Genomic DNA, 84,653 nt, shown 5'->3' on the forward strand with positions numbered 1-84,653 from the left:
GGGAGAGGGAACCCTTCTCCAGAAGGGTTCCCTCTCCCCTCCCCCACATCACCTGTCCTCCCCTTCTTCTCCACCCTTTCCCCGAACGCTTGAGCGGGGATGCGCCTTGTCATAGACGTGCATGAGATGATCAAGGGTGATGTGCGTGTAGCGCTGTGTAGTTGAAAGGCTGGCATGGCCGAGCAGCTCCTGTACGGAGCGCATGTCCGCACCATTCTCCAGCATGTGCGTGGCGAAGGTATGGCGCAGGGTGTGGGGGGAAAGATGCTGCGGCAACCCGGCGCTTTTGCGGATCTCGTCGAGAATCCGCGCTGCCTGCCTCCGGTTGAGCCGCTTGCCCCTGTTGCCCACGAAAAGGGCTTTTTCGGCGGGCGGGGCGATGAGCGCGCGCACCCTGAGCCAGAGGAACAGCGCCCTGACGGAGGTGTCGCTCAACGGCGCTATACGTTCCTTGGAGCCCTTGCCGATAACCCGGATAAAGCCGCTTGCCGGGTCTACATCGTCCACATCCAGATCAAGGGCTTCGGAAATACGCAGCCCGGAACCGTAAAGCAGTTCCGCCAGCGCGAGATCGCGGGTGCGCCCGGCGTGCTCGCGATCCGTGGCCGTCTGCTCGGCCTGCCGGGAACCGTCAAGGCCCGCCGCGCCGCCGGATTCCACGCTGGCCTCGTCCAGCAGGGTGAACATCTGATCCACGTTCAGCGCCGTGGGATGGCGGAGCTCCCGCTTGGGGTTGCGCACGAGCTTTGCCGGGTTCCTGTCGATTTTGTTCATCTTCATGAGGTACCGGAACAGCGAGCGCAGGGCCGAGAGCTTGCGGCCTATGGAACTGCGGGCTTGGCCTTCATGAAAAAGATGTGCGGAATAATCCTGAAAGTGGTATTTTTCCAATTCGCCGGGCCGGGAGAGCGTATACTGTTCGCGGTGGAGCCACTCCTCGAACTGGAGGAGATCCGTGCGGTACGCCGAGATGGTTGCCGGGGAAAAGCCTTTTTGATCGGCCATCCATGTCAGGAACTGTTCCACATCCTGCGGAAGCGGGGGCATTGCGGGGGCGTGGGTGGGCATTGGGGATTCCTTATGATGTAAACGGCGGGCCGGAGATCAGGCCAACGCGTAGCGGAGATCGGGGCGTTGGCGGATCAGGCCGCGCACTTCGAGGATGATGAGCGTGGAACCGGCTTCGCCGGGATCGCATCCAAGGGATTGGCAAACGTCGTCGATGGCGCGGGGGCTTTGGGCGAGGAGCGTCAGGATGCGGCCTTCAAGGGTTCCGCGATCCGGCTGTTTGAGGGGCGGAGGGGCGGCGGGAACGGGACGGAAGGGTTCCTGAGGCGCGTCGAGGCTGTAAGGCTGCGGTGCGGAATTCGGCTGAGGGAAGAGCGTCTTGAGTTGGGCGGACAGATCCGAAAGGATGTCGGAGGAAGAAAAGATCGGCTGTGCGCCGTCGCGGATGAGCTTCTGGCAGCCTTCGGCATGTTTTGAGCCGATGCCGCCGGGCACGGCGTAGACGGCGCGGTTCTGCTCAAGCGCGAGCCGGGCGGTGATGAGGCTGCCGCTGCGGAGGGCGGCTTCCACGATGACGACGCCGAGCGAAAGGCCGCTGATGATCCGGTTGCGGATGGGGAAATGCCGGGAGTCCGGGAGCGTTCCGGGCGCGTATTCCGAAATGAGCAGGCCCCGTTGGATGATCGCCCGGCGCAGCCCGTCATTTTCCTTGGGGTAGCAGACGTCGGGCCCCGCGCCGAGCACGGCGATGGTTCCGCCCGGCAGATCGCGGGCGGCGAGATGGGCCTGCCTGTCGATGCCGACGGCGAGGCCGGAAACCACGGTGATGCCTGAGGCCGCAAGGCCGCCGGCTATGGCCTGCGCCGCGCGGATGCCTTCCCTGCTGCATGTCCGGGTTCCGACGATGCTCACGCAGGGGTTGGCGAGCAGGCTCATATCCCCTTGGCAATAGAGGCGTATCGGCGCATCCGGCAATTCCTTGAGCAGCGCGGGGTAGCGGCCGTCGGTCCAGAGCAGGACGGTTCCCGCGAGTTTCCGGGCCGCGTCCCATTCTTTCCGGGCGGGCCCGCGCCATTTTTCCGAGCGGAACTCACGGATGAGATCTTCCCGCAAGCCCGCCCCGCGCCAGTCTTCGACGCGCCGCACGGCCTCGAATGCCGAACCGAACGCATCCAGAAGGCGTTTACGGCTTCTGGCGCCGAGCCCGCCGGTATGCGAGAGGGCCAGCGCCGCCCAGAATTCGGCGCGTGAGGCGGCGTCCAGAGCGCCGAGCGCGGTGGGTACGGCGGGGATGTCCACGGCGTAGGGCGCGTCGATGGGGCGTTCGGGCTCGCGCAGTTCGCGGCAGGGCGAGCCGTGTTCGGGGAAGAGGTCGTTTTTTTTCATGATCGTCCTGATGTTGGGTTTTCCAGCATACGGGGAACACCGCCGGATTTCAAGCGGCGGGGATATGCGGGATATTCACGTTTTCAATGAACGTTGAATTTTAACTGTGTGAAATTCAAAATAAATTTTTTAGAAAATCATCGGAAAGGCGAATGCCCCGGATATGCGGACGGATTGTTTCCGGGGAAGGGATCGGGTAGGGTAGGGCGGTTTCAAGCCCTTTAGAAGAAAAGGAGTCCCTGTGAGCAAGGAATATGATCCGTTCATGCATACGGCGGAGCATGTGCTGAACCAGACGATGGTGCGCATGTTCGGGTGCGGGCGTTCGTTCAGTTCGCATTTGAATGCGGACAAGTCCAAATGTGATTACCATTTCCCGCGCCCGTTGGAAGACGCCGAGGCCGCCGAACTGGAGCGAAGAATCAACGAGGTGTTGGCGCAGCATATGCCGGTGCGGACGGAGACGCTCCCCCGCGAAGAGGCGGGCAAGCTGGTCGATCTTGGCCGGCTCCCGGCGCATCTTGAAGGCGAAGAGGGGCTGATGGTTCGCATCGTGACCGTGGGCGATTATGATATTTGCCCCTGCATTGGGGAGCATGTGGAAAATACATCTGAGGTTGGTGCGTTTCGGCTGGTTTCGCACGATTTTACCCCGCCGCAGGGCGATGAGGAGGCCGGACGCCTCAGAATTCGCTTCAAATTGAAGAAAAACGCCTGATCCAGACCGTTTTACAAGACGGGAATTTCGTGTTTTACTTGAAGATATTCATTCTCTGGAGGCCAAAATGCCAATAAAAGCTGCCGTTATGGGTTTGGGCAATATCGGGCGCTACGCCATCGAAGCGCTGGAAATCCAGCCTGATTTCACCTGCGTGGGCGTCATTCGCCGGAAAGAATCCCTTGGAAAGGATGTGCATGGTCTGCGCGGCGTTCCGGAATACGCCAGCCTTGCGGATCTGGAAGCCGTGTCCGGCAAGCCGGATGTCGTGTTGCTGTGCGCCCCGTCCCGCAAGATCCCCGAAGTTGCGGGTGAGCTGCTCGGCAAGGGATACAACACTGTGGACAGTTTCGACATCCATGACCGGATTGTCGAAACCATCGGCCAGCTTGAAGCGCAGGCCGTGAAGGGCAAGGCCGTAGCCGTCACCGCCGCCGGATGGGACCCCGGCACGGACTCCGTGATGCGCGCCCTGTTTGAGGCGATGGCCCCTGTGGGCGTCACCTTCACCAACTTCGGGCGCGGCCGTTCCATGGGCCACTCCGTAGCCGCCCGCGCCATTGAAGGCGTGGCCGACGCCACCTCGATCACCATCCCTATGGGCGGCGGGCGCCATTCGCGCCTCGTCTATGTGGTGCTTGAGGAAGGCGCGGCGTTCGAGGCCGTGAAAGCCGCGATTCAGGCCGACCCCTATTTCAGCCATGATCCGCTGGACGTGCGGCAGGTGACCAAGGACGAGCTGCCCCGCGTGGCGGACGCCTCCCACGGCGTGCTGATGGAGCGCGTCGGCGCTTCCGGGCTCACCGCCAACCAGCATTTCACGTTCGACATGCGCATCGACAACCCGGCTTTGACCGCCCAGGTTCTCGTGTCCAGCGCCCGCGCCGCCGTGCGCCTCGCCCAGTCCGGGCGTCCCGGCGCATATACGCTGATCGATGTGCCGCCCGTCCTGCTTCTGCCCGGCGAACGCATCGACAACATCGGCCGTCTCGTCTAGCGGGCTTGCCGCAGCCGTACGGTGTTTTCAAGGGCCTTCCTCCGGGGAGGCCCTTTTCATTATGGGCTTCAGCCTGTTGAGGGCGCGAAGTGTCCGAAACAAAAAAACACCCGCATAGCGGATGGTTATTATTTTGCCATGCCGCGGCGGATAAGCGATTTTCCCCATTTCGCCGGCCGTCAGCGGTCGTCGGCAACCCCCCTTGCCCAATAACCCGGTTCCATCATTCAAAAAGATTGGCTCTGTCATTAAGTAGTTGTTTCATCTCCACAGTACGGTGAAAATACGGCCTTTTTATCCGTTGGGGGAATCCACGGCCAAGGCTTTTTATTGGCTCTTCCTTTGGAACTTCAAGGAAAAAAGCATCAACCATTTTCTATGATACAGCCAAAAAATTCAGGAACGCACCCGAAAACAACTTTGAGGTCCTGCTATAGTAAGAGGCTGATGCTTTATTTTGTGAAACTCAAAAAGATAGCCGCTCAAATGTTTCTGTCATAAGGATCGACGGCAGAAAAACTGAGGAAAAACGCCATCTCCTTACTATGCCGCAGAAATGAAAGGGCCTGTCATAGGATGTGGTCGTTTCATTTCTGCAATATGGTGAAAATACGGCCTGTTTCTCCAGGTTTTCCTTTGGTGGACGTTATGGCTGAAGCCTTTTGTTGGTTATCCATTTGGAATTTCAAGGCACAAAAGCATCAGCCGTTTCCTATGGCACAGCCAAATGAAATTATCATATTTTATGCCAGCGCTTATTAGGTTGTGTCGTTGTTTTGTATATAATTATTTGAAAATATTAATATAATTTTTGCAATATAAAAATAATTTAATTATTTCAATATATTATATATAACAAACGACACGGCCTAGCCTTTCCCAAGACCCATTGCACAGCCGAAACAGCCATGCTCCGGGAATGCTTCCAGCAGGGTTCGATAAGGCCAAAAGTCTTGGGGGAAGGAGGGATGGGGTTCGGGGAAGGGAGGGAAACACTTTCTTCAGAAAGGGGTTCCCTCCCTTCCCCGATTTTCTCCCAGCCATGTACTGAAAAAGGCCCGGAAAGTCGCCTTTCCGAGCCTTCTTCATGAACGTAATGATATGTTCGTCTATGAAATGGCACTGCAACGGATATGTTGAGAGCCGTACACGGGAATGTTGTGCATCTATTTCATAACGCTTCTCTTGAGGAAGCGGAACCAAAGAAAAACCCTCGCTCCAGCCTTATGGTGAGCAAGGGTAAAAATATATGGAGCGGGAGACGGGATTTGAACCCGCGACTTCAACCTTGGCAAGGTTGCACTCTACCACTGAGTTACTCCCGCAGAACGAGGGAGTGTTTATAACGGACGGCGCGTTCCGTCAAGCTTTTTTTTACCCCAAAAGAAATTTTTTTGCCGGGCCCGGCAAGGCAAGGCGTTGCATCGGGTGAGAGGATGCTGTACACAGCAAACGCTTTGTTGTTTTTCAACCTGTTGCGTGAGGATAGTCCGCCGTGCCGCGCCGTTTTTCCTTGTTTGGGGCTTGCCTGTTGTGTTTGTTGCTGTCCGCCTGCGGCGGGAAGTCAATCCGGCCTGATGTCGCCCAGCCAGATGTGCCGGAGGCCGTGCGCGTCACGCCGCTGGAAACACCCGGCGTATTCCCGGTTTCGGAGGCGGAGGCGGAGCGCCTCTCGCGGGGGCTGGATCCGGCCCGGCAAGGCATGCGCTCGTGGAAGGATATGCGTTTCGCGGTGGAGCAGAGCCTTGCCTACGTGCGGGCGAAACCTGCATCCCGTGTGGCCGTGAACTATCCTTCGCTTCAAGTCACCTACGGCGAGATGGAAAAAGGGCTTGAACGCTTGCTGCGCCTGCTTCCTTTCCTTGATAAGGCCCCGGAAGTGCTGGCTTCGGACTTCCGCTGGGTACGCATCGGCCCGGACTTCGGCTTCACCGGCTATTACGAGCCGGAGATCCCGGCTTCGCACGTCCGCAAGGGGCGTTTCCAGTACCCAATCTATAAATCCCCTTCGGATCTGCGCAAAAAGCGCCCTTACCATACCCGTCACGCCATCGACTGCAAGGGCGTGCTGAAGGGGCGCGGGCTGGAACTGGCGTGGGTGGAAGATCCGGTGGACATCTTCATGCTCCAGATTCAGGGGTCAGGGCGGCTGCGTTTTGAGGACGGTTCGGTGCGCCCTGTGCTGTACGCCGGGCAGAACGGGCACAAGTATGTGGCGCTTGGACGGGTCATGGTCGATCGTGGGCTGCTGAAACGGGAAGAGGTGAGCATGTTCTCCATCCGGGAATGGCTGGCCGCGCACCCCGATCAGGTGAGGGAGCTGCTGGACACGAACCCCAGCTATGTGTTTTTCAGGCTCGGCAAGCCGGGGACTTCGGGGTCCAAAGGCAGTATGGGGAGGCGGATCACGCCGTGGGTGAGCGTGGCGACCGACCAGAGCGTCTTGCCCAACGGCCTGCTGACGCTGATGAACGTCACGCTGCCCGATGAGGGGGGCGAGCACAGCGTCCCGTTCAATGCGTTGACCCTGCCGCAGGATACGGGCGGGGCGATCAAGCGCAACCGTGTGGATTTGTTCTGCGGCAACGGCGAAACGGCGACGCACACGGCCAGTTATCTGGACAACCGGGGCGCGGTGTTCCTGCTGCTGCCGCGATGAAATGTTGAAAACGCCAGCGTTTCTCAGCGGATAGCCGAGGGCGCCGAGGCGGTTTGCTTGCAAGGGGCGTGCGTTTTCGCTATTGTGCGGAAATCGCGCACCCTTGCGCATGACCTTTTGCCCGGATAGGCACTGATGAATTTCGTCACGCTGGAGTTCGCAACCTTTTTCCTGTTCGTCCTTGCCGCGGGCTGGCTGCTGCGCGACAGGGACGGGGGATACAGGGCGTTTCTGCTCGCCTGCAACCTCTTTTTTTATGCGCTCGCGGGCATGGCCTTTGTCCCGTTGCTGCTGGCCGTGGCGGTGCTCAACTGGGGGGCCGTCCGCCTGATGTCCCGTTTTTCGGGGCAGCCGCGCAAGCGGAAAGGCATCATCGCGCTGGACGTGGCCCTGCATGTGGCCTTGCTGGCGTTCTTCAAATATTACGAATTCCTCATCCTTGGGCTGGAATCGCTGGCAAGCGCCGCCGGGCTCGGCACCGGCATCCTGCGCCATGCGTTGCCTTCGATGGAGATCCTGTTCCCCGTGGGGCTGTCTTTTTACACGTTCCAAGGGTTGTCCTACGCCATCGATCATTACCGCTGCCCGGATGAGCCGCCGCGCGCGTTTCTGGACGTGCTGCTGTTCGTGTCCTTCTTCCCCACGATCATGGCGGGGCCGATCATGCGCGCCCGGCAGTTCCTGCCGCAGCTTGGGCACCGGGCATGGGATTCCCGCGGCTTGCAGGAAGGGTTCGCGCTCATTCTCAGCGGGCTGTTCAAGAAGGTCGTGATCGCCAGCTACCTGTCAGAGCACATCGTGCGCGACGTGTTCGAATCGCCGGAATTTTATTCCTCGTGGACGATCCTCGCCGCCGTATATGCCTATTCCATACAGATCTTCTGCGACTTTTCAGGCTATTCGGACATGGCTGTCGGCGTGGGGCGGCTTATGGGGTTCCGCCTGCCGGAGAACTTCCGTTCGCCGTACCTTGCGCTGAACATACAGGATTTCTGGCGGCGCTGGCACATCACCCTGTCCCTGTGGCTCCGCGACTACCTGTATATCCCGCTTGGCGGAAGCCGCCGGGGGAACCGCTACCTGAACCTGATCATCACGATGGCGCTCGGCGGGCTGTGGCACGGCTCGAATATCCGTTTTCTGGTCTGGGGCGTCATGCACGGGGTGGGGCTGGCCGTCGTCCATGCCTTCCATGAACTGAAAAAGCGTTTCCGGCCGGATGGGTTCACGTCCAGCCCGGCCCTGCACTGGTGCGGCGTGGGCGCGTCATGGCTGTTGACGTTCCACTTCGTATCCTTCTTATGGGTCTTCTTCCGGGCGGAAGACATGGAGCGGAGCCTTGAAATCCTGCGCCGTATCTTTGTTTTCGGGCAGCCCGGCGAAGGGTTCCCGCTGCTGGTGATCCCCGCTGTGCTCATAGGGTTGGCGTTGCAGCTTTTTGGTGCGAGGCTGTTCGCCGCGTTCGTGGATGTGCAGGAGCGCCTGCCGTGGGCCGTGCAGGCCGTGGTTCTTGCGCTCGTGGGCGGCTTTATCCTGAAGATGGGGCCGGATGGCGTCATGCCTTTTATTTATTTCCAGTTTTGATTTCATGAGGGGCCGTGCATGAAGAACCCTTTCCGAGCCGAGCGGGGAACGCTCACGTCCGGCCGTGCCTGTGCCGTGTACGCGCTGGCCTTCGTCTTGATGCTTTTTCTGGACGCGGCGCGTTTTTCCAGCTTTCTGGATCGGGTCGGCATTGATTTCCCGCCCGCCGCCGTCGTGGGGCAGGCGGTGAAGGGCGTAGCCGAAGCGACGGGCCTCGCCGCCTTTTCGGGGGCGGAAACCCGGCTGGTGGCCGCGTTCAACACGGACAAGCCCATCGGGGCCGTCGAGGGGCCGTCCGCCGCTCCAAGCACGGCCCCGCAGCGGCCCGTAGCCGATGCGCTGGCGGATTTTTCCCGTGAGGCAGCCTCCCCCGCACAGCCGGAGCCCCCGGCTGAAGAGGTTCCCGTTTCCGTCCCTCCCGCCGCCGTGCCTGAGCAGGCCACTCCCGCGGCGCAGCCGGAAACAGGGGGGCTTCCTCCGGTTCGGGCGGAAACGGGACGCAAGCCGCTGGTGCTGCTTGTGGGCGATTCCATGATGATGGAAGGGTTCGGGCCCGTGCTCCAGCGTACCCTGCGCAAGCGTCCGGATCTGGAAGTGGTGCGCGAAGGCAAATATTCGACCGGGCTCAGCCGTCAGGACTATTTTGATTGGCCCGCGCAGCTTGAAAAGCTGGTGGAGAAGCACAACCCGGATATGGTCGTGATCTGCATGGGGGCCAATGACCCTCAGGATATCATCGACGAGAACCGCAAGCGCCATCATGCCGACAGTGAATCGTGGAAGGCGGTTTATCGAAGCCGCGCCGAACGCCTGCTTGCCGTGGCTACGGCGAAAGGGGCCAAGGCTGTATGGGTCGGCCTGCCCGTCATGGGCAAGGAGCCGTATTCAACCCGCGTCCGCCGTTTGAGCAAGCTCCAGCAGGAAGCCTGCGAGACGTATCATGCCGTCTTCGTGGATACGGTCAAGGTGCTCGCCGACGCTCAGGGCAACTACACGACATTCAAGGTTGACGGCAAAGGGCGTCATGTCCGGTTGCGTTATAAGGATATGGTGCATGTGACCGAGGACGGCGGGGCCATGCTTTCCGCCGCCGTGGAACCTGTCGTCGAGAAGGAACTTTTGCTTGGAAGGGGCAAGGCGGCGGAGCGTTCCGCGCCTCAGGCCCTGCCATCATCATCATCATCATCTTCTTCTTCTTCTTCTTCTTCTTCTTCTTCTTCCCTCCCGGCGGCCTCTTTGCCCGTTGCTGCCGAGGCCTCCGTGGAGCAGGGCGGCATCCCGTTCGCTGTGGATTCCGCATTCCGTGGGGGAAAAATCCCTTGTTATGCGTTCCTTCCCGCCGACCGCAAGCCGGGCGAGCGGTTCCCCGTCGTGTATCTGCTGCACGGCGCGTTTGAAGATGCGGGCGTCTGGAACACGCGGGCCGGGGCGCTGCTGTCGAAGCTGGCGGCCCGCGAGCGGCTGGTGTTCATCGCGCCGTCATGCGGAAGAACCGGCTGGTACGCGGACAGCCCCTATCTGAAGAAAAACCGCATTGAGAGCTTTTTTGTCCGCGAGTTGATGCCGTATGTGGAGCGCGTTTTCCCTGTGCTGCCGAAGCGCGGCGTCATGGGCATGTCGATGGGCGGGCACGGCTCCTTTGTCCTTGCGCTGCGGCATCCCGGCACCTTCGCCTCGGTCAGCTCCATGAGCGGCGTCATGGACATTACCCGGCATCCCGCCCAATGGAAGATCCGCGACGTGCTCGGCCCTATGAAATCCAATAAGGCGTTGTGGCAGTCGTATTCCGCCGAAGAGCTGCTGAAGCGGTCGAAGGCCGCCGGGACGCCCGCCATGCTCATTACCACGGGGCAGCAGGACGCGTATGTCGTGCCTGAGAACCGCGCCTTTCGGGATACGCTCCGCCGGGGCGGGTTCTCCTATCAGTACCGCGAGGCGCCCGGCCTCCATGATTGGACGTATTGGCTTGATGAGCTTCCCCTGCATGCGGCGTTCCATGCCGGGGTGCTGCATCGGTAACGGAAGGCGCCGAGATGGGCCGGTGGCGGCTCTGGAAATCCTTGCACGCCCCGTTTCCCCTTCAAACCGGCACTTGCCGGAGCCGGGCAGGGCAGTACATTATAATGGTAAAAGCCGTCCTTTCTCTGAACGGGAAAAGGACGGCTTCTCTGTTTTGCCGGGGCTATTCGGCTTTGCGGAGCGTATGCCATTCCGGGTCGTCGGTCAGATAGCGCGGGCGCTCGGCGAGGAGTTTCGTTTTGTCGCCGTAGCCGTACAGGGCGGCGATGGTGGCTATGCCCTGTTCGTTGCCTCCCCTGATGTCGAGGGCCGTATCGCCCACCATGGCCATTGAAGCGGGATCGAGGGCATGGCGCTCCATAAGGAGGCGGATAATCTCTTTTTTGCAAAGCTGGCGGCCCGGCAGGGAGTCCGTGCAGCCGACGCCTTCGAGGAAGGGCATGAACCCCTTGAGCGTAAGCATCCTCTGGGCGGCGGCCTCCGGCTTGTGCGTGGCGACGAACAGGCGGCAGCCTTTGGCCCGCAAGCGTTCAAGTAGCGTGAAAATGCCGGGGTAGGGGGTGCTTTGGGGGAAGGTGCCGCCAAAATAGAGGTCACGGAATGCGGCCACATGGCGGGCTATTTTCGCGTCGTCGGCATCCGGGCAGACTTCGCGGAAAATGCCTTCCAGCGGGGGGCCGATGATGGAGAGCTCCATCCGAGGGACAGGCTCGCCCGCATCACGCAGGACTGCGGCAATGGCTTCGAGAACGTCCGGCGCGCTGTCCACAAGCGTGCCGTCAAGGTCGAAAAGGATGGTTGAAAAAGGGAACGCGGAAAGCTGCATCAAAAACTCCTTGCAATGGGCACCGGAAAAGCCGCAAGCCCCGCCATATGAAGGTGTATGCGGGAAAGCGGTTTCCTCTTGCGGCGGTGTATTGCCGCAGGGTACGCTTCCCCTTCTCTCTGGAAACTGAAAGCCGCCATGACCGCCAAGGCCGCCGGCATCCCCTGTGGGCGGGAGCTTTGGGAACTCGGCAATTCATTCACTTTTCTGGTGTTTTTTTGAAAGGCTCTGCCATAGGGGATGTGGCTGCTTTATCTCCACAATATAGTGAAAGTACAGCTTTTCTCCGGTTTTCCGTTGGCGGGCTTCATGGCTGGGGCCTTTTATCGGTTATTCATTTGGAACTTCAAGAAAAAAGCATCAACCATTTCCTGTGGCACGGCCTTTTGAAACAGTTCAGTTGTTGTTTCAGTTTGTTATGGCGTCACGTTCATTGAAAATGTGAATACCTTGTCTCGGCTGTTCGTTTTACGGGCGGCTTGCTTTCCTGAAGGCGCGCCATACCGGAAAAGGAAGGCCGCGCCTACAGGAAGCCGGGGACGCCTTTAGGCTCCCGCGCGATGGCCTTCGGCCTGTTCGAGCGTGGCGTATCCGTACTGCTGCACCTGATTGAGGAGGTTCAGCTCCGCGCCGTTTACGCCATCCTGTTGCTGCCGCAATGTAAGTTCATGCAGGAGCGTGATCGTGCGCGCTGAATACGTCTTCAGTTCTCCCCGCAGGTACGTTTCAAAGGAGGTTTCCATTGCGGAGTCTTCGCTGGTGCGCAGCGGGCGGCCCTTGCCGCTCAGACGGGGATAACGGTCGAACAGCTCGGCTTTCCAAGACACGTTGATCGCGACGATTTCTTCGATCTTCCGCAAGGTTTCCCTGTCGACGGGCGGAAGGGATGCCGCCAGCTTCCGGTATTCTTCGGGGAAAGTGGATTCCATCATCCGGGCATATTTTTCGGTCATGATGTTTCTGCCGTCCCGCGTGGCGGCTTTCAGATCTTCCAGATAGCTGGCGAGCAGCTCATCGGACCATGTGGCGGCTTGGCTCTTCCGCATGATCTTGAAGGTGTCGGGCCGCATCTGGCAGGAGGCCGGGCCTCCCACATTTGAAACGTGGGAAAACATCTCCCATTCCAGCTTGATGATCTCGGACATCAGTTCGTCGCGCATTTTTTTCTCCATCTTATTATAATGCTGAATCATATTGTAAGGTATGGCCGTCTGCCGGGCACGTTGCCTTTCATACGGTAACGCGGGCGGAAGGCTCCGGCTGGAAGCTGTTTGCAGGTATGTTGCCTTTTACCCAGCCCAAGGGCTTGCTCGAATGCCGGTTCAGCTGTTTGCCGGGTATGTTGCCTTTCACCGGATGGGCAGAGCAAAACCGGCAAGCCAGCGCCGACGGTACAAGACTGTTGGTCTGCTGCGGCTGAACGAATACGGCATCTTGCCCGCCTTTTCCTTTGGCTCTGTCGCAGGATGTGGTTGTTTTGTCTCTACAATAGAGTGAAAATACAGATTGTTTTCTAATTGTTACGCTGATGGATTCCATGCTCCGGGGCATTTTATTGGTTATTCCTTTGGAATTTCAAGGCATGAAGCATCAACCGTTTTCTATGGCACAGCCTTTTCTTTTGCGGAGGGAACCCGGCGGATCCAAAACGCCGTTCGGCAGCCTCCGCTCAAACAGGGCGTTCGTCAGGCCATCTTGTTGTCCCAATCCTTTTCCCGCAGCGTCCCGGTTTGGAAGTAGACGGAAACAAGCTCGATGAACTCGTGGAAGTCTCCGTTTTCTTTGGCGAGGCGATCGATGGACTGCCAGTCGGCATCCGGTTTTTTCTGTGCTGGGAGCAGGATTTCGCTTTCCGACGGGTTTTCGGGATCGAGCAGGATGACCCCGATGCCGTGCAGGGCTGAAAGCATCCTGAGCTCCTGTTCCACCCGGTCGTCGGCGATGGCCGTGGCGACGAGATACCCCTCGTGCGCCCACGACGAGTTGCTGACGGCCTGAAAGAAGCATTTCCTGATATTGGCGACGGTGAGCGTCTTTTTGACTTCAAACGACCAGAGCCGGACGCAGGTGCTGCCGCTGGCGTGGCCGCAGGCTTTGACGTGTTTCCCCCATGCCTTGTCCACCGGCTCCATCGCCACGATGTCGGGGTGGAGCCATTGGTTGCCGCCGTTTCCCCGCGTATTGCGGGAGCGGCCTTCCCGGATGCGCATAGGGTAGAGGTGCAGCTCCGACCAGAGATAGCTGATGAGAAGCGGGTAAAGCTCCTGTTCCAGCAGGGCCCGTTCCTCACAGGAGCAGGCATCCTCATCGCGTTCGTTTGTTTCGCCTTGGGCCGTATCCGGCGCCCCCTGCGTTTCTTCCAATGGAATGCAGTAGCGGCGGGGCTTGGGCCTGTCCTGCCATACGAGTGTGGGGCGGAGCCTTTTGAGCGTATCCTTCTGTGATCCGATTTCCGCAATGATTTGCGAAAGGAATGCCTTGTCATCCGCAAAACGGGGATTGCTGCGTTTTTTGGCATAGTCGGAAGCGTATTGTTGTACGATGGTTTCGGCAATCTGCCGGGCCGTAAAGCTCTCGCCCCGATGTTTTTCGAGAAAGGCAATGATCTTTTGCGATTGGGAAAGCGCCATGTCCACCCCCTGTTCAGTCGAAGCCCCATTGTAGGCGGGGGGAAAGGCCATGTCCAGCTTGTGCGGGCCGTTGGGGGCCTGCTGGGGATTGGGACGGCTTCCGCCGCCGGGTAAAACGAAAGCCCCGCATTGCACGGGGCTTTCCGCTGTTTCAGGTTGGTTCGCCGTACGTTAACCGCTCACGGATATGGGAGGATAAGCTGCCGGCGAAGGGAATAGGGTGATTCCACATTTGAAACGCAATGGGCGTCAGTGGTGTGTCATTTCGGGAAGGTATGCCGGGAAGCACGGTGCAGCACCTGTTCCCACGGAGTATTTAAACCGCTTGTGTACGAAAGTTTCCAGAACCCTATATTGCCCGATAAAGCGCAACCCATTCAAATCGCTTATGTACGTAGGTTTCACCAACATGCCACGCCCGTGATCCATGGGCCCCTCCCTGCCGCCCAAAACGGCGTCAGGTAAAATGTGCCGGAACTTGGACGCTTCGGCAATACTTTTGCGCATCTTGCGGAGAAGTATCTTTTGTTCGGTATCGTCGAATCGTTATCCGCGTTGGATGGGCAAGGCGCACGGCGGCCCCTTGTTTCGCTTCATGTGGACGGCATCAAAAAAATGGCAGGCGGCACCGGGGAAAGAGCCGATGCCGCCTGCACGGAAAAGGGGATGGAAGGGGAGGCTACCGCAGCCACGTCCCGTCAAGCAGTTCCTTGGCGTCACGGGTGAGCGGGAAGACGTCGCGCCGCCCGATGTGCTTCACGTCGAATTTCCTGTTCAGGGCGGCGAAGTGGCGTAGCCCGTAGGCGATGCGGTTCAGGTAGGAATATACCCCGACGGCCCCGGCGGAGAATCCGTCCGCCGCGCTGCCGTAGAGCCCCCGCAGTTCGGGAAGATCGCTGAACAGCTCTTCCTTCGTCGTGCCGAAACGGGCGAGTTCCGGGGGGACTTTGCCCGCTTCAATGAGCTCCCCGATCTTTTTGGCGCTCATGGCCGCCGCCATGCTGGATCGGCACAGGCCCACGGCGGAGACGTAGGGCGCGCCGAGGGCCAGCGCCTTGTACACCTGATCCTCGGTCGCAAAGCCGCCCGTGATCGCCACATGCGGGAGTTCCATGCCTTCCTTGGCCAGCTTGTCGAGGATGCCGTAAAGGATGCTTTCCATGACGACCGTGGGGAGGCACCATTCGTTCATCATCTTGCAGGGGCTGTAGCCGGAGCCGCCGCCCGCGCCGTCGAAGGTGACCATATCCACTTGCGCCTTGGAAGCCAGCCGGAGGACATGCTCCAGATCCTCCGGATCGAAGCCCGCCATCTTGAAATACACGTTGGTCATGCCCATGTCGCGGAGTTGCGCGATGCGGCCGATTAGATAGTCGTCGCTCCAGATCGGCAGACGGCCGTAGACGTGGAAGGCGGGGCACGCCCTGCGGCCATAGGCTTCCTGTACGCCGGGATCCCGCGGATCGGGCAGGACAAGGAAACCCTGTCCGCATTTTTTCAGCGCCTCTTCGAGCGTCGGCACAAGGTTCGCGGGCTGCGTGCCCTTGGCGGACTGCCCGAATTTGAATTCGATGGCCTTGGCCCCGCATTCCCGGATGGCGTATTCCGGCACGCCCTGCGCGTCGTCGTCATAGTTGGCCTGAAGGATGATCTGCCCGTATCCCCGGTCATACTTGTTGAAGGCGTCCAGCATTTCCCGGAGTTTCGGGGCATGGACGACCTTGCCGTTTTCGTAGGCGAGCGTCGGGTCCTTGCTCACGGCCCCTTCGCCGATGACCGCGTTGACGCCAGCCATGGCCGCGCCGCCGAAGTAGTCGGGCCAGTTGAGCTTGATGAGCGCGGGGAGGATGATCGGCAGCGCCAGCTTCACGGGGTTGAGGGTGCCGATCTCCCGTTCGAGCCCCACATGGTAGATGGTGGCGCGATCGGCGTCCAGCGGAGCCCCCATTGCCCCGAACGCTCTGCCGTTGATGTTGAAATGGGAATAATCGACGGGATAGACCTTTTCCGAGGCGATCTGGTTTTCCCCCGTGGTGGTGGGATATACGGTCTCCATGCCCCGGACGGCGGACAGGCCGATCTCGCAACTGCCGATGCAGTCGGCGGTGCACATGGCGCACATGCCGGAAAAAGAACAGACATGGGACGGATCGCGCATTTTCGTGCGGTTGAACACGGAACCGAGCGTGGGGCTGTACGACATGGAAGCTTCCTCCTTGAAGGACGAAAAAACGGCGCGGCCCGCCCCCCGCGATGGGGAACGGCCGCGCCGTCGGTGGCATGGTCAGTCGCGTATGGTCTTGCCGGGACGTGCGCCCGTATGGACGCCGTGATCGACGGCGATCTCGCCGTTGACGAGCACGTAATCGATGCCTTCCGGGTAGACGCGCGGATTTTCAAACGTATTCACATCGCGGATGCGGTCTTCGCCGAACACCACCATGTCCGCATCCATGCCGGGCATGATGAAGCCCTTGCGTTTCATGCGGAGTTTGAGCGCCGTGCTGGAGGCCATCTTGCGCACGGCCTCCTCAAGGGTGAGCAGGCGCTTTTCCCGCACGTAACGGGCGATGAACCGGGGGAAGGCCGCATAGGTGCGCGGATGCGGCTTGCCGCCGCTCAGCAGGCCGTCGGTGATCAGACACATGGTCGGGTGCTTCATGCCTTCCATCACATCCTCTTCGCACATGCCGTGCCCAAGCAGGCCCACGGCAAGGTTTTCCTCGATCAGCAGATCCAGCACCGCGTCCTCGGGCGACTTGCCGAGGGCCTCGCCAAGGGCCACGGCGCTTTTGCCTTCGCACCAGAGGTTCTTTTCGCTGGCGACCGAGGAGACGTAGATGTTCTCCCAGCCCATGACCTGCGAGAAATTTTCCCAGCCTTCGGTGGTGAGCATGTCCTTTTTGACCTGTTCGCGTTCCTCCGCCAAGGCTTTGAGCAGGCCGTCCGTTCCCCGGCTGTGGTACCACGGCGGAACGACGACGTGCATGAACGTGCTGTTGGCCGTATACGGATACTGGGCGATGCCGATGTCGATGCCTTCCCCGCGGGCCCGGTCGATGGTGTCGAGATGCCTGCGGGCGTTCCCCCAGTTCCTGCGCCCCCGCAGCTTGAAATGCGTCACCAGAATACGGATGCCGGTTTCGCGCCCGATGTGGATGACCTCTTCCAACGCCTCGGCCATGTGGTCGGCCTCATTGCGCATATGCACGTCGAGGATGCCGTCGTAGCGGGCCGCGACTTTGGCGAGCGCGACGAGTTCTTCCGTGGACTGGTATTTGTTGGGCGTGTAGATGAGCCCCGCCGAAATGCCGCGCGCCTTCCTCCATGCACCGGGCCACGCTTTCTTCCATAAGGCGCAGTTCTTCGGCGGTGGGCGGCCTGTCCTCCATGCCCATGACGTCGAGGCGCACGGTGCCGAGCCCCACATAGGAGCTCAGGTTGACGCTCGGTTTCGCGGCGTCGAGCGCATTGAGATAGGAGGCGAACCCGTTCCAGCCCCACGGTTTCTGGGCTACGCCGTCGAGCCCGGAAATGCCCGTACTCCACGGCTCCTTGTTCTTGTCGCTGATGGGGGCCACCGACATGCTGTCGAGCCCTACGTTTTCTGTGGTAATCCCTTGCATGATTTTGGGCAAGGCCAACGGCTCGTCCATTATCCTCAAATCCGAATGGCTGTGGCTGTCGATGAAGCCGGGGCACAGGATGTTGCTTCCGATGTCGAGCACCGTTCGGGCTTCGGGCATGTCGTGGGCCGAACCCACGGCCACGATGCGCCCGTCGCGCACGCCGACGCAGCCTTTGCGCCAGGGGTTGCCCGTCCCGTCCACGATGCGGGCGTTGCTCAAGAGCAGATCCAGCATGAACGCTTCTCCTTTGTCAGCCGAGCACGATGCGGCGCGCAGAGTGGGCAGGGCGCGGATGGAGCCGTCGGGATTGAATTCGGCCTTGTTGCCCCACCCTTACATTTTCCCAAGGGCCAGCGGAATACCGTACAGGGGCGCGCCACGGCGTCCGGCGTAACGCTGCTGGCTTGCGCCTGATCGAGCAGCTCGAAAAAACAGAGCGGGGAACCGGGCGCCCCTTCCGCCGTTGGAAAACACGGGGATGATATAGGCTGTGTCCTAGAAAATGGCTGATGCTTTTTTCCTTGAAGATCCAAAGGGATAACCGGAAAAATGCCTTGGCCGTGGCTCCCCCCAGGGGGAAAACCGGAGAAAAAGGCTGTATTTTCATCGCACTGTGGAGATGAAACAACCGCAAACGATAACAGAGCCTTTTTTATGCGGGATTCGTTTGTCGAAAATCTGGATGAAATAAGGACAGCATGGCGTAGGCAAAATATTTCTGTGCCTTGATTGCGTTCCGGGGGCGCCCGATAAAGGCTATTGACACATATATCAGGAATCGGTATCAACACAACAAGCAAAGCATCTCCTGCCATCATGAAGGGGTGCCGAACAGTCGGGATGTGACTGTTTTTCATGACCAGTATCCAAAGTTATTTTGGATGCCTACGTGTTTCGGCAGGAGTTCGTGCAATGCTCTCTCTCTCTCTCTCTCTCTCTCTCTCTCTCTCTCTCTCTCTCTCTCTCTGGGCTGCCTGAAGGCAGACTCTTTAGCCATGCCGTAATTTTTGCTCCCATCGCTGTCATCGACGGTGTCTGACGTCCTTTTTCCGTTTTGGAAAGAGGGCGTTTTTCTTTTTTTCAGATACTAGCCACAAGGAACGTGCATCATGGCAGATATTATTCTTGCAAAACCTGAGGCCGGAACCCGGTCTGTCGTTCAGAGCGTCGAAAATGCCCGCATTCAGCTCAACTTTATGACAGGAGACGCACTGCTTGAGCGGAGCGGCGACGATCTCGTGTTCTCTTTTGAAGACGGTTCCAGCATCGTCATTCAGGATTTCTACACGGCCTACACCAGAGAGAGCGTGCCCGACTTCATTCTGGATGGGGCGCAGATAGCCGGGGCGGATTTTTTTGCGGCCCTGAACCTTGATGAACTCATGCCTGCGGCTGGCCCGGCGGCGTCGACGGCTGAAGGCGGACGCTTCCATGAATATGCCAATACCGAACTGATTGACGGGCTGGATCGTCTTGACGGGCTGGATCTCAGCAGCAGCCGTGCCTTTTCTCCCGAACGGGAGGCTTGGGGAGGGCTGCGCGGAAACGATGTCCCCAATTTTGAACCGGCGTTAAACGAGCCCGGCAGCCTTGCAGTCGAGGAAGCGGGCGTATTCCACGGCGGCAATAAAGAGAACCCCGGAATTCCATCCATATCCGGCACCCTGACCGGCGATGATCCCAATAACGACAATATCACTTTTCATCTTGTTGACGGATCCGGTGCTTCCGTATCCAGCATCCCCACCAAGTATGGCGTCATGGCGCTGAATCCTGACGGCACCTATACCTATACGCTTAATAATGACTCCACAGACACGCAGAGCCTTGCCTGCGGCACGTTCGTCACGGAGACGTTCACTGTCCGCGTGGAGGATGAGCACGGCGCTTGGACGGATACCAAGATCACCGTCACCATCAAGGGAACAAATGATCGCCCTGAACTGGAGCTTGAAGGCAAGGAGGCCAGTTTCACGGAGGATGCCGGAACGTACGAAAGTGGAGGGAAGTTCACCGTAACGGATGTGGATGCCGACGCCGGGACGAACCAGACGTTCCTTATTGCCGCTGACAACGGGGAATTGGCGCAGACGGGCCACAAAACCGCCGAAGGCAGCACCCCTGCCGTTTTTGAAACGGAATACGGCACCCTGACGGTCGATCCTGACGGCACATGGACGTATAAGCTCGACAACGATTCCGAGGCCGTTCAGGGGTTGGGCGAGGGTGAAACGCATATTGAAGAATTCACGATAACCGTTGTCGATGAACATGGCGCGTCTTCGGAACAAACCATTACCGTCACCATTACCGGCGTCAACGGGCTTCCCGTGCCTGACCCTGCCGGGGGATCGCTGACGATAAGGGAAACCGGCGTATGGGGGGATGCGGATAGGGGCGGACATCCCGATCCTAATGAAACTCTTGACGGCTCTTCTGAAGTGAGCGGGCAGATTCAGGTTAAAGACGAGGACAGGGGGGAAACGCACACCTTCTATTCGGATGCGCTGAAAGGGAAAGGCGAAGCGGGGAGTACGTTCACCCTTGAAGGGACGTTGAAAAGGAATGGCGAGCCTTCGGAGACGCAATCCATTCTTTGCACCGTAAGGGAGACGGAAACGATCACGCTTCCTGACGGGAGCACGGCGAGTTTCGTCACTTCATTTCAGACGGATTACGGAACCTTTACCCTGAACCCGGAAACGGGAGTGTATTCATTCGAGCCCCGACAAAGGTCGGAGGCCATGAACGCCCTTGAGCAGGGCGACAGGCTTTCCTTCAACATCGGCGTCACCGTACAAGACTCGGCGGGCGGCCTTTCCGAAAATCCGTTTAATCTCGCCATTACGATTGAGGGAACCAATGATCGGCCCAAACTCTCCATTACAGAAACAACACTGGACGTGGTTGAGTCCGGCGTGGGCAAGGATACTGCTGGAAAACCTTATGAAAATGGTACTGACGAACAGGAAATTTCTGAATTCACAGGAAAGGATATCGATACCGATAGAGGCAAGGCTGAAGGCTCGGATGTAGACAGGGGGGATGAGGACGGACTGGTCTATGGCGCGGTTGCGGGAACAGATGCCGGTAAGCTGTCCGATGATGCACGATTCGCGGAAGAGACTGAGGAAAATCCGTCAGGCGAGGTGCGCATAGAAGGCGAGTACGGAACCCTTATCCTTTCGGCGGATGGCTCTTACCGCTATGTTCTGGCTGAAAAGGGAAATGAGGGCATTGAGAATGATGATCCGCGTGCCGGGAAAGTCAATGCGCTGAATGAGAGCGAGAAGGTAACAGACAGCTTTGTCATCTATGTCAAGGATGAGCATGGTTCATGGGACAGCAAGACCCTGACCGTCAACATTACGGGCACCAATGACCGCCCTGAGCTGTTTCTTCGTGAAGATCGGGCCTATTGGGATGAAGCGGGCAAAGAAGTTGGTAGCGATACGTCCCTGCATGAAGCAAGCAGGGACGGAAGGGAGGGCGGAGAAGCGGGCGTCGTTTCGCTTACCGGCAGCGTTTATGCCACGGATGCCGATGAGGAAAACGGCGGCGGGCAGGAGACTACAACGGATGACAATCACGGCCTTGAGTTTTCGTTGACCGGGGGAAAATCGTCTCTGGAGGATGAGTCTGGCGCTAAGGTTGATGTTGATATTAATGTTGATGGTGGAAAAGCAATTTCCACGGATTATGGCACATTGACCATCGATGAATACGGAAACTACTGTTATGATTTGAATATGGATTCGGAGAAGCTGAAAGCCCTCAGCGAGGGCGATACAGTGACCGAAACCTTTACCGTGCGCGTTACGGATGATCGGGGCGCATGGGATGAAAAAGAGATCACCGTTACCATAAAGGGCACCAACGATCTGCCGATTCTTGTTGACGGGTCGTCGGAGATGAATGTTGTCGAAGCAGGCGTCTGGGGCAGCAAAGATCCTGCTCATAAACCTGATGAGAAGGTCTCTTCGGAGGAGGAATACACCCAATCTGTCCAATTCGATAAGGTGGATGCCAATGACACGCACAGCCTCGTCATTGGCGGCGATCATCTGCCGAAGGATGCTGGGCTTATGGTTTCTGGCCCTGTTTCTGGCGACTTTGCAGATGCCCTTACAGGCTCTACCTATTCGATAACGGAAACTGGAAGTGCTGGAGAATATACCGTCACAGCCACCATTCCCGGAATCAACGGAGGAAACCCCATAACCTTGGGTACGCTAACGCTGGAACAGAACGGTGAGGATGGGGATCTTTCCTACACGTTCACGCCCAATCAGGGTGAGGATGGCCTGCAAAACATTCCGCAGGGCATGGATTTGAGTATCCAAATCCCGCTTAAGGTAAAAGACAATCATGGTGTCCTTTCCGAGGGAACGCATACCGCGACCATCAACATCGAAGGCACCAATGACCGGCCCTCGATTTCTGTCAAAGAGCAAGCTGACGACGATATATATGTTTCCGGCGTGGGGCGTGATGAGGATAACGGTGACAAGCCCATCACCACAGAGCCGGATACGCTGCTCAACCCGGCAGAAAATCAAGATTATTCTTCAAAGATGGAAATCACGGGCAGCCTTACGGCTTCCGATCCTGACGCGGGAGATGAGACCAGCTTCTTCATCAGCGGGGCGAAGGGTAATAATGGAAACGGCATCTCATGCGCGGTTGGTGATGATGAAAGTACGGTCACCGTTTCTCTCAATGGAGAGGAAATCGGCAAACTGATATTGGATCCTGAGACCGGCTCCTATTCGTTCAAATTGACGAACGAAGCGCCTCTGAAAGGCTATGAGGAAGGCAGCAGCTTCTCGTTTACGGTCGATTTCAAGTCGAAGGATCAGCACGGTTCCACAAGCACGAACTCAGTTCAACAGGAATTTACCATCCACGCCAGCAACGACAAGCCGACGATCACGAATGGTGAGGAAAACCCCCTCGATAAGTCCATCTTGGAAAGTGAGGACAAGGTTACCGGCAGAGTTGAGTTCGAGGATGCGGACAAGGATAGCACGGATGCGGACGGCAAGGGAGATAGCCATACCTTTGGGCTGATTACAAAAGAAGACTATGAGAATCTTCAGGACGGCGAGTCCGTTGATATGAAGCCATCCATTTCCGCAGACGGATGGGGAAAACTCGAAATCAACCCGGAGACGGGCGAATATACCTTCTATCTGGATAAAACCAGCAACAAAGTCATAGGGCTTCGGGAAGGGCAGGATCAAGAGCTGCATTTTTATGTGGTCGTGCGTGACGATAAGGGCGCGTATGACGTGCAGGAGATCACCATCACGATCACGGGTGAGGATACGCCTACCGTTTTCAGAGGAAACGCCGCCATCCATGTGGTGGAGGAAGCTGGGGTCATAGCGCCGGAAAAGGATGGTAAGCAAAACACGGATAAGCCTGGAAAGCCGACCGCATCGGGCAAGTTGGAAGCTGAGGAATTTGACAAGGTTGGTGAGGATTTCGAAGGTGCCGATCCTGACGAATCACTTCCTATCGAATATTCCGTCACTGGAGAAGGCGTTGTTCAGAAAACGTTTGGAGATTTGGATGACCCCACCAATATTCAGGAGGCAATCAACAAAGCATTTTCGGGGGAGGAGTGGGGTTCTGATGCCACGGTCAGCATCGTAACGGGAATATACGGAACGCTTTATCTGAACAGTGCGACGGGACAGTATTTTTATCAACTGAACAATGGTAGCGAGGCGACCGACGCGCTCAAGCAGGGTCAGATTGAGTATGATGAGTTTACTATCCATGCTGGGGAAAAGGGCAACCCTGAGAGCTTGGGCGCTGACCAGCCTCTGAAAATCGCCGTGGTGGGAACCAATGACGCGCCTGTCGTGAGGGACATCAAGCTGAGTGAAGGTACCCCCGACGGAATTACGCTGACCCCCGACGAAGATAATAAAGGTTACACGATTAGTGGCCTTGAGGAAGATGGCGAGATCCAGTCCGTGAGCGGTACGATTTCCGCATCGGATGTGGACAGCCCTGCTGATTCGCTCCAATACCTGATCAGGGTTACGGATACGGATAAGGACGGAAACGTCAGCTACAGCTATGTCGGATCCGATGCCTCCAACAAGTACGGCTATCTGACTCTGGACGAGAAGACCGGGGTTTATAGATTCGTAGTCAATAACGACGCTGTTCAGGAGCTTGATAAGGGTGACTCGGTGGATGTTTCCTTTACCGTGGTCGTCAGAGACGAATACCATGCGGTTTCTGAAGAAAAGGAACTGACCTTCACGATTACTGGTAAGGAAGATACGGCCTCCATCAACAAGGGGTCCGTGACGACCTATGAACATGCTGCGGGCGCTGTTGAAGGAAGCGACAAGCTTGTCATTTCTGACGTCGATGCTGGCGTCAAAGAGTTTACGTCCATCACATTCGGCAATAATGAGCTTCCGCTTACTGGAAACGGGCCGTGGAAAATCGAAGGTGAGTACGGAACATTAACCCTGACCAAAGGAGATGATGGTTCTCTTTCCTATACGTATACATTGTCAAATAAAGGAAAAGAGGCGCTCAGGGATCGTAATGAAACAGATTCTGTAGAGGAAACATTTACAGTTTCGGGAACGTCCAATGATGAGTCGGTTTCCAGTGAGATAGTCGTCACTATCAAGGGGGAAAATGACGCGCCGTATGAACTGACGCTGGAAGGTAAAGGCGGCGCTGAGGTAACGGGGGAAGGTACAACATGGCACATGAGCGTTGGGGGGTGGGATCCTGTCAGAGGCAAAGCCTCCGGTTCCGATTACGACAACGATGCCAATGACCTGCGTTACTATGTGGATGACGCGGATGGGACGACTGAGGCTCAGGTCGGCCTTCAGACCATCAAGGGGCAATACGGTTACTTGGTCATCAATTCCGAAACCGGCGAGTACAGTTATACGGTAGACCCTGCCCTTGACGCCTATCAGCAGCTTGCAGGAACCGATGGCGGTCAGGATTCGTTTACGATCATCGTTTCCGACCCTTATGGCGCTACGCATGAAGAAACCATCGTTTTTGATGTGACCCACAAAGAGGGTGGGAATGGTCAGGGAGATTTGACTCTTAAAGAGCCAAATGCCCCGGTGGAGGTAACGGAAGACAACCGCGAGTATTTCAAGAAGGATGAGAATGGAAACGACGCTGTAGATGAGACTGGAAAACCAATCGACAACACCCCGCCGCCTGCCGTAGAGAGTAAGTTTTTCAAGCTTCGGGATGAGGATGGAAACACCGTCAAACTTGAGCCTGACGATATCTGGCTTGTGGATAATGGGGGGACTAGAGAGCCGCAACCTGGCGACGGCAAAACCCATATAGTCAATACGGATTACGGCGCTCTGGTTCTGGAGAAAAACAAAGCAGGAGAGTGGGGATACCGTTTTGTCCTGAACAACGGCAGCGATGCCGTGCAGTCTCTGGATGAGGGCGATACGGAAACATTGACCTTCTATGTGCAGACCGGGAGTCAAGATCCGGTTAAGATAACGGTGGTGGTCTCCGGCATCAACGACCGTCCCGTGATTGAAGGGGCGGAGAACCTCAGGTTGGAGGATACGGCGACTGATGCCGTCGAGGGTACCCTTACCACGTCCGACCCGGATGCTAGTGATGTCGGCAACGCGGAAGGGGGGACTGGGAATCTTCAATACACCGTTTCCGCGGCTGAGGACTCCGGCCTTGTGCTTAAGCCTGAGGGAGACGGCTCCTATACGGTCAACAAGGACGGCGTCGACTGGGGCACGTTCACGCTGAAGCAGGATGGCACGTATTCGTTCAAGGCCAGCAAGCAGGCGGCAGAAAAACTGCTGGCTGGAGAAAACGAGGAGCTGAAGCTCACCATCACCGTGGATGACGGCTCGAAAAAGGATGATGGTTCGCCGCTGGAGAATGCCACGGCGTCCACGGATATTTCCATCACCATCACGGGAACCAATGAAGAACCGAAAATAGAGAAATTCGAGAATCTTACCGTCAAGGAAGATACGATATTCTCCGACATTGGAATGCTGAAAGTGAAGGACGACAGGGTGGATGAGGGCGGAAACCCCACAGGGCTTACCTATACCGTCACCGCTGGCGCCCACGAAGATAATGAAGGCGCCGAAACGGCGGGGGGCATCGCCGCAGGGAAATACGGCTCCCTCTATGTGACTGCCGACGGTTCCTATACGTACAAGCTCAACAATCAGTTACAGGCCGTGCAGGAACTGGGAGAGGACGATGAGCCGCTGACCGAGATTTTTACCATCTACGTCAAGGACAAGGATGGCGGCGTGACCTCGCAAAAGATCACCGTCACCATAAACGGCACCAACGATTTGCCTGTGCTGGAGTTGGATAAGCCTGTGTTGGACATCAAGGAAGGTGACGAAGATGTGTCCGGCAAGGCCACAGCCTCGGATGTGGATAAAAATGATCAGGATGACCTGAGATATTCCTTTGACGGCGGAAAAACGGAAGAAACGGTAGACGGCGTTGTCTGGAGCGTCGTGGAAACGGCCTACGGCACGTTCAAAATCAACACCAAGACGGGAGACTATACCTTTACGCTGAACAATGAAGCCGATGCGGTCAAGAACCTGAGGCCTACGGATATCGTTAAGGATTCCGTTACCGTAGTCGTGACTGACGGCAAGGGATCGGTGGAAAAGGAACTGGCGGTGCATATCAAGGGTACGGACAGCACGCCGGAAGTGACTGATGAGGGCAGCCTTTCCGTTTCGGTGGATGATACGGCCGAGAGAGTTGTGGGCCAGATTAAGGCCGAGGGCTGGGATAAGGGCATTGACGGCAACGGATCGGATCCTCTGACGTATACGGCCGAGGGCTCCCAGCCGGTTACGGAAGACGGCAAGGTCTGGCAGCGCATCGAAGGAAAGCATGGAACCCTGTTCCTTGATTCGTCCACGGGCGCGTATCGCTATGAGCCTTCGGAGGAAATGAAGGCTCTGGCTCAGGGCGAACATGAGGAGGACTCCTTTAAGGTCGTTATTTCCGACAGCACGGGCAATAAGATAGAAGCGGACATATCCGTCACCATTGACGGAACGAATGATGGGCCCGTCATCAATTCCAATACCATCACCAATGCTGACGGCACGAGCACAGGCAGGCTCGAATTTTCGGATGTGGATACGAGCGATACGCATACGGTGACTTTCGACGACCTATACGCAGATGACAAGAAAACTCCGCTGAGCGTGGATACCGCCAATATGCCGGAGGATTCCGTTTCCGTTTACAACGCGGAAGGCGTTCTTGTGGGAACGCTTGCTTTGCAATTCACCAAGGGGGAAGGTGACAAGGATGTATTGTCCTACACGTTCACCCCTGATGCGGATTATGTGAATTCGCTGCCCGTCGGCAGCTCAAACATTTCGTTTGGTGTGACGGTGACGGATAGGAACGTGGCGGGAACGGATATGAAGTCCGATACCAAGCCGGATCAGACGTTCACCATCGAGAATAAAAATGATGTCCCTGAGAGCGGTGAGGGAACAGACGTTTCTAGAGGCGACTATGAAGGAACCATTGTCTTCTCGGATAAGGATATTCTGGATACGCACACGGTAACCTTCAACGGCCTTAAGGATGCGCAAGGCAATGATCTTGCCGTTGCTCTGAGTGACGGCACCTCGCAGAAATTTGAAGTCTACAAGGACGGCGTGTCGGTCGGTACCCTTGAAGTCTCCTATACTCCGGGAGACAAGAATCAGGGGAACCGGATTGAGTATGAATTCACGCCCGCTTCCGATCTGAACGGACTGCCCGTGGGCGATACCTCGTTGGAATTTACGGTCACAGTTTCCGATTCCAATCAGGGAACTCTCGTTGCCGGAGAAGGCGGCTTCACGGTTTCCAATGCGAACGATGCACCGCAAATCGTGGGGGATGTCGTGGATGATGTCACGGGCACGCTCACGTTTTCGGATGCGGACAAGGCCGATACGCATACGGTGACTTTCGACGGCCTGTACGCAGAGGGCGGAGAAACTCCGCTGAGCGTGGATACCGCCAAGGTGCCGGGCAAGCCCGTTTCCGTTTACAACGCGAAAGGCGTTCTTGTGGGAACGCTTGCTTTGCAATTCACCAAGGGAGACGGCGACGAGGATGTATTGTCCTATACGTTCACCCCTGATGCGGATTATGCGAACTCCCTGCCCAAAGGCGGATCGGAAGAGATCACGTTCTCTGTGAGCGTGGCGGACAATAACGGTTCGTCGTTGACGGATTCTGGAGAGACGCAACATTCGTTCGTTGTTGCCAATGAAAACGATGCGTCCGATGTTGCTGCCGCCGTCGGCGCCGACAAGACCTCTGGGGCTGTCAGCTTCTCCGATGCGGGCGTTCAGGATAGCGTAGTGCTGTCCCTTGAGTACGGCGGGAAACCGTATGCCGTGGCAGGCAACGCATGCGAGAACCCCGGCGTCGGAACCATTACCCTTCAGGAGACGGGAACAAACGCCTATGGCTATCTGTTCGTTCCCGATGCCAATTTGACGGATAGCGTGCCGGACGGAAAGCGGGGCACGCTGGATATTGCGTTCAAGGTTGAGGATCGCGCAGGGGAAAGCGGCACTGCGGCTGTCCGGTTGGGCTTCAAGGGAACCAACAATACCCCTGAGGCCGATGTTGACCCGGCAATACGCCATGATGCTCAAACGCATACCATGAGCGGTTCCTTTACCGTTACCGCTCCCGATGGCCATCCGGTCGAGGTTCCTGAGTCAGCCGCAGGAACGTACGGATCCGTGGCAATCACGGAAAAACAGGATGGGACATGGGGGTATACCTATACGCTTGAGAAAGATCCGGGTGAAGACACGGCGGATAGCTTTACCATCACCTTTAAGGATCAATACGGTGCCGAGAACGCTTTCACCATCAACGTGCCGTTGTCCCACCTTGGGAACCTGCCTCTGGACGGCGCCGCTTTTGCGCAGCCTGCAATGCAGAACCTGATGTATGACGGCATCCCCAGCATCGTGGCATCCCTCCCAGAGGATGGGGATGGCGTTTCCGGCTCAGGGACGAACGGGTTCGTTCTTGCCGGGCAAGAAATGCCCCTGCCCGCGCCTGCTTCCGAAGAAGGGGACGCCCATGAACCGTCATCCCTCCCTGACGGCGGTGAAGATGCCCTTTATAAGCTCTTCATGGAACGGGATGAACTTGGGAGTGCCGCCGAGGAGATCTGGGCTGAAGACAAGAGCCTTGCGGCCAGTGCCGCCGAAAACGATTCGCTGGTTTCCAGAAATGCGGCCAAGACGCCTTGGGAAAGGGAACCGGAGATGGAATATTCCGATTCGGCGTTCCTTTTGGGGGATGGCGGCGACGTCGGCATCTTTGGAGTGGAGGCTTCGGATGTCTTCCTCTCCGATGCCGCTGGGAACGGCGGACATTATGGCGGACAGGCAGACGGGCTGAATCTGGAGGACGTGCTTGAGGAGTCCGATGGAACTCTGGATTCGCTTCTGGCGGAAGATGCCGATGGAACTACGCCGAACAGTGGGCAAGATGATTTCGATCCGAGCCTCACGGAGATCAAGGTGGACAAGGCGCTGGAAGGAACGCAAAACGGTATGCCCGGAGTTCCCGATGTTGATGAGCTGACGAGCGAAGTCGCCGGCATTGTGGGGTTCAGCGAATCCTTGCCTGCGGACGATGTAAGCCTTGTGCAGCAGCTTGCGGAGGCAAGCGCGGCGAATAACCACGGCATGTGATTGAAACCGGGATTCCCAAAGGCGGGCAGGCTCCCGCCTTTGGGACTTTTCGGGGAATGGAGACGAGGGCGGGTTGTCGGATGCCCCTTAAGGAAGGAATACGTTTTGGCCTGTTCCGATCCCCCGTCCCTCTCGGCGCAATCACCTTTCAGCCTGTGCGGAGCGTTGGGTTCAGCCATGCAAGTCTTGTTTGTGCATTATGCCTTTCCGGGACCATTTGGTCATCTGGCTGCGGATTTTGCGGCCATGCCGGATACAACCGTTTGGTTCGCCTCGGAATACGGCAGAAGGGATCTGTCCGTCCCCGGCGTGCTTCGTTTGAACCTGCGCATGCCGAAGGCTGGAGGCAGTCAGGGGCCATTGCCGCCCTTGCAGGAGGCCGGGCGCGATTTTCACAGGGCGTACCTGCGTGGCCATATGACGGCGGGAGAACTCTGGAAACTGCGGAAGACGGGATTCGTGCCGGATATGATCTGCACGACGGCGGCTATGGGGAACAGCCTTTTCCTCCGAGACATATTCCTAGAGAGCTTTTGTGTGGTGCATGCCGAAACCTTCTCAAGGCGGGATGATGGGCTGGAGGGTGTCCAAAAGGCCGCTCCTGCACGCAGGCGGATACGCAACGTGCTGCATCTCAACAGCCTCGCCGACTGCGATCTTGCCGTCACTTCAACGCGATACCAGCGGGATCAGTTCCCGGAGTGGCTGGCCAAAGACATGGTTGTCCTGCCTCGATGTGTGGATACGGATTTCTTTTCCCCCGGTTCCGGTCGAGAGGCGTTTGGGGAGCTGGTGGCCTTTTCCGGGCAGGAACTGGCGTCGCCGGGAGCCTTTCCGCTATTTGATATCCTGTCGGGATTGCTTGCCAAACGCTCAACCTGCCGGGCGGCGGTCCTTGCCCCTTTCGTTGGGCGGGCGCAGCTTCCCGCCTTACGTGAGCAGCTTGCCGGGAAACTGGGAAAGTACGCCGAGCGTGTTCTTCTGTGTGGCTTTTCTTCGGCGGAAGCATATCGGGATGTGCTGAGGGCCTCTTCCCTTTATATTCATTCCGCCGCCTCGTTCGTTTCCTTGGCGTTGCTGGAAAGCATGAGCTGCGGCTGTCTGGTGCTGGCTTCGGATACGGAGGCGGTGCGTGAATTTGTCCGGGAGGGGGAGAACGGTTTTCTGTGTGATTTTCGTTCCGCGGAAGCCACGGTGAACCGCATTGCGGCATTGCTGGAACGGAGGGCTTGTCTTGCCGGCGTCAGGAAAGCCGCACGGAAAGATATGATGGACGGACATGACCTCAGGCATACGCTGAAAAGAAACAGGGAGTGCCTGCTTGGGCACTACGCACGCTGGAGAGGGCGGGCCGCTTCCATGTAGAAACCATTCCCGGAAAAACAAGGAAACAGGCCGGTTGTGCTTCAATGGGGCAGCCGGCCCGTTTTTATTCCCTATACGCCAGCAGGCCGGTACCCCCTGAGTCGATGTTCTTGCTGCGTTCGCCCTGTGGCGAAGCGGTCGAAAGAAAGGGGCAAGATTTCCATCCTCGGTGTCCGGGGCTGCGGGAGAAAGGAGCGCCATCGGCTGTTTGATCCCCGAACGCGCCTTTTGCACATGCGACGCTGGAGGAAACCGTTTCAAGGGTTTTGGGCCGGAGTAGGAAATCTTGACCCTTGCCGTCTTGGACGGGATTGCTTTTCACATCCACGCATAATGTAATCTAGGGTGGGGAGTTATTCGTTCCAATTGAAGCCGTCCCAGACGAGAGATCCCCTGAACGGTTTATGGGGACGTCTTGTAAGATTCCATGATGCCAATGGCGTCCTTCGCCAACTCATCCTCAGTATGGCAGAGTTGGAGGGGAGCGGAGACAGCTTGCGGCAAACGCTGTTGGAACAGGGATTTCAGATTTCACCGGATAAAGTGGCTCGGAGGCTTTTCAACCGTTTTCTGAACGATTCGACTCCACAGATGTTTGCAAGGATAGTCAAAAAAAATCGGATGGATTGGTGATGTATACGTTCTCAGGGACATAGCCTGCGGCAGGGCTGAAGGAAAGTTGTTCGTTCCTGAATCTCCGCGATTGGCAGGTCGTTTTGAGGCTGCCGGAATTCTTGAAGACTGGCAGAAAAATGTGGCGGAACCATGCCTCTGCAATCCGCTGTTGGAGCTGGCGATATCTTTTGCTTTTGGCTCTGTTCAAGTTTACGGTTGATAAAGAGAAGTATGCTCGTTTAACCGTCGGAGGCGCGAGCGTCAGCGAGCTTTGAGGACGTCCCCCGCCGCATGGCAATGCGGCATGGAGGGGGCGAGGAGCGGCGAAATGTCTCGCGAAGCGCGGTCGAGAGCGGCGAAGCCGTGTGCGAGACGAAGCGCCGTCAGCCGTTGCCGGAGGGAGCCTTTCACCGCGCTGGAAGTGCGGCCGTTTCCACGGCAGAGAATGTTCCGCTGAACAGGGCAGATGAACGACCTCTGATTGCTGTATCAGCCGGAAACTTTAACACAGCCTTGCTGTTACAGGACCGCTTCTCGAACCCTGTGGACTTGAAGGTGGTGGCCTCCTTTTTGAGCGGCCTTCTTCCTGCGGCAAAACGACTGCCCCCAAGGTGACAGGTTCTGTCTGTGGCGGTGGAGGTAGGCTATATCCGTCAATGGCGGGCTACCGACAACACCCTTGATGGTACTGCTGCAACACACTGTGACAACCTCCTCTGCCTTGATGAAATCGGGCAGGCTTCTTCGCGTGTCGTGAGCGAGGTTGCCTACATGCTGGCAAACGGTCAAGGGAAGGCTCGCGCCAACAAGAAAGGCAATGCCAAGGCCATACAGGAGTGGCGGTTGTCCTTCATGTCCACGGAAGAGCTGACGCTTGCGGACAAGAGCACGGAAAACGGACGAGGGCAAGCTATGTCCGGACAGGCCGTCCAAGTGCTGGACATCCCGGCGGGCAGAGGTACTGGACAAGAAATTTTTACCTATATTCCCAGTGGATTGAGTAGGAACAGTTTCAGCCAGCAGTTGGTTGGAGCTGTCGGACGGTTTTATGGAACGGCACTTCGGAGATTCCTCGGATGTCTTGTCGATGGGCTTGAGAAGCATGTCCCTGATGTGAAGCAGATGAGTACCGAATTTGTTCAGGCCGTGTGCCCGGAAGCTGCTTCGGGGCAAGTCAAACGTGCGTGCCAGCGATTAGGACTGATAGCTGCCACAAGAGAAAAAGCCATCGACTTTGGTGTCCTTCCGTGGCCGGAGAAAACGGCCTCGCGTACGGCCCAGTTTAGTTTTTTCGCTTGGATCAAGGAGCGCGGAGGAATCGGGGATATGGAGATCGAAAACACTCTGGACCGGATCAAGACCTTTTTCCAGAAACATGCGGAGACTCGTTTCTGCAAGCTCTTCTGGATTTTTCCTTTGTTCCTAAGCCTTGTTGCGAATGAGGGAGAGCTGGTTACGGCTGGCAGGCTTGCCTCCTCCCCGGAATCTATTTTTATCGTCCTGAGAGCCGTTTTAAGAGATGTTTTGATGAGTTGGGGGTAAAGTTCAGTCTTTTGTTTAATAGATTTACAACCTTGTTTTTGGTCAATTCAAGAATATTTTCTTTTTTTAATGAGAATAAGGATATACGGAACAAATATCATTTGTGACTCTTCTATCTGGCATCACAAGACTTATAAACACAATTGCGTCTTGTCATTTTGATCGTTTCTACATATATGGATAATTATGATAATCTATACCTTTATCTTATTTGTATTACGTTAATATGTATTTACTTTCTTTATTTGCTGTTTTTTAGTAATATAATTAGATATAGGAAAAATAAGAATAAATTTATTGGTATTATTATCATTGGTAAACGATTCATTTGTGATCAATTGAGAGGTATCAGGCATATTATATGCTGAAAAGTTCAACAGATTTCTTTTTGAAAAAAGAAAAATCTATTTTTTGAGTGAAACGATAGCTCTTTGGATTTACTATAGATTGGAATAAATATTTTATCATGTATTCAATGCATTCTGTACAACGCACCGTACGCACGATCATCTTTGCAGATTGAGTTTACAGAATTTATCATATAATGTTGAGTGGTTGTAGAAAATCTTTGAAAGCTGAAGACATGATGGTCTACATCCCTCTTGAAAAACAGAAATGAAGCAATTTCTTTTGATAAGATGCGATATAACCGTCGGCATCTTATTGAAAAGGCTCTGTTATAGTTTCTGGCTGTTTCATCTCCACAGTGCGGTGAAAATACAGCCTTTTTTTTCAGTTTTCCCCTTGGCGGGAGCCACGGCTCAGGCATTTTTTCGGTTATCCCTTTGGAACTTCAAGGGAAAAAGCATCAACCATTTTCTATAACAGCCATTGAAAATACATTCTGCAAACTGAAGAATTGATAGTGCATAGCGACTCGGTAGGACCGTTGTGCCATGCCTTTTGCTCAACCAGCTACCTTCCCTTTTCTATTAACTCCTATCTCAGTTAATAATTCTTGGGCTTATAAACTAGGGCATACTATTTCTGATGAAATATATAAATATATTCTTGTAGTTAACAAATAGGTGCTACAGGTAATTTCACACCCAAAGAGGATACATTGAGTAATCAATCAAATTTTATAGCACTATGCAAACGGCAATGAATCAAGTATGGACATACTGTTGATATGATGATAAATAAAGGTAAAGACTACCTTCCATTGTAGTCTCCCCCAAAAATGGACCGTGATAAATTCCCCAGTTTATCACGGTCTCATTTTTTGTTGATCTAATAGCTCTCTTGATCTATCAAAAGAGTGCTCGCATATATGCATCAGGGTGGATGGAAATTTTAAATTGAACGTTCAAACAGTTTAGATTGAACACTCAAACATGTAGAGGGTATCATGGAGCAGCTTATCAAAGATATCCTAACCCCCATTAATAGTTTTGTATGGGGACCTGTCATGTTAGTCATGCTGGTTGGCACAGGCTTATACCTTAATATAGGTCTTAAATTTTATTCATTTCGCAATTGGATCCGAGCTTATAAATGCCTATGGGAAGGTCGCTCAGATAAATCCAGTCATGGTGAAATATCCCCTTGGAATGCTTTGATGACAGCTATTGCTGCTGACATTGGTACGGGTAACATTGTTGGTGTGGCTACAGCTATAGCTATTGGCGGCCCAGGGGCTCTTTTTTGGATGTGGGTTACTGCCCTTGTTGGAATGATGACCAAATTTTCTGAAGTGCTCCTCTCTGTCCATTTTCGTGAAAAAACTCCTGCCGGCAACTGGGTAGGCGGAGCTATGTACTTCATCAAGAACGGACTTGGTCCAAAGTGGGCATGGCTTGGAGTGCTGTTCGCCGTTTTTGGAACACTGGCCTGTATCGGCACCGGCGCTATGGTTCAAGCCAATGCTATATGCGGCAACCTTGTTTCCTCGTTCGGCCTTAATAAGTATCTTGTGACCGGAATCTTGGTCGTCATGTGCGTTTTGGTCCTCTTGGGAGGCGTCAAACGTGTTGGTGCTGTCGCTGGCAAACTGGTTCCGTTCATGGCAGGGTTGTACATTATCATGTGCTTGGTCATTATCATCATGCACATAGATCGCGTCCCTCAAGTTTTTGTATGGGTTGTAACTGACGCCTTTACGCCTACTGCTGCTCAGGGTGGTTTTGTTGGCGCAACTATCATGATGGCTATTCAGATGGGGATGGCGCGTGGTATTTTCTCCAACGAGGCTGGCCTTGGCACTGCTCCCATGGCCCATGCCGCCTCTACCGCTGAAAGCCCACTGGTTCAAGCATCTATCGGTATGCTTGATGTATTCATCGATACTATTATCGTTTGCTCGATGACAGGGTTTGTTATTTTGGTTGGCACGACTCCAGAAGGAGACCCTCTCTGGTCCAGTGGACTTAATGGAGGGGTTCTTAGCGCTACAGCCTTTGCCTCATCCCTGTCTTCCATTGGTGAATACGGAGTAAGCATTTGTCTGGCTCTCTTCGCCTTCACGACGGCCCTTGGCTGGTGCGTGTATGGAGAACGTTGCATCATTTATCTTTTTGGTGATAAAGGACAAGTTCCTTTTAGGATTATCTACTGCATAGCTGTAGGGGTCGGAGGTCTCGTAGCTCTCGATGTTGTTTGGCTGCTTGCTGATACTTGCAATGCACTCATGGCTTTCCCCAACCTTTCGGGCTTGTTGCTCTTGAGTCCTGTCCTCTTTAAGATCGTTAGAGAAGAAACCAAGAAGGATAAGCGATTTGTCTGCTAAGTAGGCATCTGCCAATTTTCTAAAAGGGGGAACACTTTTTGAGTGCTCCCCTTTTTGTATAGAAAGAAAACCTCCCAACTAGGTGGGAGGTCTCCAAAATCTTATAGAGCTTTCGTATAGTAACAATTTTGATTTGTTAGCAAAGTATTATGGTCTGGCAGATGCAAGCGGCAACAAGTCAAAAGGAAGTCACAATGAGTGACGTTCAAAGTTTAGTCCGCACAAAATGAAACTGCAAATATTATTGGTGGCTATCCTCAAATATTGCAGATAGGTTTTCTATGGTGAAAAGGAGCGTGGGATCGGCGAGATATTGCGCAGGCATTACGAATGGAAAGGAGTAACAATCGTCGAAGCGGAATGCTGCCCGAATTATATCCATATACGGCTTGAGATACAGCCCAAGATGAGCGTATTGGGATTTATAAGATATCTGAAGGGTAAAAGCAGCCTGATGCTCTACGCGCGTTTTGGGATTTGAAGTTTAAATACCGCAATCACGGATTTAGGTGCCGGGGCTATTACATGGACACGGCAGGCAAAATAAAGAGAAGATTAAGTATTGCATAAAAAAACTGGAAGAGGATAAACTGGATACACAGCTTTCCTTCCCTGTTCCGGGAGCCCGTTTACGGGCGGCAGATAACGGAGATGTCAATGCCAGATCGTTATGTGCCTGTTAGGGTGTTGCTGGTGACGAGCCTTACAGGTGCATATGAGAAACATCGGCTACCTCTGTGGATTCTTTTTCAATGGCTTTGTTATAAGTTTGTGGTTGTTTCATCTCCACAGTGAGGTGAAAAATACAGCCTTTTTCTCCGGTTTTTCCCTTGGCGGGATTCACGGATAAGGCATTTTGCCGGCTATCCCTTTGGAGCTTCAAGGAAAAAAGCATCAACCATTTTCTAGGCTGTGTTTAAGTTCGTGGCTGATACAAAATTCCAACTGGAAAGGAAGAGTTCTTTGGAAATTATTTGGAGGTCTCGCAACAATTCTTCAAGACTGGATTTCATGTAATGAACAAAAAATGAGAGAGGCCCACATCACCAGACGTGGAACGAGCTTTTATCTATTGATTTTCATTGAAAAAATTATCAACCGTAAAATTGAACACAGCCATTTTCTATAACACAGCCTTTTCAATTCGTTTGGGGAGTCAATTCGCGTTATCTTTTGTTTTTATAGATTGGCTCTCGTTCTACACAAACTTCCCTCTACTGGTATCCGAAAGAATGGCCTTGTTTAATGTCACATACAGAGCGTCTAGGATCAAAGCCCCAAGGTGGCCGCAAAGAATAAAACTGGTGGGCAATTAGACCTACTATATACCCCAAAACTTGAGCGAATGGATTCAAGTACCGAGAACAGTCCAGCTATTGGCGTATGCAGGGAGAGGTTGAGCACAGTACCATCTATGAACATCTAAAGGCCACAAGCTCAAGACGGTGCTGGTATGAATGTTCGTATTCCCCGTCCCCTTTCGGATCTTGCCGCACTGCATGCGTGTAATGTCTTTTCAACATGAAAGGTATAGGCTTCGGGTTTAAAGCCAACCGTCCATAGACAACCGGGTCGCCTCAAGTCTGTTCCTGATAGCTTTCAAGCCGCAGTCTGGACGTCAAAGGCGTAACCGTGTCTCATTCTTCAGGTCAGTTCAGCCAGAAAAATCGTATCATGCCCGTTGCCCGCCGTGGTATTGAAAAAATGCTGTACCATCCTCCCGCAACCGACGCCGTACGTTGGGCGGTCACATGAGCGGAGGCATCAAGCGCCACAAGAACTTTGCATCGATCATGCATAGCTCATTTTTTCCGAAGGGCGTTTCTGCCATTGTCCACTATGGCATCTCGTTCCCGCAGCGTTGTTCGCACACGCACCGGTAACATTACCTTCTCCCGCGCGCAAAACTTCCAGCCCGATAAATCAGGTCCTTTCCAGATCTGGGTTGGCCGACGGACTATCGCATAAAACGGTATAGCGCGGACCGCAATCATTCAGTCCGCGCAGGGTAGCTTTTCCACCATCAAAGAAAGAATCATGTCCTTTCATGGAGCTCTTCCAGAAGCTCGACTAATTCGCCTACCCGAAAGGTCAATTCGTTCAGGCGTCTTTTCAGCAGCACCTCAAGACAATGGCGCCGATGCGCATTCGTCTCCGCAGCCCAGGCAGGCACTTCCTCCAGCAAGGGCAAAGGAGCCTGCCGGGATGCGGCATCATGTCCGAACCTGGACTTCTTGACGTACAGCAGAGGGACCAGTTTCTGCTCAAATTTCAGAATCAACCTGTTCGCTTTCTCCGTATCGCCGGACAAATCCAGAGAAGCCAGCAGGTTCTCCACCCACTGAATGCGAGATAGCAACGGTCTGAAATCTAAACCGTTCCCCGTCGCCGCATAGTCGCGAACCTGCTCCGCAAACTCGGCGAATCCAGCCCGGATATCCAGAGGAATGACAGGGTCGGCGCAGGCCTTGTACACAGCCGCAAGAAAGATCCGTGTATCCCGCCGCAACAATTCGGGATCAATCTTGTCCACCGTATCCGCCTCAGTATGCCACCACCATCCATAGCCACCGCTCTTGCTGCCTCCGAACATGAGGCCGAATGCCTTTGAGGCCGCATCTTCGGTTTCCGGTTTGGGTTGCTCAGAAACGCTGGAAAATAAAGAAGGAGTCCCCGTTCCCCAAAACGACTGATCGCAGGAACGGCTGAAACGGGTACCTTCAAAACCCTCTCCCGTGACCGTGCGGATGGCGAAGTCGCCAAGTGCCCATGATTCAGCCATACAGCCACCTTGACTCAACAGGGTTGCGCCGCAGCCGCCCAGACAGTCTGCATTCACATGCAGGAATGCATTGTCGTGAATATCCTGAAAAAATGCATCGCAGAATGCGGTAGAACCGGCATACCTCCCATGAGAATGCCCAGACCAGAACACCACACGCACGCCGCGCCGCAAAAAAGACTGCTCGGCAGCCAGAATGCGAGCTATCTCAAGGGCCGCGGCATTTCCAGAGGCATTGTCCATGGCTCCTTTGTACCAGCTGTCCACATGCCCGGTAAGCATAAGATAGCCTTTGTCCGTTCTACCGATATCCGCAGTGATCACAGGAAGTTCCATCCACTTATTCTCGACCGCCGTAGCCATGTGAACCTCAACGGATCGCCGTAGCAGACTTCTTATGCGTTCGCCGTCCCTGTAACTCACGGTCACGGCAGGGATGCCCAGAAAAGCGGTGCAGTCGTCTGGCTCCGGGCTTCCCCATACCGTGGAAACGATCATTTTGTGATAATGCCGGGAACCGGCAACGAACACGACGCCCAAAGCACCAGCCTCTTGAGCTGCACGCACGACGGGAGCCATGGCCAGACCATCGATCAGAAGAATCTTTCCTACCACATTGCAACGAAGGATGGAGGCAGCATCAGGCACTTCCACGAGTTCAGCATTCAGCTCTGCGCTCGGCAGCATGGAATGAGTAGTGCATGGGATGTCTTCTCCAGCGACCGTCAACTTCGCGCACACGGGAATGCTGACGTATGCGGGCAACATTTGCCGCTGGGGGGAAAGACCGCAGGCTACAAGGGCTTTCTCAATGCAGTCGAACGCGGCCCGTTCCTCGTCGCTGCCCGGAATTCGCTCGAATTGTGTGATGTTGCGGACATGTGCCATCAGCCTATCCGCATCCACCTGCGCTAGCAGGGCTTCAAGCTCAGACATGCCGATGCGCTCCCTCGATGTCTACCTGACGGAACGCCTCGACGAACCCGACACAGTAGTCCACCACAGCTTCCAGCATTTCCTTGCCCCATTCCTGCGTGCCCAGTCCAGATTCCAGTCCGCCGAATCCCCCAGAATTGACCGTGGATCGGACATCCCGGATGACCTTCACCGCGGCATTGCCAAACCGGACCTGATTCAGATGAGTATTGCGGAGTTCAGCGGACAAATGATTGACCGTGGTAGGAATCAGTGAATCATCCCGAATCAGACTGTTGTCGATGGCACGGATCATGGCGACTTCCTGCGCATCTCCATGCCCCGTGATCCATTGGGAATTGAGAGCCGGAGCCAAACTCCACCAGTTGATCTGGGCGCAGAGTCCTCCAGCCCGAAATGTTTCCAGCCCAACCTTATCCAGAGCCGGGTCATTACCGCCGTGCCCGTTGAGAAATAGAAATCTGCGGGCTCCGTGCTTCATGAGGTTTTCAACCACGCCCCGCATGACGCAGGTAAGCCCCTCAAGCCCAATGTCGATGGTTCCCGGAAAATCAGTATGATGGGCGGCAACGCCGAAAGGCATGGTGGGAACGACCAGCGCCTTGGTTTTCGCCTCGATTTGCTCGGCCAGATGTTGAGGAATGATGAAATCCGTGCCTAACGGCCCCAGCGGGCCATGCTGCTCGGTACTGCCCAATGGGATGATGACGACGAGGTCTTTCGCCTTCAGGACGGATTCCGCCTCTTGCCAGTTGAGATGAGCCAGAAACATCGTGCCTCCATGTGTTTTGGTGAATGCCGCCTTCCGCTCGTTGGCCGAGTTCCTTTTCGGGAAGAACTCGGTTTGCCGATTTCAACTTCAGAAGGTCCCGTTATCGGTGCCTCTATGAATGGCAGAAAGGCGTTTCGAGCCCGAAACGCCTCCCAAGGATTGCGCCTGCGGCGATACGGACTCGCCGCTTGTCGGGGCTTTTTCCCCGCGGAAGCTACACAGAAAAATTTGTTCTCACCGGGAATCCTAAGACTCCCGGTGAGATTCGGGAACTTACCCGAAATTCAACAGAGTTAGATAGTAGATTAATCTGACTTCTTCTGGCCGTCCAGTTCTTCAAAGTGCCGTCTGATGGTCTCTGCGCTCACGGGCTTCGTATACAGGCTGACGCCGATAAGGATCAGAACAGTAATGAGCCACGCAATGATCAGAGGGTTAAAGCCAAATGTAAGGCTCTGGAACTTAAGGACCAGCAATACGTAAATGATTTCGCCGCAAACGACAGAAACGACGGCTCCCATCTTGGTAGCGCGCTTCCAGTACATCCCGACGAGAACGGGCGCAGCCCAGATGCCGAGGCCGCCGAACGCGAACAGAACCAACTGGAAGATGCTCGCAGGCTTGGAAATACCGATAAGAATAGCCAGGACGCCGAGTCCGGCGGTCACATAGCGCGACAGCCTGAGCGCATCCTCATCTGAGGCGCCGCGTCTAAAAATCTTCTGATACAGGTCGCGGGTGATGGCACTGGTGGTGGTTAGCAGAATACCGGATATAGTGGACATACCCGCCGAGAAAATGCCTGCAACCATAAGCGCCGAAACCACCTTGGGCACGCCCGCATGCAGGATGTATGGTACGACGTAGTCGGACCCCTTCCCAACCAGATCGGGGAAGGACACGCGCCCGAGCACGCCGCACCATTCAATAAGCGTCGCTGAGAAAAGCATGCCCAGCGTGCCCAGAATGACGGCCTTGAACATGACGTTGTAGTTCTTCATGGTGAAGAACTTGGTGAACAAATGGGGCTGACCGATGGTGAAGAAGCTCCACATCACGATCATGGAAGCGTAGTTTGCCCACGGCATGCCGCCATTAACGCCGGGGTGCGTCATCAGCCCCACATTGGTGGAAGAGAGCTCCTGGTTGATGAGTTCCATGCCGCCGCCGAGCTTAAGCGCGGCAAAGAAGGTCACCACGGCCGTCGCGACCATAAGGCATCCCTGAATGACGTCCGTAATCATGATACTTCTAATGCCGCCAGTAATGCAGTAGGCGATTACCGTGATCCCCATGATCACGATACCCAGCCACTCGGGAGCTCCCGTATAGGTGGAGAAGATGATCCCGCCGCCGATGGTCTGCGCACCCATCATTGGGACAAGGAAAATAATCATGATGACGGCCAGAAAACCACGCATTCCCATGGATTCATAACGGTCGGAAAGATAGTCCGCCATGGTAAGCATCCCATATTTGTGGCCAAGCCGAATGAGACGCCTGCCAACCAGCAGTGCGGGAATGAGCATACTGAACACGATGCCGGGAACGGACACTGACATCCCGGCGTAGCCGACATGGTAGATGGTGCCCGGTACGCCCATGAACGTGCTCATGCTGTATTGAGTCGCAAAATAGGCAAGTCCGCTCAAAATAGCTCCAGCCTTGCCGCTCATGGTCAGATAGTCGCTGAAGGTTCTGGTCTTTTGAGTGGCGTAGTAGCCGATGTAGGCCATAAGTCCAATATAGGAGATCATGACCACTAGAAATGGTATTGTTTGCGTCAACAGTTCTTCTTGCATGCTCACTTACTCCTCTTCCTGATATTCGGGACGGGACAGGCACTGATGACGCCACAGGAATATCAGAGCCACAACAACTACGGAGTTGAAGATCCATCCGAAAACAAAGTTAGGAATCCCATACCAGGAAGGCTCATACTCGGTGTTGTAGAAAAAGGGAAAAGGGAGCATGATAAAAACATAAAAGAACATAAAGATGTAAAACCACTTCTTCTCAAAAGCATTACTGAACGGACTCATGCATACCTCCTCGTTAGAGAGCGTATCAGACGCTTATCACAATTAAAATACCTCATTTTATGTAACATATCAATAAAATTATAATGACTCTTTGCCAAGATATTCTTTTCACATTTTAGTGTTTCCGACCAGAATGCTTTCCTTAGATTCAGGCAGAAGCCATAAATTGTTATATCCTGAGACAAAAAGCATCAATATATTTTAAATTCAAAGAATAAATTGATAATTAACCTATATCTGTTTATTAAATAGAAAAATAATATTTTATTAGAGCTTGTTTATATATTTCAAGAATACCAAAAATAATTTCAGATCGGTTAAACCACTGCTTCCTGCGGTGTAGCTCGACAAGGTTCAACCGTATCGGGGTTGAGATAAGGCTGTAAATAAAAAGGCTTAAACCACAGCATTCCCACCGAGTGGATACCAAGGAATGAGCCTATGCATGAATGGAACAAACGGTTCCATGTGACGTGGTACTGCCTGTATCACGTCGTCTTCATTCCAACATATTGTAAAAAGTGCTATTTGGAAGAATTCGAGCAGAAAGAGGAAGTCTGTTTCGAGAATTGTGCAATCAGTTTGGCATAAAGTTGGTGGAAGGGCATGTGATGTCCGATTATATCCATATGAGCTTGAGTACCTCCCAAGATATGGAGTGGCACAGGTGATAGGATGTCTAAAAGGAAAATCTGCTATTTTGATCCATAAACGCTGCCTTGGACGAGAGAAAATCTTGCCGGGTATTACTTTAGGGCGCGAGGTCTCTGTGTGGGCACGGTAGGCTTTGACGAAGCGACAGTGCGAGCATACATACGTAACCAAGAAGAGTACGAAAATATGAGGATCAATATCTATTAGCTAGGGAATAACCTTTTAACTGTTCGGTGAGTCCCCCCTCAGAGGGGGCTATAGCCATATCACCTCCTCTAGGGATGGTAACTGATTATCCTGAAAACATTCAATTGCCAAAGCAACTACAAGAGTACTTTTTCTTATATAATGAGTATGGTAAACGTACGAAGTCCCTGCGGCTTGATCGCGCAGTGGAGCATCTTCGGAGTTTTTACGATTACATAGATAGGGAAACAGCTGTAGTGAGGCGGGGATTCGGATCAGGGACTGGTGCGTTCGAGCGTCCCCGCAGGCTCTCAGGTTCGCAGGAATTTTCCATCTATGCGAAAATGATGGTCCTTCAGAAGATTTGATCTCCGAACGCGAAATGGACATGGTGTTCGCTTCACACTGGTTGCGTATGAGCATGTGAAAGCGAGTGTGCTTTTCGACGCGGATCGGGAGACGAAGTTGTGGATTCTCAAAATTGCGGAATGGTGTTGCGCCGGTAACCGGGCTACTAGGATTGCGAAGAGGATGCTGCTTCGACAGCAACCTTATATGGAAGCACTAGGGGCTTTCGACCTAAATGAAATCGGCATCCTGTTCACCGAAAATATTGAAAATCTCATCTGCCTCGTGGAATTCGACTGCGGCGAGGATGCCAAAATCGCCCTTTTGGGTGTGCCTGAAGGAGATGATGAGCCTGAAAAATATCCATATTTCTTCAACAGTGCCAGTGTTATGATTTTGAGCAAGATCGATCTGCTTTCCTATCTGGACTTCGATGCAGAGGCGGCATACGGTATGTTCATGCCTCAACACCGATTTGCCTATTTTTAAAGGCTGTGTCATAGAAACTGGTTGATGCTTTTTCTTTAAAGTTCCAAAGGAATAGCCAACAAAATGCCTTAGCTATAGATTCCGCCAACGGAAAAATTAGATACAAAAGCCGTATTTTCACCGTACTATAGACATAAAACAACCACATACTATGACAGAGCCTTTTTAAACTGTCCTGTCGTACGGGAGAAGGATTCAATGAATGGTATGATTGGATCCGTCAGGCTGTCCGTGCCAAACGCAGCGCATCAGCCAAATAAAAGGATATTCTTTATCTGAACATTGAACATCTTTTTGTCTGAAAAGGTATGCACGGCACTCAATACGCATGCATACCTTTTCATTTTAGGAAGGTTGGAGCTAGAATTTGTAGGTTACGCTAAAAGCTGCCTGGAAGTTGTTTTCCTTATACAAGTCATTCCAGAGTTCTTTGTCGGCTTCGAGATAGATATATCCAAGCTCAAAGGCGAGAGTAAGCCCCTCATACAGCTTGTATTGGGAATCAAAATTGACTTCCCACAGCTTGTCTTTGGTGGTGAGGTACATATTATTGCCGACAGTGGCCATTGCGTCACGGGCTACCACCCCACTGCGTACCATTTCTGTATTATTCGTGCCTTTAATCATCGCTGCGCGGAATTCGTGGCTTAAGGCTTCAATGAAGGAAATATCCTTCAACTCAGCCATGATACCCCAACTACCGCTGATGTCCGTACCGTTAAACGTGTTTGAGCGGTTATACATCCCGCCATCATATCCAAAAGAGGTTAATGCCACGTCGCTATCAATGACGGGCATGCGTTCGGAACCGTCAAGTGCATTCGCATCATCACCGGAAGCGTACCAGAACGTAAGCCCGGGTGTGGCAAAATCAGTTTTATATTCAGCGGCCAGTGCGGCATACCACCCCGCACGTTTCAGATCTTGATTGCCCATTTTCCCCATGTCCACCTTTCCGTAAATACCATCTACGGCGACCCTGAGCGGGCTGAACAGCGTCATTTCAGCGGAAAGGCCACCCCACCATGCATTGCCATGATTGTCGTGAGAGTCAGCGACAATCTTCTCCGTACCAACAGGAAGCAATCCGCTGGCGACTCCGGTCTTGTTATTGGCACCGGCACCGAAATGAGTGTCCTTGCCGATCGCGCTGTACATTCCGAAGGGGTTCATCCTGATGCCATCAAACTGTACCGGAACCGCTAGCCCGATGACATCCATCGCATCGTGGGAAACAGTACGTTCATCGTTGTCGTACGCACGAACCCAAAAAAGCGTGGCCCCCACGTTTTCAGTGAAATTTCCAGAAAGTGAAAGTCCGGCACCATCGGTCATGAACGCCGCGTACGGCACAGCAAATGTCGCGATGTCGAAGGGCTGAAGGCCCATACGGACTTTTGCGTCCGTCTTCGGAATAACCCAGTCGACATAACTATAACGCACTTTGACGACCTTGCCATCCGTTCCGAGTGCGGCATCATTTGTTCCCCAGTTTTGATGTCCCACTTCAAAAAAGGCGACGCCCTTGAGCGAATCGGAAGCCACGATATCGATCTGCGTGCGTAACCGCGTGGAAGCCTTGAATCTGTCAACAGAAGCATTCGCTGATTTGAGAGGATTACGATCAGCCCAGGAAAAACCGTTTTGCCATTGCCCCTTAATGCTTACGTCAGCGGCCCATGCCCCGCTCGCCATACTTAAAAGAATGCCTGCCGCAAGGAACAGCATCACTGCACGTTTCATCATCACCTCTCCAGCGTTAAAGGTTATATGGTGGGCTCTCCCCCAAGCACAGGGCGCAAGGCGAGAGCCCGGAATAAACGACCCGGAAGGGAAACGGCCCTATCAGGCAAATATCAGAGGGAATGCATAATAAGGCTCTAGCCGGGCTTGCCCGCCGTCAGCCGGAACATGGGGACAGGATTGAATGTCTCGTCGACTTCCGCGTAAATCCTGTCGCTTATCTGGGTATCGCAACGGATATCGGTGAATCCTATTTCCCCCAGTGTCCTCATGTCCCATTCAGGACGGGGAACGCCGCTGATATCCAGCTGGGCCTTGATCGCATCGCATTCTTTGAGCAATGCGGACTCGATCGCGGCGTGTGCGTTCGGCTGGCTCAGTTTTTCGGTCTGCTGTGCAAAGGAGACGTTACCGTAATCCGCATCAAAATTGATCAGGACGCCGCCGCGACGCAGAACCCGGTACCATTCGGTATACGCGGCCCGTACGTCAGGAAGCGTCCATGTCAGATTTCTGGATAGGACGACGTCAAACCGGGCGGAGGGGAAAGCCAACTGCGCCGCGTTCATCACGTGGAAATCAATGGGCATGCTTTTCTTTTGAGCCGTCTCGCGCGCGGAGTCGATCATCGCAGGGCTCAAGTCAACGCCCGTCACAGCGTGCCCCAGCTCCGTCATCAGGATGGCAAAAAAACCCGTACCCGTACCTGCATCAAGAATTTGCAGGGGGCCCGAAGGGAGAAACGGCTCGATTTCACATAGCCAGAGACGGGATTTTTCGCTGGAAAGTTCATATCGCCGTATAGCACCGAAACCTTGCGCTCTCCGCGACCAATAACGCTCGATGCGTTCGTCAAGCGATTGGGAGGAAAATTTCATGATAGAGCCTCATATTGTTGTGACGTTGGCGTCAGGGGCAAAGGGGATGACCGATTGAAGGAGCCGTTGTGCATATACGCTGGATGCCCTTGCTAAATGTTTCTTCTCCAAGGATTCCACGATGGCTCCTTCATGAAGGAACAGAATGCGATCGCATAAGTAGGTAACCGCCTGAACATCATGCGCGATGAACAGGTAGGTCATGTCCCCTTTCAGCTCCAACAGCAGTTCCAGCACCTGCGCCTGCACGGACACGTCAAGCGAACTGATGGCCTCATCGAATACGATGAAACGGGGCTTGGTCGCTATGGCCCGTGCGATGCACACCCGCTGGAGCTGCCCCCCGCTCAACTCATGGGGGTAGCGGCTCCTCAGCGTCTTCGGGAGCCCAACCCGCTCAAGCAGTTCCGGGATTGCACATGATGTGTCCAGCCGCAGGATATCCAACGGTTCCCTGATAAGTTCCTCCACCGTGAATCTCGGATTGGCGGAGGACGTATAATCTTGGAACACAACGCTCATTTGCCCAGGATGTTCCTTGCTCCAGACCTTAACAGGGAGGCCTTCCAAGATTATCTGTCCGCTGTCCGGCTGTTCCAAGCCAAGGATCAATCTTCCGAGCGTGCTTTTCCCCTCGCCGCTTTCGCCGATAAGCCCTACGGAAGAGCCTTCGGACAGTGTGAGGTTCACGCCCCTGAGGATCGGCTGCCGTTTTTTCTTCCAAAAGCCTCCTGGTACCGGGTAACTTTTGAAGACATTGCGGACTTCAAGCAACGGCGTTTCCCGATATGCTACCGACACTGCATCACCCTCTCGAAGGCTTTGGACAATGTGGATCTCGTGTCCACGAGATAACGGGTATAGGGATGCCGTGGAGCGGAGAACAGCTCCGATCCGCCGTATTCGACGCCTACACCGTCCTTCATGACCAAGACTTCCTGCGCAAGCTGATGGACGACGCCAAGATCATGGGAAACAAAAATCAGGCTGGTGCCGAATTCCTCCCGTATCCAGCGGAATTGTGCCACAACCTCCTGTTGGTTCATGGAGTCCAGCGCTGTTGTTGGCTCATCGGCAATAATGATATCGGGCCGCTGAAGCAGCGCCACCGCGATCATGCACCGCTGCAACATGCCACCGGAAAGCTGATACGGATATTTTTTGAGTACATCCAGCGGGTTGTGGATGTGCATCATTTCCAGAGCCGCAACGATGCGCCCCATGCTCTCTTTTTCCGAAAAAAACGGTGTCGTCGCTCGGAGTGTTTCAAGAAACTGTGCCCCCATGGAGTAAAGAGGATCGAACGCCGTCATCGGTTGCTGGACTATCATGGCAATTCGCTTGCCGCGGATGCCGCGCACGGTTTCCCGGCCTGCCCGCAAAAGGTCGATGCCATCGAAACGTACACTGCCGGAAACCCGCAAAGAAGGAGGCGTCAGCCCCAACAGGGCCAGGCACGTCAGCGACTTGCCGCTGCCGCTTTCCCCAACAACGCCAAGGCAGGTTCCCGGTTCAAGACGAAAATGCACATCCCGTACGAGCAGCGCCCCGGTAAGGGCATCTCGGACGGCCAAACTCTGCACTTCAAGCAAGCTCATGAACGTTCCCTGCCCACGTATTTGGGATCTAAAGCGTCACGCAGGCTGTCGCCTAAAAAATTGAATGCCGCCACAACCAACAGAATAGCCATGCCCGCCGGGATCATTTGCAACGGATACATGGTCATGACCTCCTTCGCCTCATTGAGCATCATGCCCCACTCCGGAGTGGGGGGCTGCACGCCCAGACCGAGGAAAGACAACGCTGAAATCATCAGAATCACGCTCCCCGTATCCAATGTTGTCAGGACAAAGAGTTCGCCGGCCGTGCCGGGCAACAGGTGCCGCATCATGATCCTGATGGATGATCCGCCGGCGACCTTGGCAAACCGGATGTAGTCCTTATCGGAATGCTGCCGGACGATGGACCGGATCATCCGTGCGTACCATGGCCATTTCGCCGCCACATTGGCGATGACCACGTTTTCCAGCCCCGGCCCCATCATGCCCACAATGGCAAGAATCATGACCTCGCTGGGAAAAGACATCATTACGTCGCATATGCGCATAAGCACATCGTCGATACGGTTGCGGAAGAATCCGGCGGCAAGGCCGATGCTCGCCCCCAGCCCGGCGGTTATGGCCATAGTAAGCAGGGACAGAAACACCGTGGCGCGGATGCCGTAAATAAGGCGCGAAAGCACGTCACGCCCAAGCTGATCCGTTCCAAAGGGGTGGTGCCAGCTCCACGGCGCGAATTTGTCCCTGATGTCGATAAGCGTGGGATCGGGCAAGGGAAGCATGGGGGCGAGGAGGCCCAATACAAGGACAACACTCAAGAACCCCATGCAAAGCAGCGCTACTCTGTCTCTTTTCAGACGAATCCACAGGGGCATGCTAGAATTCCTTTCTCAGCCGGGGATCGACAGCAGCGCTCAAGATGTCCACCAATAAGTTGCTGACTACAAAAAGAACGGCCATAATGAGTACATAGGCTTGGATGACGGGCAAATCACGGTTGAAGATCGCGGTCACGCAAAGCCTTCCGATACCGGGCCACGCGAAGATGCTTTCCACGACAAAAGTTCCGGCTATAAGCTTCGGCAGCGACATCCCCAATGCCGTCAGCGAAGCCTGAAGTGAATTCTTGAGCATATGGCGGGTGATCGCGCGCTCGGACAAACCGCGCATCCGTGCGTAGAGAATATAGTTTTCCTGCTTATTCTGAATCATGTTGGCACGGATGAGCCGCGTATAGGTGGCGATATATGCAAGAGACAACGTGGCCGCAGGCAAAAGGACGGAGCTGGGGCCGTCCATCCCGCTCGTCGGAACGAGATCAAGTTTGACGGCAAACAGCCACATGAGGAGAAGCCCGGCCCAGAAACTGGGCATGGCCGTGCCAAGAAAGACACAGCCCCGGATGAGCCGGTCGAGAAAGGTTCCTTCATACAACGCACAGACGATCCCGGCGGAGAGGCTGCACACAAGCGTCAGGCACAGAGCTGCCCCGGCAAGGACGAGGGTCGCGGGCAGCGCCTTTTGGATTTCGCCAAGCACGGGTTTGTCGTCTACATAACGGTTGCCGAAATCCCCATGTAAGGAATTGTTCAGCCAAGTCACATAACGCGTCAAAAAGGGTTTATCCAAACCGAGCTTCGCACGGGTTTCGGCAAGCACCTCTTCAGTGGGAGTGACTTCATTGACACGCACGGCCACTTCCGCCGGGTCGCTGGGGCTCAGAGTGATCAGCACGAAAGACAGAAACGAAATCCCAATAAGGATAGGGATGAGGTTGAGCAGGCGGCGAAAAAGATAACTCCCCATGCGAAGCTCCTTAGGCATTGCAGCGGTTCGGGAGATGCGCCTCCCGAACCAGTCCGCTAGACCGTGTCGTCGATTAGATATAATCTATTGAAATCATTTAACTGTTTTTAAATCGCAAAAGTTATTGCTTTCAATAATTTCAAATAGTTATAGATGGAATGACGACACGGCCTAGAACGACATCCTTTCAAAGGGAATTTCATATTGGGAGGTGCTGAACGTAACCCCCTTGAGAGCCGGGACATGTACGGCCTTGGTACGCGAATAGCTCAGAGGCACATACACGCTTTGCTCATGGATATATGTCAGCAATTCCTTGTAGGTATTCTTACGGATATCCTCATTCGACTCGATCATAAGCGCGGTGATCGTCTTATCCAGCCACTCCTTGCGTTCCAAGCCGACCTGCGCTTGATAATCCCCGTGAGCGGGAATGCGCCAAGAAGACAGATAGGACTGCGGATCATACGGCGTCCCCCACGACAGGGAGTATTGCAGGTCGAATTCGCCAGTACGCTGCCGATCCAGAAACGCCTGCTTTTCCTCGCCCACAATCTTGAGTTCCACGCCGATCTTCTTAAGATCGTTCTGCATGTATTCGCTGATGGTCCGTTCCTGTGCGTTGTTGGAATTATAGTAGATGGTGACGACGCACTTTTTGCCGTCCTTGTAACGGTATCCGTCCTTGCCCATGCTCCAGCCAGCCTTTTCCATCAGTTCATTGGCTTTCACGACATCATGGGAGCGTACCGGGAGAGCAACGTCGCAATAGGGAACGGTCTTGGCCATCAACGTGTCGGCTATCGTTTCCGAACCGTTGAGTATGCCGTCGACGATGGCCTTCTTATCGATGGCGTACTGGAATGCTTCGCGTACATTGATATCTTTGGTAATCGGCTGGTGTGCGTTTAGAAGGATGGCCCGTGAGGCGATGGGGGCGCTGATCTCCGTCTTGTACTTGCCTTCCTTTTGCAATGCAGCAAACGTATCGAGGTTCAGCATGTCACCGTCAGAGCCGAAGATCAGATCGATTTCCCCCTTTTGGAGTGCAAGCAGAATAGTCTGATGATCCGGCATAACCTTCCAGCGTACGCGCTCCAGAGCCGGCTTAGGTCCCCAATAGCGTTCATTTCGCGTGAACACGGCATACTGCTTGTCCTTGTGTTCGGTCAGAACCCACGGCCCTGTGCCGACATAGCCGGACACGCCGTTCTTGGTTTCACCATCAATGAAACACTTTGGAGAAATGAAACGGAAAGGCCGGGTCAGCCCCAGCTCTACCAGCGTGGGGTAGTAGGGATGCTTGAGCACCAGCTTGTAGGTATATTCGTCAACGACCTCATTGCGGTCGATTTCGTTGACCATATCCAACCACGCGTGCCGGGGAAGGTTGCTCACGATAGCGTCCATATTCGCTTTAACGGCCTCGGCGTTGAAAGGCGTTCCATCCGTAAAGGTGACGTCTTTCCGAAGATGGAAGGTGTATTCCTTCCCATCGGGAGATATTTCCCAGCTTTCCGCGAGCCAAGGCTTGACGCCTTCCGTCGTATTCACGACCAATGGTTCAAACACCATGTTTTGCGCCGCCATCTCCCCGGAATACAAATGAGGATTGATATTTCGAATATCCTTCGTACTTGCATACGCCAGTTCCGTACGAGGCGCTTCGGCTTTGGAGGCGGGTTCCTCCTGCGAGCACCCCGCAAGCCCCAAGAGTGCGATGATAACGACGAACAGCTTTTTCACAGCCATGACTTCTCTCCGTTAACAATTTGAACTATAAATCTTTTTTGTACCGCTTCCACACTGGATAGCACCCTTGAGGACGTCAATCCCATCTGACGATGTACATCAAGGTAATATTTTTTTTTATTTCGTAACACCAAAAGGGAATATAGGCAATGATTACCGAAGAAGGCAGGATAGCGAGCTGCGTTTTTAACCAGAGTCCCTGCCCCTACCGAATAAAGTCAGCCTCTACAGGGTAATATCCCCTGCTCTGGGAACAGGCTATTCTGCTTTTTTCTGTACCAGTAAGGCCAGTTGCAGTTGTGAACTGCGCTCCCACTCCAAAAGAAAGCTCGGCGCGAGGACAAAGATTTCCAATGGCTGTGCCATAGGAAGCGGTTGATGTTTTCTTGAAATTCCAAAGGAATAACTCATAAAAGGCCCCAATCACGGAGCCCATCAGCGAGAAGATCTAAAAAATCTATATTTTCAGTATATTGTAAAAAAATAAAACAACCAGATGCTATGACAGAGCCTTTCCAATCTATCCGGAAGAGGGAACGGCTTGTTGTTTAGGGTGGCTCTGTCATAGCATGTGGTTGCTTCATCTCAATAGTGCGGTGAAAATACAGCCTTTTCTCTTCGGTTTTTCTCTTGGCGGAATACAGAGCTAAGACATTTTTTCGGTTATCCCTTTGGAACTTCAAGGAAAAAGGCATCAACCATTTTCTATGACACAGCCTTTAGGATTACCCTTCTTTTTGGGCTGAAACCATGAAGCTCTTAATGATGGATATGGGGTGTCCCGTGCCGCCCATGAAATGTTTTCGTTCCACATCAACCGTCACATTGCCCGCTCCCAGCCTGAGGAGCGTTTCCACATCCCACTGCGGACGATCGACCCTGCTCAAAGGCAGGTTTGCGGCAATGGCGTTGATCGGCGCTGGATCGACGCCGAGCATGAAATCAGGATTGTGTCCGTCCGTATAATCAGGCTGTTTCAGCTCCTCCGCATAGGGGGAGCTGTAAAGGTAGCGGTAATGGTTGCCATCAAAATTGACGAGGCGTCCTCCCGGCCTGAGGACGCGCAGCCACTCGGCGTAGGCCGTTTCCGGAGCTTCAAGGTTCCACGTCAGATTGCGGGACACGATCAGATCGAATGCGGCATTCGGGAACGGAAGGGCCTGAGCATCACCCTGCCGCACCGTAAGAGATACGCAGGCTTCGGCTGCGTTTTGGGAAGCACGTTCCAGCATCCCCTCCGTGTAGTCGAAGGCGACTACGGAATGTCCCAGCCGAGCCAGCAGAATGGAAAAGAACCCCGGCCCGCATCCTATATCCAAAACCTCCAGCCTACCGGACTCGGGGAGAAACGGGCGCAGGCTTTCCAGCCAAACCGTTTCCGCATGTTGCAGATCGTATGCGGTCTTCAGGGAATACCCTTCCGCCCGCGTATTCCAGTAACGCCGTATCGCTTCCAATTCCGTCATATAATTCTCCCTGTTTGATTCCCCTCACGAGGAACATTGGAGTATGGGTATACCGAATCCGGTAATAGATGTTCATGATATCCGGAGGCAACGCCGTCCTGACGAACACATCCCGACAGCCCAGCCGTTCGAGACACGTCTTGTCCCATGCCGGACGTTGTTCACGGCTGAGGGGGAGCTGCGGGATCAGCTCGTCCAAGCCGGATCCCCATGTTCATCTTCGACGGCATACCCCATGTCACGCAGCTTTTGAGCGTCTTCCGCGTACAGCCGGGCAAGCTCCATATCGAATAGATGTACATGCCGATTGGCGTCGAAATTGAGCAGGACGCCGCCGGTCTTAAGGACACGCAGTCATTCCGCGTACGCCCTGCCCAGATGCTCCAGATTCCACGTGAGGTTGCAACTCAAAACGACATCGAAGGCATTATCCCCGAATGTCAAATGCTGAGCATCCATTTTGAGAAAACGCGCCCTTGCCTCCACGGAATATTTTTTGAAATTTTGCCGGGCACATTCCATCATAGCCCCGCTGTAGTCCACCCCCGTCTCATGCCCACGGCGCGCCATGAGTATGGAAAAAAAGCCGGGACCACATCCTATGTCGAGGATGCGGAGAGGATGGCTCCACGGAAGCTGTTCTGCAACCAGCTCATCCCATACCTTGGCCTGAATATTCTCAAGTTCATCGGCGTTGACGGCAGCATAGGCAGCAACTCTTCCCGACCAATAGATCCGAATCGCTTCCAGATGGCTCCTGCTCACAACGGCCTCACGGGGATAACATTCAAAAAGCCGGGGAGCGTCCGTTCGACGCTCGCTTCCACGTCGTAGACGTCGCCGAGCAAGTATGAAAGCAGCACGCGTTCCGCCGTATCGAACGCCTTAATCCGCCCTTCATGAAGCATCAGCAAGCGACTGCTGCATCGCGACGCCAACATGAGGTCATGTACAACAAAAAGTGTAATCGCTCCATTTTCCTGCGTATACTTCCGGGCCAAATCCATAACGACAAGCTGATGGCGTAGATCAAGCGCACTTGTAGGTTCGTCCAGCAGCAAGACCTTGGGACGCGATACAAACGCCTGCGCCATGAACACAAGCTGTTTCTGACCGCCGCTCAAGCTGCATACCGGTTTTCGACTCAGGCTATCAAGCCCAAGCTCAACCAGTGTGTTCATCACCTTTTCGATCTGTTCATCGGTCACTTTCCACCTGAGGCCTTTGACCAAGCCGAGGAGAACCATCTCAAAGGCCGTCAAACGGCTGATGACGGATTCAAGTTGCGGAACATAGGCGATATTCCGATCAGAAAAGAGATTCCCCTCGTCGCCGTCTCATGCCAGCCGCGTCATTGAAACGTTTCCATAGCTTGCCCCGGCACTGTTCGGACTGCTCGAAGATGCTTTAAGGAGGAACGCATGACGGATACCTGCCGGCTGTGCCGCCTTGGGCTTTTGACGAGGATGCCGCTGTACCTTGGAAAACATATCGAGTGGGACTACGGAACTGCCCGCCAGTGCCGTTTGTCCCGCTTCATAACCAGATAGAAAGGAAAAGATATGAATCTCGGAAAATGGATACCCGTGGTGATTGCCATTCTGACCGCCATAGCGGATGAGATGGACGAATAGAATTGGCTGAAGGGTATCCGGTTTTCCCGGATCCCCTTGCCTCTGCTAAAGAAAATTTTTTCAGGTTCATTTTTCCAAAAAGCAGTAAACAGGTTTTGACAGAGCAAAAACGTCGAAGGATTTATCAGGAGCGCTATCAAGCGATAGCTCTTTGTAGCGGGAAGGTTGGAAACAGGGTTGAAAATGCTTTTTGAGGTATGAAAAAAGGACTTGGATTTTTACATCCAAGTCCTTAATTTCATTCTGGTGCGCCCGACAAGAATCGAACTTGTGGCCTACAGCTTAGGAGGCTGTCGCTCTATCCAACTGAGCTACGAGCGCGTTGTGGACGTGTTGTTTTAGGTGTTCAGGCAGGTGAATGTCAAGCCCTGCCGCTGTCGTGGGGAATTTCTTTATCGCTGATGTCCATGCGCAGGAGTTTTTTTCGGAGCCCTTCCCGTGTGATGCCGAGCAGTTCCGCGGCCTTGCTTTTGTTGCCGTCGGTTTTGTCCAGTGCTTCAAGGATAAGTTTGCGCTCCATTTCCTGAAGGTTATAGTTCTGCACTATTGGCATCTTCGCTTTTGGGGCGGCCGCCCCTTCCCGGCTGGTGAGGGGTTCCGTCCCAAGAAGGCGGCACCTGGCTTCCTCCGGCACGATGCGCGTGGAAAGATCGGAAAGCTCCACACGGTTGCCGATCGTCAGGGAAGCGGCGCGTTCCATTTCGTTATTCAATTCGCGCACATTGCCCGGCCAGCCGTATTGCAGAAGCTGCCTGCATACGGCGGGGGAGAGCGAAAGCCGGGGCCGTCCCATGTATGCACAGTGGCGCTCAAGAAAAAGCTGCGCCAACAAAAGGATGTCATCCCCGCGATCCCGCAGGGGAGGAATCCTGATTTCCGCCACGTTGATGCGGTAATAGAGATCCTCCCGGAATTTGCCTTTGCGCACCGCCTCCTCCAGATTGACGTTGGTGGCGGCAATGAGTTTGATGTCCACGCTCACGGGTTTGGAACTGCCCACGCGCAGGACTTCGCGCTCCTCCAAAACCCGCAGCAGCTTGGCCTGATTGGGCAAGGTCATGTCCGCCAGCTCATCAAGAAAGAGCGTGCCCCCCGAAGCTTCCTCGATGAGCCCCTTGCGTGCGTTGACGCCGGTGGCGACGCCTTTTTCGATGCCGAACATCTCGCTTTCAAACAGCGAGTCGGGGATGGCCGTGCAGTTGACCGCCACGAACGGCCCTTCGCGCCGGGGCGAGTTGAAATGGATCGCCTTGGCGATGACTTCTTTCCCAGCCCCGGTGGGGCCGAGGATAAGCGTATTGATGGGGCGGCGGGCGATGGTCAGGGCAAGCTGAATGACCTTCCGCATGGCCTCGCATTGGCCCACGATCTTCTTGGTCTGGTAGTTTTCCTGAATGGTCCGCATCAGATGCGTGTTGCGCTCGGCGAGGAGCCTGTGCGCTTCCTCCAGCTCGGCATTGCGGGTTTTCAGATCTTCAATGAGCTGCGAGCGGTGGTACTCCCGGCTTTCCACCTTGACCAGCATCATGCCGAAGGCTTCCGCGAGCCGGACATAATTCTTTGGGCCCGCGCCTTCCTTGGTAAGGGCGAACAGCCTGTCTTCGCTGGCGGGGCGGCCCCAGGCCAGATCGTCGCAAAGGTTGATCAGGGTATCCAGAAACGCCTGTTCGGAGAGAGGTTCTTGCTTCACGTTCGTTTCCTGTGCGTTCGTCATTGCCGCTGGAGGGACTGCACCCAGCGCAGCACTTCGGCCACCGGGCCAATGAGATCCTTGGGGATGTAGGCGTTTTCCGTCCCGTTTTCAAAAAGGCTGCGGGCCAGCGGCACATTCCGCATGATCGGGATGCCTTCTTCCTGCGCCACCCGTATCATGCGCTGGGCAAGGAACCCTTCGCCCTTGGCAAGGATAACCGGGAGCGGCGTCCTGTCCTTTTCGTAGTCCAACGCCACGGCGTAATGGGTCGGGTTGGTCACGAGCACCTTCGCTTTGCGCACGTTGCCCAGCGCGTTTTGGGAGATCATTTCCTGATGGAGCTGTTTGCGCTTGCCCTTCACCTGCGGGTCGCCCTCCATCTCCTTGTACTCCCGTTTGACTTCATCTTTCGACATCATATGGTTCTTGGCGTACTGCCATTTCTGGAAAAGATAGTCCGCGGCGGCGATGACGCAGAAGACGCCCGCAGCCATGAGCAGCAGATCCTTGAGCGCCAATCCCAGAACTTCCCACAGCGTCCAGATTGTCCCCCGCTGGATGGCGAACAGCGTCGGCAGGTGATCCCGCATGACAACCCAGACCGTGACGCCGAGCACCGTCACCTTGATGATGTTCTTGAGGAACTCCACAAGGTTCCTCATGGAGAAAACCTTCTGGAACCATTTGGACGGGCTTATGTTTTCGAGCTTGGGCATGGCCCCCTTGAAGGCGAACAGTATGCCGACCTGTCCGAGGTTGGCGACGAGGGCCACGGCCATGACGAGGCCGACGAGCGGGGCGACGATGGAAACGGCTATGTGGAATGTGGCTTCGGCGGCGCGCGGCGCGGCCTCGGCGTAGGGCGTGGACAGCAGTTTCATGGGCAGTTCCATCATCGCCAGCAGCGATTCCAGCAACTGCCGCCCCATCACGACTATATAGATGGACAAGGCGAGCACGGTCAGGGCCGAGGGCACGTCCTGGCTCTTGCACACATCCCCTTTTTCGCGCGATTCGCGGAGGCGTTTCGGTGTGGGCTGTTCGGTTTTGTCGCTCACGGCAACAGCCTCCTGAGCTGCTCGAAATCAGCCTTGATCCCATCGAACAAGCCTGTCGCGTTCGACAGCAGCATCATGAAATAGAACAGCATCAGAAAAGCAGCGACGCCGCTCTTGATGGGCATGGCAAGCACATACACGTTGAGCTGCGAAGCGAAGCGGTTGATGAGCCCAAGGGAAACGTCGGTGAGCAGGCAGGCCACCACGATGGGGCCGGAGAGCAGAAGCATCATGAGCAGGAGCCAGCTCACGCGCCCGGCAAAGAACAACGGCAGGTTGATGTCCTGAAACACGCTGAGCGGGATGAGCTGCGTGACCGGCCAGATTTCGTAAGAGGCGTAAACCACGCCAAGCAGGGCGAGGAAGGCCCCGGTGGAAAAAAACAGGTAGACGGCGCTTTGGAAAAAGAACGATCCGAGCGGCGAAGTCTGCTCGCCGGACAGCGGATCGGCCCCTTCCGCCATGGACGCGCCGCGCTGGTTGTCGATGAAGAAGCCCGCACACTGGATGGTCCAAAACAGCATGCCGGACAGGTAACCGAGAAGCATCCCGATGAGCGTTTCCTTGACGAGGATGGTTCCGTACAAGGCGAACGTGGAGAGGGAAAGCCCCTGCGTTTCGGGGAGGCCGGCGACGATGGCGGGATGCAGTACAAGGTAACAGGCAAAAACTACAGTCGTCCGCAATTGCCCCGTGAGGATGTTCCCGCCCATGAACGGGGCCACCTGCACGAGCATGAACAGCCGGGGCATCCCCACTAGCAGCGCCAGCAGTTGCTCGAAAAGGTGCAGTTCGTTGAACAGTGCCTGATAATCCAAATGAAGCCTCCGTGGAGGATGCAGGCCGCTTTGCAGCGTGCCGCCCGGCAATGCCGCTGTCTCCCCCTATCCTAGCCCTCTTTTTCGCGCCGGGGCCTTCCCCATCCCTCGCCCAATCAGCGTATCATGTAGAAACGGCTGAAAATATCGTCCGCATAGCGGAGTATTTCACCACTGAGCCATCCCCCCATGATGAAGAGGGTCAGGACTACGGCCAGCAGCTTGACGCCGAAGGTCAGCGTCTGTTCCTGCAACTGGGTGATCGCCTGAATGAGGCTCAACAGGATGCCGATGAGCGAGGCCACGATGATGGGCGGCATCGACAACATGAGCACCAGATAGAGCGCTTTCGTGGCGTAATCAATGGCGGCTGATTCCATAGTGCTGTCCGGCGCGGGGATTCCGCCGACGGGACTCCCGCCGCGCGGCCTCCCCACCAGTCAAAAAGTTTGGGGGGATAGGGGAGGGGGTGCGGGGGAGGGGAAAGGAGACCCTTTTCAAAGGGGCCCTTTCCCCTCCCCCGATCCTCTCTCTTTACAACCTGATCCTGCTGACGGGCTGGATCGAAATCTCAGGCGTAACCTCTTGGTACGAAACAACCGGCAGGCCGTAATGCTCACCCTCGATAAGCCTGCGCACATACCGCCGGATGTCCATGGAGGCCATGAGCACCGGCTTCTGCGTGTTGGCCTTGTACTTCCCGGCGGATTCGGTCACGGCGCGCAGGAAACGCTGCGTCGTATCGGGATCGAGCGCAAGGAACGCGCCCGCCGAAGTCTGCCGGATGGCCTTGCGGATCGTCTCCTCCACCGAGGGGTCCAGCAGGATGGCGGGCAGCATGTTCTGCCCCTTGGAATACATATAGCTGATCTGGCGCTTCAGGGCGCTGCGGACGTACTCGGTGAGCATGACGGTATCCTTTTCCTTGGGGCTCCACTCGATGAGCGCTTCGAGGATGCTCCGCAGGTCGCGGATGGATACCTGCTCCTGCACCAGACGCTGGAAGATTTCCGCAATACGCTGCGTGGGCAGCAGGCGGGTGGCCTCGCGGACCAGATCGGGGGCGCGTTCCTCCATCTTGTCGAGCAGGTACTTGGATTCCTGCATGCCGAGGAACGATGAGGCGTGCCGGGCGAGCAGCAGCGAAAGGTGGTAGGCGAGGATGCGCGCATGGTTCATGATGCTGATGCCCACGCGTTCCAGCGAGGCGGCCTTGGACTCAGGAACCCAGAGCGGTTCGACGTCGGGCAGGAACCGCTCACCGAGCTTGAACTCCACGCCGAGCATGGACAGGTTTTCGCTGGTATCGCGGGCGAGCACCATGCCTTTTTCCAGCTTCCCCCGCGACATGGGGATTTCGTTGACGTTCAGGACATAGGAAAGCCCCGGCAGGCCGGGGTTGGGCCGGATGTTGATGCCGGGGAAGGGCACGCCGAGATCGAAATAGAGTGCGCGGCGCAGGTTCGCCAGCTCCTCGTTGAGCGAAGCGTAGTCGAGGGACGCGCCCATGTCCTCCGAGATGTCGAGGATGATGGGCACGGTGGGCGCGAATTCGTCCCGCTGCGCGCCGGGGCGGGGCTTGGGGCGGGCCGTGGGCGTGAGCGACTTGGAAAGTTCCTCCTTGGCGTCCGGGGCCTGCGGGTTTTCGCTGACGCGCTTGAGCACGTAGCCGAGCCCGCCGAGGAGGGCCGCCAGCGTGAACAATTGCGGCTTGGGGAAGCCGGGGATGAGGGCGAAGAGGAACACCAGCCCGCCCGCCATGAGCAGCGCCTTGGGCTGGGCGAAGATCTGGACGCCGATCTGCGAGCCCACGTTGTCGTCGGAATCGCCGGTCCGGGTGATCAGGATGCCCGCGGAAATGGAGATGAGCAGCGAGGGGATCTGGGATACCAGCCCGTCCCCGATGGTGAGGATGCCGTAAAGGTGCAGGGCCTCCCCCGCGGTCATGCCGTTCTGGGTGATGCCGATGATCGTGCCGCCCACGATGTTCACGACGGCGATGATCATCCCGGCGATGGAGTCGCCTTTTACAAACTTCATGGCGCCGTCCATAGCGCCGTACATCTGGCTTTCCTGGCTGATGCGCTCGCGGCGGCGCTGCGCCTCCTCCATGTCGATGACCCCGGCGCGCATGTCGGCGTCGATGGACATCTGCTTGCCGGGCATGGCGTCGAGGGTGAAGCGCGCCCCGACTTCGGCCACGCGTTCCGCGCCTTTGGCGATGACGAGGAACTGCACGATGGTCAGGATGAGGAAGACCACCGCGCCGACCACGAAATTGCCGCCGAGGGCGAACTCCCCGAACGTGAAGATGATTTCGCCCGCGTCCGCCTGAAGCAGGATGAGGCGCGTGGTCGTGATGTTGAGGCCCACCCGGAACAGGGTGGTGAACAGGAGCAGCGTGGGAAAGACCGAGAAGTCCAGCACCGTCCGCACGTACATGGTCATCATCAGGATGGTGAAGGACAGGGCCATGTTCACGCCGATGAGCGTATCCACCACCGGCGTGGGCAGCGGGATGATCATCAGCGCGATGACGATGACGAGCAGGAAGACGATGTTGATGTCGTTGTGGCGCGTGACCACGCCGACGGCGGAACGGGCCGTGGTGAACAGGCTCATACGCGTTTGCCCATGCTGTTGAAGGGATGTCCGGCCTGCGCGGACGGGCCGCTGCCGGCGAGGTACAGGTATTCGTTGACCGCGGCCCTCGCCTCATCCTTGCGGCCCTGCTGCCAGAGCGCGCGGGCCCGGAGCAGGTGCAGGGCGGCATGGCGGGTGGAGAGGGTTTGCCCGTCCATGGCCCGGTGCAGGAGCCGAAGGGCTTTTTCGGCATTGCCGCGATCCGTTTCAATGGCCGCGAGCGTGGCGGCGGCCCTCCGGGAAATGGCGTCCATGCCTTCGGGGGCGAGCCTGTCCAGCGCCGCGAAGACCGTGGCGGCATTGTCCAGACGCCCCATCCGGTAATACAGATACCCCAGAATGGACAGTGTGCTGCGCTGTTCCTGCGTGAGCGCCACCTTAACCCCCTATCATCAGGCCCATGTAGGCGTTGAGGAGTTCCTTGTTTTGAAGCAGCGGGGCCAGTTCGCCGTCCACCAGCGCCCGGACGGCGGGATCTTCGGAATCCTTCAAGGCTTCCAGGCATCCCGCGAGGTTGCCGGAAAACACCTCCGGGCGGAGGATGTCGCCGTCGCCCGCATCCGGGCAGAGCGCCTGTTCCACGAGGCGGTGCGCGTTGCTTGGGGAATAGAGTTCCTCAAGCCCGGCCTCGCGCAGCACGTTGGCGGCGAGGGGCCTCGCTTCGGGGATGCCGCCGCGCGCTGCCGCCGGGCTTTCCATGATGGCCTGGATGCCGAGGGAAGGATCCAGAAGGTTGATGCTCGGCATGGCTGTCCTCCTTTGCCGGTAAAGAAAAACGGTGTTGCGGGTCAGGCATTGGCGACGGCATCCATGACGCCGCTGAGGAACTGGACGGCCTTTTCAATGCCCGCCGCCGTCGCCTGCCGTTCGGGGAAACGGGTGAGGAGGATGATGTGGCCCTTGTGCAGCCCCCCGGACAGCGGCATGGGATCGGCATGGCGGTAATGGCAGCGTTCGAGCACGCGGCGCGGGGCTTTCACGTCATGCTCCGGCACGGCCCGCGCAAGATAGACGAGCAGTTCGCGTTCCCCGGCGTTTTCGGCAAGCTCCAGATGGAGCCGCCCAAGGCGCTCCACGTCGAGTGCGGCGAGGCCCGCAGGGGAAAGGGAAAAGGCGGGCATGCCCATGCGTCTGCCGAATTCGGCTATTTCACGTTCGATCATCACGCATCCCCCAAACTGGCGAGGTATTCGTCTTCGCGCCGGATGGCCTCGTCCACGGATTCCTGCACGGCGTCGATGACCTTCATGCGGCCTTGTTCGCCGTCGAAAAGCTGGACGGGCAGGTTGCGGGCCATATTCAGAAGCTCCTGAAGGAACAGCACTTCTCGTTCGATGTCCGGGGCCTTGGCTTTGGCGGCGATGCGGCTGATCTGCGTGGCCCCAAGGAAACGTTCGTTGCGCAGGCCGACCAGATCGCCGAGCAGCTCCATCGGGGCGAGCCCGCATTGGATCCCGTGGACATCCTGCCAGCGCTGGAGCAGGCGTTCGCACTGGACATGCGTGCTTTGCAGGAGGCGCACCTGTTCGAGGCTGGCGTGGACGCTTTCGAGATGGGTGGTTTCCATGCTCGGCACGTCCGTGGCGAGATCGTTGCCCAGCGCGCTGAAAAGGAAGTCCATCGCCTTGTCGAAGCCCACATCGCCGTATTTTTCGTGGATGTGGGCGAATGCGGCGTTGACGTCCGTAAAGTCGCAGACGGTCTGGCGGTACAGGTCGCGCAGGCTGTCCGTGCTGTCCAGTCCGGGATACCCGGCAGCGGCGAGCGCGCCCTGGATGCCCGCACGGATCTGCGGGCCGTGTTCGGCTTCGAGTTCGGCAAGCCCTTGGCGGATATCTTCAACAACGGAAGGATCAACGGACGGGTCGCCCGAAAAGGCGTCGAGCGCCTCGGAAAGGGCGGCATAGGCGTCGCTCGGATCGGGAAAGCGGTAAAGCGCCTCGCGCGAAGCCCTTTCCCGGCCTTCGCGGGCGCGCAGGCTGTCCTTCAGGCGGTCGATGTCCTGCGCCTTGCCCGCCTCGTGCATGAGATCCTGATAGAGCTTGACGCGTTCGGCGTAAGCCTCTTCCGCACGCTCCCGTTCCTTGCGATCCTCAAGCTCGTACTCGTCGGTGGTGTCGGCCGCAAAAGTCAGCTCTTCGGCGGCATCGGCGAGCAGCGACATGGGATCTTCCACCTGTACGGCGGCGTTCCCCATGAGCGAACCCGCGGCGAGGGAACCCGCCGTCTGTGCGGCGGCGCTCCCGGCCATCTGGCCCATGTTGGTGACGGAAAAATCTATGGACATGCCTCCCCCTGCCCGGCCCCACCGGGAAATGAGTCGGCCCCCGTGCCCGGAGGCTGCGGGAACACGTGATTCCGGGGGCCGATCCGTACCGGCCCGCGGGAAATCATGCGAGAAATATGCCAACCATCGCCTAGCGAGTATCATAGGCCGCAACGTCTTACAAGCGCCCCCTTTTTGATTGATTTGGGGAATGGGCTATAGTATCTATGAAAAAGGTTTCTCAACTGAATGGGAATAATGTTGGTAGGCGCAAGGCGAAAGTCCGCCAACATCGTTTGTTTTCTTGTGCGCGGAAAACCGCACAACAGGCTTGATGGGCCGGAATCCCCCGTATTTGCTTGTTTGGCACGGAACATGCTTGGAACGAAACATCAACAAAGGAGCAACGAAATGGCATTCACTGAAAAAGATATGCAGGCTCAGGAAGAACAGCTCAACGCCCTTAAAGAGGAATTGTCCCGCCTCGACCAGAAATTTGATGCGCAGCTCAAGGCGATGGGGCTTACGGAAGACGATCTCAAACAGCAGGAGCCGATGACGCCGGAGCTGGAGGCGCTCGTCGCCAAAGCGAAGGAAGAGGCCAAGCGCGCCGGGGAAGCCCGCAAGGCGCAGGCCGCCTTGGACAACCGTCCTTCCGGCAAGGCCCCCGGCGCGGGCCGCCGTGGCGTCGTCCGCCTTTAACCCTAAAGAAAGAAGAAAGATATGAGCCAAGGTATTGGTGAAGTCGGCGGTTCAGGAAACGTCTCCAGCGTGGGCAGCCTCGGCCCGATCACGAGCATCAACTTTATTTTCGCCAAGCTCCAGATGGAACTGGCAGCCACGTCTAAAGAGGCTGCCCGTGACCATATCTCCCAGGTTGAGAAGGCGAATGCGGATCAGAAGGAAGTGGCCGATCTGCTGAACAAGCTGCGCAATCTGCAGGAGAACGCGGCGAATGAGAAAGGCACTTCCAATATGGGGACGTTCAAGAACTGCCAGGCCAAAGACGATTCATCCAAGGGGACGGCGGCGGAAGAGCTCGCCAAGGTGGAAGGCTATATCGCTGACGCCAAGAAGTTGCAGGCGCAGGCCAACCTGAAAACGAAAGAGAATTATGATGTCAGCAAGGAATACGATTCCACCATGATGCCGGACGTCATGGAGCAGTATTTCAAGGACAACGATATCGACTATGCCGATTACGGCGTCTCGGCCCGGCAGAACGGCAGTGAGTGGCAGCGGGCGATTAACTCCCTTGAAGATCGGAAGGCGGCGCTGGAGGTATTCGCATACATGGATACCCACGGGCTTGCCTACAGCACCGGTTCCAGCAAGGATGATCTGGACGTTGCGATCCAGTCCTTGCAGGCGCATCAGGACACCCTCGGCACGGACGTCCAGACGGAGATGGTGTACGTGCAGGACTTCATGGGGCAGTACAATTCGTTTACGCAGGGCGCGAACTCGGCCATCCAGTCCGCTATGCAGACACTCACCAACGTGGCCCGTGGCCAGTAAATCTATAATATCCAAGGAGAATAACAATGGCAGATCCAGTCGGCGGAGCCGGTTCTTCGGGAGGCGTCTCCAGCGTAGGCAGCCTCGGTCCGATCACGAGCATCAACTTTATTTTCGCCAAGCTCCAGATGGAACTGGCAGCCACGTCTAAAGAGGCTGCCCGCGACCATATCACCCAGGTTGAGAAGGCAAATGCGGATCAGAAGAAAGTGGCCGATATGCTTCAGCAGTGCCGCAAACTTCAGGAGCAGGCCAAGTCTAGCGACGACACCACCAAAATGCCCGACGACATACGGAAGTATATGGACGAACACGGTCTCACCTATTCCATGGAGACCAAAGGGGTCGACGAGCCTACGACAGAAACTGCGGACAGTTGGCACAACAAGGATGAATGGGACGTTGCGATCCAGTCCTTGCAGGCGCATCAGGACACCCTCGGCACGGACGTCCAGACGGAGATGGTTTACGTGCAGGACTTCATGGGGCAATACAATTCGTTTACGCAGGGCGCGAACTCGGCCATCCAGTCCGCTATGCAGACGCTCACCAACGTGGCCCGCGGGCAGTAGCCGTTTTTTGCAGAGGGCCATTCCAGCCGTGCCCATCCGGTTGGCAGCGGCCCTCTGCCGGATGGTGGTCGTTTGGGGATGCCCCAATGCCTTATTGGGCTCCCCACCCGCCGGCAACCTTTTTCCCGCTGCTGCGGGCCTCCCAAGGAAGATGTTATGGCAGAACAAAAAGGCGCTGCGGTCGAATATACGCAGGAAGAACTCGAAACGATGACCAAGGCCGTCCTGAACGGCGCCACCATCGGGGACGTGTGCAACATTTCCCAGGATATGCTGGAGTCCTTATACAGCCTCGGATACAACCTCTATACGTCCGGCAACTACAAGGACGCGGAAACCGTTTTTTCCGGGCTGTGCCTGTACGATCACAACGATCCCCGCTTCTGGATGGGGCTGGGCGGAAGCCGCCAGGCCAACGGCAAGTATCGGGAAGCCGTGGATGCCTATGGGCTTTGCTCGGCGATGGAGGCGCTCTCCAGCCCCGTGCCCGTGCTTCAGGCCGGTATGTGCTACCTCAAGATGGGGGATCGGGAAAAGGCCAAAGGCTCGTTCGTCACCGCCGTCTCTATGGGCGAAGAGGGCAACCCGGAACACGAGGCCGCGCGGGGCAAGGCGTCCGCCATGCTCGCCATTCTCGAACAAGCCGAGAAGTGAGGCTGACATGCCTAATGCCATTGACTTTCAGATCGGCTCGAAATTTATGGATCTTATCGGCGGCGCCGATATGGAAAACCTTCCGGATGCCATCAAAAGGGCCCTGGAGGGCATCACGCTGCCGGATGTCCCGGCTTCATCCCCCGACGCTTCCTCACCCGCCGGGGAGCTGCCGACGCTGCCCGCGCCCATGCCGGGATGTCTCTCGCTGGAAACGCTGGCCCAGATGATCAGCAACGAGGTGCGCACGCAGGCCACCAAGGACGGCGTGGCCTCCATTGAGGCCAAGGGGAAGGAGCGCGCCGAGATCAACCAGAAGAAGCTGGAAGAGATCATGGATCGGCTCGAATCCATGAAGTCCAAGGGCATCCTTGACATTTTCAAAAAGATTTTCAGTTGGGTCGGCGTCGTCCTCGGAGCCATCGCCAGCGTCGCCACGATTGCGGCGGGGGCGGCTACGGGGAACCCCTTGCTGATTGCGGGCGGGGCGGTGATGCTTACCATGTCCCTCAACAGCATCCTGAGTATGGCGACCGACGGCAAGGTGAGCATCGGCGCCGGGATAGCCGCCGGGTTGGAGGCCCTCGGTGTTCGGGAAGACATCGCCGCATATACCGGCATGGCTTTTGAGCTTGCGATCACGCTTGTGGGCGTGGGCCTGACTATGGGCGGTTCCTTCGGTTCCGCTGCCGAGACTGCCCGGAAGACGCTGGCGGACGTGGCGGACATTACCCTCAAAGTAACGAATATCAGCAGCAGCGTCGTACAGATGGGCAGCGGCGCGACGGGCATCGCCGGGGCCGTATACGATTATAAGATTTCCAACAGCTATGCCGACACCAAGCTGCTGGAAGCCGTTCTGGAACGGCTCAGGCAGGCGCTGGAAGTGGAGCAGGATTTCATGAAGGGCGTCGTGGAGCGCGCGGGAAAGCTGAACGAAGACGTCAACGAGCTCGTTGAGGGATGCAATGAGTCGCTGACGAACGTCTTGACCAGCGCACCACCGGCGATGGCCTAGTGCGGCGGAAGGTACGCCGTCCCGCCCCGGCCGCCGTTTCGGGCAGCGGGGCGGGAAGGGCCTGCCACGCGGCGGGCAAGGTTTCATGGGGTCAAACAGCCCGTGTTCCCCGCCTTGTGCGGGGTGGATGATGGCCTGATCGTAGACGGGAAGGCCGTAAGCAAGAAGAGGATAGGCATATGTCAGGCATACAAGGGTTGTCATCCGAACAGCAACAGGTTTACAATCAGTTGATAAACGACGCGGGGATGGTCAATGTTTCCCGTGCCTCCGTGGATAAGGAACTGGAGGCCGCGATGGCTGCGGGGCTTTCCTTTCAGGAGGCCGCGGCGAAGGTTCGCGACGATTTGCCGACGCTCGCCCCGCCGAAAAACCCTTCCGGATCACTCGGCGGCTGGGTGGGCGTGGCTTCCCCGATGGCGAGCGTCAATGCCCTCATCACGGAACTATGCGCCGAACAGCGCGAGGAAAACCGCGAGGTCATGAAAGCGCAAACGGATAGTATCGTCACGTCGATGAAGCAGCAGGCTGGTGAAATCCGCGAAAAAGCCGTGGTGCAGCTTATCTGCGGCGTCGTGTCCGATACGGTCAGCATCGGCATGGGCGCTCTCCAGTTCGCCATGGGCATGAAGCAGTTGTCCGCAACCAGGGGGCAGGCGAAGGGCCAGCAGGAACTCACCGAGAACAAGCTGAACCAGGAAACCCGGAGCCTTGAGAAGCAGCAGCGCGCACAGCAGAAGGAACTGAACAAGATCACGCGGGACATAGAAAAGCATGGGGCCGCCAGAGGGGCGGAGAAGCTCCGTGCGGAAGATCAATTACAGCAGACGACCGAAAAGCTGAACAGTAACCGGGCGCAGTTGGATGATATCCGTGCTACCACGGCTAATCCGAGCGCTGCGGAACGGCGGGCTTCGGGCACCTCGCAGGCCTACGGGACCCTAGGGCAGTCCCTTTCCCAGCTCGGGCAGGGAATGGGCGGCCTCGTCGGTCATGTCGGCGATTACCTGGGGGCGCAGTACGACGCCGCCATGAAGGAAATGGAAGCCGATCAGGAACGGATGCGGACCAGCCGGGACTCGTTGAAGAGCATCAACGACGGCCTGACCGAAGTGATCCAGAAGTCGCTTTCCACGCAGGACGACATCCAGAAGAGGATGAACGATACCCGTTCCCGGATTATGGGATAGGAAGGGCGGCGCAGGGCCGCCGCAGGCGCCCCGGCGGGTTCCGTGCCCAAGACGGATGTCCCGCCGGCGGAGGCCGCGCGCTTGGGCGGCACCGTCCACCCGCCTTTATGTGAGGACGTGCGCCACCTGTGCCGCATGTCTGGGGGGTATGACGGGCGGATGCCCGGCGCTTATGGCGGCCTTTGCCGCGCATCTGAGAGGTATACGCTGCGCGGCGTGCCCCGTTCGGCATGATCTGGCCTCTGCCGCCTGTCTGGGTACGCCAGCCAGCCTCGGAAAATGGCGGCAAAATGCTGTTGCTTTCGCCGCCTTTCCGTGGGGGACGCCCAGCCGGATGCCGTCCTTGCTGATGGTGCGGAACCTTTGCCGCGCTTCTGAGGGGTACGCCCTGCGGATGCTGTTATTGTTGACGGTGCGGAACCTCTGCCGCCTGCCTGGGGGGACGCTTCGGCTCCTGATCCAGCGTTCCGCATGAGTTTTGCCGCGTGTCTGGGGTACGCCCTGAAAATATCCTCGGAAACGGGCAGCCCGGCCCTTGCCGCCTGTCTGGGCGGCACCCTGGAGGAAAACGGACTCCCCGGCAAAGGACGCCTTGGGCGGGGGCAATGCTTCGGGGGATTTCGCTGGCGGCCCCTGATGGGGCCGAAGGGCGGGGCGTTGCCTTCGGTGAGGCTCAGGCTTAGGCTGAGGAAGCCATCCCGATCCACGGATAGGGGGCACGCCAAGGCTGCCCGGATGTGGGGCGGGAAACTTTCCAGATGTGGAATGGGAAACTAGGCCGGGGCGCTGCCGCATGGGGGCGAGGCTGCCCGGATGCGGGCGCAGGAAACGTTGAGTATGGGAAGGGCGGGCCTTATATCGGCGGATGCCCGGACGCTGGCGAAACGGGGCCGCATAAAGGCCCGTGCCGAAGCCCGCACCGGCAGATGCCCGGATGTGGGGCGGGAAACTTTCCAGATGCGGGATGGGAGACCTAAGGCCGGGGCGTTGCCGCATGGGGGCGAGGCTGCCCGGATGCGGGCGCAGGAAACATTGAGTATGGGAAGGGCGGGCCTTATATCGGCAGATGCCCGGACGCTGGCGAAACGGGGCCGTACAAAGGCCCGTGCCGAAGCCCGCACAGGCAGATCCCGGATGTGGGGCGGGAAACCATGCCGCCCATTCAAGGCATCCGCGTTTGGTGATTGACAAGGCGTTGTGGAAGGCCGCATAGTCGCCCAAGGAGGCAAGATGTCGCTTTTGCAGGAATCCGTTGACGCATTGACGGCGGCGGCTGGTTGGAAAAAGGCCTCGCCCGGCGCGGACGGCGTCTTTCGCTTTCACCTTGAGGGCGATTTGGACATGGAGTTTTTTTCCCCTGACGGGCGGACGGGCATCCTGCGGGCCGATCTGGGCCCGCTTCCCGACGTGGAACAGGATGCGGACGAGCTCTTGCGGAAATGCGCTTCCCGTGTGGCGGCGGCCGCACGTACCCGGAGGACGGTTCTTTCGGTGGATAATGGCAGGTTTTCACTGCACCTTGTTGTGCCTTTAGCGGAGGGCGCTGCCTTGATGCCGGTATATGCCAAGGACTTTTTGAACGATCTGGCATGGTGGAAAAGGCAGGTGCAGGGCGGTGGCGCGTCGGCGTTTTCTTTTTTCTCCGGTATGCAAGCTTGGAATATGGGGCGCTGATGCGTTGTCGTGGTGGCGTTTCGCTCTTGATGGTTTTGGCGCTCGTTTTGGGGGTGCTTCTGGCTTCCTGCCCGGCGTTTGCCGCTCAGGGGGGCTTTTCCCGTCCATATACGCATTACGCGGATGATGAGGATCTGACCGCCATTCTTACGAATTTCGCCCGTTCGCAGGGGCTCGGCGCTTCGTTCACTCCCGGCGTGGTCGGCAAGGTGAGCGGGCGTTTTGACGCCGTTCCGCCGGAAACCTTCCTCAAGGGGATGCAGGCCGCCTTTGGCGTGGCATGGTATCGGCTCGGCTCCACCCTTTATTTCTACAGCGAATCGGAACTGTCGCGGACGTTCATCACCCCGCGGGCCATGACGGCGGAGCGCCTGTACCAAATGCTTCGGCAATCGGCGGTGTTCTCCTCGCAGTTGCCCGCAACGCTCGCTCCGGGCGGCGCGATGATCGTCGTGTCCGGCCCGCCCTCCTACCTTGCGCAGATTTCGGCCGCCGTCACCGCCTTTGAAGAGGCGCAGGTCAGCAATTTCGTGATGAGGGTCTTTCCGCTCAAATATGCGTGGGCGGAAGACATGTCCGTCAACAGCATGGACAAGACGGTGACCATCCCCGGTGTGGCGAGCATCCTCAGGGCTATGGTCACCGGTTCGCCCAATTCCACGACCCGGGTGACGCAGGACACCGCCACTGTGGACAAGCTCTCCGGTACCGGGCTCATCGCACAGGGCCGGGTGGCGCCCGTGGCTCCCGATGCTTCCGCCCCCGACGCGCAGCAGGGCGGGCAGGCCGCCCCGCAGAACGCCACGCAAGTGAATATTATGGCCGATCCGCGCGTCAATGCGGTGCTGGTCAATGACGCCGAATACCGGATGCCGTATTACGCCAAAGTCATCGCGGATCTCGACAAGCCTGTGGAGCTCGTGGAAATCCATGCCGCCATCGTGGACATCGATTCCGACTTCAAGCGCGATCTCGGCGTTACCTATCAGGGCGCGAACAGCCGGGACAAGGGCTGGAGCACCGGAGGCGAGTTTTCCGGCACCGGCGACAAGTTTTCGCCCCTGCCCACGATGGGCGAACCGTCCGGGACGGGCATGAACCTGTCCACCATCTATACGCACGGCGCGGACTTCTTCCTTGCCCGCATTCAGGCGCTGGAGGCGGAAGGCGAAGCCCGGATGCTCGGCCGCCCTTCGGTGCTGACCGTGGACAACGTGCAGGCCACGCTGGAAAACACCAGCACCTATTACATTCAGGTGGAAGGCTATCAGGCGGTGGATCTGTTCAAGGTCGAGGCGGGGACGGTTCTGCGCGTGACCCCGCACATCATCCGCGACGAATACGGCCAAACCTCCATCAAACTTGCGGTCAGCGTGCAGGACGATCAGAACGACAGCAAGGATACGCCGGTCAGCGCCAACAGCGTTCCGCCCATCAAGCAGACGAAGATCAACACGCAGGCCATTGTGGGCGCGGGGCAGAGCCTGCTCATCGGCGGGTACTACTATGAGCAGAAGTCCACGGATGCCAGCGGGATACCGATTCTCATGCACATCCCCGTGCTCGGAAACCTTTTCAAGACGACGAGCAAAGGGACCAAACGCATGGAGCGCCTGATCCTCATCACGCCGAAGGTCATCCATTTGGGCGAGAACCCGACGGCGCCGTCCCGCGTGGACGAGCCCACATTCCACAGATCACCGACGCAGGCCGATTATGAGGAACGGGTTCCGACGGCCCCGCAGAGCGGGTGCTCCCGCAAACGGCCCAAACTGGAGCCGGTGGCGCCCGCCGCGGCGATCCCGCTGTCGCCGCCCGCGGCAGGGCAGTCGCCCGGAGCACAGGCACAGGCGCGGCCTGCGGGAGCGTTATGAGCGCCTCCGGTCTGACGGCCTTTCGCCTTTTTTCCGGCCCCCACATGGGGGCGGAACTTGTCTTGCCCGCAGGGAGCCAGCTTGTAGGGTCTGATGACTCTTGCGACATCATTCTTCAAGACAGCTCGGTCGCTTCCCGGCACGCAAACATCGCCATAGGCTTTTCCGGGGACGGCGTCCCGTCCGTGCGGGTGACGCCGCTCGACGGAGAGGTGCTGCTCAATGGCGCCCCCTTGCCGTCCGATGGCGCGGACATCCCCGCGCGCACGCCGTTTTTTCTGGGCCTGACCTGCATGGCGTGGGCGGAGCCCGGCGAATCGGCGGACGCATGGCGTCAGGTCGCATCGGGCTTGCAGGAGCGGCGTTCGGCACAGGAGCGCCCGGAGCCCGTGGAGCCGCAGGCCGAAGAGCCGATCATGGATCTCGGCGAGCCGATGATGCTGTTGGACGAAGGGGCTTCCGTAGGCGCCAACGGCGTTGGCAAAACGCTTTGGGGGCGGCTGCGCTCCTTGCCTCCGCAGAGGTTGGCCCTGTCCTTCCTTCTTTTGCTGGGCCTGTGCGGGCTGACGTTTTCCTATGCGGGCAGAACCCCGGACGCGGAAACGAGAGTCAAAGAAATCCAAGCGATTATTGATGAAAACGGTTTTCGCACGCTGGTCGTCTTCCCGCAGGGTGAAGGTGTCGGCGTGCAGGGGATACTCCGTGACGATGCTGAAAGGGCCGATCTGCTGCGTTTGGCACAAAGCGTGCAATACCCTGTTTATCTTGATGTGACGCTCCGTGGGGACAGGGTCGATGCCGTAACCTCGGCCTTCGCCAGCCGGGGGTTCTCCCTTTCCGTGCAGGAAAAGACGGAGAACCCGGATGACGGCCTGCATATCGCCGGGTACATGAAGGACGGGCTCGTGGAAGAGCAGGCTTTTTCCGCCGTCCGTGAAGATGTCCCGGTACTGCGGGAACAAGCCGTCTGGAGCCGCCTGGACAGGGCCATCCGTCACGCCGACGCGGTCGAAGCGGTTTTGTTGCCGCTCTTGAAGGAGGCGGGGCTGTCGTTTGTGCAGGTTCGGTTCCTGCCCGGAAAGGTGGAGCTTGCGGGCCGGTTCGACGTGGCCCAGCGTATCCGGCTGGACGGCGTGCTGGACAAGGCCAGGGCGGAACTCGGCGTCCCGGTCGTATTCGATGTGGTTGCGTCGTTCGAGAAAAGGCGGCCTCAGGCCGAAGCCCGGCACGAAGCCGCTGCGCCGCAGCAGGCGGAGGCGGGGGATGCCCCCGCGCCGCAAGCCGATGACGTGCCGGAACTCCGGGTGACCGGGGTAACCTTGACGCCCATGCGTTTCGTCAGCCTGGCTGCGGGGCAGCGCGTCTTTGAGGGCGGCCTGCTTCCCGGCGGATATGTGCTCGAGTCCATCGATGTGAAGGAGTTGAAGCTCCGCAAGGATGGGCGGATAATCGTGTATCGACTGAGAGGTTCCAATGAGTGACGCGATGGTTTCCGTGCTGGATGTCCTTGATGAGCCCCGCGCCCTGCAGGGCATCCGGGATGAGGTTCTGGAAATGGATCTGGCCGTCAAACGGCATATGGATACGGGGTTGGCCCCCGACGAGTGGGCTGTGGCGCAGTCCGTCCGGGAAGCGACGCAGGCAGCGTTGCACGCTATGGACAACATGGTGAAGTAAAAGGATTTTTAACTAAAGCGAGTTTGCCATGAGCATCAGCGGCACGAGCGGAACGCCGGGATTGAACGTCAATGAGCTGTTCAACAGCGGTTTGGATTCGATCAGTAGCAAGGGCAAGAATTTACAGACGAAGATGACCGAAATGCTGGGGCAGGAAAAGGTCGAGCCCGAAGACATGGTGGTTCTCCAGTTTGAAGTCGGGCAATACAATGCGATGCTGGAATCGCTTTCGTCCGTCACGAAGAGCATGACGGATATGATGAAGAGCCTTGCCCAGCGTACCGGCTGAGTTTGTTTCCCGTCCGAAATCTGGTTCAGGGGCCGCACCCCGGATGCCTCCGCGCGGCCCCATCCTGCGCATGGCGCGCCGGGCGGGATGACGGACAAGGGGAAGGGGCTGCCCCCTTCTCCCCTTTTTGCGTTCAGGCGGGGTTGCCGAGCGGCCCGCATCTTTTTACGATTGGAGAAATGCCATGTTGTCCGATACCCAGATCAGCCGTTTGCTTGATGTCGCCAACGCCGCATGCCACAGAGGGAACGTGCTGGATGCGCGTACCGTCTATGCGGGGGTGCTTGCGCTCCGTCCGGGATTCGCGCCCGCCCTTATGGGCAAGGCCCTGAGCCATATTGTGGTGGATGATTTCGACGAGGCCGAACGGATCTTGAAAGACGAAGTGCTGGCCGCCATGCCGGAAGATGGGGATGCGCAGGTGCTGCTTGGCCTGTGTTATACGCTGGCGAAGCGGCAGGCCGAAGCCGAAGCGCTGCTTGGCCCGCTGGCCGCCGGCGAAGGCCCCAGGGCGGAGCTGGCGGGCGGGCTGCTTGAAAAACTCCGGCAAGAACCGTAGGCTGGCGCAATCCGGCGGAGGTGGCAGTGGACATTTCCGGTCTTGGGGCTTCAAAGCTTTTGGAGGCGCTGGAAAAACTGGGCGTCTCCAAGGGGGCCGAACTGCGGAGCCTTGGCCCGCAGGGGGAGCCTCCCGCCGAGCTGGTGCGTGCCTTTGAGGATGCGCTGCACGCACCGGATGGGCAGGGCGGCCCGTCCGTGCAGGGCGCTGCCGAAGGCTCACGGGAGGGCGGGCAGGGTACTCCTGACGTGGCGCGGGTGGATGAGGCAATCCCTTCGGGCCGCTCCGAAGGGCCCGTGTACGGCATCCCTGAGGGGAGCCGGGTTGACGGCATCGGCGGCCCGATGCGGATGGAACCGGCTTCCGGGCCGCAGGCCGTGGAAGGGCGGTCGGATGCTGTTCAAGCGGACGGTGTGCAGGAGCTGGCCCGGCTGCTTGAGCGGGTCGGCGGCGGGAACGCTTCCGCGGCGGAGCTGTACCAATTGCAGTTTCTTGTGGGGATGCTCCGGGTACAGGCCACGGGCGGGGCGAAGTTGTCGCAGCAGGTCAATCAGGGTTTTGAATCGCTGTTGAAGCAGCAGGGGTAGAATGTGACGGAAACGGGGCGTGGACATATGACGGAAGCACGTAGATCCGGGAAAAAAGGGATGCGCCGGCTCCCGTTCCTGTTGGTGTTGCTGCTCTGCGCGGCGCTTTTGGGCTGTCAGGTCGAAGTGTACCGCGGGCTGACCGAGGCGCAGGTCAATACGATGCTGTCCACGTTGCTCAAGCGCGGCATCCGGGCCGAGAAAACCGCCGCCGGAAAGGCCGGGTTCACCTTGTCCGTGGATGAGGATCAGCTTGTCCAGTCCCTTGAAATCCTGAAGGAGAACAACCTCCCGCGGGCGGACTACGAAAACCTCGGCAAAGTTTTTTCCGGGCAGGGGATGATCTCCTCCGCCTCGGAAGAGCAGGCCCGCATGGCCTACGCCATCTCACAGGAGCTGTCCGATACCTTCTCCCGCATCGACGGCGTGCTGACGTCCCGTGTCCATGTGGTGCTCGGAGGCACGGATCAGGCCACCGATGCGCGTATCCTGCCTTCCGCCGCCGTTTTCCTCCGCCATACCCCGGACTCGCCCGTCGTCAATCTGGTCGCCAAGATCCGTGAGCTTACGTCCAAGGCCGTGCCGGATCTCGACTATGAACGTGTCTCCGTCATGCTTGTTCCTGTGCGGGAACAGGTTTCCGTGCCCATGCAGCCGGCCCCGAAATTCCTCGGATTGCCGCTTGCGCCGGAGAACGGGCCGCCGTATGCCCTGATCGGGGCCGGAATCGTTTTTGTGGCGGTGCTCGCCGGGCTTGTGCTGTTGGCGCTTTCCCTGCGTGATGCCCTGCGGAAGCGCAAAGAGGCGGCGGACGCCTCGGAAGATCAGCCGTCGTAACGCCGGCACGCCGGACAGGTATGCACACCTCGTTTTTTTCGGACATCATTGTGCGGAAACCCGCACTGTTTCGGGCTATGCTGTCCTTCAACGGCCGCTTGGATTCCGCTGCGCCGGACTGCCCCGAAGAGTGGCGCGTTCCCGGTTTGGATGCGGCGGTTGTGGCGGCGGAACTGTCGCGGCGCGGCTCGCCCGTATTGGCGTGGCCTGTCGCCCCGCCGGAAGAAGGCTTTTGGGATTTCACCGAGGAGTCACGGCGCTTGGCCTTCCTGAGCGCGGAAGAGCTGGAGCGTCTGGGCAAGGTGTTCGGCGTGTGCGTCCACGCTGCGGAGCTGGCCCGCATCATCGCCCGCGAGCCTGTCTTGGCCCTGCGTGGTGCGCTGGGGGAACCGCTGTACCGCTACGGCATCCAGCGCGGGCAATATCAGCTCGGCAGTGTGCGGCAGTTTTTCCTGAGCCGCGACGTCCGGGAGCCGCTTCTGGAACGTATGCAGCGCCACGGACGTCTGGCGATTGCCATTTGCCGCGCGTCTTGGCCCGCCGCCTTGAAGGAACGGGCCGTCGGGAATCTTGAGGATGCGCCGCCGTCAGTGCCGCCCGCGGTTCAGCGGGCCGTATGGTTTGGTCTGAAGAAGCTGTTGCTGAAGGAGGTCGCACCGCAATGGGCTCCCTGTTTCGATTGACCGGGGACACGGTAACCCCCTCCGCCGGGACGCGTGTGCTCAAAGCCTCTGAAGCCGCCATACTTCTTGAGGCCAACGCCGTGCTTGACGCGGCCCGCGGGCGCGTGGCCGACATGGAGCGCAAGGCCGGGGAAGCCTATGAGCGGCGGCGCGAGGAAGGTTACCGCGACGGCGTGGAGGAAGGCCGCCTCGAACATGCCGAGAAGGTAATGGAGACCGTGCTGTCGTCGGTCGAGTACATCGAAGGCATTGAGGCCACGCTGGTGAATGTGGTTACGGCGGCCGTGCGCAAGGTCATCGGCGAGATTGACGAAAACGAACGCATCGTCCGTATCGTCCGCAATGCGCTGGTGACGGTTCGCAATCAGCAGCACGTGACGATCCGCGTGGCGCCCGCTGACGAAAAGGCCGTCCGGGAGGAGTTGGCGTCCATGCTGGCCTCCGCGCCGGGCGGGGCCAGTTTTCTGGATGTCGTGTCGGATGCGCGTCTTGAGCGGGGGGCGTGCCTCTTGGAAAGCGAGCTCGGCGTGGTTGACGCCAGCCTTGAGACGCAGCTCAAGGCGCTGGAAAACGCCCTGCGCGCAAAAATCGCTTCATAGCGCGAACCGGGTGTGGACAGCGCCGACAGCCGATTCAGCCGCAGGCCCCACATATGGGCGCGGCCCGGTTCATTGGTGTATACGGTTCCCCCAGTACAGGGCGGCGTATGCCGCTCGCGGCGCGATTGGGAAAGGGGAGGGTGCCCACCTGTGCCCTCAGGGATATTCACTTTTCTGATATTTTGGGGACGTGTTCAGTTGGCATTGTGGCTTGCTATGGCGTCGTTTTCATTGAACGCGTGAACGTCTCCCCCTGCGGGGCAATCGGGCGAATGCCTGCCGCATCCCGCGGATATGGTTTGATAAACGGACGGATGCCCTATGGCCTTTGAATATATCGGAGCGCTTCTTGAGGAAGCGGTGCAGTCCACCACCTCGGTGGAGGTGCGGGGCCGCGTGGAGCAGGTCGTGGGAACCATCATCCGGGCCGTGGTGCCGGGGGTGAAGGTCGGCGAACTGTGCATCCTGCGCAACCCGTGGGAGGATTGGACGCTCCGGGCCGAGGTCGTGGGCTTCGTCAAGCAGGTGGCCCTGTTGACGCCGCTCGGCGATTTGCAGGGCATTTCGCCCGCCACCGAAGTCATCCCGACGGGGGAAATCCATTCCGTGCCCGTGGGTGAGGATCTTCTTGGGCGCGTCCTGAACGGGCTCGGCGATCCCATCGACGGCGGGCCGCCGCTCAAGCCCCGGACTCATTATCCGGTCTACGCCGATCCCCCGAACCCCATGCTCCGCAAGATCATCGACAGGCCGATTTCTCTGGGCCTGCGCGTGCTCGACGGGGTGCTTACCTGCGGCGAAGGCCAGCGCATGGGCATTTTCGCGGCGGCAGGCGGCGGTAAAAGTACGCTCTTGTCCAGCATCATCAAAGGCTGTTCCGCCGACGTGTGCGTGTTGGCGCTGATCGGCGAGCGCGGCCGAGAAGTGCGCGAGTTCATTGAGAACGACCTTGGCCCGGAAGGGCGGAAAAAGGCCGTGCTGGTCGTGTCCACATCCGACCGTTCGTCGATGGAGCGCCTCAAGGCCGCGTACACGGCCACGGCGGTGGCGGAATATTTCCGGGATCAGCACAAGAGCGTTCTGCTCATGATGGACTCGGTGACCCGTTTCGGGCGCGCCCAGCGCGAAATCGGCCTTGCCGCGGGCGAGCCCCCGACCCGGCGCGGCTTCCCCCCGTCCGTGTTTTCGACGCTTCCCAAGCTGATGGAACGGGCGGGCAATTCGGACAAGGGCTCCATCACGGCGTTGTATACCGTGCTGGTGGAGGGCGACGACATGACGGAGCCCATCGCGGACGAAACCCGCTCCATCCTTGACGGGCACATCATCCTGTCCCGCAAGCTGGCGGCGGCGAACCACTACCCCGCCATCGACGTGCAGGCCAGCGTCAGCCGCGTCATGAACGCCATCGTTACGAAGGAGCACAAGAAAGCCGCGCAGGCGCTCCGCAAGGTGCTGGCGAAGTTCGCCGAGGTGGAATTGCTTGTGCAGATCGGCGAATACAAGAAAGGCTCTGACAAGGAAGCCGACGACGCGCTGGCCCGGATCAACGCCGTAAACGCGTTCCTCAGGCAGGGGTTGGACGAAAAAAGCACTTTTGAGGAGACGTTGCAGGCGCTGTATAAGGTGGTGGCCTGAGCGTGGAAAAGTATCCTCTGGCCCCATTGCTTAGAGTGCGCGAATACCGGGAGGATGCGGCAAAGAATGCCCTCAGCGCCGCCGAGCGCGCCGTGGTTGAGGCGCAGGAGGCGGTGGAGCGGTGCCGCAGGGAGCTGGAGCGTTACAAGGTCTGGCGTCAGGAAGAGGTTGAGCGCCGCTATGACGCGATCATGGGCAAGGGCCTGAGCCTCAAGGAACTGGATGTGTTCAAGGCCGGGCTCGGTGCGTTGGCCGACGGCGAGCTGAAGCTGGAAGAAGCCATTGCCAAAGCGCTTGAGGACGTGAAAAAACGTCAGGAGGATGCGCGCAAGGCCAGGGAAGCCGCGCGGCAGGCCCAGCACGAGACGGCCAAGATCGTGGCGCATCGGGATATCTGGCTCGTCGAGGCCAAGCGCGAGGCCGAGCGTCTGGAAGATTTGGAAATGGAAGAATTCAAGCCGCTGCCGCCTCAGGGGGCAGAAGGCGAGCTTTAGGCCGTTTCGCCCCGCATGGGCAGGGGCATTGCGGGAAAGGGAGGCTTTCTGGAGGGACGTTTCCCCTCCGGCGTCCCGGAATCTGCCGATACGGAAGGTATCCCCCTTCCCAAATGTTTTTGTGTCCGCCATGCGCGTATGGCTTTTCGGGGGCTGCGTGCCGGTTGGAGCGATGGCCCTTTCACAATGAAACAACCCGTCCATAACCGGAGAAAAGCGGGAGGTGCCGCATGGCTGATTTTATGAAGGTGGATATGTCCCGGCTCGGACAGGCTGAAGGCCGGTCTGCGGCGTCCGGGATGGCTGCGCCGTCAGGTGCGGACGTGGACATCTTTCAGCAGGCCATGCGGCGGGGCCCGCTTGACGAACGGCAGGGTTCCGGGGGAGGTTCCGACGAAGGGCGCGGGGATTCCCATGCTTCCGATGAGGATGCCCCAGCCGAGGCCGAAGGGCTTTCCAGCATGTTTTCCCGGATGGCCGGGCCGCTGGATACGCTTTTTGCCGGACGCATGGCGCAGGCTGAAGCGGCGGCTCCGTCCGGGGATGCCCCGGATTTGGGCGCGCTGGCGGAAAAGCTCGTGGAGCGGATTCTGGTTTCCGGGCCTGATGGGGGCCACGAGATCCGCCTTACCCTTGGCAAGGATATCCTCCCCGGAACCGAAATCCGGCTTCAGCGCGGGATCGACGGCATGCTGTCGGTTCGTTTGGCGACGGACAACGCCGCATCCTTTCAAACCCTCGTCGGCGCGCAGGAATCCTTGAAGGCGCGGCTTGAGCCGTTTGAAAAGGATGTCCGCGTCGAAGTGGTTTCCGAAGGGGACGGGGCCGAAGCCGAAAACGGCGATGGGCGCCGGCAGTCGCGCGGCGAGTATGTCGCCCCGGACGAACGGGATGCCTGAACCCGGCGCACGGGGAGGAACGCCGCGCCAGCCGTTTGAAGGGGCGCGGTCCGCAACCTTTTGCAGCAAGCCCTCCATTGCCGGGGGCGGAGGAGTAGATGGAGATACTGCCTTTCCGGGCTCCGGCGCTTTCGCCGCTTGAGGCGCACGTCTTCAACCTGCTGTGTACGCGGGCGCAGCCGTGGCCCATTGATGTGGCCGGTACGCCGTGCGCGCTGGAGGCCGCGTACCTTACGGCCCCGGTTCCTCCGGTATGCGCTTTTGACATCGTTTGCGGCGAACGGGCATGGCGCATGGAACTCGGCAGCCTGCGCTTGCTGGCTTTGCATCCGGCGGTGGCGGATGTGCCTCCGGACGCCGCACTGCCTGAGGCGCTCCAGTTGGCGGTTCTCGGCTTGCTGGCGGCTCCTCTGGCGGAACTGGCCCAATCCTTTTTGCATGTGCCGCTGGCTGTCCGCAACATTCGGATGATCAAGGCGGCGGAACCGGCCGTTTGTGCGCTCCCCCTGACGCTGCGCGTCCCGGCGGCGGCCTCGGCAGAGGCGTATCCGATCCCCGTCAGGCTGTGCCTGCCGGATCGGGAGAGCGCGCTTGAACTGGCGGAACGTCTGGACGCCCTGCCGCGCCGCCGCGTACCGGGGCTTGCCGGGAACGTGCCGGTTCCGGTCAGCCTCGAAGCGGGCCGTATGCGGCTTTCCGTCAACGAGTTGTCTTCCCTTGAACCTGACGACGTGCTGCTGCCGGAAGTTTATCCGGCGCGCGAGGGCCGCGCTGCGCTCCGCCTCTGCGCCACGTCGCGTTCCCTTGCGTTCGCCTGCTCCCTTGCGGAGGGCCGTGCGACCATCCTTTCCGTCCTGAACCCTGAGGAGGAGCCCATGTCCGACGAAAACAATGCGGCTGCCGGGGCCGCGCCGTCCGAAGGCGTCGATGCCGGCGAACTGGAAGTGACGCTGACCTTTGAACTGGAACGCCGCCTCATGACGGTGCGGGACGTGGAGACGCTCGCCGCCGGCTATACCTTTGCGTTCGGCGGCGATGCGCTCGCCCCGGTCACGCTGTACGCCAACGGCAAATCCATCGGCAAGGGGCGACTGGTGGATCTGAACGGGACGCTCGGCGTGCAGGTCGTCAGCCTCGGCAAGGCGGGAGAATAGGCATGACGGGCGTGAATCCGTTGTATTTCATTGCGGGCATGGCGCTGTTGGGCCTTGCCCCGTTTTTCCTGATGATGGTCACGTCCTACGTGAAGATCGTTGTGGTCACGTCGCTCGTGCGCAACGCCCTCGGCGTGCAGCAGGTTCCGCCCGCGATGGTCATGAACGGCCTTGCCATCATCTTGAGCCTGTTCATCATGGCCCCCATGATGAGTACGATGGACATCGCCGGGAAACTCCAGATCAGCGCGGATCCTTCGCCGAAGGAAGTCATCGGTATCGTCGACAAGCTGTCGCCGCCGCTGCGCAAGTTCCTCTCGGACAATACGGAGGACGGCGTGCTCCGGGCCTTCATGAGCACGGCGAAACGCATCTGGCCCAAGGAACAGCATGATCGGATTTCCAAAGACAACCTGCTGATCCTCGTGCCCGCGTTCACCATTTCCGAATTGACCAAGGCGTTTCAGGTGGGGTTCCTGCTGTATCTGCCGTTTATCGCCATCGACCTCATCATCTCCAACATCCTGTTGGCGATGGGCATGATGATGGTATCCCCCATGACCATTTCCCTGCCCTTCAAACTCCTGCTTTTCGTGACCCTTGACGGGTGGCTCAAGATCAGTCAAGGATTGCTCTTAAGCTATAAATAGCAACAACATCAGGAAGAATACGTATGCAAGTCGTTACATCGGAACAGGGCTGCGTCAGCATCATTGCGCTTACCGGAAGGATTGACGCAACCACGGCGAACGTTTTTGAAACCTCCTGCCGCGAGCTTTTGGATTCCGGGGCCAAAAGGGTCGTGGTGGATCTTGGCGGCGTCGAATACATCAGTTCGGCAGGGTTGCGGGTCATTTTGACGATGGTCAAGGCGAGCAAGTCCGCCGCGGCGACGCTGGCGTTTTGCTCCATGCAGTCGATGGTGGCGGAAGTTTTCAAGATTTCGGGGTTCAGCTCGATGCTTCCCATCTACGCCACGCGCGACGAGGCCGTCAGCGCCCTTTCCTGAGGAGGCGATCATGGCGACGCTCAGCGTTCCGGCCAGCCTTGAGCAGTTGGCGAATGTCAATACCTTTATCCACGAGGCCATCCCTCCCGCATACAGGCCGCTGATCCCGCAGGTGGAGCTTGCCGCTGAGGAGCTTTTGGTCAACGTATTCAGCTATGCCTACCCGGATGCCCCCGGCGAAGCGCAGGTCGCCTGCCGGGAAGTGAGGCTCGACAACGTGCCGTACTTCTGCTTTAAGGTGCAGGACTGGGGCGCGCCTTTCGATCCTTTCCTTGAGGCGCCGGTTCCAGATGTGTCGCTCGGCGTGGACGAGCGCCCCGTGGGTGGGCTCGGCATCCATTTGATCAAGTCCGTAGTGGCCCACTATACCTATGCCTACTGCGAACAGTCGAATATCATTGAACTTTATTTCGCGTTGCCAGAGTGATCCGTGTCCTGAGTTTTTGTTTGGCGGCGGGGATGGTCGTGTCCGGCACGGCTTCGGCGGGCGTCATCCTGCATGAGGAGCGTTCGACGGACGAGCGTCCGGCCCAACGCCTGCGCCCCGTGAATCCCGGCACCCAATCCGAAAGCCCCCTGCCGCCGCGTCCCTCCATCCCTACGGAAAACCTGCTCGACCAGATGGACATTTACGCGCTGTCGCCCCATGCGGCGGCGCTGTCCCTGCCGCGCATGGTGTCGCCTCAACTGGTTCTCCGCGCCCATGCCGGAAAAGGGGCGCTCCCCCCGCCCGCCGTCTGGCGGGATCTCGTAGCCAAGGCCAGCGAGCGATACGGGCTCGATCCCCGTCTTATCGCGGCGGTGATCAAGGTGGAGTCCAATTTTGAAAATATCGCCGAATCCGGGAAAGGCGCGCAGGGGCTCATGCAGCTTATGCCGGAGACGCAACAGGTGCTCGGCGTCATCGATCCTTTCGATCCTGAGGCCAACGTGGACGCCGGGAGCCGTTACCTTCGCCAGCAGCTTGACCGTTTCGGCAGGCTCGATCTCGCACTCGCCGCCTACAATGCCGGGCCGGGCAACGTCCTGCGCTATGGGGGCATCCCGCCTTTCGCCGAAACCCAAGCCTATGTAAGCAAGGTGCTGTCTCTGCTGGGAACCGGATCGGAGCAGGGCAAATAAGCCTGAAAAGGATGTTTCCCATCATGGGGCGTACAAAGCCCCTTTTCATAGCCCGCCGCGCAACTTTTGCCTGTCCCCCTGCGCCAGTTCGCTTTTGAAAAACTCCCTCCTTTCGCTCCTGAGGCCAACGTGGACGCCGGGAGCCGCTACCTGCGCCAGCAGCTTGACCGTTTCGGCAGGCTCGATCTCGCACTCGCCGCCTACAACGCCGGGCCGGGCAACGTCCTGCGCTACGGGGGCATCCCGCCTTTCGCCGAAACCCAAGCCTATGTAAGCAAGGTGCTGTCTCTGCTGGGAACCGGAGCGGAGCAGGGCAAATAAGCTTGAAAGGGATGTTTTCCATCATGGGCGTACAAAGCCTCTTCTCATAGCCCGCCGCGTAACTTTTGCCTGTCCCCTTGCGTCAGTCCGTTTTTGAAAAACTCCCTCCGTTCCCGTTTCTTCTTTCTCAAAAGATCCGCTATCGGAGGTGTTCACTTTTGCAATGAAAACCGCATTTCAACCATCTGAAATTCAAAATAAATTTTTTAGAAAATCATCGAAAAGGCGAATGTTTCGTCATCGCAACCCATTGACGCTTAGCCCAATCATAGGGCGTGGCTGTTTTTTATATGGCTCTGCCATAGTATGTGGTTGTTTCATCTCCACAGTGCGGTGAAAAATACAGCCTTTTTCTCCGGTTTTCCCCTTGGCGGGATCCACGGCTAAGGCATTTTTCCGATTATCCCTTTGGAACTTCAAGGAAAAAAGCACCAACCGTTTTCTATAACACAGCCTTTTTTATATGGCTCTGTCATAGTACACGGTTGTTTTGTTTTAGCAATATATTGAAAATATATACTTTTTCTCCAATTTTTCCGCTGGTGGGCTCTGTGATTGGGGATTTTATTGGTTATTTCTTTGGAATTTCAAGGAAATAAAGTATCAACCGTTTTCTATGACACAGCCTTTTATATTCACAATATACTGAAACTATAGATTTTTGTCCGTTTTTTCGCTGGCGGATTCCATAGCTGTGGCGCTTTGTCGGTGATCCCTTTGAAACCTTAAGAAAGCATCAACCGTTTACAGTAATATAGACTGACATTTTTGGCTGTGTCATAGGAAACGGTTGATGCTTTCTTGAAGCTCAAAAGGAATAACCAATAAAATATCTCAACCATAGAGCCCTCCAACAGAAAACTTGGAGAAAAAGGCTGTATTTTCACCATACTGTAGAGATAAAACAAGGTTGTATCGCCGTTTTTATATGTAACTATTGAAAATAATCTTTTTATGGTTTAAAATGGTTAAATAATTTCAATGGATTATATCTAATTAGCGACATGGCCACCACATTCCATGACAGAGCCATGTTTTTTCTTGAAATCCCCAATAAAGAATCAATGGCATGGTTCGGTCAAGGAGCCTTATAATAAAGATATTATATATTCACCGCATGGTATGAATATGCCAATCATATCCTGTGAAAGAGCCTTCCCCAAAAAGCAGACAGAATACACAAAGAAAATCCCTCGCCGCACGGAAAAGCCGCCGCGAGGGATTCCATAAGAGTGAAAGTCTTTGGTGGAGGAGGGGAGGGGCGTGGGGAGGGGAGGAGGGCCCTTTCTCCAGAAAGG

At 56.9% G+C, this 84,653-nt stretch carries 75 protein-coding genes, 2 tRNA genes and 3 pseudogenes; 44 read left to right on the plus strand and 36 right to left on the minus strand.

All coding sequences use genetic code 11. From position 1 onward, the window contains the following. Positions 1-48 precede the first annotated feature (48 nt). Positions 49-1,068, minus strand: coding sequence for a tyrosine recombinase XerC (locus ACZM8Y_RS06300; RefSeq protein ID WP_479859611.1), 1,020 nt, complete (start codon positions 1,066-1,068; stop codon positions 49-51). A gap of 36 nt (positions 1,069-1,104) precedes the next feature. Then, entirely contained in the window at positions 1,105-2,394 is a 1,290-nt protein-coding gene (gene dprA, locus ACZM8Y_RS06305) for a DNA-processing protein DprA (RefSeq protein ID WP_479859612.1), read from the minus strand. A gap of 241 nt (positions 2,395-2,635) precedes the next feature. Between dprA and ACZM8Y_RS06310 the strand changes: the two genes are divergently transcribed. Next, on the plus strand, positions 2,636-3,112 hold the full coding sequence (locus ACZM8Y_RS06310; protein WP_302554299.1) for an alanyl-tRNA editing protein: 477 nt from the start codon (positions 2,636-2,638) through the stop codon (positions 3,110-3,112). A gap of 67 nt (positions 3,113-3,179) precedes the next feature. Then, entirely contained in the window at positions 3,180-4,109 is a 930-nt protein-coding gene (locus tag ACZM8Y_RS06315; RefSeq protein WP_302554298.1) for a diaminopimelate dehydrogenase, read from the plus strand. Positions 4,110-5,359: 1,250 nt separating this feature from the next. On the opposite strand, the gene ACZM8Y_RS06320 is transcribed toward ACZM8Y_RS06315, so the two are convergent. Then, positions 5,360-5,434: transfer RNA gene (locus ACZM8Y_RS06320), tRNA-Gly, on the minus strand. A 170-nt stretch (positions 5,435-5,604) separates the two neighbouring features. On the opposite strand from ACZM8Y_RS06320, the gene ACZM8Y_RS06325 reads away from it, so the two are divergent. The 3 genes from ACZM8Y_RS06325 (at position 5,605) to ACZM8Y_RS06335 (ending at position 10,371) form a co-directional block, all read left to right on the plus strand. Further along, positions 5,605-6,768, plus strand: a complete 1,164-nt coding sequence (locus ACZM8Y_RS06325) for an MltA domain-containing protein (protein WP_482330310.1) — start codon at positions 5,605-5,607, stop codon at positions 6,766-6,768. Between the two features lie 135 nt (positions 6,769-6,903). Next, a complete protein-coding gene (locus ACZM8Y_RS06330) occupies positions 6,904-8,352 on the plus strand; it encodes an MBOAT family O-acyltransferase (RefSeq protein ID WP_482330309.1) in 1,449 nt (482 codons plus the stop codon). Positions 8,353-8,370: 18 nt separating this feature from the next. Continuing rightward, on the plus strand, positions 8,371-10,371 hold the full coding sequence (locus ACZM8Y_RS06335) for a DUF459 domain-containing protein (protein WP_489501672.1): 2,001 nt from the start codon (positions 8,371-8,373) through the stop codon (positions 10,369-10,371). Positions 10,372-10,534: 163 nt separating this feature from the next. Here the strand turns inward: ACZM8Y_RS06335 and ACZM8Y_RS06340 are convergent, their stop codons facing one another. After that, positions 10,535-11,197 (minus strand): HAD family hydrolase, encoded by a 663-nt coding sequence (locus tag ACZM8Y_RS06340; protein ID WP_479859209.1) that lies wholly within the window; start codon positions 11,195-11,197, stop codon positions 10,535-10,537. Between the two features lie 47 nt (positions 11,198-11,244). Between ACZM8Y_RS06340 and ACZM8Y_RS06345 the strand changes: the two genes are divergently transcribed. After that, complete coding sequence (locus tag ACZM8Y_RS06345) at positions 11,245-11,634, plus strand: hypothetical protein (protein WP_479859208.1); 390 nt, start codon at positions 11,245-11,247, stop codon at positions 11,632-11,634. A gap of 108 nt (positions 11,635-11,742) precedes the next feature. Here ACZM8Y_RS06345 and ACZM8Y_RS06350 read toward each other — a convergent pair whose 3' ends face one another. From ACZM8Y_RS06350 to ACZM8Y_RS06380, 7 genes are all read right to left on the minus strand, one after another. Beyond that, complete coding sequence (locus tag ACZM8Y_RS06350) at positions 11,743-12,357, minus strand: DUF4125 family protein (protein ID WP_302552573.1); 615 nt, start codon at positions 12,355-12,357, stop codon at positions 11,743-11,745. Between the two features lie 70 nt (positions 12,358-12,427). After that, a complete protein-coding gene (locus ACZM8Y_RS06355) occupies positions 12,428-12,736 on the minus strand; it encodes a hypothetical protein (protein WP_479859207.1) in 309 nt (102 codons plus the stop codon). Between the two features lie 146 nt (positions 12,737-12,882). Further along, positions 12,883-13,962: a COG2958 family protein gene (locus ACZM8Y_RS06360; RefSeq protein ID WP_482330307.1), complete on the minus strand. Its 1,080-nt coding sequence runs from the start codon at positions 13,960-13,962 to the stop codon at positions 12,883-12,885. A 544-nt stretch (positions 13,963-14,506) separates the two neighbouring features. Next, positions 14,507-16,030, minus strand: a complete 1,524-nt coding sequence (locus tag ACZM8Y_RS06365) for a glutamate synthase-related protein (RefSeq protein ID WP_479859205.1) — start codon at positions 16,028-16,030, stop codon at positions 14,507-14,509. An 81-nt stretch (positions 16,031-16,111) separates the two neighbouring features. Then, on the minus strand, positions 16,112-17,032 hold the full coding sequence (locus ACZM8Y_RS06370; RefSeq protein ID WP_483971959.1) for an N-acyl-D-amino-acid deacylase family protein: 921 nt from the start codon (positions 17,030-17,032) through the stop codon (positions 16,112-16,114). Next, on the minus strand, positions 17,022-17,690 hold the full coding sequence (locus ACZM8Y_RS06375; RefSeq protein ID WP_482330306.1) for a hypothetical protein: 669 nt from the start codon (positions 17,688-17,690) through the stop codon (positions 17,022-17,024). Before ACZM8Y_RS06375 ends, ACZM8Y_RS06370 begins: the two co-directional genes overlap by 11 nt. A 619-nt stretch (positions 17,691-18,309) precedes the next feature. Beyond that, positions 18,310-18,453, minus strand: coding sequence for a hypothetical protein (locus tag ACZM8Y_RS06380; protein WP_489501674.1), 144 nt, complete (start codon positions 18,451-18,453; stop codon positions 18,310-18,312). A 112-nt stretch (positions 18,454-18,565) separates the two neighbouring features. Between ACZM8Y_RS06380 and ACZM8Y_RS06385 the strand changes: the two genes are divergently transcribed. From ACZM8Y_RS06385 to ACZM8Y_RS06400, 4 genes are all read left to right on the plus strand, one after another. Beyond that, complete coding sequence (locus tag ACZM8Y_RS06385; RefSeq protein ID WP_482330305.1) at positions 18,566-29,212, plus strand: VCBS domain-containing protein; 10,647 nt, start codon at positions 18,566-18,568, stop codon at positions 29,210-29,212. A gap of 246 nt (positions 29,213-29,458) precedes the next feature. Continuing rightward, on the plus strand, positions 29,459-30,577 hold the full coding sequence (locus tag ACZM8Y_RS06390) for a glycosyltransferase (RefSeq protein ID WP_479858867.1): 1,119 nt from the start codon (positions 29,459-29,461) through the stop codon (positions 30,575-30,577). Between the two features lie 345 nt (positions 30,578-30,922). After that, entirely contained in the window at positions 30,923-31,210 is a 288-nt protein-coding gene (locus ACZM8Y_RS06395; RefSeq protein ID WP_479858866.1) for a DUF927 domain-containing protein, read from the plus strand. Then, a complete protein-coding gene (locus tag ACZM8Y_RS06400) occupies positions 31,194-31,412 on the plus strand; it encodes a DUF927 domain-containing protein (protein ID WP_482330316.1) in 219 nt (72 codons plus the stop codon). The genes ACZM8Y_RS06395 and ACZM8Y_RS06400 overlap by 17 nt, the downstream gene beginning before the upstream one ends. A gap of 41 nt (positions 31,413-31,453) precedes the next feature. Here the strand turns inward: ACZM8Y_RS06400 and ACZM8Y_RS06405 are convergent, their stop codons facing one another. Further along, positions 31,454-31,603, minus strand: coding sequence for a hypothetical protein (locus tag ACZM8Y_RS06405; RefSeq protein ID WP_487479866.1), 150 nt, complete (start codon positions 31,601-31,603; stop codon positions 31,454-31,456). 161 nt (positions 31,604-31,764) lie between these two features. On the opposite strand from ACZM8Y_RS06405, the pseudogene ACZM8Y_RS06410 reads away from it, so the two are divergent. From ACZM8Y_RS06410 to tnpA, 4 genes and pseudogenes are all read left to right on the plus strand, one after another. Further along, positions 31,765-31,875, plus strand: a pseudogene (locus ACZM8Y_RS06410) (hypothetical protein); the annotation flags it as partial. Next, positions 31,826-32,734, plus strand: coding sequence for a DUF927 domain-containing protein (locus tag ACZM8Y_RS06415; protein WP_482330315.1), 909 nt, complete (start codon positions 31,826-31,828; stop codon positions 32,732-32,734). The pseudogene ACZM8Y_RS06410 and the gene ACZM8Y_RS06415, both read left to right, overlap by 50 nt. 1,351 nt (positions 32,735-34,085) lie before the next feature. Then, positions 34,086-35,462, plus strand: a complete 1,377-nt coding sequence (locus tag ACZM8Y_RS06420) for an alanine/glycine:cation symporter family protein (RefSeq protein ID WP_308770482.1) — start codon at positions 34,086-34,088, stop codon at positions 35,460-35,462. Positions 35,463-35,656: 194 nt separating this feature from the next. Continuing rightward, positions 35,657-36,108, plus strand: a pseudogene (tnpA, locus tag ACZM8Y_RS06425) (IS200/IS605 family transposase). Positions 36,109-36,165: 57 nt separating this feature from the next. On the opposite strand, the gene ACZM8Y_RS06430 reads toward tnpA, so the two are convergent. The 4 genes from ACZM8Y_RS06430 to ACZM8Y_RS06445 all read right to left on the minus strand — a co-directional run bounded on the left by ACZM8Y_RS06430 (position 36,166) and on the right by ACZM8Y_RS06445 (position 41,754). Then, positions 36,166-36,357 carry a hypothetical protein gene (locus ACZM8Y_RS06430; protein ID WP_482330304.1) on the minus strand — a complete coding sequence of 64 codons (192 nt, stop codon included), beginning with the start codon at positions 36,355-36,357 and terminating at the stop codon, positions 36,166-36,168. Positions 36,358-37,497: 1,140 nt separating this feature from the next. After that, entirely contained in the window at positions 37,498-39,180 is a 1,683-nt protein-coding gene (locus ACZM8Y_RS06435; protein WP_482330303.1) for a M28 family metallopeptidase, read from the minus strand. Further along, positions 39,173-39,952 carry a creatininase family protein gene (locus ACZM8Y_RS06440; RefSeq protein WP_308770480.1) on the minus strand — a complete coding sequence of 260 codons (780 nt, stop codon included), beginning with the start codon at positions 39,950-39,952 and terminating at the stop codon, positions 39,173-39,175. The genes ACZM8Y_RS06435 and ACZM8Y_RS06440 overlap by 8 nt, the downstream gene beginning before the upstream one ends. Before the next feature lie 305 nt (positions 39,953-40,257). Further along, complete coding sequence (locus tag ACZM8Y_RS06445; RefSeq protein ID WP_482330302.1) at positions 40,258-41,754, minus strand: sodium:solute symporter family transporter; 1,497 nt, start codon at positions 41,752-41,754, stop codon at positions 40,258-40,260. Positions 41,755-41,799: 45 nt separating this feature from the next. On the opposite strand from ACZM8Y_RS06445, the gene ACZM8Y_RS06450 reads away from it, so the two are divergent. From ACZM8Y_RS06450 to ACZM8Y_RS06460, 3 genes and pseudogenes are all read left to right on the plus strand, one after another. Further along, positions 41,800-42,078, plus strand: a complete 279-nt coding sequence (locus ACZM8Y_RS06450; protein ID WP_489501676.1) for a hypothetical protein — start codon at positions 41,800-41,802, stop codon at positions 42,076-42,078. Positions 42,079-42,515: 437 nt separating this feature from the next. Further along, positions 42,516-42,665 (plus strand): transposase, encoded by a 150-nt coding sequence (locus ACZM8Y_RS06455; protein ID WP_479858983.1) that lies wholly within the window; start codon positions 42,516-42,518, stop codon positions 42,663-42,665. A gap of 698 nt (positions 42,666-43,363) precedes the next feature. After that, positions 43,364-43,629: pseudogene (locus ACZM8Y_RS06460) on the plus strand (P-loop NTPase family protein); the annotation flags it as partial. 402 nt (positions 43,630-44,031) lie between these two features. On the opposite strand, the gene ACZM8Y_RS06465 reads toward ACZM8Y_RS06460, so the two are convergent. The 10 genes from ACZM8Y_RS06465 to ACZM8Y_RS06510 all read right to left on the minus strand — a co-directional run bounded on the left by ACZM8Y_RS06465 (position 44,032) and on the right by ACZM8Y_RS06510 (position 54,176). Next, on the minus strand, positions 44,032-45,414 hold the full coding sequence (locus tag ACZM8Y_RS06465; protein WP_482330313.1) for an outer membrane homotrimeric porin: 1,383 nt from the start codon (positions 45,412-45,414) through the stop codon (positions 44,032-44,034). 137 nt (positions 45,415-45,551) lie between these two features. After that, a complete protein-coding gene (locus ACZM8Y_RS06470) occupies positions 45,552-46,292 on the minus strand; it encodes a class I SAM-dependent methyltransferase (RefSeq protein WP_482330301.1) in 741 nt (246 codons plus the stop codon). A 9-nt stretch (positions 46,293-46,301) separates the two neighbouring features. Next, positions 46,302-47,093, minus strand: a complete 792-nt coding sequence (locus ACZM8Y_RS06475; RefSeq protein WP_482330300.1) for an ABC transporter ATP-binding protein — start codon at positions 47,091-47,093, stop codon at positions 46,302-46,304. After that, complete coding sequence (locus tag ACZM8Y_RS06480; protein WP_482330299.1) at positions 47,084-47,890, minus strand: ABC transporter ATP-binding protein; 807 nt, start codon at positions 47,888-47,890, stop codon at positions 47,084-47,086. Before ACZM8Y_RS06480 ends, ACZM8Y_RS06475 begins: the two co-directional genes overlap by 10 nt. After that, complete coding sequence (opp1C, locus tag ACZM8Y_RS06485; protein WP_482330298.1) at positions 47,887-48,726, minus strand: nickel/cobalt ABC transporter permease; 840 nt, start codon at positions 48,724-48,726, stop codon at positions 47,887-47,889. Before opp1C ends, ACZM8Y_RS06480 begins: the two co-directional genes overlap by 4 nt. 1 nt (position 48,727) lies before the next feature. Further along, entirely contained in the window at positions 48,728-49,657 is a 930-nt protein-coding gene (gene opp1B, locus ACZM8Y_RS06490; protein ID WP_308770473.1) for a nickel/cobalt ABC transporter permease, read from the minus strand. A gap of 171 nt (positions 49,658-49,828) precedes the next feature. Next, entirely contained in the window at positions 49,829-51,409 is a 1,581-nt protein-coding gene (gene nikA, locus ACZM8Y_RS06495) for a nickel ABC transporter substrate-binding protein (RefSeq protein ID WP_482330297.1), read from the minus strand. Between the two features lie 725 nt (positions 51,410-52,134). After that, on the minus strand, positions 52,135-52,875 hold the full coding sequence (locus ACZM8Y_RS06500; protein ID WP_482330296.1) for a class I SAM-dependent methyltransferase: 741 nt from the start codon (positions 52,873-52,875) through the stop codon (positions 52,135-52,137). Positions 52,876-53,229: 354 nt separating this feature from the next. Then, the gene (locus ACZM8Y_RS06505; RefSeq protein ID WP_482330295.1) at positions 53,230-53,640 is read right to left on the minus strand and encodes a class I SAM-dependent methyltransferase; all 411 of its coding nucleotides are present in this window, start codon (positions 53,638-53,640) and stop codon (positions 53,230-53,232) included. Continuing rightward, complete coding sequence (locus ACZM8Y_RS06510; protein ID WP_482330312.1) at positions 53,637-54,176, minus strand: ABC transporter ATP-binding protein; 540 nt, start codon at positions 54,174-54,176, stop codon at positions 53,637-53,639. The genes ACZM8Y_RS06505 and ACZM8Y_RS06510 overlap by 4 nt, the downstream gene beginning before the upstream one ends. Positions 54,177-54,296: 120 nt before the next feature. Here ACZM8Y_RS06510 and ACZM8Y_RS06515 point away from each other — a divergent pair, with 120 nt between their 5' ends. Next, positions 54,297-54,425, plus strand: coding sequence for a hypothetical protein (locus ACZM8Y_RS06515; protein WP_482330294.1), 129 nt, complete (start codon positions 54,297-54,299; stop codon positions 54,423-54,425). Positions 54,426-54,753: 328 nt separating this feature from the next. Here the strand turns inward: ACZM8Y_RS06515 and ACZM8Y_RS06520 are convergent. The 10 genes from ACZM8Y_RS06520 to sctW form a co-directional block, all read right to left on the minus strand. Beyond that, a tRNA-Arg gene (locus ACZM8Y_RS06520) sits at positions 54,754-54,830 on the minus strand. A 40-nt stretch (positions 54,831-54,870) separates the two neighbouring features. Next, entirely contained in the window at positions 54,871-56,223 is a 1,353-nt protein-coding gene (locus ACZM8Y_RS06525; protein WP_482330293.1) for a sigma-54 interaction domain-containing protein, read from the minus strand. Continuing rightward, positions 56,220-57,260: a type III secretion system export apparatus subunit SctU gene (sctU, locus tag ACZM8Y_RS06530; RefSeq protein ID WP_482330292.1), complete on the minus strand. Its 1,041-nt coding sequence runs from the start codon at positions 57,258-57,260 to the stop codon at positions 56,220-56,222. The genes ACZM8Y_RS06525 and sctU overlap by 4 nt, the downstream gene beginning before the upstream one ends. Beyond that, positions 57,257-58,078 carry a type III secretion system export apparatus subunit SctT gene (sctT, locus tag ACZM8Y_RS06535; RefSeq protein ID WP_302553747.1) on the minus strand — a complete coding sequence of 274 codons (822 nt, stop codon included), beginning with the start codon at positions 58,076-58,078 and terminating at the stop codon, positions 57,257-57,259. The genes sctU and sctT overlap by 4 nt, the downstream gene beginning before the upstream one ends. Positions 58,079-58,194: 116 nt before the next feature. Continuing rightward, positions 58,195-58,458 (minus strand): type III secretion system export apparatus subunit SctS, encoded by a 264-nt coding sequence (gene sctS / locus ACZM8Y_RS06540; protein WP_479859755.1) that lies wholly within the window; start codon positions 58,456-58,458, stop codon positions 58,195-58,197. Between the two features lie 154 nt (positions 58,459-58,612). Beyond that, positions 58,613-60,700, minus strand: a complete 2,088-nt coding sequence (gene sctV, locus ACZM8Y_RS06545) for a type III secretion system export apparatus subunit SctV (RefSeq protein WP_302554331.1) — start codon at positions 60,698-60,700, stop codon at positions 58,613-58,615. Then, complete coding sequence (gene sctY / locus ACZM8Y_RS06550; protein WP_302554333.1) at positions 60,697-61,098, minus strand: type III secretion apparatus assembly chaperone SctY; 402 nt, start codon at positions 61,096-61,098, stop codon at positions 60,697-60,699. Before sctY ends, sctV begins: the two co-directional genes overlap by 4 nt. Position 61,099: 1 nt before the next feature. Continuing rightward, a complete protein-coding gene (sctX, locus tag ACZM8Y_RS06555) occupies positions 61,100-61,468 on the minus strand; it encodes a type III secretion apparatus assembly protein SctX (RefSeq protein WP_308771772.1) in 369 nt (122 codons plus the stop codon). Positions 61,469-61,509: 41 nt separating this feature from the next. Further along, positions 61,510-61,884 (minus strand): type III secretion chaperone SycN, encoded by a 375-nt coding sequence (gene sycN, locus ACZM8Y_RS06560; RefSeq protein WP_482330291.1) that lies wholly within the window; start codon positions 61,882-61,884, stop codon positions 61,510-61,512. Next, a complete protein-coding gene (gene sctW, locus ACZM8Y_RS06565) occupies positions 61,884-63,008 on the minus strand; it encodes a type III secretion system gatekeeper subunit SctW (RefSeq protein ID WP_302554336.1) in 1,125 nt (374 codons plus the stop codon). The genes sycN and sctW overlap by 1 nt, the downstream gene beginning before the upstream one ends. A 390-nt stretch (positions 63,009-63,398) precedes the next feature. On the opposite strand from sctW, the gene ACZM8Y_RS06570 reads away from it, so the two are divergent. The 26 genes from ACZM8Y_RS06570 (at position 63,399) to ACZM8Y_RS06695 (ending at position 83,355) form a co-directional block, all read left to right on the plus strand. Further along, a complete protein-coding gene (locus tag ACZM8Y_RS06570; RefSeq protein ID WP_302554337.1) occupies positions 63,399-63,689 on the plus strand; it encodes a hypothetical protein in 291 nt (96 codons plus the stop codon). Positions 63,690-63,710: 21 nt separating this feature from the next. After that, entirely contained in the window at positions 63,711-64,505 is a 795-nt protein-coding gene (locus ACZM8Y_RS06575; protein WP_302554338.1) for a hypothetical protein, read from the plus strand. Between the two features lie 26 nt (positions 64,506-64,531). Beyond that, positions 64,532-65,077: a USH1C-binding protein 1 gene (locus ACZM8Y_RS06580; RefSeq protein ID WP_302554339.1), complete on the plus strand. Its 546-nt coding sequence runs from the start codon at positions 64,532-64,534 to the stop codon at positions 65,075-65,077. A gap of 156 nt (positions 65,078-65,233) precedes the next feature. Next, entirely contained in the window at positions 65,234-65,731 is a 498-nt protein-coding gene (locus tag ACZM8Y_RS06585) for a SycD/LcrH family type III secretion system chaperone (RefSeq protein ID WP_302554340.1), read from the plus strand. A 7-nt stretch (positions 65,732-65,738) separates the two neighbouring features. Further along, positions 65,739-66,749, plus strand: coding sequence for a type III secretion system translocon subunit SseC family protein (gene sctE / locus ACZM8Y_RS06590; protein WP_302554341.1), 1,011 nt, complete (start codon positions 65,739-65,741; stop codon positions 66,747-66,749). A 179-nt stretch (positions 66,750-66,928) separates the two neighbouring features. Beyond that, positions 66,929-67,939, plus strand: coding sequence for a hypothetical protein (locus tag ACZM8Y_RS06595; RefSeq protein ID WP_308771107.1), 1,011 nt, complete (start codon positions 66,929-66,931; stop codon positions 67,937-67,939). A gap of 148 nt (positions 67,940-68,087) precedes the next feature. Further along, on the plus strand, positions 68,088-68,414 hold the full coding sequence (locus tag ACZM8Y_RS06600; RefSeq protein WP_487480033.1) for a hypothetical protein: 327 nt from the start codon (positions 68,088-68,090) through the stop codon (positions 68,412-68,414). A 755-nt stretch (positions 68,415-69,169) separates the two neighbouring features. Then, entirely contained in the window at positions 69,170-69,613 is a 444-nt protein-coding gene (locus ACZM8Y_RS06605) for a CesT family type III secretion system chaperone (protein WP_482334892.1), read from the plus strand. Beyond that, a complete protein-coding gene (gene sctC, locus ACZM8Y_RS06610; protein WP_487480034.1) occupies positions 69,613-71,487 on the plus strand; it encodes a type III secretion system outer membrane ring subunit SctC in 1,875 nt (624 codons plus the stop codon). Before ACZM8Y_RS06605 ends, sctC begins: the two co-directional genes overlap by 1 nt. Continuing rightward, entirely contained in the window at positions 71,484-72,968 is a 1,485-nt protein-coding gene (gene sctD, locus ACZM8Y_RS06615; RefSeq protein ID WP_482334667.1) for a type III secretion system inner membrane ring subunit SctD, read from the plus strand. Before sctC ends, sctD begins: the two co-directional genes overlap by 4 nt. Next, complete coding sequence (locus ACZM8Y_RS06620) at positions 72,961-73,164, plus strand: hypothetical protein (RefSeq protein WP_337431965.1); 204 nt, start codon at positions 72,961-72,963, stop codon at positions 73,162-73,164. Before sctD ends, ACZM8Y_RS06620 begins: the two co-directional genes overlap by 8 nt. A 28-nt stretch (positions 73,165-73,192) precedes the next feature. Beyond that, the gene (locus ACZM8Y_RS06625; RefSeq protein WP_482334669.1) at positions 73,193-73,453 is read left to right on the plus strand and encodes an EscF/YscF/HrpA family type III secretion system needle major subunit; all 261 of its coding nucleotides are present in this window, start codon (positions 73,193-73,195) and stop codon (positions 73,451-73,453) included. A 184-nt stretch (positions 73,454-73,637) separates the two neighbouring features. Next, on the plus strand, positions 73,638-74,012 hold the full coding sequence (locus ACZM8Y_RS06630) for a tetratricopeptide repeat protein (RefSeq protein ID WP_482334671.1): 375 nt from the start codon (positions 73,638-73,640) through the stop codon (positions 74,010-74,012). A 26-nt stretch (positions 74,013-74,038) separates the two neighbouring features. Beyond that, positions 74,039-74,599 carry a hypothetical protein gene (locus ACZM8Y_RS06635; RefSeq protein ID WP_482334673.1) on the plus strand — a complete coding sequence of 187 codons (561 nt, stop codon included), beginning with the start codon at positions 74,039-74,041 and terminating at the stop codon, positions 74,597-74,599. A 60-nt stretch (positions 74,600-74,659) separates the two neighbouring features. Continuing rightward, positions 74,660-75,436: a type III secretion system inner membrane ring lipoprotein SctJ gene (gene sctJ, locus ACZM8Y_RS06640; RefSeq protein WP_337431969.1), complete on the plus strand. Its 777-nt coding sequence runs from the start codon at positions 74,660-74,662 to the stop codon at positions 75,434-75,436. Positions 75,437-75,486: 50 nt separating this feature from the next. Next, positions 75,487-76,119, plus strand: a complete 633-nt coding sequence (locus ACZM8Y_RS06645) for a sulfate adenylyltransferase (RefSeq protein ID WP_489501679.1) — start codon at positions 75,487-75,489, stop codon at positions 76,117-76,119. Continuing rightward, positions 76,098-76,718: an HrpE/YscL family type III secretion apparatus protein gene (locus ACZM8Y_RS06650; protein WP_482333180.1), complete on the plus strand. Its 621-nt coding sequence runs from the start codon at positions 76,098-76,100 to the stop codon at positions 76,716-76,718. The genes ACZM8Y_RS06645 and ACZM8Y_RS06650 overlap by 22 nt, the downstream gene beginning before the upstream one ends. A 321-nt stretch (positions 76,719-77,039) precedes the next feature. Then, positions 77,040-78,356: a type III secretion system ATPase SctN gene (gene sctN / locus ACZM8Y_RS06655; RefSeq protein ID WP_482333182.1), complete on the plus strand. Its 1,317-nt coding sequence runs from the start codon at positions 77,040-77,042 to the stop codon at positions 78,354-78,356. A gap of 2 nt (positions 78,357-78,358) precedes the next feature. Continuing rightward, positions 78,359-78,850 (plus strand): type III secretion protein, encoded by a 492-nt coding sequence (locus tag ACZM8Y_RS06660; RefSeq protein WP_482333184.1) that lies wholly within the window; start codon positions 78,359-78,361, stop codon positions 78,848-78,850. 230 nt (positions 78,851-79,080) lie between these two features. Continuing rightward, positions 79,081-79,749 (plus strand): type III secretion HpaP family protein, encoded by a 669-nt coding sequence (locus ACZM8Y_RS06665; RefSeq protein WP_302552419.1) that lies wholly within the window; start codon positions 79,081-79,083, stop codon positions 79,747-79,749. A 98-nt stretch (positions 79,750-79,847) separates the two neighbouring features. Further along, on the plus strand, positions 79,848-80,903 hold the full coding sequence (sctQ, locus tag ACZM8Y_RS06670; RefSeq protein WP_479859530.1) for a type III secretion system cytoplasmic ring protein SctQ: 1,056 nt from the start codon (positions 79,848-79,850) through the stop codon (positions 80,901-80,903). Positions 80,904-80,905: 2 nt separating this feature from the next. Next, positions 80,906-81,553 carry a type III secretion system export apparatus subunit SctR gene (gene sctR, locus ACZM8Y_RS06675; RefSeq protein WP_482333188.1) on the plus strand — a complete coding sequence of 216 codons (648 nt, stop codon included), beginning with the start codon at positions 80,906-80,908 and terminating at the stop codon, positions 81,551-81,553. A gap of 23 nt (positions 81,554-81,576) precedes the next feature. Continuing rightward, complete coding sequence (locus ACZM8Y_RS06680) at positions 81,577-81,912, plus strand: STAS domain-containing protein (RefSeq protein ID WP_337431973.1); 336 nt, start codon at positions 81,577-81,579, stop codon at positions 81,910-81,912. A 10-nt stretch (positions 81,913-81,922) separates the two neighbouring features. After that, positions 81,923-82,339 (plus strand): ATP-binding protein, encoded by a 417-nt coding sequence (locus tag ACZM8Y_RS06685; RefSeq protein WP_479859531.1) that lies wholly within the window; start codon positions 81,923-81,925, stop codon positions 82,337-82,339. Continuing rightward, complete coding sequence (locus tag ACZM8Y_RS06690) at positions 82,336-83,034, plus strand: lytic transglycosylase domain-containing protein (protein ID WP_479859532.1); 699 nt, start codon at positions 82,336-82,338, stop codon at positions 83,032-83,034. Before ACZM8Y_RS06685 ends, ACZM8Y_RS06690 begins: the two co-directional genes overlap by 4 nt. A gap of 66 nt (positions 83,035-83,100) precedes the next feature. Then, the gene (locus tag ACZM8Y_RS06695) at positions 83,101-83,355 is read left to right on the plus strand and encodes a lytic transglycosylase domain-containing protein (RefSeq protein ID WP_479859533.1); all 255 of its coding nucleotides are present in this window, start codon (positions 83,101-83,103) and stop codon (positions 83,353-83,355) included. The last annotated feature ends 1,298 nt before the right edge of the window (positions 83,356-84,653 follow it).

The organism is Bilophila sp. (genome assembly GCF_057864385.1).

What these genes read in the sequence shown, in the direction of transcription:
- ACZM8Y_RS06300 (WP_479859611.1), bottom strand. Translation starts at nt 1,068, where the DNA reads ATGCCCACCCACGCCCCCGCAATGCCCCCGCTTCCGCAGGATGTGGAA.
- dprA (WP_479859612.1), bottom strand. Translation starts at nt 2,394, where the DNA reads ATGAAAAAAAACGACCTCTTCCCCGAACACGGCTCGCCCTGCCGCGAA.
- ACZM8Y_RS06315 (WP_302554298.1), top strand. Translation starts at nt 3,180, where the DNA reads ATGCCAATAAAAGCTGCCGTTATGGGTTTGGGCAATATCGGGCGCTAC.
- ACZM8Y_RS06330 (WP_482330309.1), top strand. Translation starts at nt 6,904, where the DNA reads ATGAATTTCGTCACGCTGGAGTTCGCAACCTTTTTCCTGTTCGTCCTT.
- ACZM8Y_RS06335 (WP_489501672.1), top strand. Translation starts at nt 8,371, where the DNA reads ATGAAGAACCCTTTCCGAGCCGAGCGGGGAACGCTCACGTCCGGCCGT.
- ACZM8Y_RS06340 (WP_479859209.1), bottom strand. Translation starts at nt 11,197, where the DNA reads ATGCAGCTTTCCGCGTTCCCTTTTTCAACCATCCTTTTCGACCTTGAC.
- ACZM8Y_RS06345 (WP_479859208.1), top strand. Translation starts at nt 11,245, where the DNA reads ATGAAGGTGTATGCGGGAAAGCGGTTTCCTCTTGCGGCGGTGTATTGC.
- ACZM8Y_RS06350 (WP_302552573.1), bottom strand. Translation starts at nt 12,357, where the DNA reads ATGCGCGACGAACTGATGTCCGAGATCATCAAGCTGGAATGGGAGATG.
- ACZM8Y_RS06355 (WP_479859207.1), bottom strand. Translation starts at nt 12,736, where the DNA reads ATGGAATCCATCAGCGTAACAATTAGAAAACAATCTGTATTTTCACTC.
- ACZM8Y_RS06365 (WP_479859205.1), bottom strand. Translation starts at nt 16,030, where the DNA reads ATGTCGTACAGCCCCACGCTCGGTTCCGTGTTCAACCGCACGAAAATG.
- ACZM8Y_RS06370 (WP_483971959.1), bottom strand. Translation starts at nt 17,032, where the DNA reads ATGCGCAATGAGGCCGACCACATGGCCGAGGCGTTGGAAGAGGTCATC.
- ACZM8Y_RS06375 (WP_482330306.1), bottom strand. Translation starts at nt 17,690, where the DNA reads ATGCTGGATCTGCTCTTGAGCAACGCCCGCATCGTGGACGGGACGGGC.
- ACZM8Y_RS06380 (WP_489501674.1), bottom strand. Translation starts at nt 18,453, where the DNA reads ATGGCTAAAGAGTCTGCCTTCAGGCAGCCCAGAGAGAGAGAGAGAGAG.
- ACZM8Y_RS06385 (WP_482330305.1), top strand. Translation starts at nt 18,566, where the DNA reads ATGGCAGATATTATTCTTGCAAAACCTGAGGCCGGAACCCGGTCTGTC.
- ACZM8Y_RS06390 (WP_479858867.1), top strand. Translation starts at nt 29,459, where the DNA reads ATGCCGGATACAACCGTTTGGTTCGCCTCGGAATACGGCAGAAGGGAT.
- ACZM8Y_RS06420 (WP_308770482.1), top strand. Translation starts at nt 34,086, where the DNA reads ATGGAGCAGCTTATCAAAGATATCCTAACCCCCATTAATAGTTTTGTA.
- ACZM8Y_RS06430 (WP_482330304.1), bottom strand. Translation starts at nt 36,357, where the DNA reads ATGCTTTTTTCCTTGAAGCTCCAAAGGGATAGCCGGCAAAATGCCTTA.
- ACZM8Y_RS06435 (WP_482330303.1), bottom strand. Translation starts at nt 39,180, where the DNA reads ATGTCTGAGCTTGAAGCCCTGCTAGCGCAGGTGGATGCGGATAGGCTG.
- ACZM8Y_RS06440 (WP_308770480.1), bottom strand. Translation starts at nt 39,952, where the DNA reads ATGTTTCTGGCTCATCTCAACTGGCAAGAGGCGGAATCCGTCCTGAAG.
- ACZM8Y_RS06445 (WP_482330302.1), bottom strand. Translation starts at nt 41,754, where the DNA reads ATGCAAGAAGAACTGTTGACGCAAACAATACCATTTCTAGTGGTCATG.
- ACZM8Y_RS06450 (WP_489501676.1), top strand. Translation starts at nt 41,800, where the DNA reads ATGACGCCACAGGAATATCAGAGCCACAACAACTACGGAGTTGAAGAT.
- ACZM8Y_RS06465 (WP_482330313.1), bottom strand. Translation starts at nt 45,414, where the DNA reads ATGAAACGTGCAGTGATGCTGTTCCTTGCGGCAGGCATTCTTTTAAGT.
- ACZM8Y_RS06470 (WP_482330301.1), bottom strand. Translation starts at nt 46,292, where the DNA reads ATGAAATTTTCCTCCCAATCGCTTGACGAACGCATCGAGCGTTATTGG.
- ACZM8Y_RS06480 (WP_482330299.1), bottom strand. Translation starts at nt 47,890, where the DNA reads ATGAGCTTGCTTGAAGTGCAGAGTTTGGCCGTCCGAGATGCCCTTACC.
- opp1C (WP_482330298.1), bottom strand. Translation starts at nt 48,726, where the DNA reads ATGCCCCTGTGGATTCGTCTGAAAAGAGACAGAGTAGCGCTGCTTTGC.
- opp1B (WP_308770473.1), bottom strand. Translation starts at nt 49,657, where the DNA reads ATGGGGAGTTATCTTTTTCGCCGCCTGCTCAACCTCATCCCTATCCTT.
- nikA (WP_482330297.1), bottom strand. Translation starts at nt 51,409, where the DNA reads ATGGCTGTGAAAAAGCTGTTCGTCGTTATCATCGCACTCTTGGGGCTT.
- ACZM8Y_RS06500 (WP_482330296.1), bottom strand. Translation starts at nt 52,875, where the DNA reads ATGACGGAATTGGAAGCGATACGGCGTTACTGGAATACGCGGGCGGAA.
- ACZM8Y_RS06515 (WP_482330294.1), top strand. Translation starts at nt 54,297, where the DNA reads ATGACGGATACCTGCCGGCTGTGCCGCCTTGGGCTTTTGACGAGGATG.
- ACZM8Y_RS06525 (WP_482330293.1), bottom strand. Translation starts at nt 56,223, where the DNA reads ATGACGAACGCACAGGAAACGAACGTGAAGCAAGAACCTCTCTCCGAA.
- sctS (WP_479859755.1), bottom strand. Translation starts at nt 58,458, where the DNA reads ATGGAATCAGCCGCCATTGATTACGCCACGAAAGCGCTCTATCTGGTG.
- sctV (WP_302554331.1), bottom strand. Translation starts at nt 60,700, where the DNA reads ATGAGCCTGTTCACCACGGCCCGTTCCGCCGTCGGCGTGGTCACGCGC.
- sctX (WP_308771772.1), bottom strand. Translation starts at nt 61,468, where the DNA reads ATGCCGAGCATCAACCTTCTGGATCCTTCCCTCGGCATCCAGGCCATC.
- sycN (WP_482330291.1), bottom strand. Translation starts at nt 61,884, where the DNA reads ATGATCGAACGTGAAATAGCCGAATTCGGCAGACGCATGGGCATGCCC.
- sctW (WP_302554336.1), bottom strand. Translation starts at nt 63,008, where the DNA reads ATGTCCATAGATTTTTCCGTCACCAACATGGGCCAGATGGCCGGGAGC.
- ACZM8Y_RS06570 (WP_302554337.1), top strand. Translation starts at nt 63,399, where the DNA reads ATGGCATTCACTGAAAAAGATATGCAGGCTCAGGAAGAACAGCTCAAC.
- ACZM8Y_RS06575 (WP_302554338.1), top strand. Translation starts at nt 63,711, where the DNA reads ATGAGCCAAGGTATTGGTGAAGTCGGCGGTTCAGGAAACGTCTCCAGC.
- ACZM8Y_RS06580 (WP_302554339.1), top strand. Translation starts at nt 64,532, where the DNA reads ATGGCAGATCCAGTCGGCGGAGCCGGTTCTTCGGGAGGCGTCTCCAGC.
- ACZM8Y_RS06585 (WP_302554340.1), top strand. Translation starts at nt 65,234, where the DNA reads ATGGCAGAACAAAAAGGCGCTGCGGTCGAATATACGCAGGAAGAACTC.
- sctE (WP_302554341.1), top strand. Translation starts at nt 65,739, where the DNA reads ATGCCTAATGCCATTGACTTTCAGATCGGCTCGAAATTTATGGATCTT.
- ACZM8Y_RS06595 (WP_308771107.1), top strand. Translation starts at nt 66,929, where the DNA reads ATGTCAGGCATACAAGGGTTGTCATCCGAACAGCAACAGGTTTACAAT.
- ACZM8Y_RS06600 (WP_487480033.1), top strand. Translation starts at nt 68,088, where the DNA reads ATGACGGGCGGATGCCCGGCGCTTATGGCGGCCTTTGCCGCGCATCTG.
- ACZM8Y_RS06605 (WP_482334892.1), top strand. Translation starts at nt 69,170, where the DNA reads ATGTCGCTTTTGCAGGAATCCGTTGACGCATTGACGGCGGCGGCTGGT.
- sctC (WP_487480034.1), top strand. Translation starts at nt 69,613, where the DNA reads ATGCGTTGTCGTGGTGGCGTTTCGCTCTTGATGGTTTTGGCGCTCGTT.
- sctD (WP_482334667.1), top strand. Translation starts at nt 71,484, where the DNA reads ATGAGCGCCTCCGGTCTGACGGCCTTTCGCCTTTTTTCCGGCCCCCAC.
- ACZM8Y_RS06620 (WP_337431965.1), top strand. Translation starts at nt 72,961, where the DNA reads ATGAGTGACGCGATGGTTTCCGTGCTGGATGTCCTTGATGAGCCCCGC.
- ACZM8Y_RS06625 (WP_482334669.1), top strand. Translation starts at nt 73,193, where the DNA reads ATGAGCATCAGCGGCACGAGCGGAACGCCGGGATTGAACGTCAATGAG.
- ACZM8Y_RS06630 (WP_482334671.1), top strand. Translation starts at nt 73,638, where the DNA reads ATGTTGTCCGATACCCAGATCAGCCGTTTGCTTGATGTCGCCAACGCC.
- sctJ (WP_337431969.1), top strand. Translation starts at nt 74,660, where the DNA reads ATGCGCCGGCTCCCGTTCCTGTTGGTGTTGCTGCTCTGCGCGGCGCTT.
- ACZM8Y_RS06650 (WP_482333180.1), top strand. Translation starts at nt 76,098, where the DNA reads ATGGGCTCCCTGTTTCGATTGACCGGGGACACGGTAACCCCCTCCGCC.
- sctN (WP_482333182.1), top strand. Translation starts at nt 77,040, where the DNA reads ATGGCCTTTGAATATATCGGAGCGCTTCTTGAGGAAGCGGTGCAGTCC.
- ACZM8Y_RS06665 (WP_302552419.1), top strand. Translation starts at nt 79,081, where the DNA reads ATGGCTGATTTTATGAAGGTGGATATGTCCCGGCTCGGACAGGCTGAA.
- sctQ (WP_479859530.1), top strand. Translation starts at nt 79,848, where the DNA reads ATGGAGATACTGCCTTTCCGGGCTCCGGCGCTTTCGCCGCTTGAGGCG.
- sctR (WP_482333188.1), top strand. Translation starts at nt 80,906, where the DNA reads ATGACGGGCGTGAATCCGTTGTATTTCATTGCGGGCATGGCGCTGTTG.
- ACZM8Y_RS06680 (WP_337431973.1), top strand. Translation starts at nt 81,577, where the DNA reads ATGCAAGTCGTTACATCGGAACAGGGCTGCGTCAGCATCATTGCGCTT.
- ACZM8Y_RS06685 (WP_479859531.1), top strand. Translation starts at nt 81,923, where the DNA reads ATGGCGACGCTCAGCGTTCCGGCCAGCCTTGAGCAGTTGGCGAATGTC.